The organism is Cupriavidus sp. 01L45, assembly GCF_056399885.1.
On record NZ_JBFTSG010000039.1, the window covers coordinates 1 to 87,780 of the forward strand.

The window sequence follows — 87,780 nt, forward strand, 5'->3', positions numbered from 1 at the left end:
CAGCGCTTTGAGTTGCTCACGTTCGACCTCATTCAACACGAGTTCCGCCTTTGGTCTTCCTCTCATCACCGCCTCGCCGTTTGCGTGCCTTCAACGCAGACTACAACGTGGCGTCAATAATGCAAGGAACTTCTGACGCGGGACACTAGTGGTGCTTGTCTTCGCCGATCATGGCCAGCGAATTGAAGGTCCGCACGTTGTAGCGGTGCTGGCGCATCACCAGCAGCATGGTCACGCAGACAAAAATGCCGAACGCGACGATGACGATGCCGATGGGCACATTGAGCTTGATCAGCAATGCGTACAGGCACAGCATCAGCAGCACGGAAACGTTCTCGTTGAAGTTCTGCACGGCAATCGAGTGCCCGGCCGATAGCAGCACGTGCCCGCGGTGCTGCAGCAGCGCGTTCATCGGCACCACGAAGTAGCCGGACATGCCGCCCACCAGCATCAGGAACACGTAGGCGATGGCCATGTACAACGGCATGTGCATGCCGAAGAACTGGAACGTAATGTCGGGCATGCTGTTCTTGGTGTAGAAGGCCATCAGCATCACCACCACGCCCATCGCCACGCCGAAGGGCAGCACCGACAGCGACTTGCGCAGGGGAATGCGCATGGCCGCCATGATCGCGCCGACCGCGACGCCCACTGCCACCACGGCCTGCAGCAGCGCGCCTTGCGAGAGGTTCAGGCTGAGCGACTTCTCTGCCCATTTCAACACGATGAACTGCAGCGTGGCGCCGGCGCCCCAGAACAGCGTGGTCACGGCCAGCGAGATCTGGCCCAGCTTGTCGCGCCACAGCGCGGTAAAGCAGTYGGCGAATTCGGCAATCAGCTTGATCGGGTTCTTTTCCTGCTGCGGGTAACGCGCGCCGGTCTCGGGAATGAACAGGTTGAAGATGGCTGCGATCACGTAGAACAGCATGATCACCACCATCGCAGCCTCGGCCGGCGTATTGATGCCGGTATTGACGCCGGGTACGTCGATGCCCAGCAGAAGTTGCGAGATGTGCACCGAGATCAGCGCGCCACCCACCACGGTGCCGAGGATGATCGAGCCCACGGTCAGGCCTTCGATCCAGCCATTGGCGGCCACCAGCTTTTCGGGGGGGAGCAGTTCGGTGAGGATGCCGTACTTGGCGGGCGAGTAGGCCGCCGCGCCGAATCCGACGATGCCATAGGCCAGCAGCGGGTGCAGCCCGAACATCATGATGGCGCARCCRMCGATCTTGATGGYGTTSGTGATSARCATSACCTTGCCCTTGGGCATGGAGTCCGCGAAGGCGCCCACGAAGGCGGCCAGCACGACGTAGGAGAGCACGAAGAACAACTTGAGCAGCGGGGTCATCCACTGCGGGGAATGCAGTTCGGTGAGAAGGGCGATGGCGGCGATGAGCAGCGCATTGTCGGCCAGCGATGAGAAGAACTGCGCCGCCATGATGGTATARAAACCCTTCTTCATACTTTSGACTCTATCTCCATCGCTATTACCGTACGTGACTGGCACCAGCGCGCCGCTCGGCGCCGTTGTTGCCTGTAGGGAACCTGGGCCCGCGTCGTTGTCAAAGTGATGCTCGTGCCAACCCCGGGAGTGCCGCGCAGTTTGCCTGACCGTGTTTGACATATTGCATCACTTTTAAAACATGGCCGGAACGTCCGGCTTTATAACACGAAAATAAGGCGATTCCGAGCATCCACGGGCCGCCGGTTGGACAACGCAAGCGCGCCGCGATTCCCTAAATGTTTGCTCTAATGTGTTCAAATAACGTCTGTGCAACGTGCCGCGCGTACCGGGTCTTCCCGGATATGGTGCAACCATCGGGCGGGGGCATTCAGGCCAGACAGCCAGGATCCCTGCCGCGCCACCGCGCCGCAAGCCTCTAGAAGCGATCTCATGCCAAGACCCATTCACGCCGTCATTCACCAACCGGCCCTGGCCAACAACCTGGACGTTGTGCGCCGTTGCGCACCCCAGTCGCGGGTCTGGGCCGTGATCAAGGCCAACGCCTATGGCCACGGCATCCGCCGTGCTTTCGCCGGCCTGCGCGCCGCCGACGGTTTCGGCCTGCTCGACCTGAACGAAGCCGTGCTGTTGCGCGAGCTGGGCTGGCAGGGCCCGATCCTGCTGCTGGAGGGCTTCTTCCAGCCGCAGGATGTGGCCCTGCTGGAGCAGTACCGCCTCACCACCGTGGTGCACTGCGACGAACAACTCCGCATGCTGGAAGTGGCGCGGCCCAAGGGTCCGCTGGCGATCCAGCTCAAGCTCAATACCGGCATGAACCGCCTGGGCTTCCGCCCGGAGCAATACCGGACCGCCTGGGAGCGTGCGCGAACCCTCTCATGCGTGGGCAGTATCGTGCATATGACCCATTTCTCGGACGCCGACAGCGCGCGCGGCATCGCGCACCAGATGGAAGTGTTCGACGCCACCACCGCGAACCTGCCGGGCGAGGCCAGCTTGTCCAACTCCGCCGCCACGCTGTGGCATCCGCAGGCCCACCGCGCCTGGGTCCGGCCAGGGGTGGTGCTGTACGGCGCATCGCCCTCGGGCCAGGCGGCCGATGTGTCCAGCTTCGGCCTGCAGCCGGCCATGTCGCTGCACAGCGAGCTGATCTCGATACAGGACCTCCAGCCGGGCGATACCGTTGGCTACGGTTCGCTGTTCAAGGCCGAGCGGCCGATGCGCATCGGCGTGGTGGCCTGCGGCTATGCCGACGGCTATCCTCGGCATGCGGCGGGCTGGGGCGACAACCCGGCGCCGGTGCTGGTCGACGGCGTGCGCACCCGTCTGGTGGGCCGGGTCTCCATGGATATGATCTGCGTCGACCTGACCCCTTGCCCCAAGGCCAAGGTGGGCAGTCCCGTGACCCTGTGGGGCCAGGGCTTGCCGATCGACGACGTCGCCGCCGCCAGCGGTACCGTGGGCTACGAGCTGATGTGCGCGCTGTCGCTCCGCGTGCCGGTGACTGTGGCGACGCTGACCGCGCCCGAGCAGCCTGCACTGGCCTGAGCGGCCGCGCGGAGCGCTGCCACATCCAGCCCGGCCGGTCCGTTCGCGGGCAGGCCGGGGCGGCTCCGGGCCGCGCATGTGCTCCGCATTGAAGGCGCGGCTCACCCACGTGCGTGTACCCGCCACATCCCCCCATTCCCGAGGACTCCAGTTGGCCAAGCCCAAGAACGTCTACACCTGCACCGAATGCGGCGGCACCTCGCCACGCTGGCAAGGCCAGTGCCCGCAGTGCCAGCAATGGAACACCCTGGTGGAGACCGTGGCGGAAACCGGCTCGGCCAAGCGCTTCCAGCCGCTGGCGGCTTCCGCGATGGTGCAGCGCCTGTCGGAAATCGACGCCGCCGACGTGCCGCGTTTCTCCAGCGGCATCGATGAGTTCGACCGCGTGCTGGGCGGCGGCCTGGTTTCCGGCGGCGTGGTGCTGATCGGCGGCGATCCCGGCATCGGCAAGTCCACCCTGCTGTTGCAGGCGCTGGCCAACCTGGCCGCTGAGCGGCGCGTGCTGTACGTCAGCGGCGAGGAGTCCGGCGCGCAGATTGCGTTGCGCGCGCAGCGCCTCGGCGTTGACAGTCCGCACCTGGCGCTGCTGGCTGAGATCCAGCTGGAAAAGATCCAGGCCACGCTGGAGGCGGAGAAGCCCGAGGTGGCGGTGATCGATTCGATCCAGACCTTGTTCTCGGAGGCGCTGACCTCGGCGCCCGGCTCGGTGGCCCAGGTGCGCGAGTGCGCGGCCCAGCTCACCCGCATCGCCAAGAGCACGGGTACCACCATCATCCTGGTCGGGCACGTGACCAAGGACGGCAGCCTGGCCGGCCCGCGCGTGCTGGAGCATATCGTCGATACCGTTTTGTATTTCGAGGGCGACACGCATTCCTCGCACCGCCTGATCCGCGCCTTCAAGAACCGCTTCGGCGCGGTCAACGAGCTGGGCGTGTTCGCCATGACCGAGCGTGGCCTGCGCGGCGTCAGCAATCCCTCCGCGCTGTTCCTGTCGCAGCACGAGCAGGTGGTGCCCGGCTCCTGCGTGCTGGTGACGCAGGAGGGCACGCGGCCGCTGCTGGTGGAGGTACAGGCGCTGGTGGATACCGCGCACGTGCCGAATCCCCGGCGCCTGGCCGTGGGGCTGGAGCAGAACCGGCTGGCCATGCTGCTGGCGGTGTTGCACCGCCATGCCGGCATTGCCTGCTTCGACCAGGACGTGTTTCTCAACGCCGTGGGCGGGGTCAAGATCTCCGAGCCGGCGGCCGACCTGGCGGTGCTGCTGGCTATCCATTCCTCCATGCGCAACAAGCCGCTGCCGCGCGGGCTGGTGGTCTTCGGCGAAGTCGGCCTGGCCGGCGAGATCCGTCCCAGCCCGCGCGGGCAGGAACGCTTGCGCGAAGCGGCCAAGCTTGGCTTCTCGATGGCGGTGATTCCCAAGGCCAATGCGCCCAAGCAGAAGATCGACGGGCTGGAGGTGATGGCGGTGGAGCGGCTGGAACAGGCAATCGACCGGGTCCGGCACCTGGAGTGAGGGCGCCAGCCCTTTCCCGACCCCCTCCAGTGGCAATTTTGGGTATATTCCGAAGCACTTTTTCAATCGGAGTTCATCCATGCGCATTTTCAACGTCCATCGCCGCCACGGCATGATCGCCGCGATCGGCTGCGGCGCAGCATTGCTGCACGCGGCTGCAGCCGCAGCCGATGGCGCCAGGCCGTTCTTCGACGCGGCGCTGTGCAAGCCGGCCTACACGACCAAGGCCGCCACCGCGCTCTACGAGGCCGCCGAGAAGCTCGCCAAGCCGGATCTGTCCAGGCTGGGCGCGGCCATCTACAAGCTGCCGCTGCCCATCGCGCAGGACGGCTTCGCTAGCGATGAAGTGATATTCGCCGGTACGTCGGTGGGTGTGCTGGTGCAGGGCCAGCAGGCCGAAGCGCTGGCCGCGCGCTACCAGCTCAAGCAAGAGACTTCGACCTTGCTGGGCACCGCCACCAAGGGTTTTGCCCGCGCTCTGCCGGCCGCTCAGCAGCCCCTGCCCAGTCTCGGCACCGTTTCCATCGTGGCGCGCGAAAGCGCCGCGCTGCCGGGCAAGACACTGTTGATTTGCGAGCTCGTCAGCCATCAGGACGCGCAGGCGCTGAAAGCCTACGAGCGCAGCCAGGCCGGGCAGGGCGCGGCCGCGCGCTAAGCCGGGAGATATCGTCAACATGCCCGATCGACAGACTTCCCTGTCAGGCGCGGCCGGTAATGAGCCGGTCGTCCTGGACACTGCCCGCCTGCGCTTGCGCCAGTGGCGCGAGGCGGATTTCGCGCCCTTTGCCGCGCTCAATGCCGATCCGGTGGTGATGGCGTGCTTTCCGGCGCCGCTGGACCGCGCCGCCAGCGACGCCACGGCGTTGCGTTGCCAGTCGCTGATCGCGGCGCGCGGCTGGGGCTTCTGGGCGGTCGAGCGCAAGGAGGATGGTGCCTTTATCGGCTTCGTCGGCCTGCATGAGCCTGCCGCGACGCTGCCGTTCTCCCCCTGCGTGGAAATCGGCTGGCGCCTGGCGCGGGCGCACTGGGGGCAGGGCTATGCCGCGGAGGCGGCGCGGGCAGCGCTGCAATTTGGCTTCGGGCGGCTGGCGCTGGCGGAGATCGTCTCGTTCACCGCGCTGCCCAATGTGCGTTCCCGCGCCGTGATGGAGCGGCTGGGCATGGTGGCGGACGGCACCTTCGAGCACCCTGCGCTCGCGCAAGACAGCCCGCTGCTGTTGCACTGGCTGTACCGCATGTCAGCGCAGCGCTGGCAATCGCTGTCCGGCAACGTCCGCGCACCCTGACGGCGGCGCGCTCGCGGGAGGCTGGCCGCTTACTGTGGCGGTTTCCACCCGCCTTGCGCGAGCCATGCGCCAGCCTGTTTTGCGGGCGCCTGAGCGTGGCCCTGCGCGCCGCGTGGCCTGCGTCAATCCGCCGCAAGCGGCGTCGGGCCCGTCGCGCGGGATTGTGGGGGCGTCTTTCGCAAAATCGGTAATAATGTGCCTCGTATTGCGCGGACGGCAACGCCGTCCGGCGCACCGATGGAGGGCCTCGCGGTGCCTGTCTAGCGCTTCGACGGGTGCCGCCCGGCCATTTTTTTGCTAGTGAGCCATGCAAGCCAATTCCCGTAGTTTCTTTCTGCTGATCGCCGCGATTTCCTTCGGGCTGGTCGGCTATGCCCTCTACCTGCAGCATGTCGAGGGGTACCAGCCGTGCCCGCTGTGCGTGATGCAGCGTTTTGCCTTCGTGGCAATCGGCCTGTTCTCGCTGCTGGCCGCCATCGCGCAGAACACGCGCAGCCTGTGGCAAGGGTTGGGCATGCTGTCCGGTGTGGCTGGCATCGCGGTGGCGGGCTATCACGTGTCGCTGTTGCTGAATCCCAAGGCCAGCTGCGGCATCGATCCGCTGGAGAACTGGGTCAACCGGTTGCCCACGGCCAAGGTCCTGCCGCAGGTGTTCTTCTCGGATGGCATGTGCACCACGCCGCTGCCCCCGATCTTCGGCCTGTCGATCCCGGCGTGGTCGCTGATCTGGCTGTTTATCCTGACCGCCACGCTGGCGGTGGGCATGATCCGGCGCGAGAAAAACTTCCGCTGATCTGCCTGGCGCGGCCGGCTGCTGCCGGCGCGCGCTTCCCGGGGGCTGGCGCCCCCGGCATCCCTCGCAGGCTTACACGATCTGTTCGATCTGCTCCTGCAGTTCGAGCCAGCGCTCCTCCAGCGTGTCCAGCTCGCCGCCGACTTCGCCCTGGCGCTTGAGCATCTCCATCAGCCTGGCCTTGTTGGCTTCCGCATAACTGGTCTCGTCGGCCATGAAGGCGTCGATCTCGGTCTTGGCCTGTTGCAGCACGGCCATGCGCTTCTCCACCTTTTCCAGTTCCTTGGTCAGCGGCTTGCGCAACTGCGTCAGGCGCTGGCGCTCGTCCGCTTCGGCGCGGCGCTGGTCGCGGCGGTTGGCGTTCGATGTGGCCGAGGCATCGCCGTCCGCCGGCGCGTGCGAGGCGCTGGCCGCGTTGCGCTTGGCGGCGGCTTGCTGCAGCAGCCAGTCGCGATAGTCGTCCAGGTCGCCGTCGAAGGGTTTGATGGTGCCGTCCGCTACCAGGATGAACTGGTCGGTGGTGGCGCGCAGCAGGTGCCGGTCGTGCGAGACCACGATCAGCGTGCCCTCGAACTGCGCCAGCGCCATGGTGAGTGCTTCGCGGGTGTCGAGGTCCAGGTGGTTGGTCGGTTCGTCGAGCAGCAGCAGGTTGGGCTTCTGCCAGACGATCAGCGACAGCGCCAGGCGTGCCTTCTCGCCTCCGGAGAACGGCTCGATCGATGCGGTGGCCATGTCGCCGCGGAAATTGAAGCTGCCGAGGAAGTCGCGCAGCTCCTGCTCGCGCGTGTCCGGCGCGAGCCGCGCCAGGTGCTGCAGCGGCGAGTCCTGGTCGCGCAGCGTTTCCAGCTGGTGCTGGGCGAAATAGCCGATCTGCAGCCCCTTGCCCAGGCGCAGCGTGCCGGCCAGCGCTTCCTGCGAGCCGGCCAGCGTCTTCACCAGCGTCGACTTGCCCTGGCCGTTGGCGCCCAGCAGGCCGATGCGCTGGCCGGTCTGGATCGATAGCGTGAGGTTATGCAGGATGGTCACGGGCGGCGCGTCCGGCGCGGGGGCGGGGTAGCCGCAGTCCACGCCTTCCAGCACCATCATCGGGTTGGGCGCCGAATCCGGCTCGCGGAACTCGAAGGCAAAGCCCGCGGCGATATGCACCGGCGCCAGCCGCTCCATCTTCTCCAGCGCCTTGACCCGGCTCTGTGCCTGGCGCGCCTTGCTGGCCTTGGCCTTGAAGCGGGTGATGAAGGACTCGAGGTGGGCGATTTCCTTTTGCTGGCGCGAGTAGGCGGACTGTTGCAAGGCCATCTGCTGCAGGCGCAGCGTCTCGAACTGGCTGTAGTTGCCGCCGTAGCGGCGCAGCTGCTGGTTCTCGATATGCACCGTGACGTTGCAGATCGCATCGAGGAACTCGCGATCGTGGGAAATCATCACCAGCGTGCCGGGATAGCGCGCCAGCCAGTCTTCCAGCCAGACGATGGCATCCAGATCCAGGTGATTGGTGGGTTCGTCTAGCAGCAGCAGGTCGGACGGGCACATCAGCGCCTGCGCCAGGTTCAGCCGCATGCGCCAGCCGCCCGAGAAGGAGGCCACCGGCTGCGACACCTGCGGCAGCGTGAAGCCCAGGCCCAGCAGCAGCGCTTCGGCGCGCGCCGGCGCGGTGTAGCCATCGGCGTCGGCAAACGCCGCGTGGGCGTCGCCCTCCGCGGTGCCGTCGCCGCTGGCCTGGGCCGCGGCGATGCGCGCTTCGATATCGCGCAGCTGGGTGTCGCCGTCGATGACGTATTCCACCGCGCTGCGCATCACGGCCGGGGTTTCCTGCGCCACATGGGCGGTGCGCCACTGCGGCGGGATCGCCACGTCGCCGCCGTCCGCCTGCAACTCGCCGCGCAGCATGGCGAACAAGGTCGACTTGCCGCTGCCGTTGGCGCCGACAAGGCCGACGCGCTCGCCGGGGTTCAGCGTCACGCTGGTGTGGTCGAACAGCACCTTGGTGCCGCGCTGGAGGACTAGCTGGTCGATTCGGATCACGGGAGGGAGAGGCTGGAGAAGGGCGGGTCTGGGCGTTCGGTCAATCCGGCCCCGGCATGGCACGGGGCAACCCGGCATTGTAGCCGCTTCGTATGCCGATACCTCCGGAACGCGCAACGCGCTGCGCCAGCCCTTCATCAATGTGGATTGCGCGCCGCACGGTGCCAGGCCGGCCGATAGCGGTCATAGGTGAAAACCCTTGGGCTGGTAAAACTCTATTTTCATGGCACGCGCTTTGCGTGTAAATTTATTTACATCGATGCGCACCGGATGAAGGCCTGGTTTCCGGCGCGCGCATCTCCAACCAACCAAAGGCGCGCGCCATGTCCAACGGTACCCAAGGCTCTCCCGGCATGACTGCCCCTGACGGTGGCAATGGCGGTAACGGTGGCAATGGCAACGCTTCAATCACGGAGCGTATTGCCCGCGCCCTGCCCACGCTGACGCCGGCGCACCAGCGCATGGCGGAGTACGTGCTGGGCAACCCGTTCCGTGCCGCCACCATGCGTATCGACGAATTCGCCGATGCCGTGGAGGTGTCCGTGGCCACCGCCAATCGCTTCGCGCGTGCGCTGGGATTCGAGGGCTTTCCGCAATTTCGCGCCGAACTGGTGCGCGGTTTCGAAGCCACTCTTGCACCCGTTGAGAAACTACGCACCGAACTGGCGCGTCCGGCCACGGTGGCCGAAGTGTTCGCCGCCTCGCTGGAAGAGGACGTGCGCAACCTGGAAGCCTCGCGCCGCGCGCTTGACGCCGAGACCTGCGAACGCGCGGTGGAGGCCATCCTGGCTGCCGAGCGCATCTTCGTGGTGGGCTTCGGCGCCAGCGGCTTTCTCGCCGGGTTGTTGCAACATGGGCTGGACATGTCCTGCCGCACGGTGATTTCGGTATCCGGTGCCGGTGGCGCGTCCACCGCCGCGCGCCAGTTGTTCAAGCTGCAGCGCAGCGACCTGCTGATCGTGATCGGTTTCCCGCGCTACGTGTACGACACCGTGACCATTGCCCGGCGCGCCCGCTCGCGTGGCGCGCGCATCCTGGCGCTGACCGACGCGCCCACCTCGCCGCTGGCGTCGCTCGCCGATATCGCGCTGTATGCGCATACCGGCCGCCAGCTTTCCGCCAACTCGGACGCCGCGGTGCTTGCCTACATCGAAGCGCTGTGCGGCGCCGTGGCCTACCGCGCCGCGCACGCCGTGAAGGCGGCCGCCGAGATGACCGAGTTCCTGCTGCCGTGGCTGCACGGCGCCCCGCCCGGACAAGGGCGCGACGCGCGCGAGCCGCGCCAGGACGAGGCTGCCGAAGGCCGCGCCAGGCGTGCCCCGGCACGCCGCAAGAACACTACCCCGAACGCATCGTGAATCCAATGAACACCCCAGTCATCGCCATCCACGGCGGCGCCGGCACCATCACCCGTGCCGCCATGAACCCCGCCAAGGAGGCCGAATACACCGCCGCGCTCAGCGCCGTGCTTGAAGCCGGCCAGCGTGTGCTGGCCGATGGCGGCAGCGCGCTCGACGCCGTGACCGAGGCCGTGCGCCTGCTTGAGGATTGCCCGCTGTTCAATGCGGGCAAGGGCGCCGTGCTGACCCACGCCGGTACCTATGAGCTGGACGCCGCCATCATGGACGGCGCCACGCTGGGCGCCGGCGCCGTGGCCTGTGTCAAGCGGCTGCGCAATCCGGTGCTGGCCGCGCGCGCGGTCATGGAAAAGAGCGAGCATGTGCTGTTCGCCGGCGAGGGCGCAGAGTCATTTGCGCAAGCGCAGGGCCTGGAGCTTGTCACGCCCGGCTACTACTTCACGCAGGCGCGCACCGATCAGTGGGAACGCGCCCGCGCAGCCAGCGGCATGACCCTGCTGGACCACGATGCCGCCACGCTGGCCGCCGAGCCGATCGACCCGGACAACAAGTTCGGCACGGTAGGCGCCGTTGCGTTCGACGCGCAAGGGCGCCTTGCCGCGGCGACCTCAACCGGGGGCGTTACCAACAAGCAGGTGGGCCGGGTGGGCGATACGCCCATCGTCGGCGCCGGCTGCTTTGCTGACGACGTGGCCGCGGTTTCCACCACCGGTACCGGCGAAATGTTCATCCGCACGGTGGCCGCCTACGACGTGGCGGCGCAGATGCGCTACGCCGGCCTGCCGCTGGAGGAAGCCGCGCGCCGGGTGGTGATGGACAAGCTGCCCGCCATCCATGGCCGCGGCGGCCTGATCGCGGTGGACCGCGAAGGCAACGTCACGCTGCCCTTCAATACCGAAGGCATGTACCGCGGTTTCGCCCGGGTGGGCGAAGCGGCCAACGTGTGGATCTACGGGTGAGCGTGCCAGGGCACGGCATCCGCACCGCACCAGGCAAAGCATCAAGCAAAGCATCAACCTAGGCACTAAGGGGGCCCAGTGGCTGCATCCTCTTCCAAGTCGACCATCGTCCTGCCACCGCAACGGGTGGTTTCCGTCAACGATCTCAGCGTGCGTTTCTCCACCTCGGAGCGCACGGTGGACGCGGTGCGCAACCTGTCCTTCCACGTCGATCGCGGCGAAACGCTGGCCGTGGTGGGCGAATCGGGCTCGGGCAAGTCGGTGACCTCCCTCGCGCTGATGCGCCTGGTGGAACACGGCGGCGGCAAGATCGCCAGCGGCAGCATGGCGCTGCGCCGCCGCAATGGCGCGGTGCTCGATCTCGCCACGGCCGACGGCGCCACCATGCGCGGCGTGCGCGGCAGCGACGTGGCGATGATCTTCCAGGAGCCGATGACCTCGCTCAACCCGGTGTTCCCGGTCGGCGAGCAGATTGCCGAATCGATCCGCCTGCACCAGGGCAAGAGCCGCGCCGAGGCGCGCGCCGAAGCGCTGCGCATGCTGGAGATCGTGCGCATTCCCGAAGCGCGCCGCGTGCTGGACCGCTTCCCGCACCAGCTCTCCGGCGGCATGCGCCAGCGCGTGATGATCGCCATGGCGCTGTCGTGCAAGCCGGCGCTGCTGATTGCCGACGAGCCCACCACGGCGCTCGACGTAACCATCCAGGCCGAGATCCTGCAATTGATCCGCAACCTGCAGGCCGAGATGGACATGGCCGTGGTCTTCATCACCCACGACATGGGCGTGGTGGCGGAAGTGGCCGACCGCGTGCTGGTGATGTTCCGCGGTGAGAAGGTGGAGGAGGGCACGTCCGAACAGGTGTTCGGCAAGCCGGCGCATCCGTACACCCGCGCCCTGCTGTCCGCCGTGCCCAAGCTGGGCGCCATGCGTGGCACCGACTGGCCGGCCAAGTTCCCGCTGGTGCAACTGGAAGAGGGCGAGCCGGTGGCGCCGGTGCCGCAGGACACGGTGCCGGCGCACGCCTCGCCCATCCTGCGCGTGCGCGACCTGGTGACCCGCTTCGACGTGCCGGGCGGCCTGCTGGGCCGCGTGGCGCGCCGCGTGCATGCGGTGGAGCGGGTGAGCTTCGACCTCTACCCCGGCGAGACGCTGGCGCTGGTGGGTGAGTCCGGTTGCGGCAAGTCCACCACCGGGCGCTCGCTGCTGCGCCTGGTCGACAGCCAGAGCGGCACCATCGAGTTCAACGGGCAGGACATCAGCCAGATGCGCGGCGGCGCCCTGCAGACCCTGCGCCGCAATATCCAGTTCATCTTCCAGGACCCGTTCGCCTCGCTCGATCCGCGCGTGCCGGTGGGCTACTCCATCATGGAGCCGCTGCTGGTGCACAAGGTCGCCAGCGGCAAGGAGGCCGAGCAACGGGTGGCGTGGCTGCTGGAGAAGGTCGGCCTGCCTGCGGCGCATGCCTCGCGCTATCCGCATGAGTTCTCGGGCGGCCAGCGCCAGCGCATCTGCATTGCCCGCGCCCTGGCGCTCAACCCGAAGGTGGTGGTGGCCGACGAATCGGTCTCCGCGCTCGATGTCTCCATCCAGGCGCAGATCGTCAACCTGATGCTCGACCTGCAGCGCGAACTGGGCATCGCCTTCCTGTTTATCTCGCACGACATGGCGGTGGTGGAGCGTGTGAGCCACCGCGTGGCGGTGATGTACCTGGGCCAGATCGTCGAGATCGGCCCGCGCCGCGCGATCTTCGAGAACCCGCAGCACCCGTACACCAGGAAGCTGATGTCGGCCGTGCCGATCGCCGATCCGGCGCGCCGCCACCTCAAGCGCGAGCCGCTCTCGGACGAGATGCCCAGCCCGATCCGCGCGCTCGGCGACGAGCCGCTGGTTCAGCCCCTGGTGGCGGTTGGCGGCAATGCCGCTTCCCATCATTTTGTAGCCCGGCACGCCATTGGCGGCGCTTATTGAACCTAAGCATGAACCGAAGAATTTCCCAAGGAGAATCGATGATGTCCCGTTTGGTCCCTTCGAAGCTGATCGCCGGTGGCCTGGCCCTGGCCGCGCTAGGCGCAGGTCCCGCCTTTGCCGCCAAGGATGCCGTGATGGYGGTGTATTCCACCTTCACCACGCTCGACCCGTACGACGCCAACGACACGCTGTCGCAAGCCGCCGCCAAGTCCTTCTACCAGGGCCTGTTCGGCTTCGACAAGGACATGAAGCTGATCAACGTGCTGGCCGAGAGCTATGAAGCCAGCAAGGACGGCCTGACGTACACCATCAAGCTGAAGAAGAACGTCAAGTTCCACGACGGCACCACCTTCGATGCCGCCGCAGTCAAGGCCAACTTCGACCGCGTCACCAACCCGGCCAACAAGCTCAAGCGCTACACGCTGTTCAACCGCGTGGCCAAGACCGACGTGGTCGACGCCAACACCGTCAAGGTCACGCTGAAGGAGCCGTTCTCGCCGTTCATCAACGTGCTGGCCCACCCGTCCGCCGTGATGATCTCGCCCGCCGCGCTGCAGAAGTACGGCAAGGACATCGCCTTCCACCCGGTCGGCACCGGCCCGTTCGAGTTCGTCGAGTGGAAGCAGCCCGATCACCTGAAGGGCAAGAAGTTCGCCGGCTTCTGGAAGACCGGCTATCCCAAGATCGACACCATCACCTGGAAGCCGGTGGTGGACAACAACACCCGCGCCGCCATCATGCAGACCGGCGAAGCGGACTTCGCCTTCAGCATTCCGTTCGAGCAGGCGGCCGTGCTCAAGGGCAGCGCCAAGGTAGACCTGATCGCCTCGCCGTCGATCATCCAGCGCTACCTGACCATGAACACCATGGTCAAGCCGTTCAACGACCCGAAGGTGCGCCAGGCCATCAATTACGCCATCAACAAGGAAGCGCTGGCCAAGGTCGCGTTTGCCGGCTACGCCACGCCGTCCGATGGCGTGGTGCCCGCGGGCGTGGACTATGCCGAGAAGCTGGGCCCGTGGCCGTATGACCCGGCCAAGGCGCGCGCGCTGCTGAAGGAAGCCGGCTACCCGAACGGCTTCGAGACCACGCTGTGGTCCGCCTACAACCACACCACCGCGCAGAAGGTGATCCAGTTCGTGCAGCAGCAGTTGCAGCAGGTCGGCATCAAGGCGCAGGTGCAGGCGCTCGAAGCCGGCCAGCGCGTGGAGAAGGTGGAGAGCGTGCAGAAGCCGGAAGACGCCGGCGTGCGCATGTACTACGTGGGTTGGTCGTCGTCGACCGGCGAGTCGGACTGGGCGCTGCGCCCGCTGCTGGCTTCCGAGTCGATGCCGCCCAAGCTGCTGAACACCGCCTACTACAAGAACGACCAGGTCGACGCCGACATCGCCGGCGCGCTGCGCACCACCGACCGCGGCGAGAAGGCCCGCCTGTACAAGGATGCGCAGGAACACATCTGGAAGGATGCGCCCTGGGCCTTCCTGGTGACCGAGAAGGTGCTGTTCGCGCGCGCCAAGCGCCTGACCGGCGCCTACGTGATGCCCGACGGTTCGTTCAGCTTCGACGAGATCGATATCAAGCAGTAAGAGTAAGCGTATCGGCACGACGCGTGGCGCGTCCCACAAGCAGGCGCCACGCTCTCAGCCATCGCTTGGCGGTACAGCGCAGTAAGCCGTGCACGGCCGCCTGCCCACAGATGCGGGGGCAGGGCGGGCGGCCCGCGGTCTCTAATCATCCGGTGCTTCATGCTGAACTACTTTCTTAAACGATTCCTGGGCGTGATCCCCACATTGCTGATCGTGGCAGTGCTGGTGTTCCTGTTCGTCCACCTGTTGCCGGGCGATCCCGCCCGGCTCGCGGCCGGCCCCGAGGCTGACCAGACCACGGTGGAACTGGTACGCCGCGATCTCGGCCTGGACAAGCCGCTGCCCGAGCAGTTCGTGAACTTCTTCTCGAACGCGCTGCGCTGGGAGTTCGGCAATTCGCTGCGCACCAAGCGCCCGGTCAGCGAGGAAATCGGCGACCGCTTCAAGCCGACGCTGTACCTGACGCTGGCCTCGATGGTGTGGGCAGTAATCTTCGGCATGGTGATCGGGATCAGTTCGGCGGTCTGGCGCAATCGCTGGCCCGACCGTTTCGGCATGACGCTGGCGGTGTCGGGCATTTCCTTTCCCGCCTTCGCGCTCGGCATGCTGCTGATGGAAGTGTTCTCGGTGCAACTGGGCTGGCTGCCGTCGATCGGCGCCGATACCTGGAAGCACTACATCTTGCCGTCCATCACGCTGGGCGCCGCGGTGGCCGCCGTGATGGCCCGCTTCACCCGCGCCTCCTTCGTCGAAGTGCTGAACGAGGATTTCGTGCGCACCGCGCGGGCCAAGGGCGTGGGCGAGTTCCTGGTGGTGGCCAAGCACTGCCTGCGCAACGCCATGATTCCGGTGGTCACCATGATGGGCCTGCAGTTCGGCTTCCTGCTGGGCGGCTCGATCGTGGTGGAGAAGGTGTTCAACTGGCCTGGCCTCGGACGCCTGCTGGTGGACGCGGTCGAGATGCGCGACTACCCGGTCATCCAGGCCGAGGTGCTGCTGTTCTCGCTCGAGTTCATCCTGATCAACCTGGTGGTCGACGTGTTGTACACCGTCATCAACCCCGCCATTCGTTACAAGTAAGTGAGGCCGGCATGACCCAGCTTTCCACGCCCGCCAACGGCGACACCGCCATCCCGGCCGCAGCCGCCACGCAAGAAGCCGTGCGTACGCCCTGGACCGAGTTCTGGCGCAAATTCCGCAAGCAGCACCTGGCGCTCGGCGCCGGCGTGTTCGTGCTGCTGCTGGTGGCGGTGGCGGTCCTCGCGCCGCACCTGGTGCCTTACGACCCGGAGAATTTCTTCGACTATGACGCGCTCAATGCCGGCCCCTCCGCCGCGCATTGGTTCGGCGTCGATTCGCTCGGACGCGATATTTTCAGCCGCATCCTGGCCGGCGCCCGCATCTCGCTGGCGGCCGGCTTCTTCTCGGTCATCATCGGCGCCATCGTCGGTACCGTGCTGGGTTTGCTGGCCGGTTACTACGAGGGTTGGTGGGACCGCATCGTGATGCGCATCTCCGACGTCCTGTTCGCTTTCCCCGGCATCCTGCTGGCGATCGGCATCGTCGCCATCCTCGGCAACGGCATGACCAACGTGATCTTCGCGGTGGCGGTGTTCAGCATCCCGGCCTTTGCCCGCCTGGTGCGCGGCAATACGCTGATGCTCAAGCGCCTGACCTATGTGGAAGCCGCGCGCAGCATCGGCGCGTCCGACTTCACCATCCTGATGCGGCACATCCTGCCGGGCACCATCTCGTCCATCGTGGTGTATTTCTCGATGCGTATCGGCACCTCGATCATCACCGCGGCCAGCCTGTCTTTCCTCGGGCTCGGCGCGCAGCCGCCCACGCCGGAGTGGGGCGCGATGCTCAACGAAGCCCGCGCCGACATGGTGACCGCGCCGCACGTGGCGATCTTCCCCAGCCTTGCCATTTTCCTGACCGTGCTGGCGTTCAACCTGCTGGGCGACGGGCTGCGCGACGCGCTGGATCCGAAGATCGACCGGCGCTAAGGAACGCACGCAGATGTCCGCATGCATGCCGCATATCGGCGCGTTGCCAGCCGGCGCGCGCAACAGCATCACCGACGTGCCGGGGGTGACGGTGGGCCAATGCACGCTGGCCGACGGCGCCTGCCAGACCGGCGTGACGGTGGTGCTGCCGCATAGCGGCAACTTGTTTACCGACAAGGTGCCGGCCGCCGCGACCGTGCTCAATGGCTTCGGCAAGAGCGTGGGCCTGGTGCAGGTGGAAGAGCTCGGCGTGCTGGAGACGCCCATCGCGCTGAGCAACACCTTTGCCGTGGGCGCGCTGTCGCAGGCGCAGATCCGGCAGGCGATCGCGGCCAACCCGGAGATCGGCCGCGCCTGGCCCACGGTCAACCCGCTGGTGTTCGAGTGCAACGACGGCTACCTGAACGACATACAGGCCATGGCTGTGCAGGAGGCGCACTATGCGCAGGCTTGCGCCGCGGCCAGCGTGGATTTCGCGCAGGGCGCTGTCGGGGCAGGGCGTGGCATGTCGTCGTTCGGGCTGAAAGGCGGCATCGGCTCCGCGTCCCGCCAGGTGGGCGAATACCATGTGGGCGTGCTGGTGCAGGCGAACTTCGGCACCTTGCCCAATTTCACCGTGGCCGGCGCGCGCCTTGGCGGCGTGCTGGCCGAACGGCTCCAGGCGCATACGCAAGCGCCGGCGGAGTCCGGGCCGGAGAAGGGCTCGATCATCATGATCCTGGCCACCGACGCGCCGCTCGACGCCCGCCAGTTGCGCCGCCTTTCGCTACGCGCGGGCGCGGGCCTGGCGCGTACCGGCTCGGTATTCGGCCACGGCTCGGGCGACATCGCGCTCGCTTTTTCCACCGCCTACACCGTGCCCCAGCAAGCCGGCACGCCCATGCCGGCGCTGGCCATGCTGCATGAAACCGGGCTCGACGCGCTGTTCCATGCCGCCGCCGACAGCGTCGAGCAGGCCATCCTGCATGCGCTGTGGCAGGCGGAAACCGTGCATGGCCGTGATGGACACCAGCGTGTCGCGTTGCGCGAACTGATGCCCGGGCTGCCGCAATGGCTGCAGCGCGCGGCACCGACGAACTGAATCTCCACAAGCTATGAAGATCCTGATTTCCACCGACATCGAAGGCGTAGCCGGGGTTTTCCATCCCGAGCAGACGCGTGCCGGCAACGGCGAGTACGAACGCGCCCGCGCCTGGATGACGGCAGAGGCCAATGCCGCCGTCCAGGGCGCCTTCGCGGGCGGTGCGAGCGATGTGCTGGTCAACGATTCGCACGGTGGCTTTCGCAACCTGCTCCCCGACCAGCTCGACCCGCGCGCGCGGCTGGTGTTGGGCAAGCCGCGCTACCTGGGCATGATGGCCGGCGTGCAGGACTGCGACGGCGTCTTCATGATCGGCTACCACGGCCGCGCGCAGAGCCGCGGCATCCTGGCGCACACCATCAACAGCGGCGCGTTCGCCCGTATCTGGCTCAACGGGCAGGAACTGGGCGAGGCCGGCCTGTACGGCGCGCTGGCGGGCGAATTCGGCGTGCCGGTGCTGATGGCCAGCGGCGACGATGTCTTCGTGGATGAAACCCGCCCGCTGATGCCGTGGGTGCGCTATGTGCAGACCAAGGAAGCCGGCGGCAACGGCAGCGGCACCACGCTGTCGCCTGCCGCCTCGCGCGAGGCCATCGCGGCGGCCGCCGAACTGGCGGTGCGCAATGCGGACGGGCGCCCCCTGAAGATCGAAGGCCCGATCCGTTGCCGCCTGCAGACCCAGAGCCCGGCGTTCGCCGACCTGTTTTGCCAGTGGCCAACGCTGGAGCGCATGGACGGTGTCACGCTGGTGTTCGAGGCTGCCTCGGTGCAGGCGGCCGTGCGCATGCTGAACTGCCTGTCGGCGATGTCGTTCATGCTGAAGTAGGGCATTGGCCAGCCTGCATGGCCGGCGCTGGCGCGATGGTGGACAATAGCGGGTGGCGCGCCGCGGGTGGCGGGCCGTTCGCAGCATCCCGCAGCATCGCGTAGCATCCACCACGCAGCGCGCCGGCCCGGACCGGCAAGCGCGGGCAACCGCAGGCACACGCAGATTCATGATCGCAGTCAACGACGGGAGCTGGACGCCCGTATGCAAGGATTTCGTCGAACCCGGCACGCGCTGCCGGCAGCATGTCGGCCGTGGCCGGCATCACGGCTTCGGCAACGGGCAGGCCTATATCCTGCGTGACGCGCAGGGCCACGAGCACCCCTTCGGCGAAGCCTGCGCGCGTGCCGTGCTGGCCGAACCGGGCTTGCTCGACCTGGTTCCCGACTACACGGAGCGGGATGCAGGCCAGCCCGTGCCCGAGCCCACTGCCGCGGACAACGAGGAATTCGAGGCGCCTACCCCCGCCGTGGTGCGCGCGCGGGCCGTTGCCGGCGGCGGACGTGGCGGCAAGGCTGGCGATGCCGCGCTGCGTCGCGCGGCCGCCATCCGCTACCTGGTCCTGCGCATGGAGAAGGTGGCCGGTGTCCCCCGCGTACAGCCGACCGTGCGGTTTCCGGCGCTGGAAGAGGTCTACCAGGCCTATCTGCAAAGCGGCGAACTGCCGGATGCCCAGGTCAGGCGCATCCTCGCCATCGAGCGCAGCGCGGCCACTCCACCCAAGCTCAAGAGCATCAACCTGCTCGATGTCTACACCGCCCACGTCAAGCTGGAGCGCGTGATCAGGGAATCCAACCGGCTGGAACAGCGCAGGTTCCTGCGCAGCATCCATGACTGGCTGGCGCGGCACTTGGTGCTGTCCGCCGCACAGATCGCTGCCGCGGGCATCCAGATGCATCCACRTGCGTTTCGCTCCCTGTTGCTTCGCGAGGCCCCGCAGGCGGATCCCGACGACGCTAAAGGCATTAAGGATGCCAAGGGTGTCAAGAGTGTCAGGGGCGCCAGGGGCGCCAAGGGCTAGCTGGCCGGCTTCGGGTGGCTTCGGATGGCATTGGCAGGCAAGTTGGCGTTTAATAGCGGCACCCTCACTCCTCGCCAAGCGCGAAATCTGCTGTCATGTCCCTGCACACCAGCTTTTCCCGCAGCTATGCCGAAGCCAGGCAGAAATTCCGCGATGCTGCCCATGCCGCCGGCGCCACGCTGACCGATTTTCCCCATCCCACCAAGCGCGGCAGTGCCGGCGAGGAACTCGCCATGGATGTGGCCTGGGTCGGCGACGCCGAGGCCAGGCGCTTCCTGATGGTGACTTCGGGCATGCATGGCGTGGAGGGTTTCTGCGGTTCAGGGGCGCAGGTCGCCATGCTGGGCGACGCCGCGTTGCTGCAGGCGTGCGCCGATGCCGGCGTGGCGCTGCTGATGGTGCATGCGGTCAATCCCTACGGCTTCTCGCATATGCGGCGCGTCAATGAGGACAATGTCGACCTCAACCGCAATTTCATGGATTTCACCAGGCCGTTGCCGGAGAACGCGCCATACGCCGAAGTGGCGCCCATGCTGTTGCCCGAGCAGTGGCCGCCTTCCGAGGCCGCCCAGGCGGCGCTGATGAAGACCGTGGCCGAGAAGGGCTTGTCCTGGTACCAGGCGGCGGTGAGCGCCGGCCAGTATCAGGCGCCCGAAGGGCTGTTCTTCGGCGGCAACAAGGCAACGTGGAGCAACTACACGCTGCGCCGCATCCTGGCGCGCTTCGGTGCCGGGCGCGAAGCCTTGCGCTGGATCGACCTGCATACCGGTCTGGGGCCTTGGGGCTACGGCGAGCCTATCTATATGGGTCCGGACCGCGAAGAGGAAATCGGCGAGGCGCGCGCCATCTGGGGCAGCAATGTCACTTCGATCTACGACGGCTCGTCGGCATCGGCCAATCTCAACGGCATGGCCTGGATGGCCGCGCCGGAGACGTTGCCGACGCTGGCGTACAACGGCATCGCACTTGAGTTCGGCACCTTGCCTGTCACCGAGGTCCTGGAGGCATTACGTGGCGATCATTGGCTGCACCTGCATCCGGAGGCGGACGAAGGCCAGCGGAACCTGATCCGGCAGGCGATGTGGCATGCCTTCTACGGGGATACCGATGACTGGCGCGAGAGCGTCGTGGAGCAGGTCAGGGAGGCCGTGCTGAAGGGATTGGCGGGGTGGTGAGGGGGTGGCCGCGGAACCGCCTTGCCATACGGCGCGGCGGCTGCCGGTCGCTGATCCCTGCCAAGGACTCTTTCGGCGAGCCTGTAGGAATCCGAAAAAGGCCAGACGTAACGCCGGTTACCGGGGCAGTTGAACCTGCGCGATCTTGCGCTCATATAGTTGCCCGTATCGGCCACGTAAAGGTTGCCGCCGGTGTCCACCGCTATGCCAGGCGGGCTCCTGAACGATGCGGCCGGCCCGGCGCCATCGGCTCGGCCTCCGGTGCCGGAGCCGAGCCAGGGTGGTGACCACGTCAGCGGGAGTGATCCAGCGGATCGTGTGGTCACGCGTGCGATGCGGTCACTGTGGCGCGCGGACTGGCGTGATCTTGCGGACCATGTTGTTGTTCGCATCGCTCACATAGACGCTGCCGCCAGCGTCGACCGCGACGGCGGTCGGGTTCCTGAACGACGCGGCGGAGCCGGTGCCATCGGCCTGGCCCGAGGTGGGGGATCCGGCCAGGGTGGTGACCACGCCGGCGKGCGAGATCCTGCGGATTGCGCTGTTGAACGTATCGGCCACGTAGACGTGGCCGATGGCGTCAACCGCGATGCCGTAAGGACCGTTGAACGACGCGGCGGAGCCGGTGCCGTCGGCGAAGCCCGAGGCGGTGGAGCCGGCCAGGGTGGTGACGGCGCCAGCGGGCGAGACTTTGCGGATCATATGGTTGCCCATATCGGCCACGTAAAGGTTGCCGCCCGCGTCCACCGCCACGGCAGCCGGATTTTTGAACGACGCGGCGGAGCCGGTGCCGTCGGCGTGGCCTGATGCGGCGGAGCCGGCCAGGGTGGTGACCACGCCAGCGGGCGAGATCCTGCGGATCATGTGGTTGCCTGAATCGGCCAAATAGAGGTTGCCAGCGGCATCCACCGCCAGGCCGGCCGGGGTGTGGAACGACGCGGCGGAGCCGGTGCCGTCGGCGTAGCCTGACGCGCCGGAACCGGCCAGGGTGGTGACCACGCCCGCGGGCGAGATCTTGCGGACCACGTTGCCTACCGTCTCGGCCACGTACACGTTGCCATTGCCGTCCACTGCCATGCCGACCGGGGTGTTGAACGACGCGGCGGAGCCGGTGCCGTCGGCGCTGCCTGTGGCGCCGGAGCCGGCCAGGGTGGTGACCACGCCCGCGGGCGAGATCTTGCGGATCATGTTGTTGCTTCTATCGGCCACATAGAGGTAGCCGCTGGCGTCCACCGCCGCGCCGAACGGGAAGTCGAACGACGCGGCGGAGCCGACGCCGTTGGCCGAGCCTGGGGTGGTGGTGCCCGCCACGGTGGTGACTTGCGCCAGCGCCTGCGGGCAGGCGATGGCCACGTTGGTCACATTGGCCGTGGCCGTGCCGCTGCCATTGCCGACGGCGCAGAAATGCCACAGCGGCTGGGTGCCCAGCGTCACCGCATAGCTGGCGTTAAAGGCGATCGGCGTGGCAAAGGTAAAGGGGCCGCTGGCTTTCACCATCAGCGCATCGCTGCCATTGTCGAGCAGCGTGATCGGGGTCCCGTCGGCCAGGCCGGAGACGCTGCCGCCGATGGAGTAGGTCGGTTGCGGCGTGGGAGCGGGACTAGTCGGACCAGTGGAAGACGGGCTGGCGGTTGTGGAGGAACCATCCCCGCCGCAGCCGGCCAGCAGGGCAAGCGTCAACATCAGGCAGGACGGGAGCGCCAGTTTGCTGTATGCGGGAGAAAGGGCTTGCTGGTGTCGCGGGACTTCGGGGTTGGTCTCGCAACGGGTGCGATGGGCTTTATGACGCATGGCGGATAGGAATCAGGTGTCGATAACGACAGCGATCCTATCCAAATGCATCACAGCAAAACTGACAAAAACTGACACCGCCCCACCATGTCAGGCTGGTTGTCGCCTCCGCCGGCTTGATCAGTCAAAACCGCGCGGAGCCGTCGAAAACGGCAGCGCCGCTGGTGCCGGGAAGAAAAAGACCGCAGGAATCCGCGGCCGTGTCTTGAGCAAGCCTTCAACCAGGCAGCGCTTCATAGGTCAGCAGGAACACCTGCTCCTCGCCGGCGCTGACCGGCAGCCAGACGATCTCCAGGTCGGGGAATGCCGCTTCCACGTTGGCATGCTCGTTGCCAATCTCCACCACCAGCGCCCCGCCGGGGTTCAGGTGCGCCTTGGCGCCGGCGATGATGCGGCGGACCACGTCCATGCCGTCGTCGCCACCAGCCAGCGCGATGCGCGGCTCGGCCTGGTATTCGGCCGGCAGCGCTTGCATGGAGGTTTCGTTGACGTAGGGCGGGTTGGTGAGAATCACATCGTATTTGGCGCCCGCGGGCAGCGGTGCGTACAGGTCGCCCTCATACAGGCTGATGCGGTCTTCCATCTTGTAGTCCGCCACATTGCGGCGAGCCACAGCCAGCGCGTCCGGCGAGATGTCGACCGCATCGATGCGGGCCTTCGGCCAGACATGCGCGGCGATGATGGGCAGGCAGCCGGAACCGGTGCACAGTTCCAGCACAGGGCCAATTTCGGCGCTGTCGCCCACCCAGGGTTCCAGTCCTTCCTGCAGCAGTTCACCAATGAAGCTGCGCGGCACGATCACGCGCGCATCCACGTAGAAGCGCAGGCCATGCATGAAGGCCTCGTTGGTAATGTAGGCCGCGGGCACGCGTTCGGTGACGCGGCGCTCGATGACGTTCAGCACGGCCTCGACTTCCTCGGGCAGCAGGCGCGCGTCGAGGAAGGGGTCGAGCGTGTCCAGCGGCAGGTGCAGCGTGTGCAGGACCAGGTAGGCGGCTTCGTCGTAGGCGTTGGCGCTGCCGTGGCCAAAAGACAGCTTGGCTTGGGTGAAGCGCGAGACCGCCAGGCGCAGCAGGTCGCGCACAGTGCGCAGGGGGGAGGGTGTGGCCATGGGTTCTTTCTTGTATCCGGGTGTTCGGGCAATAACGTGATCAGGCGGTCAGGCGATCAGACGTTCCAGCACGCCGCGGTAGATGTTCTTCAGGGGTTCGATAAAGCGCACTTCCACGTGCTCGTCGATCTTGTGGATGCTTGCATTGGGTGGCCCGAACTCGATCACCTGCGGGCAGATCTTGGCGATAAAGCGGCCATCCGAGGTGCCGCCGGTGGTGGACAGTTCGGTCTTGACGCCCGTTTCCGCCGCGATGGCACCGGCCAGCGCATCGGAGAGATCGCCGCGCGCGGTCAGGAAGGGCTCGCCACCCAGGGTCCAGGCCAGGTCGTATTCGAGCTGGTGGCGGTCCAGGATCGCATGCACGCGCGCCTTCAGGCCCTCGGGCGTGCTGGCGGTGGAAAAGCGGAAGTTGAAGTCGATGGTGACGTGGCCGGGAATCACGTTGGTGGCGCCGGTGCCAGCGTGGATATTCGACATCTGCCAGGTGGTCGGCGGGAAGTACTCATTGCCCTCGTCCCAGCGCTCGCCGACCAGTTCGGCCAGCGCGGGCGCGGCCAGATGGATGGGGTTCTTCGCCAGGTGCGGGTAGGCGATATGGCCTTGCACGCCCTTCACGGTGAGCTTGCCCGAGAGCGAGCCGCGGCGGCCGTTCTTGACCATGTCGCCGAGCGTGTCGACCGAGGTGGGCTCGCCGATCACGCAGTAATCAAGCCGCTCGCCGCGCGCCTTCAGCGCTTCGACCACCTTGACGGTGCCGTCGTGCGCGGGGCCTTCCTCGTCGCTGGTGATCAGGAACGCGATGGAGCCGGCGTGATCCGGATGCGCCTTGACGAATTCTTCCACGGCCACTACGAAGCCCGCGATCGAGGTCTTCATGTCGGCGGCGCCGCGGCCGTACAGCTTGCCGTCGCGGTGGGAGGGCAGGAAGGGGTCCGAGCCCCATTGCTCCAGCGGGCCGGTGGGCACCACGTCGGTGTGGCCGGCGAAGGCCAGCAGCTTGCCGTCCTGCCCGCGCGTGCCGCGCTTGACGGCCCACAGGTTGGTCACGCGGAAATCGTCCGGGCCGCTGACGATGGCTTCGCAGGCAAAGCCGAGCGCCTTCAGGCGTGTCTCCAGCACGGCCTGGCAGCCTTCATCGGCGGGCGTGACGGAGCGGCGGCGGATCAGGTCTTCGGTGAGGGCGAGTGTGGGGTTCATGGTGGCAGCGAGGAGGCACGTGGCGCCGGAATCCGGCGGGGTGCATTGTTCGAATCTTGCATCCTGGCAGCGCGCATGTCCTGGCGCTGCCATCGGGCTTAAAAGAGGCTTGCGTAATTATCCGGCGAAAACCCCACGCTGACGCTGCCCTTGTGGGCCAGCACAGGACGCTTGATCAGCGAAGGGCTTTGCTGCATCAGCGCAATCGCGCCGGCTTCCTGCTCGGCGCGGGCCTTGTCGGCGTCCGACAGCGCGCGCCAGGTCGTGCCCTTGCGGTTGAGCAGGCTCGCCAGCGGCACATGCGCGAGCCAGCCCCGCAGCATGGCTTCGTCCACGCCTTGCTTCTTGAAGTCGTGGAAGGTGTAGTCCACGCCGTTGGCTTCGAGCCAGGTGCGGGCTTTCTTGACGGTATCGCAGTTGGGAATGCCGTATAGCAGGACAGTCATGGCGAATTCGGGGCCAGCCGGGGCTAGCGCAGCAAGAGGTTGAGGGCGACCACCAGGCCGGCGAGGCCCAGCGCGAAACCGGCCATGGCCACCGCGGTCATCAGGCGCAGCCGGCGGTCCAGCCGCGCGGCCTCGCGGCGCAGGGCCTCGATGGTGATGGCGTGTTGCTCGGCCAGCAGCTTGACGGCCTCGGCCTGCTGCATGGCGGCGTTTTCCAGGTCGGCGATGCGGGCGGCCGCATCGCGCGAGTCCGGGCCGGGCATGTCGGTGCCGCCATCCTTGCGCTTGCCTTTCTTGAGCTTCTCGATGGTCTTGTTGGCCTGTTCGAGGATCGTGGGCAACAGCGAAAGAACGGTGGTGACGGTGGTCGGGTCCAGGGCCATGAGTCGCTTGCGAAGGGCGGGCCAGCTCATGCCGGCGGCGGTGCCCGTGGAACGGGCACCGTTGGGAAGCGGGGGAAGGGGAGTGCTAGTCTGATCCGGCATTCCGGGTCAGACCGGCCGCGCACGCGCGCGGTTCCGGCTTGCGTCTGCTCCCTCTTTTACTGCCGGCGAAATCAGTCGCCGCGCAGCAGGTCGTTCAGGCTGGTCTTGGCGCGGGTCTGCGCGTCCACCTTCTTGACGATCACGGCGCAGTACAGGCTGTACTTGCCGTCCTTGGACGGCAGGTTGCCCGCCACCACCACCGAGCCAGCCGGCACGCGGCCGTAGTGGATCTCGCCGGTTTCGCGGTCATAGATCTTGGTCGACTGGCCGAGGTACACGCCCATCGAGATCACCGAGTTTTCCTCGATGATCACACCTTCCACCACTTCCGAACGCGCGCCGATGAAGCAGTTGTCTTCGATGATGACCGGGTTGGCCTGCAGCGGCTCGAGCACGCCGCCGATGCCGACGCCGCCGGACAGGTGGACGTTCTTGCCGATCTGGGCGCAGGAACCGACGGTGGCCCAGGTGTCGACCATGGTGCCTTCATCGACGTAGGCGCCGATGTTGACGTACGACGGCATCAGCACGGCGTTCCTGGCGATGAACGAGCCACGGCGGGCCACGGCCGGGGGCACCACGCGGAAGCCGCCCTTGGCGAAATCGTCAGCGGTCCAGTTGGCGAACTTGGTCGGCACCTTGTCGTAGAACTGGGCGAATCCGCCGGCGGACATCGGCGCGTTGTCTTCCAGGCGGAACGACAGCAGCACGGCCTTCTTGATCCACTGGTTGACGATCCATTCCTTGCCTTGCTTCTCGGCCACGCGCAGGGCGCCGGTGTCGAGCTGGCCGATCACGTTGGCGACAGCTTCGCGGATGTCGTTGGGGGCGGACTTGGGCGAGAGGCTTGCGCGGTCTTCCCATGCCTGGTCGATCAGGGCTTGCAGTGCTTGCGTCATATGCGTGTTTTCAGTGGTTGATCGTTGTCTACAACAAAACTCAGTGTGTGGCTTGCACGCGGGGCTCAGCCCAGCGACTTGCAGAAGGCGACGATGCGGCGCGCGCCTTCCAGGCATTCCCCGGGCGTGGCCACCAGCGCCATGCGCACGCGGTTGGCGCCCGGGTTGATGCCGTCGGCCTCGCGCGCCAGGAAGCTGCCCGGCAGCACGGTGACGTTCTGTTCGGCCAGCAGGCGGGCGGCGAATTCGGTATCCGTCAGTCCCGTGCGCGAAACATCCGCCCACAGGTAGAAGCCGGCATCGGGCAGGGCCACGTCCAGCACTTCGGCCAGCATCGGCGTGACTTCGGCGAACTTGCGCACATAGGCGGCGCGGTTGTCGCGCACATGGGCCTCGTCGTTCCAGGCTGCCACGCTGGCTGCCTGCACCGCCGGGTTCATGGCGCCGCCGTGATAGGTACGGTATAGCAGGAATTTCTTCAGCAGGGCGGCGTCGCCCGCCACGAAGCCCGAGCGCAGGCCGGGCACATTGGAGCGCTTGGACAGGCTGGAGAACATCACCAGCCGCTCGAAGGGATGGGTGCCTTCGGCGCGGCCCAGCTTGTGCGCCGCTTCCAGCGCGCCCAATGGCGGCTCGCCTTCCTTGAAATAGATTTCCGAGTAGCACTCGTCCGAGGCGATCACGAAGCCGTGACGGTCGGACAGCGCGAACAGCTCGCGCCAGTCTTCCAGCGACAGCACGGCGCCGGTCGGGTTGCCAGGGGAGCACACATAGACCAGTTGCACCCTGGCCCAGGTGTCGTCGGAGATGCGATCGAAGGCCGGGGCGAAATTGCGCGCCGGGTCGCTGTTGGCGAACACCGGGGTGGCGCCGGCCAGCAGCGCCGCGCCTTCGTAGATCTGGTAGAACGGGTTGGGGCAGAGCACCAGCGCGCCAGGCCGGCTGGCGTCGACCACGGTCTGGGCGAAGGCGAACAGCGCCTCGCGCGAGCCGGTCACCGGCAGGACCTGGGTGGCGGCATTGACCGCCGGCAGGCCGTAGCGGCGCTGCAGCCACGCGGCTATGCACTGTCGTAGTGCGTCCGAACCTGCCGTTGTGGGATAATTCGCCAGTCCCGCAAGTGACTCCGACAGCGCCGTCTTGATGAATTCGGGCGTGGGATGCTTGGGTTCGCCAATGCCGAAGCTGATAGCGGGCAACGCGCCGTTCGGTTTGACGTCAGCCAGCATCACGCGCAGTTTTTCGAACGGATAGGGCTGGAGCAGGTCGAGGCGGGGATTCACGGTCAGGTTCAGGCCGGTAGGGCCAAGCTCAAAGCCGGTCATTATAAAGGATTGCCGGGCTTTCCCGCGCGCCCGCAAGGGCCTGGCGGCGCGCCGGATCCATCAGCGCGGCATGATGCAAGCCCCGCTCGCCTGTAGTCACCCGTCCGGCCCGATGCCGGTTACCGGTGGACGGGGCGCCCGTGTGTCCCTGGACGATTTTCCGATACCGAATACAAACAGGCCGCCCACCCGGCGGCCCTATCTCGCTTTTATGAGCAATCTGCCTGCTTCGCCTGCATCTTCCTGCGCCCCGGCCGGTTCCGAGCCGCATGCCTTCAAATCCACTTTATCCATCCTGCTGGGTGCCTCGGTCTGGGGTATCGCCTGGTTTCCGTACCGGCTGCTGGCAGGCTGGGGGCTGGGCGGCATGACGGCGGCGGCGCTGGTCAGCGCGCTGGCCGCGCTGATCGCACTGGCCGCGTTCGCGCGCCACTTGGGCGGCCTGCGCTGGTCGTGGCTGTTTGTCGCCATCGGGCTGGCGGCCGGCGTGACCAACGCCGGGTTCGTGTGGGGCAGCGTCAACGGCCACGTGATGCGGGTCTTGCTGCTGTTCTACCTGACGCCGGTGTGGACGGCCTTGTTCGCCCGCGCCTTCCTTGGCGAGAAGCTGTCCGCGGCCGGCTTGCTGCTGGTGGCGCTGGCGCTGTTTGGCGCGGGCCTGATGCTGTGGACGCCGGAAGTCGGCCTGCCGCTGCCGACGCATGCCGCCGAATGGTCGGGCCTGATCGGCGGCATGGGATTCGCCGTGAACAATGTGCTGTCGCGCCGGGCCGGCCAGCTCTACCCGGAAATGGATGCGCGCCTGCGCACCGTCATGGTCTACCTGGGTTGCACCGCGGTCGGCTTGCCCTGCGCGCTCTGGCTGGAGCCGGGCGGCGTCGCCTTGGCGCCGGCAATCGGCTGGGGCGGCCTGGCGCTGATGCTGGGCCTGGCCGCCACCCTGGTCCTGAGCAATTCGGTGGTCCAGTACGGGTTGCAGCGCCTTCCGGCCAATCGGGTATCCCTGCTGATGCTGTTCGAGATCGTGATCGCGGCGGTGTCGTCGTGGTGGCTGGCGACCGAGACGCTGAGCTGGAAGGAGGCCGCCGGTGGCCTGTGCATCGTGGCGGCCGGCGCCTTGTCCGGGCTGGTGCACCGCGCCAGGGCCAGCGCCGCCGCCGGCGCGGGTGGAGCCGGGGATCCGGCGCTGCAGCCGCAATAGCCAGCGGCCTGGCCTGGTAAGGGCTTAGTAAAGCATCGCCCGCGAGACAACCGCCACCAGCGGCCTGCGTATCGCGCGTTCGACGCCCGCGGGCAGGTGCAGCGGGCGCAGCAGCATCTTGACTGTCATTTCGATCGGCAGGTTGCGCCGGATTACCGCGCTGACCCTGGAATTGAGCTTGCGCACGTCCTTCTGTGGAATATGCTCGGTGCCGCGCTCGATGCGCAGCACATTGCGCAGTGCGATCTCCGCGTCTTCGTTCTTGATCTCCAGCAGGCGGCGCACCAGCGCGCCCAGCACGCGCAGGCGGCCGAGCCGTTCCGCGGCGTTGAAGCTGTTGAAGTAGCGGTAGAAGTGCTTGTAGTGGCGCACTTCGTCGTTGGCGATGCGGCGCGTCAGGCTGCGCAGCACCGGTTCGTCGCTGGCTTGCTCCAGCGCGCGGTAGAGCGCCGCGGTGCCGGTTTCGACTACGCATCGGGCGGCCATTTCAAGTGCTTCTGACGTCTCAAAATTGTCCACCGAGCAGGTGTGGCGGTATTCCTCGAAGAACCGCGCGTAACCGCGTTCCCAGTCGAACTCCGGCCAGACATGTTCCACGTAACGCCGCAGGGCCAGGCCGTGCTGCAGCTCCTCGGCCTCCCAGTGTTCGGACAGCCAGCCGGAAGCCTCCGGATGGGCGGCGTAATAGCCGGCCAGATTGCCGGCGTAAGTGTCCGAGCCGCTCTCAACGAACGAGGCGGACACCAGCAGGTAGAACAACTCCCGATCGGGCCGCACCCGGGCGATGTCGATCGCCCCGAAATCGATCTGGCTGAGAGACCAGGGCAGCGCTTTTGCCGTGGGACCGGCAGCCTGGCCGGGCGAGCTTTCGTGTGATGTCGCCGGTGTGTAGGCGGTCATGCTGGACACTCCCAGAAGAGTAGCGAGGCAGGCTTCGCGTTGTACCGGCGAGAGATGGCGTACTGGCCTCGGAATGAGGGGCGCAATGGGCATCAAAGATCACGCTGACAGTGAAGAGACTAGCATTAACCCTCGGAAGTTTCCCGCAGGGTGCACAAGGCAGTGTCGTTTCCGGCAATACAAGCGCTCCCTGGCATGCGAAACGTCACCCCGGAGTGTGGGGCTGGGACTGTACAAGGTGCATCGGAAATGGCTCAAACACCATTGGGAAATGGCTTCCGCTTAGCCCGGAAAGCGCGCGGACGCGGAAGGCACGATGGTATGATTAGCGCCAACTATCGGGCACAAGAGCCAGGCATGGGGCGCAAGCGGCACGCGTCGCCTGGCTTCTCGTTGAGCCCGGCTTCCTGAACGCTGCATTACGCTAAATACCCCACGACCAACCGTGCGACTGTCCTCGATCAAACTGGCGGGCTTCAAGTCCTTTGTCGATCCCACCAATTTTCAAGTGCCCGGCCAGCTGGTCGGCATCGTCGGTCCCAACGGCTGCGGCAAGTCGAACATCATCGATGCGGTGCGCTGGGTGCTGGGTGAGTCGCGTGCCTCCGAGCTGCGCGGCGAGTCCATGCAGGACGTGATCTTCAATGGCTCCACGGCCCGCAAGCAGGCCGGGCGCGCCAGCGTCGAACTGGTGTTCGACAACCCCGAGGGGCGTGCCGGCGGGCAATGGAGCCAATATGCCGAGATCGCCGTCAAGCGGGTGCTGACCCGCGACGGCACGTCCTCGTACTACATCAATAACCAGGCCGTGCGCCGCCGCGACATCCAGGACATCTTCCTGGGTACCGGCCTGGGGCCGCGCGCCTACGCCATCATCGGGCAGGGCATGATCTCGCGCATCATCGAGGCCAAGCCCGACGACATGCGGATTTTCCTGGAAGAAGCCGCCGGCGTGTCCAAATACAAGGAACGCCGCCGCGAGACCGAAAACCGCCTGTCCGACACACGCGAGAACCTGACCCGCGTCGAAGACATCCTGCGCGAACTCGGCACCAACCTGGACAAGCTCGAAGGCCAGGCCGAAGTGGCCCAGCGCTTCAAGACGCTGCAGTCCGACGGCGAGGAAAAGCAGCACCTGCTGTGGCTGCTGCGCAAGCGCGAGGCGCAGGCCGAGCAGGAACGGCACACGCGCGCCATCGAACAGGCGCAGATCGATCTCGAAGCCCAGACCGCGCAGTTGCGTCACGTCGAGGCCGAACTCGAAACCATGCGCGCCGCGCATTATGCGGCGTCGGACAACATGCACACCGCGCAGGGCGCGCTGTACGAAGCCAATGCCGAGGTCAGCAAGCTCGAGGCCGAGATCCGCTATGTGGTGGAATCGCGCAATCGCGTGCAGGCGCAGATCGCCGCGTTGACCGCGCAGCGCGAGCAGTGGCAGGGCAAGGCCGAGCAGGCCACCGACGCGCTCGCGCAGGCCGAGGAAGAACTGGCGGTGGCGGAAGGCCGCACCGTCGAGGCACAGGAGGCGGTGGCGCACAAGACCGACGAGCTGCCCACGCTGGAAGCCCAGTGGCGCGATGCCCAGACGCTGTCCAACGAGCAGCGCGCCAGCATCATGCAGGCCGAGCAGGCGCTCAAGCTCGAAGCCGCGCAGCAGCGCAGCGCCGACCAGATGCTGCAGCAGCTGGAACAGCGCCGCGAACGCCTGTCCGGCGAGGAGAAGGGGCTCGACCGCCCGGATGAAATCCGCCTGGAAGAGCAGCGCGCCGAACTGGCCGAGCAGGAAGCCGTGCTGGAAGAAGCGCAGGCCATCCTGGCCGATTCCGCCGAAAGCGTGCCGCGCCTGGACGCCGGGCGCCGCAGCGCGCAGGAACGTGTGCAGAGCGAGGCCGCGGCGATCGCATCGCTGGAAGCCCGCCTGGCCGCGCTGAAGCAGCTCCAGGAAAACGTTCAGACCGAAGGCAAGGTGCAGCCCTGGCTGGCCAAGCACGGCCTGGCCGAACTGCCGCGCCTGTGGAAGAAGGTTCATATCGAGCCGGGCTGGGAAAGCGCGCTGGAATCCGTGCTGCGCGAAAAACTCGCCGCGCTCGAAGTCTCCAACCTGGACTGGATCACGTCCTTCCTGTCCGACGCGCCGCCCGCCAAGCTGGCCTTCTACTCGCCGCCGCCGRCCGCACGCCCGCAGGAAACCCCTGCCGGCCTGCGCCCGCTGATGGCGCTGGTGCAGATCACCGAGCCCGGCATCCGGGCCGTGATGCAAGACTGGCTGGCCGATGTCTATACCGCCACCGACATGGCTTCGGCGCTCGCCCAGCGCGCCACGCTGCCGGAAGGCGCATCTTTTGTCGTGGCCGAGGGCCACCTGGTGGGCCGCAGCTCGGTCCACCTCTACGCTGCCGATTCCGAGCAGGCCGGCATGCTGGCTCGCGAGCAGGAAATCGAGAACCTGCAGAAGCAGGCGCGCGCCCAGATGCTGCTGTCGGATGAGGCCAAGAGCCAGGCGGTACGCGCCGAAGCGGCCTACACCCAGGCCAGCGCCGCTCTGACGGAGGCACGCGGGGGCAGCGAGCAGGCCACCCGCCGCGTGCACGCGCTGCAGATGGACGTGCTCAAGCTGTCGCAGGCCATGGAGCGCTATGCCGCGCGCAGCGGCCAGATCCGCGAGGAGCTGGCGGAAATCGGCGCGCAGATCGAAGAGCAGCGCGCCATCCGCGCCGAATCCGAAGCCAGCTTCGAGCATCACGACGCCGCGCTGGCCGAAATGCAGGCCACGCACGAAGACCACCAGATGGCCTTCGAGGCGCTGGACAGCAAGCTGTCTTCGGCACGGCACCAGTTGCGCGATTTCGAGCGCGCGGCGCAGGAAGCCCTGTTCGCCGAGCGCAATCTCGCCAACCGCATCGAAGAGCTGCGCCGCAATATCCAGACAGCCGGCGACCAGTCGGAGCGCCTTGCCCAGTCGCTGGAAGACGCGCGCGCCGAACTGGAAACCATCAACGAGCAGACCGCCCACACCGGCCTGCAGGATGCGCTGGAGCGCCGTGCCGAGAAGGAAGAAAAGCTCCAGCTCGCCCGCACGGAACTCGATGCGCTGTCAGCGCAGCTGCGCCAGTACGACGACCAGCGCCTGGCCGCCGAACGCAGCCTGCAGCCGCTGCGCGACCGCATCACCGAATACCAGTTGAAGGAACAGGCCGCGCGCCTGAACCAGGAGCAGTTCAGCGAACAACTGACCACCGCCGAGGTGGACGAGGACGCGCTGGCCGAGAAGCTGACCCCGGACCTCAAGCCTTCCTACCTGCAAGGCGAAGTCACCCGCCTGAACAACGCCATCAACGCGCTTGGGCCGGTGAACATGGCGGCGCTGGACGAGCTGGCGGCCGCGCGCGAGCGCAAGACCTTCCTCGATGCGCAATCGGCCGACCTGATCGACGCCATCACCACGCTGGAAGACGCGATCCACAAGATCGACCAGGAAACCCGCGCGATGCTGCAGGGGACCTTCGACCAGGTCAACCACCACTTCGGCGAGCTGTTCCCGTCGCTGTTCGGCGGCGGCCAGGCCAAGCTCATCATGACCGGCGACGAAATCCTCGACGCGGGCGTGCAGGTGATGGCGCAGCCGCCAGGCAAGAAGAACTCGACGATTCACCTGCTGTCCGGCGGCGAGAAGGCCCTGACCGCGATTGCGCTGGTGTTCGCCATGTTCCAGCTCAACCCCGCACCGTTCTGCCTGCTCGACGAGGTGGACGCGCCGCTGGACGATGCCAATACCGAGCGCTACGCCAATATGGTGGCGCGCATGTCGGACAAGACCCAGTTTGTTTTCATTTCCCACAATAAAATCGCAATGGAAATGGCACACCAGTTGATTGGCGTGACGATGCAGGAGCAAGGCGTCTCGCGTATCGTCGCCGTGGATATGGACGCAGCGATGTCGATGGCGGAGGCAGCATGACGCTCCAGACTGCCCTTATCGTGGCAGGCATTGTCCTGCTGCTGCTGGTGGTGGCTTATAACCAATGGCAGATCCGCAAGGCGCGCCGCCCGCGCGCGCTGCAGCCCGAGGACGACCTGCCGCCGATGCGCGAGCCGGTGGTCAGCCCGGTGGTGACGCCGGAAGTCAGTGCCAAGCTGCACGAGCCGCCGGCCGCGCATGTCGTCGAGCGGCGCGAGCCCACGCTGTCGGGCTCGCCGCTGGACGCTGCCGCCGTGGCGGCCGGCATGGCCGCCAGTTCGGCGGATGCCGATGAAGCGGTGGCCGACGAAGTCGCCATCGCCGCCGCGCCGGCATCCGGCCATGCCGCCTCGCGCAAGCCAGCGGACGCCGAAGGTGTGCAAGCCGCGGCTGGCCAGCCGGTGGCGCAGGCGCACGCCGAACACGGGGGGCATGCCGAACACGCAGCGCACGAGGAAGGCGAAGGCCACGCGACCGCGCAGCAGGAAGCCGCGCCGCGCAAGGAAGCCTATGTCGAGCCCGCCGTCCCCGACGGCCAGCCCACGCCCGCGGTGATTGATCCGCTGATCGACTGCATCGTGCCGCTGCACCTGGAGCGCAAGAGCTCCGGTGACCGCATCCTGCCGCTCACCGGCCGCCTGCGCCGCGCGGGGACCAAACAGGTGCATATCGAGGGCCTGCGCGCCGAGGCCAATGCGTGGGAAGCGGTCACCGCCGGTCACCAGTACGAAGACCTGCAGGTAGCGGTACAACTCGCCAATCGGGGTGGGGCGCTCAATGCGCTCGAGTTTTCCGAGTTCGTCAACGCGGTGGAAGCGCTGGCGGAGTCGCTCGATGCGTCTGCCGAGCTGCCCGACATGAGCGAGACGGTCGCCAACGGTCGCGAGCTGGATGGGTTTGCCGCAAGCTGCGACGTGCAGCTTGGCGTCAATGTGATCTCCGACGGCGCGCCGTGGTCGGCCGCCTACGTGCAGACTGTGGCGACCCAGGACGGCCTGGTGCTGTCGCGCGACGGCACCCGCTTTACCCGCTACCAGGCCGGCGCCGATGGCGTTCAGCGTGCCTTGTTCACGCTGCAGTTCGGCGACACCAACTTCCTGCGCGACGATCTGACGGCCAAGGCTGGCCGTCAGATCACGCTGCTGCTCGACGTGCCGTCGGCGGCGCAGGCGACCAAGCCGTTCAAGACGGTGTGCGAGTATGGCTACAGCCTGGCGCAGCGCATGGGTGCGCAACTGGTCGACGACAATATGCGGCCGCTGAGCGAGTCGTCCTTCGTCGCCATCTTCGGCCAGCTGCAAACGCTCTACGACAAGCTCGAGGCGCGCGGCATGCCCGCAGGCTCGCCCGTGACCCTACGTTTGTTCAGTCTCTGAAACAGCAGTACGACATCGGATCCGGTCATTCAGCATGAGTTCCCAACGAGAAGGTGCGGCGGCGCAAGCCCCCGCACCTGCCGGCGATTCTCCCGCCGCGCGCGCTGACTGGCTGCGCGCCGAGCTGGAGCGGCATAACTATCAGTATTACGTGCTCGACGCGCCGTCGGTTCCCGATGCGGAATACGACGCGCTGTTCCGCGAGCTGCAGGACATCGAGGCGGCCCATCCCGACTTGCTGACGCCGGAGTCGCCCACCCAGCGCGTGGGCGGACAGCCGCTGTCGGCATTCGACACGGTGCGCCACGCCATTCCGATGCTGTCGCTCAACAACGCCTTCGAAGACGAAGATGTGGTGGCATTCGATCGCCGTTGCGCGCAGGGGCTGGCGCGGACCGCGCCGGCGGAGGGCACGGCCGACCTGTTCGGCACCGCCGATGCCGTGGAATATGCCAGCGAGCTGAAGTTCGATGGCCTGGCCATGTCCTTGCGCTATGAAGACGGCCGGCTGGTGCAGGCCGCCACGCGCGGCGACGGCGAAACCGGCGAAGACGTAACCGTCAATGTCCGCACCATCAAGGCCATTCCGCTGCGTTTGCGCGGGGCGGCGCCGGCGGTGCTGGAAGTGCGCGGCGAGGTCTTCATGTACCGCCGCGAGTTCGACAAGCTCAACGCGCGGCAGGCCGAGGCGGGCGAAAAGACCTTCGTCAATCCGCGCAATGCCGCTGCCGGCAGCCTGCGCCAGCTGGACCCGCGCATCACCGCCAGGCGGCCCCTGTCGTTCTTCGCCTACGGGCTGGGCGAACTGCAGGGCGCGCCGCGTCCCGATACGCACAGCGCCATGCTCGACTGGTTTGCCGGGCTTGGGATGCCGGTCTGCGCGGAACGCGCGGTAGTGCGCGGCGCCGAGGGGCTGCTGGACTTCTACCGTGGCGTGGGCGAGCGCCGTGGCAGCTTGCCGTACGACATCGATGGCGTGGTGTACAAGGTTAATGCGCTGGCGGAGCAGGAGCAGCTCGGTTTCGTGTCGCGCGCGCCGCGCTTTGCCCTGGCGCACAAGTTTCCCGCCCAGGAAATGACCACGGTGGTCGAGGACATTGAAGTGCAGGTTGGCCGCACCGGCGCCATCACGCCGGTGGCACGGCTGGCGCCGGTGTTCGTGGGCGGCGTGACCGTGACCAATGCCACGCTGCACAACGAGGACGAGATCCGCCGCAAGGACGTCCATATCGGCGATACCGTGATCGTGCGGCGCGCCGGCGATGTGATTCCGGAAGTGGTGGCGGTGGTGCCGGAGCGCCGGCCCGCCGATGCCCGCGCCTTTGTCATGCCGACAACGTGCCCCGTGTGCGGATCGCATATCGAAAAGCTGGAAGGCGAGGTGATCGCGCGCTGCACCGGCGGGCTGATCTGCGCGGCGCAGCGCAAGCAGGCGCTGCTGCATTTCGCGCAACGCCGCGCCATGGATATCGAGGGCCTGGGCGATAAGGTAGTCGAGCAACTGGTCGACCTGGGCATCGTGCATACGCCCGCCGACCTGTACAAGCTCGGCGTCGCCAAGCTGGCAGCGCTGGACCGGATGGCCGACAAGTCGGCCACCAACCTGGTGGCGGCCATCGAAGTGTCGCGTGAGACCACGCTTAACCGCTTCATCTTCGCGCTGGGCATCCGCCATGTGGGCGAGGCGACGGCCAAGGACCTGGCCAAGCACTTCGGCAAGCTGGATGGCCTGCTGGCCGCCGATGAGGCCGCCTTGCTGGAGGTCAACGACGTAGGCCCGGTGGTGGCGCAGTCGATCGCCAACTTCCTTGCCGAGCCGCACAATGTGGAAGTCATCGAGCAATTGCGCGCGGCCGGCGTGCACTGGCAGGAAAGCGAACCGGCGGCGCGCGCCGCGCCCGCGCCGCTGGCCGGCAAGACCTTCGTGCTCACCGGCACGCTGCCCACGCTGTCGCGCGAGGCCGCCAAGGAAATGCTGGAAGCCGCCGGCGCCAAGGTGGCCGGTTCGGTGTCGAAGAAGACCGACTACGTGGTGGCCGGCGCGGAAGCTGGCAGCAAACTGGAAAAGGCCGAGGCGCTCGGCGTGCCCGTGCTTGACGAGGCCGCCATGCTGGCCTTGCTGGCCGAGATTCAAACCGGAGATCAAGGATGATCCGTGACATTCTAAAGATGGGCGACCCACGCCTGCTGCAGGTAGCGCGCCCGGTCACGCGCTTCAATACGCCGGAGTTGCGGCTGCTGATCGACGATATGTTCGACACCATGGATCACGCCAACGGCGCTGGCCTCGCCGCGCCGCAGATCGGCGTGGACCTCCAGGTGGTGATCTTCGGTTTCGATCGCAATCCGCGCTATCCGGATGCGCCGACCGTGCCCAAGACCGTGCTGATCAATCCCGAGCTGACGCCGATTGGCGAGGAGCAGGACGAGGCCTGGGAAGGCTGCCTGTCGGTACCGGGCTTGCGTGGCGTGGTGCCTCGCTATACCCGGCTGAAGTACACCGGATTCGACATGATGGGGGCGCGCATCGAGCGGGTGGCGGAGGACTTCCATGCGCGGGTGGTGCAGCATGAATGCGATCACCTGCAGGGTATCCTTTATCCCATGCGAGTGCGGGATTTCACGCGATTCGGCTTTACCGAGGTACTGTTCCCCGAGTTGCCTCCCAATAGCGACGACTGATCGCTTCGCCCGGCGCGGCGGGGGCCTTCCCGTCGCCGCGCTTCCTGGCGCGGTGCGACTTCACCAACGAGAATGGAGCGGCGGCCAGGCGTTGTGCCGCTTCGGTATCAGGAGACGGGACATGAGGACATTGCGCCGTGGGCGTTACGCGCCGATCGCGCTGCTTGCGCTCGCGGTCGCCGCGCWGTTCGGCTGCGCGGCGACCGGCGTGGACAACGGTGCCGCGCAGGCCAGGCCGGCAACCGCCGCGGCGCCACAGGCGGCGGCCTCCCACTGGCAGCGCGTAAAGCTTGGCACGGGCGCGCAGACCTACGATTTCCCGGTCTATGCCAACCATCCGCTGGACGGTGATCTGAGCGGCATCCGCGAGGTGATCTTTGTTCAGCACGGGCTGCAGCGTAACGGCGACGACTACTTCGCCGCCGGCGCGGACTTGCTCAGGCAAACCGGCCGCAATCCCGACGAGGTGCTGCTGCTGGCGCCCAATTTCCCCGGCACGCCGGACGTGGCCAAGGGCAAGGTCTTCGACCATATGCCGGTGTGGAGCGTGCAGGGCTGGATGGGCGGCGAGGATGCCCTCAACCCACCGTACTCGACCAGCTCGCTGCAGGTGCTGGACGATCTCGTCGGCATGGTGACCGACAAGCGCCGCTTCCCGGCCGTGACCCGCGTAACGATTGCCGGCCATTCGGGCGGCGCGCAACTGGTGCACCGCTATGCGGTACTGAACAATGTCGACGAGCGCATTCGCGCGGGCGGTATCGACCTGCGCTACGTGGTGGCGAATCCTTCGTCGTATCTCTATTTCACGCCGGAGCGCCCGAGCGGCAAGGGCTTCGCACGCTATGACACGGCCATTTGCGCGGACTACGACAAATACCGGTACGGCATGCGCGACATGGTGCCGTATGCGCGCGGCGCGACGGGCGACGCGCTGTTCCGCCGCTATCTGCAGCGCCAGGTGACCTATCTGGTGGGGACGGAAGACAACGACCCCAACCACCGCGTGCTCGACAAGGCCTGCGGCGCCGAAGCCGAAGGCCCGACCAGGCTGGAGCGGGCGCGCGGCTACCTGCGCTACGAGCGCTATCTTGCCGCCCCGTTGGGCAGCCAGCGCCCGCCGGTCCGCCACCAGGCCTTCGAGGTGGTCGGCGTCGGCCATAACCAGGGGCGCATGCTTGGCTCGCAATGCGGGGCGAAAGCGGTATTCGGGCTGGCGGAGACGGCCAATGCCGATGGCGCGGCTTGCCGGGCGCCGCAGCTATGAGGTGACGGGAGTGGGGCAGGGCGCTGGCACGCGCCGATCAGTGTGAACGCTGGCGGCCACCTGGCCGCCAGCGTTCAGGGCAAGGCGCTCAGAACTTCTCGAACGCGCCGAGGAAGCGCCACTGGCCGACCGGCAGGTCGCCCAGCACGATGCGGCCCATGCGCACGCGCTTCAGGCCCACGACCCGCAGGCCGACCTGTTCGCACATGCGGCGGATCTGCCGCTTCTTGCCCTCGCGCAGCACGAAGCGCAATTGCTCCTCGTTCTGCCAGCTGACCTTGGCCGGCTTGAGCGCCTCGCCGTCCAGGGACAGGCCGTGGCGCAGCTTCTCGATCAGCTCCGCGGGGAAGACTTTCGAGATATCGCGCTCGACCAGGCCTTCGGGCGAATCCCAGCTCACCCGCACCAGGTATTCCTTCTCCACCGTCGAGTCTTCACCGATCAGGTGGCGCGCAACGCGGCCGTCCTGGGTCAGCACCAGCAGGCCGGTGGAGTCGATGTCGAGCCGGCCGGCGGGGGCCAGGCTCTTGCGCTGCCACGGGGCGAAGCGCTTGCGGGTGGGGTCGAGTTCCCACTGGTTCTCCGGCGCGAACAGCACCGCGGCCGGCTCATAGCCGTCCTCGGCCTGGCCCGACACGTAGCCGACGGGCTTGTGCAGCAACACGGTCACGCGTTCGCCCTGCTCGGAGCGGGCAGCCTGGTGGATCTCGATGTTGGCGTCCGGGCTGATGCGCGAGCCGAGTTCAGTGACGGGCTGGCCGTCGACCAGCACCCAGCCGCGCGGAATCCATTCGTCGGCTTCGCGGCGCGAGCACAGGCCGAGTTCCGACATCCGCTTGGACAGGCGTACCAGGCCATCGGAGCTGGGCTGGGGCGCATGCCGCGCGGGCGCGGCGCGCTCCGCGCCCGTGCCCTGGCCGGCATCGTGCGCGCGGCGCGGACGGCTTTGTCCTTCGCCGGGGGCGAAGTTGCGCGGGCGATCATTGCCTTCGCCGGCAAAGCGGCGCGGRCGATCCTGGCYTTCACCGGGGGCGAAACGGCGCAGACGATCCTGACCTTCGCCGGGGGTGAAGCGGCGCGGACGATCCTGACCTTCTCCAGGGGTGAAGCGGCGGGGGCGATCCTGGCCTTCGCCGGGGGCGAAACGGCGCGGACGATCCTGGCCTTCACCGGAGTCGAAACGGCGCGGGCGATCATTACTTTCGCCAGCAAAGCGGCGGGGACGATCCTGACCTTCGCCAGGGCCGAAACGGCGGGGGCGATCCTGGCCTTCACCGGGGGTGAAACGGCGCGGGCGGTCCTGGCCTTCACCGGGACCGAAATTGCGCGGGCGATCATTRCCTTCGCCAGCAAAGCGGCGGGGACGATCCTGACCTTCGCCGGGGCCGAAACGGCGGGGGCGATCCTGGCCTTCACCGGGGGTGAAACGGCGCGGGCGGTCCTGACCCTCACCTGAGTCGAAACGGCGCGGGCGATCCTGGCCTTCGCCAGCAAAGCGGCGGGGACGATCCTGGCCTTCACCGGGGGGGAAACGGCGCGGGCGGTCCTGGCCTTCGCCAGCAAAGCGCCGCGGACGATCCTGCCCTTCGCCTGAACCGAAACGGCGCGGACGGTCGTCGCCTTCGCCGGCAAAGCGGCGGGGACGGTCCTGGCCTTCACCGGTGCGCGGGCCACGTGGCGGGCGCTGGGCACCGTCTTCCGCCTTCTTGCGCGAGCGCTCGCCGCCGCCGGCGCGCTCCTGTGCCTGCTTGATGCCGTCGACCACGGCGCGTACGCGACCGCGGTTCAGGTCTGACACGCGCACCGGCCGGGTGGCGCCGGGTTTGCGGGCGTTGCCTTCGGAGGCGGCCTTGATGCCCAGCGTCTTGCGCTTGGGCGAATTGCTATCGGTCATATCTTCTATGTGGGGCGTCCGGCCTAGATGGCCAGCGCCGCCAGCAGGTCCTGTTCGAGCTGTAACTGCAGTTTGTTATCCGAGGCGAGGCGGCTGCCGTCGACCAGGAAAACGTCTTCCACCCGCTCACCGAGCGTGTTGATGCGGGCGGTATGCACCGAGATGCGATGTTTGGCCAATACGCGCGAGATGGCGTACAAAAGACCGGTGCGGTCGTTGGCCGAGAGCGACAGCAGGTAATACTGGCCGCGCTCGTCGGCACGCAGGTCGACACGCGGCTTGATCGGGAAGCTGCGCGACTGGCGCGACAGCCGTCCCTGGGTGGGTTCCGGCAGGGCAGCCTGCTGCTGCAGGCGCTCGGCCAGTTCGTGCTCTACCAGCGCAATGATGTCGCGGTAATTGCCGCTCGCATCGCTGCTGATGCCCGGATCGGTTACCTGGAAGGTATCGAGCGCGTAGCCGTGCCGGGTGGTGTGGATCTTGGCTTCCTGGATGGAGAAGCTCTTGCGTTCGAAATAGCCGCAGATGCGGGCGAATACGTCGGGCTGGTCCTTGACGTAGACCGCTACCTGCAGGCCTTCGCCGGCGGGCGACAGGCGCGCCTTGACCACCGGCGTTGGGCTGTCCACCTTGTTGTACAGGTGGCGCGTGAGCCAGGCGATGTCGCGCGCATCGTGGCGCAGGAAAAAGGCGACGTCGAGCTGGGCCCACAGCGGCTTGCCCAGTTCCGGGTCAAACGCCTTGAGCCGTAGCTGGGCGATCGTGTCGTCCCTGCGCTGCGCCCACAGCGAATGCGGATCGACGCGGGCGCCGCCCAGCACGCGCAGCGTGATGCGGTAGAGGTCTTCCAGCAGTTTGCCTTTCCACGCGTTCCACACCTTGGGGCTGGTGCCGCGGATATCGGCCACGGTCAGCAGGTAGAGCGCGGTCAGGTTGCGCTCGGTGCCGACCACCCGCGCGAACGCATGGATCACGTCGGCATCGGTCAGGTCCTGCTTCTGCGCCACATGGCTCATGGTCAGGTGATGCTCGACCAGCCAGGCGATCAGGTCGGTATCCTCGCGGCCGATGCCGTGCTGCTTGCAAAAGCGCCGCGCATCGGCGGTGCCGAGCTTGGAGTGGTCGCCGCCGCGGCCTTTGGCGATATCGTGGAACAGCGCAGCCACCCACAGCACCCAGGGACGGTCGAAGGTTGCCATCAACTGGCTGCAGAAGGGGAACTCGTGGGTGTGCTCGACAATGGCGAAGCGGCGCATGTTGCGCACCACCATCAGGATGTGCTGGTCCACCGTATAGACGTGGAACAGGTCGTGCTGCATCTGCCCGACGATGCGGCGGAAGTTGATCAGGTAGCGGCCCAGCACGCTGGTCTGGTTCATCAGCCGCAGCGCGTGGGTGATGCCCTGCGGCTCCTGCACGATGGCAAGGAACAGGCGGCGGTTTTCCGGATCGTTGCGCCAGCCGGCATCCATCACCGTGCGGGCGTTGTACAGGCCGCGCAGCGTGCGGGGCGACAGGCCCTTGACGCCGGGTGTGCGCTCGTACACCAGGAAGGTTTCCAGGATGGCGTGGGGTTCGCGCTCGTAGAGATCGTCGCTGGTGATCTCCAGCATGCCCTGGCGTTCCACGAAGCGCTCGTTGATGACGCGCGTCACCTTGGATTCGCTGGGGAACAGCATGGCCTCGATATTGAGCAGCAGCACGATATTGAGCTGCGTGACCGCCTTGGCCGCCCAGTAGTAACGGCGCATCAGCTGCTCGCTGGCGCGCTTGTTGTTGTTCTGGCGGTAGCCGAAGGCCTCGGCCAGCGCGGTCTGCAGGTCGAACACCAATACGTCCTGGCGGCGTCCGGCGACCAGGTGCAGGCGCGCGCGGATGGTCTTGAGCAGTCGCTCGTTGCGCGCCAGTTCCTGCGCTTCGCGTTCGCTCAGCAGGTCGCGCTCGAACAGTTCTTTCCAGCTATCCCCCAGGCCCGCCGCCTTGGTCATCCACAGGATGACCTGCAGGTCGCGCAGGCCGCCGGGGCTTTCCTTGCTGTTGGGTTCGAGCGAGTAGGGCGTGTCCTGATATTTGGCATGGCGCTGGCGCATTTCCAGCAGCTTGGCCTGGAAGAAGGCGCGCGGGTCCAGGTCGGCCTGGTAGCGCGTCTGCAGCTCGGTGAAGAGCGCGCGGTTGCCCGTCAGCAGGCGCGCTTCGAGCAGGGACGTCTGGATGGTCACGTCCTGGCGCGATTCGCGGATGCAGTCGTCCACGGTACGCACGGCGGAGCCGATTTCGAGCCCGAGATCCCAGCACAGGCCGATGAACTTCTCCAGCCGTTCGGTGGTGTCCTGGTCGGGTTCCGACGGCAGCAGCAGCAGCACGTCCACGTCGGAATACGGGAACAGTTCGCCGCGCCCGTAGCCCCCCACGGCCACCAGCGCGCTATGCGCCGGCAGGCCCAGTCCGCGCCAGGCTTCGGTCAGCGCGTTGTCCACCGCGCGCCGCAGGCGCGTCAGCAGCTGGCCGACGTGGCCGTGCGCGTTGAAATCCTCGAACACGGCTTGCTTGTCGGCTTTGAGCTGATCGCGAACACGGGTGGCGAGGATGAGTTCCGGCGTGGCGTCCATGGCTGGGGCTGAGTGCATCGAAGGGACGGCTGAAATAAGAAGGGCGCCAACTTTGGCGCCCGTAGCGTCAGGCTGCGACAGAATCCGTAATGAAGGCGGGTGGCGCCTGCGTACCCTCGGAGACCGTCAGCACGTCATAGCCGGTCTCGGTCACCAGGATGGTGTGCTCCCATTGCGCCGACAGGCTGCGGTCGCGGGTCTTGACGGTCCAGTGGTCTGGCATGGTGCGGATGTCGCGCTTGCCGGCGTTGACCATCGGCTCGATCGTGAAGATCATGCCGGCCTGGATCTCCATGCCGGTGCCCGGGCGGCCGTAATGCAGGATCTGCGGGTCTTCGTGGAAGTTCTTGCCGATGCCGTGGCCGCAGTATTCGCGCACCACGGTATAGCCGGCGGCTTCCGCATGGACCTGGATCACATGGCCGATGTCGCCGAGGCGGGCACCGGGGCGCACCTGGGCGATGCCTTTCCACATGCACTCGAACGTGATCTGGGCCAGGCGCTTGGCCAGGATCGAGCCCTCGCCGGCGATGAACATGCGGCTGGTGTCGCCGTAGTAGCCTTCCTTGGTGATCACGGTGATATCGAGATTGACCGCGTCGCCGGACTTCAGCACGCGCTCGCCCGGGATGCCGTGGCAGATCACGTCGTTGACCGAGGTGCAGATGGCGCCAGGGAAGGGGGGGTAGCCCGGGGGCGCATAATTCAGCGGCGCCGGCACCGTGCCCTGCACATCGCGCATATAGGCGTGGCACAGCCGGTCGAGTTCGCCGGTGGTGACGCCCGGCTTGACGAAGGGCGTGATGTAGTCGAGGACCTCGGAGGCCAGCCGGCAGGCTACCCGCATTTGGGCGATGTCGTCGGCGTTCTTGATATGGATGCTCATGCTACTCGCAAAAGTGGCGGCGAAGCCACTGGCTGCGCCTTAATTCGAATCTGAAAGTGGGATTATCGCACCATCGGGCATCGACCGCAGCCGAAAACGGGCTGCGCCGGATGCGGGCGCGGTCCGGGCGGGCGGCGCAAGCGCGGGGAGGCGCGCGAGGCGCCCCGGGGCTTTCCGACGGCTGCCCACCTTCCCCATCATAGTTAGCCTCTTGAGCGAAGTCCTGTTTTGTTGCTACAATCTTGGGCTGGCTTTCTTTCGGCTTTTCGTCACCCGGCGATGCATGCGGTGGCGTGGCTGGTGGTTGCTAGGCCGGGCACGTTACTTGTTGTTGCGTGTTCGCTTTGTTTGCAGGCGCCCGGCGCTTGTGAATTGTTTGAAGTTTGAAATTGCGAGTCCGTCCATCCGGGGTGTTCCTTTTCAGGAATGTCGGGGCGGCCTTCAGACCTAACCCTTTTGGAGATTTTCATGTCCGTTACCATGCGCGAAATGCTGGAAGCCGGTTGCCACTTCGGCCACCAAACCCGCTTCTGGAACCCCAAGATGGCTCCGTACATCTTCGGCCATCGCAACAAGATCCATATTATCAACCTCGAAAAGACGTTGCCGATGTTCCAGGACGCGCTGAAGTACGTGCGTCAACTGGCAGCAAACCGCGGCACCGTGCTGTTCGTGGGCACCAAGCGTCAATCGCGCGAAATCCTGGCTGAAGAAGCAGGCCGCGCAGGCATGCCTTACGTCGACGCCCGCTGGCTCGGCGGCATGATGACCAACTTCAAGACCGTCAAGATCTCGATCAAGCGCCTGAAGGACATGGAAGCCGCCAAGGAAGCCGGCGCGCTGGAAACCATGAGCAAGAAGGAAGCGCTGATGTTCGAGCGCGAAATGGACAAGCTGCAAAAGTCCATCGGCGGCATCAAGGACATGAACGGCGTGCCTGACGCTATCTTCGTGGTCGACGTCGGCTACCACAAGATTGCCGTGACCGAAGCCAAGAAGCTGGGCGTGCCCGTGATCGGCGTGGTCGATACCAACCACTCGCCGGAAGGCATCGACTATGTGATCCCCGGTAACGACGACTCGAGCAAGGCAGTTGCCCTGTACGTGCGCGGCGTGGCCGACGCGATCCTGGAAGGCCGTGCAAACGCCGTGCAGGACGTGGTTGAAGCCGCTCGCGGCGGCGACGATTTCGTCGAAGTCGAAGAAGCCTAAGCGCTTGCTGCCGAAAGGACCCCGTACCGCGCGCACAGCAAGCTGACCATCACCGCTAGCCGACCGGCCCCTGGGCCGGTGCGCTGCGCGCAGCCGGGGCTTTCCGGCAATCAAGGGGGCGAATCTTACGCCCCCTTTTTTCGAATTGTTGTCATCCGCCGCAGGCATCATCTGGCGCGGGTGAAGTTGAACATACCCCCGGTCCCGGGCCCGCCAGATCGATTGCGGGCAGGCCGGGGCGAACCATTCAAGGAGTGACAAATGGCGGCAATTACCGCAAGCATGGTGGCAGAACTGCGCGCAAAGACCGACGCGCCGATGATGGAATGCAAGAAGGCCCTGACCGAGGCCGACGGCAACCTGGAAAAAGCTGAAGAGCTGCTGCGCGTCAAGCTGGGCAACAAGGCCAGCAAGGCCGCTTCGCGCGTCACCGCCGAAGGCGTGGTCGTGTCGTACATCGACGGCAACACCGGTGCGCTGGTGGAACTGAACTGCGAAACCGACTTCGTGTCGAAGAACGACGACTTCCTGGCGTTCTCGGCCAAGGTCGCCGAACTGGTCGCCAAGCAGAACCCGGCCGACGTGGCCGCGCTGTCGGCGCTGGAAATCGACGGTGTTTCCGTTGAAGCCACCCGTACCGCCCTGATCGGCAAGATCGGCGAAAACCTGGCGATCCGCCGCTTCGTGCGCTACGCAAACGGCGGCAAGCTGGCCGCCTACCTGCACGGCACCCGCATCGGCGTGATGGTCGAGTTCGAAGGCGACGAAACCGCTGCCAAGGACGTGGCCATGCACGTTGCCGCGATGAAGCCGGTGTCTCTGTCGTCCGCCGACGTGCCCGCCKAGCTGATCGCCAAGGAGCGCAGCATCGCCGAGCAGAAGGCCGCCGAATCGGGCAAGCCGGCTGAAATCGTCGCCAAGATGGTCGACGGTTCGGTGCAGAAGTACCTGAAGGAAGTGTCGCTGTTCAACCAGGCCTTCGTGAAGAACGACAAGCAGACCGTCGAGCAGATGCTCAAGTCCGTCAACACCACGGTCAAGGGCTTCACCCTGTACGTGGTCGGCGAAGGCATCGAGAAGAAGCAGGACGACTTCGCCGCCGAAGTGGCCGCCCAGGTGGCAGCCGCCCAGAAGGCCTGAAGTCCTGGCGGCCAGGCGGGTACCCGGCAGGGTGCCCCGGCGGCCGCCGTATAATGCCGAGGGGCACCGCGAGGTGCCCCTCGGCACAAATGACCGCGCCACGCTTACCCGTGCGGCGCGGGCGCCGTAGCCCGTTTCCGCGGTCGTCTGACTTGCCGTGCGTTTGCCGTGCAGGAGCAGGCCACCCCGAAAACCGGCTTTTACAGCGGCGGCACGCCGATCCGTGCCGCACGCATTCAAATTTCCGGCTCGCTCGTGCGAGCCGAACCAGCTCCGGGGATCAATATGCCAGCCTATAAGCGCGTCCTACTGAAATTGTCCGGCGAGGCCCTGATGGGCGATGATGCCTTCGGCATCAACCGCGCCACTATCGAGGCCATGGTCAATGATATTGCCGAGATCGTCAGGCTCGGCGTCCAGGTCGCGGTGGTGATTGGCGGCGGCAATATCTTCCGCGGCGTGGCCGGCGGGGCGGCGGGCATGGACCGCGCCACGGCCGACTACATGGGCATGCTGGCCACCATGATGAATGCGCTGGCGCTGCAGGACGCGATGCGCCACGCCGACATCGTGGGCCGCGTGCAATCGGCCCTGCGCATGGACCAGGTGGTCGAGCCTTACATCCGCCCGCGCGCCATCCGCCAGCTGGAAGAGGGCAAGGTGGTGATCTTCGCCGCCGGCACCGGCAATCCCTTTTTCACGACCGACACCGCGGCAGCCCTGCGCGGCGCGGAAATCGGCGCGGAGATCGTGCTCAAGGCAACCAAGGTGGACGGCGTTTATACGGCCGACCCCAAGAAAGACCCCAGCGCCACGCGCTACACGACCATTTCCTTCGACGAGGCCATCTCGCGCAACCTGCAGGTGATGGATGCCACGGCATTTGCCCTTTGCCGCGACCAGAAGCTGCCGATCAAGGTGTTCTCGATTGTGAAGCCGGGTGCGCTCAAGCGCGTGATTCTTGGCGAGGATGAGGGTACGCTGGTGCACGTCTGATCGCTGGCCAGCCGCCGGTGCGTGGCCGCCAGGAGTGGCATGCGGTCCGGCAAAGAGTAGAATGATTCATTTTCGATCCCGGTATCCGGGGTCATGATTACCCGTTTTGGAGGTAAAGATGAGCGTCGCCGACATCAAGAAGAGCGCCGAGCAGAAGATGGTGAAGACCATTGAAGCGTTCAAGGCCGACCTGGCCAAGATTCGCACTGGTCGTGCCCATACGGGTCTGCTTGACCATGTCCAGGTGGATTATTACGGTTCGCCGGTGCCGATCAGCCAGGTGGCCAACGTCGGCCTGGCCGATTCCCGCACCATCAGCGTGCAGCCGTGGGAAAAGAAGATGGTCGGCGCCATCGAGAAGGCTATCCGCGATGCCGATCTCGGCCTGAACCCGGCCACCATGGGCGAAACCATTCGCGTGCCGATGCCCATGCTGACCGAAGAGCGCCGCAAGGAACTCGCCAAGGTCGTCAAGGGCGAGGCCGAGGGTGCCAAGGTCGCCGTGCGCAACCTGCGCCGCGATGCCAACGAGCAGTTCAAGAAGCTGGTCAAGGACAAGTCGATTTCCGAGGATGACGAGCGCCGCGGCCAGGACGACGTCCAGAAGCTGACCGACAAGTTCGTTGCCGAAATCGACAGGATGGTTGCCGAGAAGGACAAGGAGATCATGACGGTGTGACGCAAAGTGCGGCGGCTTGCAAGCCGCCGCTGTGTCCGCTACCGTTTCCAATCATGCATCACATCAGTTCCACGCTTAGCGTCCCCGAATCCACCTATGTGCCCCGTCACGTTGCCATCATCATGGATGGCAACGGCCGTTGGGCGACCCAGCGGCATCTGCCGCGCGTTGCCGGCCACAGCCGTGGCCTGGATGCAGTCCGGGCGGTGGTGGAGGCTTGCGCGGCGCGTGGCGTGCAGTACCTGACCCTGTTCGCGTTCAGTTCCGAGAACTGGCGCCGCCCGGCCGACGAAGTCTCGTTCCTGATGCGGCTGTTCATGACCGCGCTGCGCCGCGAGGTGGTCAAGATGCACGCCAACAACATCCGGGTGAGGGTGGTTGGCGACCTGAGCCGCTTCAGCCCGCGCATCCAGCAGCTGATCGCCGATGCCGAGGCCCGCACGGCCGGCAACACCGGGCTGACAGTGACCATCGCCGCCAATTATGGCGGCCGCTGGGACTTGCTGCAGGCGATGCGCAAGATGCTGGCGCGCTCGCCCATGCTCGAGCCGGAGGCAGTCGATGAAGCCGTACTCGCCCCGCACTTGGCCATGGCCTATGCGCCCGAGCCGGACTTGTTCATCCGTACCGGCGGCGAACAGCGCATCAGCAATTTCCTACTGTGGCAACTGGCATACTCCGAACTTTATTTCACCGATGTGTTCTGGCCGGATTTCGGTGCGGCCGAGCTCGACAAGGCGTTTGCCTCGTACCGGCAGCGCGAGCGCCGTTTCGGCCGTACCAGCGCGCAAGTGGTGGCGCCCTCCGGCCTTTCCGGCACCGCCTGATCGTTTTCTTTTTTCACCGGAACTCCGCAGCGCATGCTCCTTACCCGTGTCATCACCGCCGTATGCTTGTTGCTGCTGATCCTGCCGATCCTCTTCCTGGCGCCGCCGTCGGCGCTGGCCGGCCTGGTGGCGGTGATTGTCGTCCTGGCGGGCTGGGAGTTCGGCAGGCTGATCGGGCTGCGCGGCCCCTGGCCCTATGTCTATGCCCTGGCCTGCCTGGTGGCGCTGATTGGCTGGCATGATGCCGCTGGCCGGCAGGCGCTGACGCTCCTGCTGCAGATCGGCGTGGCTTGCTGGGGTGTGGCGGTGGTCTTGCTGGCACGGGGCGTGCGTCGTGCCACACCGGCCTTTACGCTGCTGGGCGCCATTCTCGGTTTGTTCATGCTGCCCGCCTTCGGCCAGGCCACCCTGATCCTGCGCGAGCTGGGCATCGGGGTGCTGCTGTCGGTGGCAGTGCTGGTCTGGGCGGCCGATATCGGCGCCTATTTCGTCGGCAAGGCCATCGGAAAGCGCAAACTCGCACCCGCCATCAGCCCGGGCAAGTCCTGGGAAGGTGCCTTCGGCGGCTGGGCGCTGGTCCTGGCGATTGCCCTGTCGCTGGCCGCTACCCAGGCTTTTGCGCCGACCTGGTTTTCGCGCATGGCCGGTCATAGCGGCCTGGCCGCCGTGACGCTGCTCTCGACACTGCTGGTGATCGCCAGCGTGGTCGGCGACCTGTTCGAGTCGCTGCTCAAGCGGCAGGTCGGCATGAAGGACAGCAGCAGGCTGTTGCCAGGCCATGGCGGCGTGCTCGATCGCATCGACGCGCTGCTGCCCGTATTCCCGCTGGCCGCGTTGCTGGCCATTTATCTTTGAGTTGATCTGATATGCGTCGTATTACCGTACTGGGTGCCACTGGCTCGATCGGGGACAGCACGCTTGATGTGGTCAAGCGCCACCCCGAACGCTATGCCGTGCATGCGCTGACGGCGCACCGGCAGGTCGACAAGCTGGCCGCCCTGTGCCGCGAGTTCCGCCCGGCCCATGCCGTGGTGGGCACCGCGCAGGCCGCTGGCGAGCTGGAAGCGCTGCTGCGGGCCGATGGCGTCAAGACCGAGGTTGGCTACGGCGAGGCGGCGCTGGAAGCGGTCGCGGCGGATCCGGCGGTCGATTCGGTGATGGCCGCCATCGTCGGCGCTGCCGGGCTGCGCCCCACGCTCGCCGCGGCGCGGGCCGGCAAGCGCGTGCTGCTGGCCAACAAGGAAGCGCTGGTGATGTCGGGCCGGCTCTTCATGGATGCCGTACGCGAGCATGGTGCCACGCTGCTGCCGATCGACAGCGAGCACAATGCCATCTTCCAATGCCTGCCGGCCGACGATCCACGTTTCCGCGCGGGTGTGTCCAAGATCGTGCTGACCGCATCCGGCGGGCCTTTCAGGACCCGCGACCCGGCCACGCTGCGCGATATCTCGCCCGACGAGGCCTGCGCCCACCCTAACTGGGTGATGGGCCGCAAGATCTCGGTGGACTCCGCCACCATGATGAACAAGGGGCTGGAGGTGATCGAGGCGCACTGGCTGTTCGCCGCGCCCGCCGAGCGCATCGAAGTCCTGATCCATCCGCAGAGCATCGTGCATTCCATGGTGTCCTACGCCGACGGTTCGGTGCTGGCCCAGCTCGGCAACCCCGATATGCGCACGCCGATCGCCTACGGGCTGGCGTATCCCGAGCGCATGCGCGCCGGCGTTTCTCCGCTGGATCTCACCCGCGCCGGCGCGCTCACCTTCGAAACCCCGGACCTCGTGCGCTTTCCCTGCCTCGGCCTGGCGTTCGACGCCCTGCGCGCGGGCGGGGTCGCACCGGTGATCCTGAACGCGGCCAACGAGGTCGCGGTCGATGCGTTCCTGCAAGGTCGGATACGGTTCACCGACATCGCGCGCATTGTGGGCGATGTGCTCGGGCAGGCCACGCAAGGCAGCGCCGACACCCTGGAGGGCGTGCTGGACGCCGACCGCGAGGCGCGCCGCCGCGCCGGCGCCTTGCTGGATAGCGCCGGCTCGTGCTGAAACCGGCGGGGGGCGATGCCGGGATCGGCGACAATAGCGGTGTTCCGGCAAATGCCGGACCGCCGGTTGCCGGGCCTGACGCCCGGTGTGTCCTTTGTGCCATCGGGGCGGTAAGCCCCTGACGACAAGCTGCCAGCCATGCAAACCGTAATCGCTTTCGTCGCTGCCCTGTGCATCCTGATCTATTTCCATGAGATGGGGCACTACCTGGCCGCACGCCTGTGCGGAGTCAAGGTGTTGCGTTTCTCGATCGGCTTCGGCCGGCCGCTGCTGCGCTGGGTGTCCAAGGGGCGCGATCGCACCGAATGGACCATCGCCGCGATTCCGCTCGGGGGCTATGTCAAGATGCTCGACGAGCGCGAGAGCGATCCAGAGCATGACGCGCCCATTGATCCGGCGGATTTGCCGCGCGCGTTCAACCGGCAGCCGGTCGGCAAGCGTTTCGCGATTGTCGCGGCCGGGCCGCTGGCCAATTTTGCCCTGGCGGTGGTGCTGTATTTCGTACTGTTTGCCGGCGGCATGCGAGAGGCGGCTCCCATCGTCGCGGCGCCGTCCGCAGGCACGCCCGCGGCAGAGGCGGGCTTGCGGGAGGGCGATCGCGTCCTCGCGTTGCAGGCCAACGGCGAGACCGAGCAGGTGCGTTCCTGGAATGACCTGCGCATGGCCATATTCGCGCAGGGATTCGGCGACGCCAGCGCGGTGCTGCACGTGCRCGCGGCCGACGGCGCTGAGCGCGATGTGAAACTGCCGCGCTTGCCGAATACTGGCGGCAACCCGGAGCAGGATCCGCTTGCCACGCTGGGGCTGGCCCTCAAGGGCGGTCCGGTCACCATTACCGAGGTCCTGCCGGATTCCGCCGCGCAACGCGCCGGCCTGCGCCAGGGCGACCGCGTCGTGGCCTGGCAAGGACAAGCGCTTACCCAGGCCGGCGAACTGATCCGTGGCGTCAGGGCGCGGCCCGGCGCGGAGGTCACGCTCGGCATCGAGCGCGACGGGCGACGCCTGGACGTGCCGGTGAAACTCGACACGGTGCCCGCCGCCGAGGGTGCCAGCGCACCCGCGGCTGGCACCGGCAAGCTGGGTGCCGCGCTGAGCCAGGCGGTCGAGATGGAGACCGTGCGCTACCAGCCGGTCGAAGCGCTGACGCGCTCCATCGGGCAGGTGTGGAGCACCAGCGCGCTCTCGCTCAAGCTGCTTGGCAAGATGCTGGTGGGGCAGGCGTCGCTGCAAAACCTGAGCGGGCCGCTGACCGTGGCGGACTACGCCGGGCGTGCCGCCCACCTCGGATGGCAGCCCTTTGTCGGCTTCCTGGCGTTGGTCAGTGTTAGCCTCGGTGTATTGAATTTGTTACCTATTCCGGTATTGGATGGGGGTCATTTGCTGTATTATTGCGTTGAATTTTTGACTGGCAGGCCCGTACCAGACCATTGGCAGGCTGTGCTGCAGAAGGTCGGCATCGCCTGCGTCTTGCTCCTGACTTCGCTCGCCTTGTTCAACGACGTCAGCCGGCTGTTTCTTGCGCGCGGCTAGACGTAGGTTGCCGGCAGCGGCGTGTCGGTGTCACTGGCACCACGCGCCGGATGCTGAGCCAAGGCGCAGCCCCGTGAAGCATCGGAGCCCAATCCTGCATGGAATCAAAGAGGGGATCAAGATTGATCAGACATAAGCGCATCTCGCTGGGCGTGCTGGCGAGTGCCATCATCGCGGCCTGGACCCCAGTGAGTTGGGCCGCGGAGCCATTCGTCGTCAAGGACATTCGTGTCGAGGGCCTGCAGCGGGTCGAGCCGGGTACGGTGTTCGGCTACCTGCCGGTCAAGGTCGGCGAGACCTTCAGCGACGACAAGGGCGCGGACGCCATTCGTGCCCTGTATAACACCGGGTTCTTCAAGGACGTCCAGATCCGTTCCGAGGACGGCGTGCTGGTGGTCCAGGTGGAAGAGCGTCCCGCCATTTCCCAGCTCGAATTCGTCGGCATCAAGGAGTTCGACAAGGACACCCTGCGCCGCTCGTTGCGCGCGGTGGGCGTGGCCGAAGCCCGGTATTACGACAAGGCCCTGATCGACAAGGCAGAGCAGGAACTCAAGCGCCAGTACGTGGCGCGCGGCTACTATGCCGCCGACGTTCAGACCACGATCACCCCGGTCGACCGCAATCGCGTGTCGGTGGTGTTCAATGTCGACGAAGGCCCGGTGGCCAAGATCCGCCAGATCAATATCGTCGGCAACAAGGCCTTCAAGGAAAGCACGCTGCGCGATGAAATGCAGCTGTCGACCCCGAACTGGCTGTCCTGGTACACCAAGAACGACCTGTATTCCAAGCAGAAGCTCACTGCCGACCTGGAATCGCTGCGTTCGTATTACCTGAACCGCGGCTACCTCGAGTTCGCCATCGAATCGACCCAGGTGTCGATCACGCCGGACAAGAAGGACATCTTCCTGACGCTGAACATCAAGGAAGGCGACCAGTACAAGGTGTCGGACATCCGCCTGGCAGGCGAACTGCTCGGCAAGCAGGCCGAGATGGAAAAGCTGCTCAAGCTGCAGAAGGGCGAGGTCTTTTCATCCGAGAAGCTGACCCAGAGCACCAAGGCCATTACCGATCTGCTGGGCACCTACGGCTATGCGTTCACCACCATCAATCCGCAGCCGCAGATCGACAAGGAAAAGCGCGAGGTCGCGCTGACCCTGATGGTCGATCCGGGCCGTCGCGTCTATGTGCGCCGCGTCAACGTGGTGGGCAACAGCAAGACCCGCGATGAAGTGGTGCGGCGCGAAATGCGCCAGATGGAAAGCTCGTGGTTCGACAGCGAAAAGCTGACCCAGTCGCAGGCGCGTATCAACCGTACCGGCTACTTCACCGATACCAACATCACGACCGAGGACGTGCCCGGCGCGCCCGACCAGGTCGATGTGAACGTCAACGTGACCGAGAAGCCGACCGGGCAGATCAGCCTGGGCCTGGGCTTCTCCTCCACGGACAAGCTGGTGCTGCAGGCCGGCCTGCGCCAGGACAACGTGTTCGGTTCGGGTACCAGCCTGGGCCTGGACGTCAACACCGCGAAGTCCTTCCGCACCATCTCGCTGACGCAGTACGATCCGTACTTCACGGTCGACGGCATCAGCCGCTCGACCGATGTTTACTATCGTACGTCGCGGCCGCTGTACTACACCGGCGACCAGGACTACAAGATCGTGTCGATGGGCGGTGGCTTCAAGTTCGGCGTGCCGTTCTCGGAAGTCGATACGGTGTTCTTCGGTATCGGCTACGAGCGCAGCCAGGTCTACACCTCGGTGAACACGCCGATCCAGTACACCCAGTGGCTGACGAAGATCGGCAAAAACAGCGGCGACCCGATCAACAACTTCCCGTTCACGATCGGCTGGGCCCGCGACCGGCGCGACAGCGCGCTGGTCCCGACCAAGGGACCCTACACGCAGGCCAACCTTGAAGTGGGCGTGCCCGGTGGCGATACGCAGTACTATCGCGCCAGTATCCAGCAGCAGTATTTCTATCCGCTGTCGAAAGCCTTCACGATGGCTTTCAACGGTGAAGTGGCCTACGGTCATGGCTATGGCAACACGCCGTTCCCGGTGTTCAAGAACTTCTACGCCGGCGGTATCGGCTCGGTTCGCGGCTACCAGACCAGCACGCTGGGCCCGAAGGACCAGAACGGCAACCCGACTGGCGGCGCCTCCAAGATGATTGGTAACGTCGAGTTCATCTTCCCGCTGCCGGGTTCGGGCGTGGACCGGACGCTGCGCCTGTTCACCTTCTTCGACTTTGGTAACGTGTACCAGGAAGGCACGCCGCTGTTGTTCAGCCAGCTGAAGTATTCGACGGGTGTGGGCATGTCGTGGCTGTCGCCGATCGGTCCGCTCAAGATCAGCGTGGGCTTCCCGCTGAAGAAGGATGAGACCGACAAGGTACAGCGCTTCCAGTTCCAGATCGGTACCGCGTTCTGAGCGAGAATAGAGAATAGAAGATTGAGGAACGTATTCATGAAAACAACATTCCCACTGATCAAGAGCCTGACGGCCGCCGCGCTGACGGCTGGCGCGCTGCTGGCTGCCGCGCCCGCCATGGCGCAGGAAGCACGCATTGCCGCGGTGAATTCCGAGCGTATCCTGCGTGACTCGGTGCCTGCCAAGCAGGCCCAGGTCAAGCTGGAACAGGAATTCTCCAAGCGCGACCGCGAGCTGCAGGACATGGCCCAGAAGATCAAGGGCATGGCCGACAAGCTCGACAAGGACACTGCCGTGCTGGCTGACGCCGACCGCCAACGCCGTCAGCGCGAAGTCGCCGATCTCGACCGCGAATTCCAGCGCAAGCAACGCGAATTCCGCGAGGACCTGAACCAGCGCCGCAATGAGGAACTGGCCCAGGTGCTCGAGCGTGCCAACCGCGTGATCCGCCAGCTTGCAGAACAGCGCAAGTACGACCTGATCGTGCAGGAAGCCGTCTATGTCAATCCTCGCATCGACATCACCGACGATGTGATGAAAGCGCTGAACGCCGGCAGCAAGTAAGCCTGCCTGTTTTCACAGTCCAAGGAAGTACTGCCATGCAAACACCCACACTGGGTCAGCTCGCCACCGATACCGGCGCGCAGGTTGTGGGTGATCCCGACCTCGCCGTGCGCGGCCTCGCGCCGCTCGACCAGGCCGGCTCCGACCAGCTCTCGTTCCTCTCCAACCCCCTGTACCTGCCACAGGCGCTGGCGTCCGGCGCCGGTGCCGTGATCGTGTCCGCAGCCGACCTCGAGCGCATCCGGGCTGAAGGCCAGGCCGACGGCCGCAACTGGCTGGTCGCGCGCAATCCCTACGTGTGCTTTGCACGTATCGCGCAGGGCTTCGAGCGCCGTGCCAATACCGACCATCGTACCGGCATCGACCCGCGCGCCAGCGTGGCGCCGGATGCCGTAGTGCCGGCTTCGTGCTTTATCGGGCCCAATGTGGTGATCGAGAGCGGGGCACGGCTAGGCGAACGGGTGCGTATCCTGGCCAACGGCTTTGTCGGTACCGGGGCGCGGATTGGCGACGACACGCTGATCTACGCCAATGTCTCGATCTATCATCAATGCGTGGTGGGCATGCGATGCATACTGCACAGCGGGGCGGTGCTGGGCGCCGATGRCTTTGGCTTTGCCCCGGACATCGGCCCGGGCGGCGTGGAGTACGTCAAGATTCCCCAGACCGGCCGCGCGGTGTTGGGTAACGATGTCGAGGTGGGCGCCAATACCGCGATCGATCGCGGCGCCATGGCCGATACGGTCATCGAGGACGGCTGCAAGCTCGACAACCAGGTGCAGATCGCGCATAACGTGCGCGTGGGCGCGCATACTGTGATCGCGGGCTGCGCGGCGATTGCCGGCAGTACCAAGGTCGGCCGCTTTAGCGTCATCGGGGGCTCGGCCAACTTTGCCGGCCATCTGAACATTGCCGACCGCACCACGGTTTCCGGTGGCACGTCGATCACTAAATCCATTACCAAGCCCGGCGGTCATTTCACCAGCGTGTTCCCGGTCCAGCCGCATGGCGACTGGGAACGCACCGCGGCCACCTTGCGAGGGCTGAGCAAATTGCGCGAGCGCGTGATCCAGCTCGAAAAACGCCTGCAAGGCCAGGACGCCGGCAATTCTATCCAGCATACCGAAGAGAAAAAATCATGAACGCCGTCGATATCGACATCCGCAAGATCCTCAAGCTGCTGCCGCATCGTTACCCGTTCCTGATGGTAGACCGCGTGCTTGAACTGGAGCCGCAGAAGCGTATCAAAACGCTGAAGAACGTCACCATGAACGAGCCGTACTTCCAGGGCCATTTCCCGGGTCACCCCGTGATGCCGGGCGTGATGATCCTTGAAGCGCTGGCGCAGTCGGCCGGCCTGCTGACCTTTGGCGCCGACATGGAGCGCAAGGAAGGCTCGCTTTACTACTTCGTCGGCATCGAYGGCGCGCGCTTCAAGCAGGTTGTGACGCCGGGCGACCAGCTGCACATGACCGTAYCCGTAGAGCGCTATATCCGCGGCATCTGGAAGTTCAAGGCGTTTGCCACCGTCGACGAGAAGGTGGCTTGCGAAGCTGAGTTGATGTGCACCGTCAAACAAGCCGACGCCTGAACATTCGCATTCAGGGCTACCGCGCGGCCGCCATGCGGCACCGTCCGCTGCTCGGAACCCTCGCGTACCCATGTACGTGCCGGTTCCTGCGCTGGGGGCGGCACCACCTGACGGCCGCTAGCTACACCCTGAAAGCGAATTTGGACGTGTTGGTTCATTGTTTCGATCGTTCAACTTTTCAATCTCAGACCATAGGACAGGACGCATGACGCAAATCCATCCCAGCGCACTGGTCGACCCGAAGGCCGAGCTTGCAGCCGACGTGACCGTCGGGCCGTTTTCCATCGTTGGTCCCAACGTTCGCCTTGGCAGCGGTACCCAGGTTGGCGCGCACACGACCATCGAAGGGCATACGACCGTCGGCGCGGATAACCGCATTGGGCCATATGCCTCGGTTGGCGGCACGCCGCAGGACATGAAGTACCGCAACGAGCCGACCCGGCTCGTGATCGGCGATCGCAATACCATTCGCGAGTTCACCACCATCCACACCGGCACGGTGCAGGATCAGGGCGTGACCAGTATCGGCGACGACAACTGGATCATGGCCTATGTCCACATCGCGCACGATTGCCGGGTGGGCAACCATACGGTGTTTTCCAGCAATGCGCAGATTGCCGGCCATGTGCAGGTGGGCGACTGGGCCATCCTTGGCGGCATGAGCGGGGTTCACCAGTTCGTGCGCATTGGCGACCACGCCATGCTGGGCGGCGCCTCGGCACTGGTGCAGGACCTGCCGCCGTTCGTGATCGCCGCGGGCGACAAGGGCGGCAACAAGGCCACGCCGCACGGCATCAACGTGGAAGGCATGCGCCGCCGTGGATTCGACGCCGCGCAGATCGCGGCCCTGCGCCAGGCCTACAAGGTACTGTACAAGTCCGACCTGAGCTTCGAAGCCGCCCGCAACGAGATCGCGCAACTGATCGCGCATGCCGAAGGCAGCGCCAAGGTGCCGCTGCAGGGTTTCCTCGACTTCATTGCCGCCACGCAGCGCGGCATTGTGCGCTGAAGCCGGCCCACGCCATGGTCGACGGTGTCCTACCGGCCACGGGTGCCACGCGGGACGTAGCAGGCGCGGGTACGCGCGGCACCATTGCCATGGTGGCCGGCGAGAACTCGGGTGATCTGCTGGCTTCACTGCTGATGGGCGGGCTCAAGGCCCGGCTCGGCGAAACCGTTCGCTACGCCGGCATTGGCGGGCCGCGCATGATGGCGCAGGGGTTCGAGTCGCAATGGCCGATGGATACGCTCTCGGTCAACGGCTATGTGGAGGTGCTGGGCTCGCTGCGCGAGATCCTGGCCACGCGCCGCGCCATCAGGGAACAGCTGATCGCGCAGCCGCCGCTGTGCTTCATCGGGGTGGATGCGCCGGATTTCAACTTCGGGCTGGAAGTGCCGCTGCGCCGTGCCGGCATTCCCGTGGTGCATTTTGTCAGTCCTTCGATCTGGGCATGGCGGGGCGGACGCATCCGTACCATCGCACGCGCGGTCGATCACATCCTGTGCCTGTTCCCGTTCGAACCGGAGATCTACGCCCGGGCAGGCATTCCCGCTACCTACGTGGGCCATCCGCTGGCTGACGTGATCCCGATGGTGCCGGATACGCAGGGCGCGCGCGCGCGGCTGGGCCTGCCGGCCGGGCCCCGCGTGGTGGCGGTGTTGCCCGGCAGCCGGCAATCCGAGGTGCGCAACCTTGGGGCGACGTTCTTCGACGCCATGGCACGCATGCACGGCATGGACGGCAATCTTGCCTTCGTGTTGCCGGTCGCCAGCGCGCCGCTGCGCGAGATCGTCAAGGGCCTGCATCAGCAGTATCCGCAGATTCCGCTGACCGTCATCGACGGGCAGTCGCACCTTGCCATGGAAGCCGCCGACGTGATCCTGCTGGCCAGCGGCACCGCCACGCTGGAGGCGGCGCTGTACAAGAAGCCGATGGTAATCTCGTACAAGGTGCCCTGGCTGACCGCGCAGATCATGAAGCGGCAGGGGTACCTGCCGTATGTGGGCTTGCCCAACATCCTGTCGGGGCGCTTTGTCGTGCCCGAACTGTTGCAGGACGACGCCACGCCCGAGGCGCTGGCGCGCGAGACGTTGCTGCAGTTGAACGACGATGGCAATACCGCGTTCCTGCGCGAACATTTTACCCAGATGCACCAGACCCTTAAACGCAATACCGCCGAGATCGCCTCGGAGGTGGTCGCCGGCCTGATCCGGCAGCGCAGGGGCGGGTAATGGCGCGCCGTCCCGCTGCCAAGGGCAATCCGGCCCAACTTGGTTTCGACCTCGCCGACACCGCCGCGCAGGTCCGCCACCTGTGTGGCGTGGACGAGGCGGGCAGGGGTCCGCTGGCCGGCCCCGTCTATGCCGCTGCCGTGGTGCTTGATCCGGAGCGTCCGATCAAGGGCCTGGCCGACTCGAAAGTGCTGACCGCCCTGCGCCGGGAGGCGCTGTTCGAGCAGATCTGCGAACGCGCTCTGGGCTGGCATATCGCCTTCGCCACGGTGGAAGAGATCGACACCATCAACATCCTGCACGCCACCATGCTGGCCATGCAGCGCGCGGTGCACGGCCTGGCGGATGCCGGTCTGGAGCCAGACCTGGTGCAGGTCGACGGCAACCGCTGCCCGCAGGTGCGCTTTGCGGTCGAGGCCATCGTCAAGGGCGATGCAAAGGTGCAGGCGATATCGGCGGCGTCGATCCTCGCCAAGGTGGCGCGCGATCGTGAATTGCTGACGCTGCACGCGTCGTACCCGCAGTATGGCTTCGACGCCCACTCGGGCTACGGCACGCCGCAGCACCTGGCCGCGCTCACGCAGCACGGCGCCACGCCGCACCATCGGCGCTCGTTCGCGCCGGTGCGCGAGGCCATCGCGCAAGGGCGCATCGCGCCTGCCGCCGGCCTGCCGCCGTCGTCTTTCCCGGAGCAGGTATCGTGAAGCACGTCACGTCGCGCGACAACGCGCTGTTCAAGCATCTCAAGGCCCTGACGGGCTCCACGCATGCCCGCCGCAAGGCCGGGCAATCGGTGCTCGATGGCGTGCATCTTGCGCAGGCCTACCTGGATGCGCTGGGCCAGCCGGTGCAGTGCGTGGTGTCGGAGCGGCACTACGATCACGCCGAGGTGGCGCCGCTGCTCAGGCAGATCGCGCCCGAACGCGTGGTACTGCTGGCGGACGCCTTGTTCGACCTGATTGCCGGCGTGGTCAACGGCATCGACCTGATGCTGGTTATCGAGACGCCGTCCGGCCACCTGCCATCGCATATCGATACCGATTGCATCATCCTGGACGGCGTGCAGGATGCCGGCAACGTGGGCTCGATCCTGCGCAGCGCGGCCGCCGCGGGCATCGGCCATGCGTTCCTCGTCACGGGCAGCGCCTTCGCCTGGTCCACCAAGACCTTGCGTGCGGCCATGGGTGCCAATTTCCACCTGAATATCGTCGAGCACTGCACGCTGGACATGCTGGCGCCGCGCCTGGCGGTGCCGCTGCTGGCGACATCCTCGCATGCCCAGGCGGCCGTGTTCGACACCGATTTGCGTGGTCCGGTGGGCTGGGTGGTGGGCAATGAAGGCGCGGGCGTCAGCCCGGAGTGGATGGCCAGGGTCAGCCGCACGGTGGGCATTCCGCAGCCGGGCGGGCTGGAATCGCTGAATGTGGCGGCGGCTACGGCGATCTGCCTGTTCGAGGCGGTGCGGCAGCGGCGGCCCGGTTGATGCTGTAAGGCCCACGGGCGGATTGTTTCTCACGCCCCCTGAGGGCGGCAGGAATCAACACCGGCAGAGGCATCGGGCGGCTTAGGCGCACCGTTCAGCTTCGTTCGGCGCGCCGGCTGCCTTCTCAATAATTGCTATCCCGATCCACCTTGATCTCCTGCAGGATCGTGGTGGCGATCTCTTCGATCGACTTGTGCGTGGACGACAGCCACTTGATGCCCTCGCGACGCATCATGGCCTCGGCCTCATTGACCTCGTACCGGCAGTTTTCCGGCGCCGCGTATTTGCTGCCCGGCCGCCGCTCGTTGCGGATCTCGGCCAGGCGCTGCGGATTGATCGACAGGCCGAAGATCTTGGGTTTGAACGCATACAGGGCGCTCGGCAGCTTGCCGCGCTCGAAGTCGTCGGGAATCAGCGGGTAGTTGGCCGCCTTGAGGCCGTACTGCATGGCCAGGTACAGGCTGGTCGGGGTCTTGCCGCTGCGCGAAACGCCGACCAGGATGATGTCGGCCTCGGCCAGGTTCTTGTGCGACTGGCCGTCGTCATGCGCGAGCGAGAAGTTGATCGCCTCGATGCGGTTCTGGTAAGCCTCGGTGTCGGCGTTCTGGTGGAAGCGCCCGATCGCATGGGTGGACTTGAGGCCGAGTTCCTTCTCCAGCGGCTCGATGAAGGTCTGGAACATGTCCAGTATCATGGCCTTGGCGCGGCGGATCGCCTTGTTCGACTCCTGGTTGACCAGGGTGGTGAAGACGATGGGCTGCACCCCTTCCGCGTAGAAGGCCTCATTGATCTTGCCGACCGCGATATGTGCTTTCTCGGGCGTGTCGACAAAAGGCATGCGCACCTTGCGGAAACGCATCTCGAACTGGGCCAGGATCGAGTGGCTGAAGGTCTCGGCAGTGATGCCGGTACCATCGGAGACGATAAAGACCGTACGGATGGCGGGGCGCTCCTCCGTACGCGGTTCCTGGGGTTCCTGCGGTGCAATGGGAGCGTCGGGCTGGGACATGTTAGGACAATATTTTTGAATCCGCGCTCCGCGAAAGTGCGGTGCGGCACGGTAGAATAGCGGCGATCTTTTCGCTAAGCAATTCCACCAGCGCTGTTGGTGCAACGATTCGGGCACGAATTGTCAACAATGTGCGCTGCAGCAATCACGATCGCGCGCCGATCGTGACAACGCTGGGGTTGTTTAGCCAAGCGATCCGTCCGGTAGCAGAACTCCAACAATATTCCGGGCGTCAGCAACAGGTTTCTTACTTTGTTTTGAGGCTTTTATGAACAACCCGGCAATTGACGGCGCATACGTGCTGCCGTTCGAGCAGTTGCGCAAGGAAGATGTGGAAACCGTGGGCGGCAAGAATTCGTCGCTCGGCGAGATGATCTCGCAGCTGGCCGAAGCCGGCGTGCGGGTGCCCGGTGGCTTTGCCACCACCTCGCTGGCTTTCCGCGATTTCCTCGCCCACAGCAACCTGACCCAGCGCATTTCCGATCGCCTCAAGGCCCTCAACGTCGACGACGTCAAGGCCCTGGCCGAAGCCGGCGCCGAGATCCGCAACTGGGTTATCGAAGCGCCGTTCCAGCCGCGCCTGGAAAAGGAAATCCGCGAGTTCTACGCGCGTGCCGAAGAGCGCGAAGGCGCCGAGGCTTCGTTCGCCGTGCGTTCGTCGGCGACCGCCGAAGACCTGCCGGATGCATCGTTCGCCGGCCAGCAGGAGTCGTACCTCAACGTCAGCGGCATTGACGATGTGCTGGACAAGATCCGCCACGTGTTTGCCTCGCTGTACAACGACCGCGCCATTTCCTATCGCGTGCACAAGGGCTTCGCGCACGACATCGTCGCGCTGTCCGCCGGCGTGCAGCGCATGGTGCGCTCGGATGTGGGCGCCGCAGGCGTGATGTTCACCATCGACACCGAATCCGGCTTCCCCGATGTCGTCTTCATCACCTCCAGCTACGGCCTGGGCGAAACGGTGGTGCAGGGCGCGGTCAACCCGGACGAGTTCTACGTCTTCAAGCCCACGCTGCAAGCGGGCAAGTACCCCATCATTCGCCGCTCGATCGGCTCCAAGCTGATCAAGATGGAATTCACCGCGCCGGGCGAAGCCGGCCGCGTCAAGACCGTCGACGTACCCATCGAACTGCGCAACCGCTACTCCATCACCGACGCCGATGTGTCGGAGCTGGCCAAGTACGCGATGATCATCGAGAAGCATTACGGCCGCCCGATGGACATCGAGTGGGGCAAGGACGGCCGCGACGGCAAGATCTACATCCTGCAGGCCCGCCCGGAAACGGTGAAGAGCCAGTCCGCCGGCAAGGCAGAGCAGCGCTTCAAGCTCAAGGGCACCGCGCCCGTGCTCACCAGCGGCCGCGCCATTGGCCAGAAGATCGGCACCGGCCGCGTCCGTGTGATCAATGACCCGTCCGAAATGGAACGCGTGCAGCCCGGTGACGTGCTGGTTGCCGACATGACCGATCCCAACTGGGAGCCGGTGATGAAGCGCGCCGCCGCCATCGTGACCAACCGTGGTGGCCGTACCTGCCACGCGGCCATCATCGCACGCGAACTGGGCGTGCCCGCCGTGGTCGGTTGCGGCGATGCCACCGACCTGCTCAAGGACGGCACGCTGGTGACGGTGTCGTGCGCCGAGGGCGACGAAGGCCGCGTCTACGACGGCCTGCTCGAGACCGAAGTGACCGAAGTGCAGCGCGGCGAGATGCCGGAAATCGACGTCAAGATCATGATGAACGTCGGTAACCCGCAACTGGCCTTCGACTTCTGCCAGATCCCGAACCAGGGCGTTGGCCTGGCTCGCCTCGAGTTCATCATCAACAACAATATCGGCGTCCACCCCAAGGCCATCCTCGACTACCCGCAAGTCGACGCCGACCTGAAGAAAGCAGTGGAAAGCGTGGCCCGTGGCCATGCCAGCCCGCGCGCCTTCTACGTGGACAAGCTGGCCGAAGGCATCGCCACGATTGGCGCGGCCTTCTACCCGAAGCCGGTCATCGTGCGCCTGTCGGACTTCAAGTCCAACGAGTACAAGAAGCTGATCGGCGGCTCGCGCTACGAGCCGGATGAAGAAAACCCCATGCTGGGCTTCCGCGGCGCCTCGCGCTACATCTCCGAAGACTTCGCCGAAGCCTTCGAGATGGAATGCAAGGCCATGAAGCGCGTGCGCGACGACATGGGCCTGACCAACGTCGAGATCATGGTGCCGTTCGTGCGGACCCTGGGCCAGGCCGAGAAGGTCATCGGCCTGTTGGCCAAGCACGGCCTGAAGCGCGGCGAAAACGGCCTGCGCGTCATCATGATGTGCGAAGTGCCGTCCAACGCCATCCTGGCCGAAGAGTTCCTGCAGTATTTCGACGGCTTCTCGATCGGCTCGAACGACCTGACCCAGCTCACGCTGGGCCTGGACCGCGACTCCGGCATGGAACTGCTGGCCAAGGACTTCGACGAACGCGACCCGGCGGTCAAGTTCATGCTGTCGCGTGCCATTTCCACCGCGCTGCGCCTGGACAAGTACGTCGGCATCTGCGGCCAGGGTCCTTCCGATCACCCGGACTTTGCGCTGTGGCTGGCCAAGGAAGGCATCAAGTCGATTTCGCTGAATCCCGATTCCGTGATCGATACCTGGAAGCAACTGGCCTCCTGAAGCATTTGACGTCACAATAGCGGTACACCGGCCCTGCGCCAGGTGTTCCTAACCCCCGCAGGCGCTCTGGCGCCGCGGGGGTTTTTTGTTTTGGCCGCGGCCGTGCGCGATGCGGCGGTCCTGGTCCGGACGGGCATGAAGGCAGGCAACGCGAAGGGAGGCTATGGCGCCGTATTACATCTGGTTTGCATTGGCAGCGGTGCTGGTGATCGTGGAACTGGGTTTCGGCACCTTGTATCTGCTGATGGTGGCGCTGGGCGCGGCGGCAGGCGGGCTCGGTGCGCTGGCGGGGCTGGAAGCAGCCAGCCAGACCATTCTGGCCGCGCTGGTGGCCCTGGCTGGCTTCCTGGTGCTGCGGCGGTCCCGCTACGGCCGTACGCGGCGCGACGTGGCGGAGCGCGATCCGAACGTCAACCCGGACATCGGCCAGGAACTGGAAGTGCCGGCCTGGGGGGCTGACGGGCGGGCACGGGTGCGCTACCGCGGTACGGAATGGGACGTCGAGTTCCAGGCCAATGGGCTGGCGGCTCCGGGGCGCTTCCGCATTGTCGAGGTACGCGGCAACACGCTGTTCGTCAGCCCGAGATAGCGGTGCGGGCCGCGCCCGTGCTGGTTTCCAGGTTCTAGCAGTTCGTCTTCCCAACCCCGTCACGGAGGTCTCATGTTTGAATTCTTTGGCAGCCTGCTGCCCCTGCTGGTTCTTGTCGCTGTCATCGTCCTGGTGGCGAAGAGCTTCAAGATCGTGCCGCAGCAACATGCCTGGGTGCTGGAGCGCCTCGGCAAGTACCGCGCCACGCTGACTCCGGGGCTGACCGTGGTGCTGCCCTTCGTCGATCGGGTTGCCTACAAGCACGTCCTCAAGGAAATCCCGCTCGATGTGCCCAGCCAGATCTGCATCACCAGGGACAATACGCAGCTACAGGTGGACGGCGTGCTGTACTACCAGGTCACCGACCCGATGAAGGCTTCCTACGGCTCGAGCAATTTCGTGGTGGCAATCACGCAGTTGTCGCAGACCACGCTGCGCTCGGTGATCGGCAAGCTGGAACTGGACAAGACCTTCGAGGAGCGCGAGTACATCAACCACAGCGTAGTCAACTCGCTGGACGAGGCCGCCGCGAGCTGGGGCGTGAAGGTGCTGCGCTACGAGATCAAGGATCTCACACCGCCCAAGGAGATCCTGCACGCGATGCAGGCGCAGATCACCGCCGAGCGGGAGAAGCGCGCGCTGATCGCGGCCTCCGAAGGCAAGCGGCAGGAACAGATCAACCTGGCCACCGGCGCGCGCGAGGCCGCGATCCAGAAGTCAGAAGGCGAGCGGCAGGCGGCCATCAACCGGGCGCAGGGCGAGGCCTCGGCCATCCTGGCAGTGGCGGAAGCCAATGCGCAGGCGATTGAGAAAATCGGGCGCGCCATCCGGACTGAGGGCGGCATGGAAGCGGTCAACCTGAAGGTTGCGGAGGAATACGTGAGCGCCTTCGGCAATCTGGCCAAGCAGGGCAACACGCTCATCGTGCCGGGCAATCTCGGCGAGATGAGCAGCATGATTGCTTCCGCGCTGCAGATCGTTAAAGGGCAGCAGAAGGGGGCCTGAGTTCGGGGGGGAAGGAGGGCGCCGGAGTGGGGCGTCTCACGTCCCACTATTGCGGGCATCTGCCCTCTCCCTGCTCAGGCGGGAGAGGGTGGGCATACCGGTGGCGCAAGTGCTCGAACTGTCTTGCAGCCTTACTCTTTCCCGGCGCCCTTCATGATGCGCGCCTTCTCGCGCTGCCAGTCGCGATCCTTCTCGGTCTCGCGCTTGTCGAACATCTTCTTGCCCTTGGCCAAGCCGATTTCGCATTTGACGCGTCCGCGCGTGTAATGCAGGTTGAGCGGCACGATCGTGAAGCCGCGCTGCTCCACCTTGCCGATCAGCCGCTTGATCTCTTCCGCCTTGAGCAGCAGCTTGCGGGTACGCACCGCATCGGGCGAGATATGGGTCGAGGCACTGTTCAGCGCGCTGATGTGGGCGCCGATCAGGAACAGCTCGGCATCGCGGATGACCACGTAGCCTTCCTTGATCTGCACGCGTCCCGCGCGGATCGCCTTGACTTCCCAGCCCTCGAGCACGATCCCCGCCTCATATCGCTCTTCGATGAAGTAGTCGAAAAAGGCTTTCTTGTTGTCTGCGATGGTCATGCGGTCCGGATAGAGGAAATGGAGATAGGTAAAACAAAAAAAGCCAAACAACACCCGGAACTAGGGAAGAATCCGGTGCCGCCGCGCCGCTTGCGGCGTACATGCCGCTGTCATGCACATCCGGTATGCCGCCGGGGCGCACGTGGGCTAAAATCGCGATTCTAGCAAACCGGCCCGCCCCGGTGGATTCCGCACTGCGTCATATTGCAGGCGGGGCCTGCGCGGGCCATCACTTCCAATAATGGCAGACGTCCAAAAATCCGTGCTGGTCGGCCACTCCGCCGAGCAGATGTACAACCTGGTCACGTGCGTCGAGGACTATCCCAAGTTCCTCCCATGGTGCGGTGGCGTGGAGGTGTTCGAGCAGACCGAAACGCTGCTCGATGCCAAGATCCATATCCACTTCAAAGGCATCAAGCAGTACTTCCACACCCGCAATACGCAGGAGCCGCCTACCCGGATCGATATGGTGTTCGAGGACGGGCCCTTCAAGACCTTCAATGGCTCCTGGCGCTTCACGCCGCTGCGCGAGGACGCCTGCAAGATCGAGTTTCACCTGCATTATGAGTTTTCCAACTTCCTGCTGGAGAAGATCATCGGGCCGGTGTTCAACGTGATCGCCAATACCTTTGTCGATGCCTTCGTCAAACGCGCCGAAGCGGTCTATGGCAATGGCTGAAGAAGCCGGAGCACGTCCGGTAAGCATCTCCGTGTGCTACGCCCAGCCGGGCGGCGCCTTCCTGAAAGAGCTGGAGGTCGCGCCAGGCACCAGCATCCTCGCCGCGATCGGCGCTTCGGGTTTGCTGCAGGCCTGTCCGGAGGTGGATCCGGCCACCATGCGGGTCGGCATCTTCAGCAAGCTCAAGACGCCGGACACGCAGGTGCGGGCCGGTGATCGCATCGAAGTCTATCGCCCGTTGGTGGCCGACCCCAAGTCGGCGCGCCGCAAGCGCGTGCAGAAGACCCGCCAGGGCGGCACGCGCGAAGGGCTGAAGTGGCTGCGCGGCGGCTGACCGCCGCCGGCGCTCAGACGCAGTTCTGTTCGAGGCTGGCGCCGGTCCTCTGCAACTCGGCCTGGCGCTGCTCGTCATCCAGGTGCTGCGCGGAGCCATCCGGCGCCGAGACGGCGACGCGCCGGTTTTGCTGCAGCGCGACGGCGTAGTTCTGCATCCGCGCGCAACGTACCTGCCGTTCCTGTGCGGCCTGGTCCTTGAGGGCCTGGTCGGCTTCCGCTTTCAGTCTGGCCGTCCGGCGCTTTTCGAAGGCTTCCTCCGCACTTGCCGTGGACTCCGCCTTGCCATTGCCCTTCGGTTCACTTCCCTTGGGCGCAGGCTGGATGCCGGCGGCAACGCCCGCCGGGCTGGCCGGCGCGACCGCCGAAGGCGCAGCCTCGAGCGGGCGCAGGGTCCCGGCGAAGCGTCCCGGTGCCTTGATCACGCTGGCTACCGGAACCGAGGGCGGTGGTGGCACGTCGCTATAGACCATGCGGCCGCTGCCGTCGCGCCACTGCCATTGTGCCTGGGCGGCGGCTCCCTGGCAGAGGCAGGCGAGGGCGGCGAGCGTGGCGAGCTTGGACAGCGCGGTCGATCGTTTCATGGCTTGTGGGTTGTGGTGGCTCTGCGGTGACAATACGGCAGCAGGCAAGCACGCCTGCGAGATCCGCGAGTAGGGCGAGAGACCCCGTCTCACGAGTGACGCATGCGCCCTTGTCTGCCGGGGTTGGCCGCTAGTTTATGCAGACTTGTCGGTGGCGTGCAAGCGCACCGACCAGGCCACGCCGATCATCAACAACACAATGGCGGCGATCTCCAGGGGGCGCGGCAGGCGGTGGTCGAAGACAAAGCCATACGCCAGCGCGAACAGCGTCTCGAAGACGATCATCTGGCCCGACAGCGTAAGCGGCAGGCGGCGGCTGGAGATGTTCCACAGGTTGTTGCCAATCAGCGACGCACCGAGCGCCACCGCGGCGTTGACCATCCAGAACCATTGCCAGTCGCGGCCGCTGCCGGCGGTGCCCAGGCTGTCGCTGGCCAGCAGCCAGCCCGCCAGCGCCAGCACGACCGACACCACGCCGGTGGAAATGCCATAGAGGGCGGACCATTCATTGCCGCTGTATTGCGGATTGCGCTGCAGGTAGCGCGCGTTGTCTACGGCATAGAGCGTCCAGCACACCAGGGCGCCGGCCGCGCAGAGCACGCCGGCCAGGCGCTGCCAGACGGTGCGCAGCGCCTCTCCCCCGGCGCTGGCGCCATGGGCGCCGCCGCCGGCGAACAGGTCGATATTGATGCAGGCGATGCCCGCGGCGACCACCAGCAACGGCCAGATCAGGCGCGACAGCGGCACTGCGCCGTGGTCGCGCCGGCCCATGATGGTGACCGAGATCGGCAGGATGCCGATGATCAGCGAGGTCGGACCCACCCCCGCAAGCTGCACGCCGAAGGCCAGCAGCACGTAGTACAGCAGGTTGCCGGTGAAGGCCTGGCGGAGCAGGGCAACGCAATCGGCGCGGGTGAGCTTGCGTGCAATGCGCCGCATCAGCGGCAGCGCGGCGATAAACGCCACCAGCCCATAAGCGAGGTAGCGACCAATCGCAAGTTCCCAGGGCGAGAAGACGGGCAGCAGCTTGGGGGCGATAAACACCATGCCCCAGAACGCGCCGGCCAGCAGGCCGCACAGTACGCCGATACCCATCGTTGCTTGCCTATGCCGGAAAAAGGACGACGAGCATAGCAGACTTGAACAAGGGCACCCTCAGGCGCGTCAAGAAACAAGCCATTCCTGTATAATTCGGTTTTGCGCCTAGAGGAATTGCTATGCGTCTTGTCCAGAAAGCACTCACATTCGATGACGTGCTCCTCGTGCCGGCTTATTCGTCGGTGCTGCCCCGGGATGTTTCGCTCCGTACCCGCCTGACCCGTTCGATCGAACTGAACATTCCGCTGGTATCCGCCGCCATGGATACCGTGACGGAAGCCCGCCTGGCGATTGCCATGGCGCAGGCCGGCGGTATCGGCATCGTCCACAAGAACCTGAAACCGGCCGACCAGGCCCGGGAAGTGGCGCGCGTGAAGCGCTATGAATCCGGCGTGCTGCGCGATCCGATCACCATTCCCCCCGACATGAAGATCCGCGATGTGATTGCACTATCACATCAGTACGGCATCTCGGGTTTCCCGGTGCTGGAAGGCAAGACCGTGGTTGGCATCATCACCAACCGCGACCTGCGTTTCGAGGAAGAGCTGGACGCGCCCGCGCGCGCCAAGATGACCCCGCGCGAGAAGCTGGTCACGGTTGGCGAAGACGCCTCGCTGGAAGACGCCAAGCGCCTGATGAACCGCCACCGCCTCGAGCGCGTGCTGGTGGTCAACCAGGCCTTCGAACTGCGCGGCCTGATCACGGTCAAGGACATCCAGAAGGCAGTGGAGCATCCGCTGGCCAGCAAGGATGACCGCGGCCAGCTGCGCGTAGGCGCGGCGGTTGGCGTGGGCCCCGACAACGACGAGCGTATCGAGTTGCTGGTCAAGGCCGGCGTCGACGTGATCGTGGTCGACACCGCGCACGGCCACAGCCAGGGCGTGCTGGACCGCGTGCGCTGGGTCAAGCAGAACTTCCCGCAGGTGCAGGTGATCGGCGGCAATATCGCCACCGGCGCTGCCGCGCGCGCGCTGGTCGATCATGGCGCCGACGGTGTCAAGGTCGGCATCGGCCCGGGCTCGATCTGTACCACCCGTATCGTGGCAGGCGTGGGCGTGCCGCAGATCACCGCGGTCTCCAACGTGGCCGAAGCCCTCAAGGGCACCGGCGTGCCGCTGGTGGCCGACGGCGGCATCCGCTACTCGGGCGACATCGCCAAGGCGCTGGCAGCCGGCGCGCATGTGGTCATGATGGGCGGCATGTTCTCCGGTACCGAAGAGGCCCCGGGCGAAGTGTTCCTGTACCAGGGCCGCTCGTTCAAGAGCTACCGCGGCATGGGTTCGGTGGGCGCGATGAAGGACGGCGCTGCCGATCGCTACTTCCAGGAAGACAACACCGCCAACGTCGACAAGCTGGTTCCCGAGGGGATTGAAGGCCGCGTGGCCTACAAGGGTTCGGTCACGGCCATCATCCACCAGATGTGCGGCGGCGTGCGCGCCTCGATGGGTTACTGCGGCAGCAGCTCCATCGAAAGCTGGCACGACACCGCAGAGTTCGTGCAGATCACGGCCGCCGGCATGCGCGAATCGCATGTGCACGACGTGCAGATCACCAAGGAAGCGCCGAACTACTACATCGACTAAGCCGGTCTCGATGAACTGGCGGCTGCGCGGGACCCGACGGTCCTGCCAGCCGCGCGCCGGCTGCGCCCACCGGCGTAGCCTGCAAGGGCCAGCGCGGCCGGGATTGCCGGCCACGCTGCGCCCCCAAGCCACGCTACTTGCCTGGCCGGAGGAGCTCTGATGAAAGTATTGCTGCGTGCCGTGCTGTTCCTCGATGCCTTGCTGAATCTGCTGCTCGGCGCCGTCTTGCTGCTTTCGCCTTTCACGACCTTTTACAGCGCGCTGCAATTGCCGCAGCCGCAGCCCCCCATGTACGGGCAACTGCTTGGCGTGGCGCTGGTCGGCCTGGCCTTGCTGCTGTGGCAGGCGACCGTCAACGGGCAGCTCACGGTCGCGGTGGCGCGGACGGTTGGACAGGTCAACCTGGCCAGCGCGCTGCTGATCGTGACCTGGATGCTTATGCTCGACCTGCCGGTGCAGGGCGCCGGAAAGATCTGGCTGCCGGTGCTGGCCGCGGTAATGGCCTTCTTCGCGGCGGTGCAGATCCCGGCCGCCAAGCGCGTGCGCGTGCGAGAACGCGCGCAGCGCGAGCTGCAAAAAGAGACGCAAAACAAGGATGCCGGCGCGGCCCCCGTGGCACGCCGGCCGCAATCACCTGAATACCGGCGTGAGCCCGGTGTCACGCCTCCGCCCGGTTATGGTCCGGGCACCGAAGTGATGCCCGAGCCCCTGCCGGACGAAACGCCATCCGCCCATCATGCACGACAAAATCCTAATCCTTGATTTCGGCTCGCAGGTTACGCAGCTGATCGCCCGCCGCGTGCGCGAAGCGCACGTCTACTGCGAGATTCACCCGAACGACGTCACGGAAGAATTCGTGCGCGAGTTCGCGCCCAAGGGCATCATCCTGTCCGGCAGCCACGCCAGCACCTACGAAGACCACCAGCTGCGCGCGCCGCAGGCGGTGTGGGACCTCGGTGTGCCGGTGCTGGGCATCTGCTACGGCATGCAGACCATGGCCGTGCAACTGGGCGGCAAGGTGGAGTGGAGCGACCATCGCGAGTTCGGTTACGCCGAGATGCGCGCGCATGGCCATACCGCGCTGCTCAAGGACCTGGAGGATTTCTCCACGCCCGAAGGCCACGGCATGCTCAAGGTCTGGATGAGCCACGGTGACAAGGTCGCCGAGCTGCCGCCGGGCTTCAAGCTGATGGCCTCCACGCCCAGTTGCCCGATCGCCGCCATGGCCGACGAAGCGCGCGGCTACTACGCCGTGCAGTTCCACCCGGAAGTTACGCATACCGCCAAGGGCCGCGACATTCTGGAGCGCTTCGTGCTGAAGATCGCCGGCGCCAAGGCTGACTGGGTGATGCACGACCATATCGCTGAAGCCGTCGCCAAGATCCGCGAGCAGGTGGGTGACGAGGAAGTGATTCTCGGCCTGTCCGGCGGCGTTGATTCCTCGGTGGCCGCAGCCCTGATCCATCGCGCCATCGGCGACCAGCTCACCTGCGTATTCGTCGACCACGGCCTGCTTCGCCTGAACGAAGGCAAGATGGTCATGGACATGTTCGCCGGCCGCCTGCACGCCAAGGTCATTGCCATCGACGCGTCCGAGCAGTTCCTCGGCCACCTCGCCGGCGTGACCGATCCCGAGCAGAAACGCAAGATCATCGGCCGCGAATTCGTCGAAGTGTTCCAGGCCGAGGCCAAGAAACTGACCAACGCCAAATGGCTGGCGCAGGGCACGATCTACCCCGACGTGGTCGAGTCCGGCGGCACCAAGACCAAGAAGGCCACCACCATCAAGAGCCACCACAACGTGGGCGGCCTGCCGGAAACGCTGGGCCTGAAGCTGCTCGAGCCGCTGCGCGACCTGTTCAAGGACGAAGTCCGCGAACTCGGCGTGGCGCTTGGCCTGCCGCCGGAGATGGTCTACCGCCATCCCTTCCCGGGCCCGGGCCTGGGCGTGCGTATCCTGGGTGAGGTCAAGCGCGACTACGCCGAGCTGCTGCGCCGGGCCGACGCGATCTTTATCGAAGAACTGCGTGGCACGGTTGCCACCGAGCAGGACGCTGCAGCGGGCATGTGCGAGCCTTCGCAAGTAGGCAAGAGCTGGTACGACCTGACCAGCCAGGCCTTTGCGGTGTTCCTGCCGGTCAAGTCGGTCGGCGTGATGGGCGACGGACGCACCTACGACTACGTCGTGGCGCTGCGCGCGGTACAGACCACCGACTTCATGACGGCGCACTGGGCGCACCTGCCGTACGCGCTGTTGGGTCGTTGCTCGAACCGCATCATCAATGAGGTGCGTGGTTTGAACCGCGTGGTGTATGACGTGTCGGGGAAACCGCCGGCTACGATCGAGTGGGAGTGAACCTCATTTTGGTGCATTTTCTGGCGCCACCTGGCAATGACAGGCAGTAGCAGTAAGTGATCCAAGCCCGCGATTCTGCGGGCTTTTTTTCGCCCGGCTGCATCCAGATTTCTGGCATTGATAGGCAGTATCAGGCGGCGAAAGAGGCCGGGTACGGCACTTCGCGGATCAGGGCAGTGAGTTCTCCTGCGCGCGCGCCAGCGCGCTCGTGCGGTTGCGCACGCCGAGCTTCGCAAAGATGTTGTGAAGGTGCCATTTGACCGTGGCCTCCGACACGAACAGGCTTTGCGCCAGTATCACGGCCGATTTCGAGGCGGCGTAGGAGCCAAACAGCGGCACACCGTTGGTGCCGGCCAGCGACGAGATGTTGACCACCGCACCCTTGCCCGAGGCGGCGAGCGCGCCCAGCGAGTGCTTCATGCCGAGGAACACGCCCATGACGTTGATGCTCATGAGGCGGCCGACCCCTTCCTCGCTCTGGTCGAACAGCGGCTTGACGATCTCGATGCCGGCGTTGTTGACCAGCGTATCGAGCCCGCCGAAGGCGGCCGTGGCCGCCTCCACCGCGCGGACCCAGTCAGCGCTCCTGGTGACGTCGCAGGGCACGAAGCGCGCCTGCGGGCCCAGTTCGTCCGCGGCGCTGGCGGCCCCGGCCTCGTCGATGTCGGCCAGCATTACCCGTGCACCGCGTTCGACGAACAACCGGGCGATGGCAAGGCCGAGCCCCTGCGCCGCACCGGTGATGAGGGCGTTGCGGCCCTGTAGTTCGATCATGTCGTTGTCTCCTGTCCGCCTGTGATCGGCGGTGGAGACATTGCAACAGGCGCGGGCGGATGAGCAGCCCACCTAAAGGATGGTTTTTCGTGCTGCGGCGCACCAGGGCCTGGCGCGCGTAGTTGCGCTTGTACGCGAGCCTGGACGCTCCGTGGCGGCCGCACCAGCCCTGGCTGGCGGCGCGGATCGTGGCCATGGTATGGGTAGCGATGATGCCTCGCTGGACCACTGCGCGAAGGGGAGGGAGTTTGTCGGTATCCGTTGCGGCATCGACCGGTTGATTCCACACCGACTTCGGCCAAGCAAGGGCAGGAGAAGGTCGACGTCCGGCGACCCCAACTGGCTGTCCAGAGGTACAAGTGAGTAAGCGTGTGCGTCCGAAATTCTCTCTCGCTTCGATGCGGTAGGCCTCGGAACATCCAATCCCGTTTTTTACCTATACTTTCCCGCGCTGAACGCTGAATTCAGTAACCGTTTTCCGGTGGAGTAGCCCGCACATTCACGGGTGCACCCTGGATCGGTTTTTTGAGGACGTGTACGTGTTCCCCCCATGTCCAAGAACGCCAGACGCGCCTATCGGGCTGAAATTTTTCCACCCCCAACTAATGGTTCCGAGGGCAGCGACCGAACCCTGCTGTATTTCGGTTGGCTGACCCTGTTCATCTATCTGGCAACGCCGGCCGGTTATCTGATTGACATACAGACGTCGTACATACTCAAGAACCAGTTGCATGCGACGGCGACGCAGATCTCGACATTCCGGCTGGTTACGGGCATACCCGTGTACTTTGCGTTCGCTTTCGGCCTCGCGCGCGACCAATGGGACCCGATGGGATTGCGCGATCGCGGCTTCTTCCTGATTTTCGCTCCGGCGACCGCGGTGGCATTCATCTGGATGGCGTTTTCGGGTTTCTCATACGCGGGACTGGTCATCGGGATGCTGCTGGCGATGCTGTCGTCCCGATTTATCGCCGCAGCCTATCAGGGGCTGGTCGCTCTGGTGGGCCAGGAGAAGCGCATGTCCGGGCGCCTGAGCGCTCTGTTGAATGTGGTCAGTTCCGTCCCGGTCGTTGCGGGAGCGTTTGCTTCCGGGTACTTTTCCGATCATCTTGCCGCGAAAGAAGCCTTCGTCCTGGCTGCGATGTTCACTTTATTGATTGCCGTGATGGGACTCTGGAAGCCCGTTTCCGTCTTCGGCCATACCTACGAGCACCCGCAAGCCAGGGGCGCGGATCTTGTTGGGAATGTCAGGCGGCTGGCGAAGCATAAGGCCGTTTATCCAGCGGTTCTCATCTGCTTTCTGTGGAACTTTGCGCCAGGATCGGCCACTCCGCTGCAGTTCTATCTGACCAATGAGCTGCATGCATCGGATTCCGTTTACTCGTACTACAACGGGATCTTTGCCGCCGCGTTCATCCCGACATTCCTGCTGTATGGCTTTCTGTGCAAGAGCGTATCGCTGAACAAGCTGCTGTGGTGGGGAACGATCGTCGCAGTGCCGCAGATGATTCCGCTGGCATTCATTCACTCTGCGAATCTTGCGCTTGTATTGGCGGCACCGATAGGGCTGATGGGCGGTGTAGCCACGGCAGCATACTTCGATCTCGCGATGCGGTCCTGCCCGCCAGGCTTGCAAGGAACCTTGATGATGCTGGTGGAAGGCGTTCTCGCGCTTTCGGCGCGTGCCGGCGATCTATTGGGCTCATGGATCTACAACAGCAGTTCAACGCACGGATTCACATATTGTGTGATCGCGACGACCGTGGTGTACGCACTGATCCTGCTCTTGATCCCGCTGACGCCGAAAGAACTGATTGCTACCAGGGATGGCGAACCTTCGAGGTGAGGCGTCGGCGGAGTCGACAGAAGTTCATTGCCGTGACCGACCAAAGTCAGGCACCGGGTACGTGATAACATTCGCATGTGAACTAAATGGCATCTTTTATCCGTCAAAGACATGGAGCATCGACTCGTCTATCTATTGAACGTCGGCCAGCGTCGACTGCATAGGTGGTCACAAGCGCGCACGGCCGCGGGTGGCGTGACAGCGGCCCAGGCTGGACTGCTTTTCTTTCTGGGCAGGAACGACGGGGCGCTGATGGGCGAGGCTGCCGCAGCGCTGGATCTGGGCGCACCCGGGATGAGCGGTCTGGCTGACCGGACCGAAAGGGCGGGCCTGATCGAGCGCCGGCCGGACGAGACCGATCGCCGTGCATCGCGCCTATGGCTGACGGAGGCAGGACGCTTGGCTCGCCGGCGTTCGAAGGCTGGCATGAAGGAAACAAATGCCAGGCTGACCGAAGGTTTCACCACGGCCGAAATTGACGTGGTGGCGCGGTGGCTGACCAGCCTGCAGACGAAGTTTCCGGCCGCCGACGAAGGCGAGTTGTAACCTGGGCAGCGGCCGGACAGCGAATCACTCGACTTACTGCAGGGCGACCTTGGTGAAGTCCGGTTTGCGCTTCTCGGCGAAGGCCGAGAATGCTTCCTTGGCTTCGGCACTGGCCAGCCGCTCCTCGAACCTGGCGCTTTCGCTGTTCATCTGCGAAACCAGTTTCTCCGCGTCGCGCATGAGCTTTTTCATTGCACTAAGGGAGCCGGCGGGCCTGGCGGCAATCTTTTCGGCCATCAGGCGCGCGTCCGCCCGCAGCTGGTCATTGGCGCAAACTTTGTTCGCGATGCCCCATGCCACGGCGGTTTGCGCGTCAAGCGGCTCGCCCAGCGCGAACATCTCAAAGGCCCTGACGTGCCCGATACGCAGGGGAAGCAGGTAACTTGAAGCCGCCTCGGGAACAAGGGCAAGGTTCACGAAGGGCGTGATCAGCAGCGCATCCTGCGCGAGCACGACGTAATCGCAATGCAGCAGCATGGTGGTGCCGACGCCGACGGCCTTGCCGTTGACCGCGGCGACAATCGGTACGGTCGAGTTGGCAAGGGCGCGCAGAAAGCGGTGCACGTGGCGTTCGCCGGGGCCATTTCCTGCCGCTATCGCTGCGAATTCGCCCACATCATTGCCCGCCGTAAAAATGTCCCCGTCGCCTTGCAGCAGCAATACCCGGATATTGCGGTCCTGCTGTGCCTGCTCGATAGTGTCGGCGAGCGCGCCGTACATCTCGTTCGTCAATGCATTCTTCTTGTCCGGCCGGGCAAGCGTAATGGTCAGGACGCCGCCGCTAAGGTCAACACGAATTTCCGAGCTCATGGTCTGTCTCCAGATGGGTTGCGTAATGCCGTGCAGGCATTCAATTTAACTTCGCATGCGAAGTATATATGTAATTCGCGTGCGAAGTAAACCGCTGGCCGATCGAGAACCATATCTGCCCCCCCGGAAATGACTTGCCGGGAGCGGGTCTCGACGGCGAGTGCCTGCAGTGGGCAGCCGTGCGAGACGCAGTACGCATTAGAGGAACGGCAAAATGTTCGCCATCGCGCGCGTCACGTAGGCCTCCTTTTCCCCCACTGGCGCCACATAGTGAATCGCGCTACGTGCAGCGTCGACGCCTTCCAGGCGTGCGATGAACCAGGCCGCCAGATACTGCGAGGACAGACATCCGCCGGCGGTCGCGACGTTTCCCTTGGCCACGAATGGCTGATTGAGCACAGCCACACCTGCCTCCTCGACCCACGGCTTGGTGGTCAGGTCCGTGCAGGCCGGAACGTCGTCCAGCAGGCCCAGCTTGGCAAGCATGAGCGTGCCCGAGCACTGCGCGCCCAGCAACTGGCGCGTCGGGTCGAACCTCAGCTGCGACATCAGCGCGGCATCGGCGACGACGTCCCGGGTCCGTATCCCGCTACCCACCAGCACGGCGTCCGCGTCGCATGCGTCCTTCAGCGACGCTTGCGCCTCCATCACCACACCGTTCATCGAGCGCACCTTGTCCGCCGGACTGGCGATCGACACCCGCCAGCCCGGCTGCTTGATCCGGTTGAGGATGCCGAGTGCGATCAGCGAGTCGAGTTCGTTGAAACCTTCAAAGGTCAGGATGGCGATGTGCATGTCGGTCCTCGTGCGAGTGGAAACGCTGTATTGCGCCATCGTAGAACCGATATTCAATACATCCAAATAATTGTCATGGATACGCTCAGGCATGCCTCACTCATCGCGAGTGCCAAATCGAGCGCCCCATCCCACCTGCGGAAGCTGACTCAAACTGTAGCCGCCYCTGGCTAGCCACGCGCATCGCGGTGCAGCGTTTGCAAGCGCGGAGGGGGCGCCGCCGAAGGGCAAACTTGTCCCAGCGGCAATCGACCTTTGCAGATATTGGCAGCAAGGCGGTCGACACATTGCTTGTAGCGCATCCGAGCATCGCAGAGTGTATCCATGACAATTATTTGAATGTACTGGTTGTCGGATTTACGATGGCGCCGTAGCCCAGTTGGCCGGCATCGCCCTGGTGGTGAAGCGAGCATCAGCGCCGAAGATTCGTCTGCCCGTCCAGAAATGGGGCCGTCGAGTGTTGCTGGGGTCAGTCCGAACTCAACCTGATATGAAGGAGCGCAATTGAAATCGTCCGACAACTCTTTCTCGCAAGCACGACGGCTGACCCGCGAGGTGGCCGACATGGCAGAGAAAACGGAGAGATCATGGATGACTTCCTGATTGCCTTCGGCGCGCTCTGGTTTGTGATCTGTTTGTACGCCGGCCTGGCGTATCACATCAGGGGGATTGGGCCAGGCGCGGCACCACAGAGCAAGTCTCTTCCATGGATCCGCAAGGAGACCTTCATGCCTGCAGACACTGCATCCGCCTCTGCGGCTTGCCATCCTCGTGGGCGAAGGAGGAACTCGCGGCAGCGATTGCTACGGTGCGCGACGAGGTCATCGGGGCGAATTCGTTCTTCGCGCAGGTAATGTCGCACGACGTCCGCCATATAACCACGCCATGGGCGGCAGAACGCTCAGGCACGATCAGGTCTTTGTGCATGGGCAAGTCCGGGGGGCGAACGCGCGAACAGATGGAACCATTGAATCGGCTCGTACGTGTACGGGTCAAACGCGATCGTGTGGACTGCCGTACCCATAGCGCTCTTCACGGCGCCGCCGGCTTCCGAGACGACATGGATTTCGCAGGCATGGGCCGGCACCTTGAAGTTGGCCATCTCGAAGAAAGAAGCGGCGGCCATATCGACGGACTGGAAGCCGGGGAACACCACGACTCCGATGCGCTTCATCTTGTCCTAAAAGGAGGGAAATTCGTCATTCAGGCCTCAGGGTGGGCATCTACCATGGAGCTGTCAATCCGCTCGGCATGAGGACTCCAGATGAGCGCTACCGACAGCTCGAAGGGAAACACGATTCAACTGAACGTGGCTGCGCTGACCCGGCTCACCCTGGCGGTCGCTTGGGGCATGGCTGGTTTCGAATGTCAGGAAGGGGGTGTCGAATGAATAGCACTGCACTGGCCTGCACCGCCGTGCTTGGTCTGCTCTTGTTCGCACTTGGACTCGCCATCTCGGTCCTGCGCACTCGTGTCGGCGTGCTGAGCGGATACGCTCCTGAGCCTGATCGGCTGCTGACGAAACTGGTTCGCGCTCACGGCAACACTGCCGAGTACGTCCCGTTCTTCGCGTTGCTTTTTCTGTACCTCGGCTTTCGGAATCCGCCTCACTGGCAGCTCTGGTGCATGGCAGGTGCAACTGCCTGCCGCTTGCTCCTGGTGGTTGGACTACTTGCTTGGCCATCGATGACGAAGCCCAATCCGGCTCGCGCTATCGGAGCCTTGGGAACTTACGCGTTCGGGATAGCCCTCTGTGTTGCATTGCTCAACGGCCGCTAGCTCTCTGGCCGCGTCGCGCGGTCTGATTTCATGCCGGATCCTGGGGTCCTGGTGTGGCCCTTCGTTCGCCAAGCTTCACGTTGCAAGGGCTGACCATCCGCCCGGTTACCGGCATTGCATGTGCGCGTGCCCCGGTGCAATGGAGCGAAGCATTCGTGTTCTGCGCAGAGAGCGAAGCGTGCGGCGCGCATTCGAGCACATTGAATCGACCTGAAGAGGAGAGGTACTGATGTCGAATCGGATCAACACCGGTCGTCGGCGCTTTGTTGGGACGGCGGCCGTCAGCGCAGGTGCGATGGAACTGGTCTTGAGCGGGCTGGCGCACGCACAGTCCAGTCAAGCCAGCGGGCCTGCTGCAGGCGCGAACGCCTCAGCGTCGAGTGCATCGTTCACCGAGATCAGGCAGATCGATGCCGGCGCTCTGAATGTCGGTTATGCCGAAGTCGGCCCGGGTACCGGCCCGGTCGTGATCTTGCTCCATGGCTGGCCATACGACATCCACAGCTTCGTCGACGTCGCGCCTCGGCTCGCGTCGGCGGGCTATCGGGTGGTGGTTCCGTACCTGCGCGGCTACGGGACGACGCGGTTTCTTTCCAGCGACGCGGTCCGCAATGGCCAGCAGGCGGTGCTCGCCGTCGACGTCATCGCGCTGATGGATGCGCTGAAGATCGAGAGGGCGATCATCGGCGGTTTCGACTGGGGTGCACGCACGGCCAACGTCGTCGCGGCGCTGTGGCCGGAGCGCTGCAAGGCGCTGGTATCGGTGAGCGGCTATTTGATCGGCAGCCAGCAAGCCAACAAGGCGCCCTTGCCGCCGCAGGCGGAGCTCACGTGGTGGTACCAGTTCTACTTCGCGACGGAGCGTGGCAGGCGCGGCTATGAAGCCAACCGGCACGACTTCACGAAGCTCATCTGGCAACTCGCATCGCCGAAATGGCATTTCGACGATGCGACGTTCGAGCGATCCGCAAAAGCCTTCCAGAACCCGGATCACGTGGCAATCGTGATCTACAACTACCGCTGGCGATTGGGTCTTGCGGACGGGGAGCCGCAGTACGACGCGCTCGAAAAGCGTCTCGCAGCCGCGCCGGTCATCACCGTGCCGACCATCACTCTCGAAGGCGACGCCAATGGTGCGTCTCATCCCGAGCCTGCAGCGTACGCGAAGAAATTTTCCGGCAAATACACGCACCGGACCATGGGAGGCGGAATCGGCCACAATCTGCCGCAGGAAGCGCCCAAGGCCTTTGCGGACGCGGTGATCGAGGTTGCCGGCTACTAAGTGCCAACGTGTCGCGTGGGCTGCCTGCGATGCTAACGGCTCACTCCACACATTTGAGGAAAAGCCCATCATGAACCGTTTGTTGAAGAGATGTCTCGCATCGGCGATGTTGCTCGCCAGCGTGTTTCCGCTGAATGCGGCCCATGCCGCCCAGCCGCAGGATCTGAAAGGAACGAACGTCGTGCTTGTGCACGGCGCTTTCGCCGACGGTTCCAGCTGGAATCGGGTGATCCCGCTGCTCGAAGCGCACGGTCTTCACGTGGTTTCGGTTCAGAACCCGCTCAGCTCGCTTGCGGATGATACGGCGGCGACCAGGCGTGCGATAGAACTGCAAACCGGTCCGGTTGTGCTCGTAGGCCATTCGTGGGGCGGTTTCGTGATCACCCAGGCCGGCAACGACGATAAAGTCAAGGCACTCGTGTACGTGGCCGCTCTCGTTCCGGATAGCGGCGTATCGGTCAACGACATGATGAAAGGCAAGCCGGCGCCGGCCTGGGCAGGGAAATTGAGGAAAGACTCCGCAAACTTCCTGACGTTGTCCACCGACGCCGTGGTGAATGATTTCGCCCAGGATCTGACGCCGGCACAAGCACGCACCCTCGCAGCGACGCAAGGACCGTGGTTCGCGGGCTCTCTGGACGACAAGGTGAGCATCGCCGCGTGGCACACGAAGCCGTCGTGGTTCGTGGTCGCCAACCAGGATCGCATGATCGATCCGCGAGCCGAGGAAGCAATGGCAAAGCAGATCGGCGCAACAACGATACACGTCGATTCAAGTCACGTCGCAATGTTGAGTCATCCGAAGGCGGTTGCCGCCGCGATCATCGCAGCGGCCAGCAAAGTCCAGTAGCTGGCGCACCAGCCTGAATTCAGTCGGACATCAGGCTGGCCTGCGAGCAATCATTTCCGCCACCTCGTCACACCACGCGATATAGGCCTGTTCAGCCAGCACGCCGCGGCGCGTCACCAACAGCGGTCCAAGCTGATCCTCGCTCAGCTCGGCCTGCCTTGCGAGAAAAAATTCAAGCTGGACCTGGTGGTCTGCACGCACCTCACGGATCTGCTGCAACGCTGCCTCGCGCGACAGCAAATCGAAGCACAACACCCGCAGTATCTKTTCGTCCTTGATGGCCGGGCGCGGTGAACCTTTCGCCACCCAAGACCTCAGCTTCTCGCGTCCGGCAACAGTCATGCTGTAGATCGAGCGTTCCGGCCCGCGCGTTCCCGGCAAGCGCTCCGATGTGATGAGTCCATCCGTCTCCAGTTCTCGCAAAGCCGGGTACACCGAGCTGTGCTCGACCGACCAGCAATGCTGGCCCGCCATCTGCAGCCATTTGGTCAGTTCATAGCCGGAACGCGGCTGGCAATGTATCCCGGCAAGAAGAACATGCTTCAGCGGCTTTTCCTTGCTTGCCCTGGCTTCCTTCAGATCACTCACTCGCATTGCTCCTTGATTGCGTCAGCGCGCACGCGGAATGACTATGTTTTTTTTGACATAGTCAAAAAACCGTGCCACTATGTATTTTTCTACATACTGAATCTTACCCTATTCCCAGGGCAGCGACTGCGCCAGGCGTGGCGGCGTTGACCGGGTGCGGCCAGTCCGCCGTGTCGCCGCCTCTGAGCGCCAAGGTTGCCTGGACGAGGCGGCGCCGGCCGGTGCCGACAACATCAGCTACACCGGTTTCATTTTGATCATTGATACAAGGAAGAGACTCATGTCCCAAGAAACCATCCTCGTCACCGGCGCCGCCGGCAGCGTCGGCTCGACCGCGCGCGCGGCCATCGCCATCCTGCTGGAGCAAGGCCATCGCGTACGCGCCATGGTGCGCAATCTGGACAAGCGCGCCGACATGCTGGGCGACCTGGGCGCCGAAGTCGTGGTCGCCGACATGCTCGACATCGTTGCCGTGCGCGCGGCCATGCAAGGCTGCTCAGTGGTCTATTTCACGATGTCGGTTTCGCCCGACTACCTGGAAGCAGCCGCCAACGTCGCGGTCACAGCCAAGAGCCTGGGTGTGAAGGCCTTCGTCAATCTGTCGCAGATGACGCTGTCGCAGATGAGCGAGACAGAGACCACCGGCAGCCCGCAACAGAAGCAGCACTGGCTCGCAGAGCAGATGCTGCGTTGGTCCGGCCTGCCGGTGGTCTACCTGCGTCCAACTGCTTTCTTCGAAGGCTTGTTCCTGCCGGCGGCCAAGGGCATCCGCGACGACAACGCCATCCGCCTGCCGTTCGCCGACGGCAAGACCTCGCCGATCGCCGCCGCCGATGTGGGGGCTGTCGCCGCAGCTGTGCTGGCCAACCCGGAGCCGCATATCGGCAAGCTCTACGAACTGACCGGCCCCCAGTCGCTGACGATGGCGGAGCTCGCACAGGAGTTCAGCGGCGCTCTGGGCCGCACCATCCAATACGTCAACGTGCCACCGCAGATCTGGGAGGCCAAGCTCCAGGAGATCCAGCAGCCGGCGCATCTGACCGCACACCTGGTCGTCATGGCCCAGCTACATCGCGATAACCGCTACGACCGCATGACCGGCACCTTCGAGCAGTTGGTCGGCCGTGCGCCGATTTCCGCCGCCGAATTCGCTAGCCGCCACGCGGCCGCGTTCACGCCTGCCTGATCCTCGCTATCAAAAAGGAAACAACGATGGAATTCGTTCTCGCTTTTCAACAGCCACCGAACAGCTATGAAATCCACGCCGATCCGCTCAAAGGGCAGCAAGTCTCGCTAGCGTGGAAACAGTATATGGGCGCCATGGCGGCCGCCGGCGTCATGCGGGCCGGCACGCAACTCGATCCGCGCAACGCCAGCACCGTGCGGGTGCGGGACGGCCAGCGCGAAGTCCAGGATGGCCCATCCCCGGAAGGGCGCGCGCTATTTGGCGGCTTTGTGGTGATCAATGTCGAGACGCTGGAAGAGGCTTTGAACTGGGCTGAGCGCAGCCCCAGCTCATCAGCCGGATTTACGGAAGTCATCCCGGTCCTGCCGATCATCCGCGCGTAGGTCCGCGTAAGCGCTTGCAGATGGCACTGTCATCGCCGTTGCCTCGCTCTTCCCGCAACTGTGGCCAGCCCGTTCAACTGGCTGCGCATGCCCGAGGACGTCGACCGGCGCTTGCAAGTATTCGTGCAGCTGCTGGCCAACTGCCCATGAAACCTGCGTTTTGCATGTTTCCTACTCAACTAAGGGATTTCAGATGATCCGCACACACATGCTAAGGCGGGCGATTACAGCCGCCGCTTTCGCCGTTGCCGCCAACCTTGTCCTGGCTACGGTCAATGACCACGCGGGAGGGCCAGCTGTCGGCACAGTTCAGCCGAACGGCAATGCCTGCAGCGAACTTGCGGGCGACCCGCTGGACAACGCGCGCGAAGCCGACGGAACACTCTACGGATATCGCGTCTGAGGGCGCGTTTGGAGACTGGTCAGCCGCTGGGTTTCAGCGAACGGCGGAGCCGACCTGTTTTGTCTCGAGCGGCCGAACGGCAATCCACCATTGCAGAATCAGGTCCCCGGCAGCTATCTTGTCAGTGGTGAGGGCGGTTGGCGATATTGCCTGTCGGCAGTTCGGACCGCGGCCCTGCGAGCTGCCACACTGCCGGGAGATGCGCACCATGCACCTGGGAAAATCGTACACCGTATCCGAGTTCACGTTCTGGTCGAGACGGCAACTCTATGCCTCGCTAGCATGCGGTTCGCTGCCCGTTCTCCTTTATCAGTTCTTCGGGCTGAAATGGCTGTCGATTCCGGTCTCGGTTGTGCTGCTGCTGGGCACGGCCACGTCATTCATCGTGGGTTTCAGGAACGTGCAGACCTACAGCAGAGCCTTGGAGGCGCAGCAAATCTGGACTGAGATACTGAATGGCAGCCGATGTCTGGGTGTGATGGGCCGGGACTTTCTGGCGGGGCAGGCAGCCGGGCGGGAACTGATTCTCCGGCATTGCGCGTGGTTGACGGCGCTTCGCTATCAGCTGAGAACCCCAAGGATCTGGGAAAATGCGGGCAAGGTATCGAACGTGGAGTATCGAAAGTACTACCGGGTTCCAGAGTGGGAGACTCCATTGGAACAGGCGCTTGCGCGGTATCTGCCGCAGGCCGAACTCGACTCGCTTCAGCATGCCGAAAGCAAGACAACCCGGTTGCTGGGAACACAGTCGGCGACGATCAAGCGGTTCCTTGATGCCGGCGAGATCGGCAATGCCTTCTATTTGGAGTTGGGAGGATCCATCAAGGGCTTCTTCGCGCAGCAAGGACGGGCGGAGCGTATCAAGGACTATCCGTATCCCAGGCAATATGCGGTCATCAATAAGCTCTTTGTCCGTACTTTTTGTCTGCTGCTGCCTTTTGGCATTCTTACGGAATTCGAAAAGATCAATGCCAGCGTTTCAGGCTTCATGCATGGCAACATGATCTGGCTGGTCATTCCATTCAGCACTATGATCTCGTGGATGTACCTCGCGCTGGAGCAGGTTGGCGAAAGCACGGAGAACCCGTTCGAAGGAAACGCCAATGACGTGCCCATGGCACAGATCTGCCGGAAGATTGAACGCGAACTCATGGATATGCTTGGCGAGAAGAGCGATGTTCCCGAGCCAGCGGCAGAGCACGGTATTGTCCTCTAGCAGGCTGCTGAAGTACTTACCGTGAGATTGGCGCATCTTCTGCCAGTGCGGCTGATGGACTCTGTTTCTTTACAATCCGGAGGCCGCGCGCCACTTCATCAAGTTTTTCGGCCGTTGGGCGCCGTTTCACGCTCGCCGGGCGTTCGACTCATCAACCGGACATCGCGCCAGTTCGCCATGACCGAGGTGGGCCAAGAGTTTTACCAGCACGCGATGGCGCTGCTACGCAGCGCGGAGGTTGCCGAAGAAGTCAGAATTTGGGCGTCAGCACTTTCCGAAGGCGCGCCTGGCCGTGGTGACGCCTTCGCATCAGAGCCCGACCGGCGTCGCACTGACACTGCAACGGCGCGTCGAACTGCTCGACCGGGCCGGTGAGCAGGGGGCGTGGATCATCGAGGATTCGCTGACCGCGTGGCGGCACGGTGCGCCCGGGCGGCGTGGCTTGATGATGGGCTTTACCAATCTCCGCAGCCAGTCCGAGGCCGATCGCCTGGTTGCGGAGCTGATGCGCGCGCTGAAAGCGTAGACGATCGTCAACGGATGCTTGACAAATAGACAACCAGTCGTCTATTGTTCCTTCCATCCCCTCATTGACCATTTCGACATGCCAAGACCCGCCAACCCCGAGATCCGTAACCGCCTGCTCATCGACGGCGGCCGTGTTATTCACAGGTCCGGCTTCAACGGATCTGGCGTGCAGGACATCGTAGCTGCCGCAGTGGTTCCCAAGGGATCCTTCTACAGCTACTTCGACAGCAAGGAGGCCTTTGCCGCCGAAGTGCTCGAAGCCTATTGGGATTCCATTGAACAATGCCACGGCAAAGTGATGTACGACGCGCGCATTACGCCGTTGGCCAGGATCGAAAAGCTGTTCGAGTTGCTGGTAGGGGACCACGCGGCAGAAGAATTCACGCTGGGGTGCCTTGTGGGCAACCTTTCCCTCGAATTGTCCAATACCAGCGGTGAAGTTCGAGTTGCTCTGGAGCGCATTCTGGCGCGCTGGGAAGGCCTCATCACAGCCTGCCTTGATGAGGCCAGGCTGCGCCAGGAACTGCCGGCGGACTGTGATTCCGCGCAGCTCGYGTCCATCATCATCGAAGCCTGGGAGGGGGCGGTCCTGCGCAGCAAGGTCGAGCGCAATGGCGACGCCTGCCGACGATTTCAGCAAGTCACGCTGAAGCGGTTGTTGTACTGAAATTTTTTTGCATTTTTAAATAGACGACTGGTCATATATAACGCAGCGGCGCGCTCACGCGCTAAGAAAGGAGTCTTACCATGTCTTCAATTCGCAGCCTCAACAAAGGTGTATCGCGACGCAACCTGCTGCTCGGCAGCGCGGCCGCCGCCAGCGCGCTGGCGGCTTCCAGCTTGCCCGGACCTGCTGCGGCGGCACCGTCGGCAATGGGATCGAGTCCCTCAACGGCACGCGGCAAGGCCTCAGGCAGCTACATCACGGCAAAGGACGGCACCCAGCTCTA

At 65.2% G+C, this 87,780-nt stretch carries 80 protein-coding genes and 3 pseudogenes; 59 read left to right on the forward strand and 24 right to left on the reverse strand.

Annotated elements, in window-relative coordinates; translation table 11 throughout:
* Positions 1 to 145: 145 nt before the first annotated feature.
* The gene (gene lplT / locus AC1DT6_RS25065; protein WP_477114978.1) at positions 146 to 1,465 is read right to left on the reverse strand and encodes a lysophospholipid transporter LplT; all 1,320 of its coding nucleotides are present in this window, start codon (positions 1,463 to 1,465) and stop codon (positions 146 to 148) included.
* A 432-nt stretch (positions 1,466 to 1,897) separates the two neighbouring features.
* On the opposite strand from lplT, the gene alr reads away from it, so the two are divergent.
* The 5 genes from alr (at position 1,898) to AC1DT6_RS25090 (ending at position 6,605) form a co-directional block, all read left to right on the forward strand.
* A complete protein-coding gene (gene alr, locus AC1DT6_RS25070) occupies positions 1,898 to 3,013 on the forward strand; it encodes an alanine racemase (protein WP_441633390.1) in 1,116 nt (371 codons plus the stop codon).
* A gap of 151 nt (positions 3,014 to 3,164) precedes the next feature.
* On the forward strand, positions 3,165 to 4,526 hold the full coding sequence (gene radA / locus AC1DT6_RS25075) for a DNA repair protein RadA (protein WP_035864940.1): 1,362 nt from the start codon (positions 3,165 to 3,167) through the stop codon (positions 4,524 to 4,526).
* 79 nt (positions 4,527 to 4,605) lie between these two features.
* Entirely contained in the window at positions 4,606 to 5,181 is a 576-nt protein-coding gene (locus AC1DT6_RS25080) for a hypothetical protein (protein ID WP_441633394.1), read from the forward strand.
* A 19-nt stretch (positions 5,182 to 5,200) separates the two neighbouring features.
* Complete coding sequence (locus AC1DT6_RS25085; protein WP_441633396.1) at positions 5,201 to 5,812, forward strand: GNAT family N-acetyltransferase; 612 nt, start codon at positions 5,201 to 5,203, stop codon at positions 5,810 to 5,812.
* Between the two features lie 307 nt (positions 5,813 to 6,119).
* The gene (locus tag AC1DT6_RS25090; protein ID WP_441633398.1) at positions 6,120 to 6,605 is read left to right on the forward strand and encodes a disulfide bond formation protein B; all 486 of its coding nucleotides are present in this window, start codon (positions 6,120 to 6,122) and stop codon (positions 6,603 to 6,605) included.
* Positions 6,606 to 6,677: 72 nt separating this feature from the next.
* On the opposite strand, the gene AC1DT6_RS25095 is transcribed toward AC1DT6_RS25090, so the two are convergent.
* Positions 6,678 to 8,624: an ATP-binding cassette domain-containing protein gene (locus AC1DT6_RS25095; RefSeq protein WP_045241512.1), complete on the reverse strand. Its 1,947-nt coding sequence runs from the start codon at positions 8,622 to 8,624 to the stop codon at positions 6,678 to 6,680.
* Between the two features lie 353 nt (positions 8,625 to 8,977).
* On the opposite strand from AC1DT6_RS25095, the gene AC1DT6_RS25100 reads away from it, so the two are divergent.
* The 10 genes from AC1DT6_RS25100 (at position 8,978) to AC1DT6_RS25145 (ending at position 20,607) form a co-directional block, all read left to right on the forward strand.
* Positions 8,978 to 9,982, forward strand: coding sequence for a MurR/RpiR family transcriptional regulator (locus AC1DT6_RS25100; protein WP_441633443.1), 1,005 nt, complete (start codon positions 8,978 to 8,980; stop codon positions 9,980 to 9,982).
* Between the two features lie 5 nt (positions 9,983 to 9,987).
* Complete coding sequence (locus tag AC1DT6_RS25105; RefSeq protein ID WP_441633401.1) at positions 9,988 to 10,941, forward strand: isoaspartyl peptidase/L-asparaginase family protein; 954 nt, start codon at positions 9,988 to 9,990, stop codon at positions 10,939 to 10,941.
* A 78-nt stretch (positions 10,942 to 11,019) separates the two neighbouring features.
* Positions 11,020 to 12,909: a dipeptide ABC transporter ATP-binding protein gene (locus tag AC1DT6_RS25110; protein ID WP_035864929.1), complete on the forward strand. Its 1,890-nt coding sequence runs from the start codon at positions 11,020 to 11,022 to the stop codon at positions 12,907 to 12,909.
* A gap of 38 nt (positions 12,910 to 12,947) precedes the next feature.
* On the forward strand, positions 12,948 to 14,495 hold the full coding sequence (gsiB, locus tag AC1DT6_RS25115) for a glutathione ABC transporter substrate-binding protein GsiB (protein WP_477114979.1): 1,548 nt from the start codon (positions 12,948 to 12,950) through the stop codon (positions 14,493 to 14,495).
* 159 nt (positions 14,496 to 14,654) lie between these two features.
* Positions 14,655 to 15,575 carry a glutathione ABC transporter permease GsiC gene (gene gsiC / locus AC1DT6_RS25120; protein WP_441633405.1) on the forward strand — a complete coding sequence of 307 codons (921 nt, stop codon included), beginning with the start codon at positions 14,655 to 14,657 and terminating at the stop codon, positions 15,573 to 15,575.
* An 11-nt stretch (positions 15,576 to 15,586) separates the two neighbouring features.
* Complete coding sequence (gsiD, locus tag AC1DT6_RS25125) at positions 15,587 to 16,504, forward strand: glutathione ABC transporter permease GsiD (RefSeq protein ID WP_441633407.1); 918 nt, start codon at positions 15,587 to 15,589, stop codon at positions 16,502 to 16,504.
* A gap of 13 nt (positions 16,505 to 16,517) precedes the next feature.
* On the forward strand, positions 16,518 to 17,585 hold the full coding sequence (locus tag AC1DT6_RS25130; RefSeq protein ID WP_441633409.1) for a DmpA family aminopeptidase: 1,068 nt from the start codon (positions 16,518 to 16,520) through the stop codon (positions 17,583 to 17,585).
* 13 nt (positions 17,586 to 17,598) lie between these two features.
* Complete coding sequence (locus AC1DT6_RS25135; protein WP_441633411.1) at positions 17,599 to 18,411, forward strand: M55 family metallopeptidase; 813 nt, start codon at positions 17,599 to 17,601, stop codon at positions 18,409 to 18,411.
* Between the two features lie 169 nt (positions 18,412 to 18,580).
* The gene (locus tag AC1DT6_RS25140; RefSeq protein WP_477114980.1) at positions 18,581 to 19,432 is read left to right on the forward strand and encodes a hypothetical protein; all 852 of its coding nucleotides are present in this window, start codon (positions 18,581 to 18,583) and stop codon (positions 19,430 to 19,432) included.
* Positions 19,433 to 19,527: 95 nt separating this feature from the next.
* Positions 19,528 to 20,607: a M14 family metallopeptidase gene (locus AC1DT6_RS25145; protein ID WP_441633415.1), complete on the forward strand. Its 1,080-nt coding sequence runs from the start codon at positions 19,528 to 19,530 to the stop codon at positions 20,605 to 20,607.
* Here AC1DT6_RS25145 and AC1DT6_RS25150 read toward each other — a convergent pair.
* The 8 genes from AC1DT6_RS25150 to dapC all read right to left on the reverse strand — a co-directional run bounded on the left by AC1DT6_RS25150 (position 20,526) and on the right by dapC (position 27,822).
* Positions 20,526 to 20,999 carry a hypothetical protein gene (locus AC1DT6_RS25150; RefSeq protein ID WP_441633417.1) on the reverse strand — a complete coding sequence of 158 codons (474 nt, stop codon included), beginning with the start codon at positions 20,997 to 20,999 and terminating at the stop codon, positions 20,526 to 20,528. The genes AC1DT6_RS25145 and AC1DT6_RS25150 overlap by 82 nt on opposite strands.
* Positions 20,947 to 22,398: an NHL repeat-containing protein gene (locus AC1DT6_RS25155; RefSeq protein ID WP_477114981.1), complete on the reverse strand. Its 1,452-nt coding sequence runs from the start codon at positions 22,396 to 22,398 to the stop codon at positions 20,947 to 20,949. The genes AC1DT6_RS25150 and AC1DT6_RS25155 overlap by 53 nt, the downstream gene beginning before the upstream one ends.
* A gap of 217 nt (positions 22,399 to 22,615) precedes the next feature.
* Entirely contained in the window at positions 22,616 to 23,509 is an 894-nt protein-coding gene (prmB, locus tag AC1DT6_RS25160) for a 50S ribosomal protein L3 N(5)-glutamine methyltransferase (RefSeq protein WP_441633421.1), read from the reverse strand.
* Between the two features lie 48 nt (positions 23,510 to 23,557).
* Positions 23,558 to 24,709, reverse strand: coding sequence for a succinyl-diaminopimelate desuccinylase (gene dapE, locus AC1DT6_RS25165; RefSeq protein WP_045241502.1), 1,152 nt, complete (start codon positions 24,707 to 24,709; stop codon positions 23,558 to 23,560).
* A 98-nt stretch (positions 24,710 to 24,807) separates the two neighbouring features.
* The gene (locus AC1DT6_RS25170; protein ID WP_441633423.1) at positions 24,808 to 25,155 is read right to left on the reverse strand and encodes an ArsC family reductase; all 348 of its coding nucleotides are present in this window, start codon (positions 25,153 to 25,155) and stop codon (positions 24,808 to 24,810) included.
* 23 nt (positions 25,156 to 25,178) lie between these two features.
* Positions 25,179 to 25,538: a hypothetical protein gene (locus AC1DT6_RS25175; RefSeq protein WP_441633425.1), complete on the reverse strand. Its 360-nt coding sequence runs from the start codon at positions 25,536 to 25,538 to the stop codon at positions 25,179 to 25,181.
* A gap of 173 nt (positions 25,539 to 25,711) precedes the next feature.
* Positions 25,712 to 26,539 (reverse strand): 2,3,4,5-tetrahydropyridine-2,6-dicarboxylate N-succinyltransferase, encoded by an 828-nt coding sequence (dapD, locus tag AC1DT6_RS25180; RefSeq protein WP_441633427.1) that lies wholly within the window; start codon positions 26,537 to 26,539, stop codon positions 25,712 to 25,714.
* 65 nt (positions 26,540 to 26,604) lie between these two features.
* Positions 26,605 to 27,822, reverse strand: coding sequence for a succinyldiaminopimelate transaminase (gene dapC / locus AC1DT6_RS25185; RefSeq protein WP_441633445.1), 1,218 nt, complete (start codon positions 27,820 to 27,822; stop codon positions 26,605 to 26,607).
* Positions 27,823 to 28,075: 253 nt separating this feature from the next.
* Between dapC and AC1DT6_RS25190 the strand changes: the two genes are divergently transcribed.
* Positions 28,076 to 29,065, forward strand: a complete 990-nt coding sequence (locus AC1DT6_RS25190) for a DMT family transporter (protein ID WP_441633429.1) — start codon at positions 28,076 to 28,078, stop codon at positions 29,063 to 29,065.
* Positions 29,066 to 29,089: 24 nt separating this feature from the next.
* On the opposite strand, the gene AC1DT6_RS25195 is transcribed toward AC1DT6_RS25190, so the two are convergent.
* Complete coding sequence (locus AC1DT6_RS25195) at positions 29,090 to 29,965, reverse strand: ferritin family protein (protein WP_441633431.1); 876 nt, start codon at positions 29,963 to 29,965, stop codon at positions 29,090 to 29,092.
* Between the two features lie 445 nt (positions 29,966 to 30,410).
* On the opposite strand from AC1DT6_RS25195, the gene smc reads away from it, so the two are divergent.
* The 5 genes from smc to AC1DT6_RS25220 all read left to right on the forward strand — a co-directional run bounded on the left by smc (position 30,411) and on the right by AC1DT6_RS25220 (position 39,251).
* On the forward strand, positions 30,411 to 33,926 hold the full coding sequence (gene smc / locus AC1DT6_RS25200; protein WP_477114982.1) for a chromosome segregation protein SMC: 3,516 nt from the start codon (positions 30,411 to 30,413) through the stop codon (positions 33,924 to 33,926).
* Positions 33,923 to 35,302 carry a cell division protein ZipA C-terminal FtsZ-binding domain-containing protein gene (locus AC1DT6_RS25205; protein WP_441633435.1) on the forward strand — a complete coding sequence of 460 codons (1,380 nt, stop codon included), beginning with the start codon at positions 33,923 to 33,925 and terminating at the stop codon, positions 35,300 to 35,302. The genes smc and AC1DT6_RS25205 overlap by 4 nt, the downstream gene beginning before the upstream one ends.
* A gap of 34 nt (positions 35,303 to 35,336) precedes the next feature.
* On the forward strand, positions 35,337 to 37,454 hold the full coding sequence (ligA, locus tag AC1DT6_RS25210) for an NAD-dependent DNA ligase LigA (protein ID WP_477102506.1): 2,118 nt from the start codon (positions 35,337 to 35,339) through the stop codon (positions 37,452 to 37,454).
* A complete protein-coding gene (def, locus tag AC1DT6_RS25215; RefSeq protein ID WP_035864901.1) occupies positions 37,451 to 37,984 on the forward strand; it encodes a peptide deformylase in 534 nt (177 codons plus the stop codon). Before ligA ends, def begins: the two co-directional genes overlap by 4 nt.
* 121 nt (positions 37,985 to 38,105) lie before the next feature.
* Complete coding sequence (locus AC1DT6_RS25220; RefSeq protein WP_477114983.1) at positions 38,106 to 39,251, forward strand: hypothetical protein; 1,146 nt, start codon at positions 38,106 to 38,108, stop codon at positions 39,249 to 39,251.
* An 88-nt stretch (positions 39,252 to 39,339) separates the two neighbouring features.
* Here AC1DT6_RS25220 and AC1DT6_RS25225 read toward each other — a convergent pair whose 3' ends face one another.
* The 4 genes and pseudogenes from AC1DT6_RS25225 to AC1DT6_RS25240 all read right to left on the reverse strand — a co-directional run bounded on the left by AC1DT6_RS25225 (position 39,340) and on the right by AC1DT6_RS25240 (position 45,110).
* Positions 39,340 to 41,145: a pseudouridine synthase gene (locus AC1DT6_RS25225; RefSeq protein WP_477114984.1), complete on the reverse strand. Its 1,806-nt coding sequence runs from the start codon at positions 41,143 to 41,145 to the stop codon at positions 39,340 to 39,342.
* Between the two features lie 23 nt (positions 41,146 to 41,168).
* Entirely contained in the window at positions 41,169 to 43,772 is a 2,604-nt protein-coding gene (locus AC1DT6_RS25230) for a [protein-PII] uridylyltransferase (RefSeq protein ID WP_477111677.1), read from the reverse strand.
* Between the two features lie 49 nt (positions 43,773 to 43,821).
* Positions 43,822 to 44,643 (reverse strand): annotated as a pseudogene (map, locus tag AC1DT6_RS25235) (type I methionyl aminopeptidase); the annotation flags it as partial.
* A 266-nt stretch (positions 44,644 to 44,909) separates the two neighbouring features.
* A complete protein-coding gene (locus AC1DT6_RS25240; RefSeq protein ID WP_441631998.1) occupies positions 44,910 to 45,110 on the reverse strand; it encodes a hypothetical protein in 201 nt (66 codons plus the stop codon).
* On the opposite strand from AC1DT6_RS25240, the gene rpsB reads away from it, so the two are divergent.
* The 16 genes from rpsB to AC1DT6_RS25320 all read left to right on the forward strand — a co-directional run bounded on the left by rpsB (position 45,109) and on the right by AC1DT6_RS25320 (position 61,371).
* Positions 45,109 to 45,852, forward strand: coding sequence for a 30S ribosomal protein S2 (rpsB, locus tag AC1DT6_RS25245; protein WP_045241490.1), 744 nt, complete (start codon positions 45,109 to 45,111; stop codon positions 45,850 to 45,852). The two genes, AC1DT6_RS25240 and rpsB, sit on opposite strands and share 2 nt — an antisense overlap.
* A gap of 261 nt (positions 45,853 to 46,113) precedes the next feature.
* Positions 46,114 to 46,992, forward strand: a complete 879-nt coding sequence (gene tsf, locus AC1DT6_RS25250) for a translation elongation factor Ts (protein WP_477114985.1) — start codon at positions 46,114 to 46,116, stop codon at positions 46,990 to 46,992.
* Positions 46,993 to 47,277: 285 nt separating this feature from the next.
* The gene (pyrH, locus tag AC1DT6_RS25255) at positions 47,278 to 47,988 is read left to right on the forward strand and encodes a UMP kinase (RefSeq protein ID WP_441631994.1); all 711 of its coding nucleotides are present in this window, start codon (positions 47,278 to 47,280) and stop codon (positions 47,986 to 47,988) included.
* Between the two features lie 118 nt (positions 47,989 to 48,106).
* Positions 48,107 to 48,667 carry a ribosome recycling factor gene (frr, locus tag AC1DT6_RS25260; RefSeq protein WP_441631992.1) on the forward strand — a complete coding sequence of 187 codons (561 nt, stop codon included), beginning with the start codon at positions 48,107 to 48,109 and terminating at the stop codon, positions 48,665 to 48,667.
* Between the two features lie 53 nt (positions 48,668 to 48,720).
* Complete coding sequence (locus AC1DT6_RS25265) at positions 48,721 to 49,494, forward strand: isoprenyl transferase (protein ID WP_441631990.1); 774 nt, start codon at positions 48,721 to 48,723, stop codon at positions 49,492 to 49,494.
* Positions 49,495 to 49,527: 33 nt separating this feature from the next.
* Positions 49,528 to 50,349, forward strand: a complete 822-nt coding sequence (locus tag AC1DT6_RS25270) for a phosphatidate cytidylyltransferase (RefSeq protein WP_441631988.1) — start codon at positions 49,528 to 49,530, stop codon at positions 50,347 to 50,349.
* A gap of 11 nt (positions 50,350 to 50,360) precedes the next feature.
* Positions 50,361 to 51,539 carry a 1-deoxy-D-xylulose-5-phosphate reductoisomerase gene (gene ispC, locus AC1DT6_RS25275; protein ID WP_441631986.1) on the forward strand — a complete coding sequence of 393 codons (1,179 nt, stop codon included), beginning with the start codon at positions 50,361 to 50,363 and terminating at the stop codon, positions 51,537 to 51,539.
* Positions 51,540 to 51,677: 138 nt separating this feature from the next.
* Positions 51,678 to 53,069 (forward strand): RIP metalloprotease RseP, encoded by a 1,392-nt coding sequence (rseP, locus tag AC1DT6_RS25280; protein WP_477114986.1) that lies wholly within the window; start codon positions 51,678 to 51,680, stop codon positions 53,067 to 53,069.
* 98 nt (positions 53,070 to 53,167) lie between these two features.
* On the forward strand, positions 53,168 to 55,501 hold the full coding sequence (gene bamA / locus AC1DT6_RS25285) for an outer membrane protein assembly factor BamA (protein WP_276290205.1): 2,334 nt from the start codon (positions 53,168 to 53,170) through the stop codon (positions 55,499 to 55,501).
* A 36-nt stretch (positions 55,502 to 55,537) separates the two neighbouring features.
* Positions 55,538 to 56,065, forward strand: coding sequence for an OmpH/Skp family outer membrane protein (locus AC1DT6_RS25290; protein ID WP_276290204.1), 528 nt, complete (start codon positions 55,538 to 55,540; stop codon positions 56,063 to 56,065).
* Between the two features lie 35 nt (positions 56,066 to 56,100).
* Positions 56,101 to 57,207, forward strand: a complete 1,107-nt coding sequence (gene lpxD, locus AC1DT6_RS25295) for a UDP-3-O-(3-hydroxymyristoyl)glucosamine N-acyltransferase (protein WP_477114987.1) — start codon at positions 56,101 to 56,103, stop codon at positions 57,205 to 57,207.
* On the forward strand, positions 57,204 to 57,656 hold the full coding sequence (gene fabZ / locus AC1DT6_RS25300; protein ID WP_477114988.1) for a 3-hydroxyacyl-ACP dehydratase FabZ: 453 nt from the start codon (positions 57,204 to 57,206) through the stop codon (positions 57,654 to 57,656). Before lpxD ends, fabZ begins: the two co-directional genes overlap by 4 nt.
* Before the next feature lie 205 nt (positions 57,657 to 57,861).
* Positions 57,862 to 58,665 carry an acyl-ACP--UDP-N-acetylglucosamine O-acyltransferase gene (gene lpxA / locus AC1DT6_RS25305; protein ID WP_276290202.1) on the forward strand — a complete coding sequence of 268 codons (804 nt, stop codon included), beginning with the start codon at positions 57,862 to 57,864 and terminating at the stop codon, positions 58,663 to 58,665.
* A 14-nt stretch (positions 58,666 to 58,679) separates the two neighbouring features.
* Complete coding sequence (lpxB, locus tag AC1DT6_RS25310; RefSeq protein WP_441631979.1) at positions 58,680 to 59,888, forward strand: lipid-A-disaccharide synthase; 1,209 nt, start codon at positions 58,680 to 58,682, stop codon at positions 59,886 to 59,888.
* A complete protein-coding gene (gene rnhB / locus AC1DT6_RS25315) occupies positions 59,888 to 60,592 on the forward strand; it encodes a ribonuclease HII (RefSeq protein ID WP_441631977.1) in 705 nt (234 codons plus the stop codon). Before lpxB ends, rnhB begins: the two co-directional genes overlap by 1 nt.
* Positions 60,589 to 61,371: a TrmH family RNA methyltransferase gene (locus AC1DT6_RS25320; RefSeq protein WP_045241476.1), complete on the forward strand. Its 783-nt coding sequence runs from the start codon at positions 60,589 to 60,591 to the stop codon at positions 61,369 to 61,371. Before rnhB ends, AC1DT6_RS25320 begins: the two co-directional genes overlap by 4 nt.
* Positions 61,372 to 61,495: 124 nt before the next feature.
* Here the strand turns inward: AC1DT6_RS25320 and ppsR are convergent, their stop codons facing one another.
* On the reverse strand, positions 61,496 to 62,311 hold the full coding sequence (gene ppsR / locus AC1DT6_RS25325) for a posphoenolpyruvate synthetase regulatory kinase/phosphorylase PpsR (protein WP_045241570.1): 816 nt from the start codon (positions 62,309 to 62,311) through the stop codon (positions 61,496 to 61,498).
* A gap of 337 nt (positions 62,312 to 62,648) precedes the next feature.
* Here ppsR and ppsA point away from each other — a divergent pair, with 337 nt between their 5' ends.
* From ppsA to AC1DT6_RS25340, 3 genes are all read left to right on the forward strand, one after another.
* Positions 62,649 to 65,033 (forward strand): phosphoenolpyruvate synthase, encoded by a 2,385-nt coding sequence (gene ppsA / locus AC1DT6_RS25330; RefSeq protein ID WP_441631975.1) that lies wholly within the window; start codon positions 62,649 to 62,651, stop codon positions 65,031 to 65,033.
* Between the two features lie 163 nt (positions 65,034 to 65,196).
* On the forward strand, positions 65,197 to 65,622 hold the full coding sequence (locus AC1DT6_RS25335; protein WP_441631973.1) for an NfeD family protein: 426 nt from the start codon (positions 65,197 to 65,199) through the stop codon (positions 65,620 to 65,622).
* A gap of 72 nt (positions 65,623 to 65,694) precedes the next feature.
* Positions 65,695 to 66,627: an SPFH domain-containing protein gene (locus AC1DT6_RS25340; protein ID WP_276290195.1), complete on the forward strand. Its 933-nt coding sequence runs from the start codon at positions 65,695 to 65,697 to the stop codon at positions 66,625 to 66,627.
* Between the two features lie 131 nt (positions 66,628 to 66,758).
* On the opposite strand, the gene smpB is transcribed toward AC1DT6_RS25340, so the two are convergent.
* Positions 66,759 to 67,211 (reverse strand): SsrA-binding protein SmpB, encoded by a 453-nt coding sequence (gene smpB / locus AC1DT6_RS25345; RefSeq protein WP_006164727.1) that lies wholly within the window; start codon positions 67,209 to 67,211, stop codon positions 66,759 to 66,761.
* A gap of 241 nt (positions 67,212 to 67,452) precedes the next feature.
* Here smpB and AC1DT6_RS25350 point away from each other — a divergent pair, with 241 nt between their 5' ends.
* Positions 67,453 to 67,890 (forward strand): type II toxin-antitoxin system RatA family toxin, encoded by a 438-nt coding sequence (locus AC1DT6_RS25350; protein ID WP_441631970.1) that lies wholly within the window; start codon positions 67,453 to 67,455, stop codon positions 67,888 to 67,890.
* Positions 67,883 to 68,224 carry an RnfH family protein gene (locus tag AC1DT6_RS25355; RefSeq protein ID WP_276290210.1) on the forward strand — a complete coding sequence of 114 codons (342 nt, stop codon included), beginning with the start codon at positions 67,883 to 67,885 and terminating at the stop codon, positions 68,222 to 68,224. Before AC1DT6_RS25350 ends, AC1DT6_RS25355 begins: the two co-directional genes overlap by 8 nt.
* Positions 68,225 to 68,237: 13 nt before the next feature.
* Here AC1DT6_RS25355 and AC1DT6_RS25360 read toward each other — a convergent pair whose 3' ends face one another.
* Complete coding sequence (locus AC1DT6_RS25360; RefSeq protein ID WP_477102516.1) at positions 68,238 to 68,807, reverse strand: DUF4124 domain-containing protein; 570 nt, start codon at positions 68,805 to 68,807, stop codon at positions 68,238 to 68,240.
* Positions 68,808 to 68,942: 135 nt separating this feature from the next.
* Positions 68,943 to 69,902 (reverse strand): DMT family transporter, encoded by a 960-nt coding sequence (locus tag AC1DT6_RS25365; protein WP_276290192.1) that lies wholly within the window; start codon positions 69,900 to 69,902, stop codon positions 68,943 to 68,945.
* 122 nt (positions 69,903 to 70,024) lie between these two features.
* Between AC1DT6_RS25365 and guaB the strand changes: the two genes are divergently transcribed.
* From guaB to guaA, 3 genes are all read left to right on the forward strand, one after another.
* Positions 70,025 to 71,488: an IMP dehydrogenase gene (guaB, locus tag AC1DT6_RS25370; protein ID WP_441631965.1), complete on the forward strand. Its 1,464-nt coding sequence runs from the start codon at positions 70,025 to 70,027 to the stop codon at positions 71,486 to 71,488.
* Between the two features lie 159 nt (positions 71,489 to 71,647).
* Complete coding sequence (locus AC1DT6_RS25375; protein ID WP_441631963.1) at positions 71,648 to 72,250, forward strand: hypothetical protein; 603 nt, start codon at positions 71,648 to 71,650, stop codon at positions 72,248 to 72,250.
* Complete coding sequence (guaA, locus tag AC1DT6_RS25380; protein ID WP_428179046.1) at positions 72,225 to 73,844, forward strand: glutamine-hydrolyzing GMP synthase; 1,620 nt, start codon at positions 72,225 to 72,227, stop codon at positions 73,842 to 73,844. The genes AC1DT6_RS25375 and guaA overlap by 26 nt, the downstream gene beginning before the upstream one ends.
* A 168-nt stretch (positions 73,845 to 74,012) precedes the next feature.
* Here the strand turns inward: guaA and AC1DT6_RS25385 are convergent, their stop codons facing one another.
* The gene (locus AC1DT6_RS25385; RefSeq protein ID WP_441631961.1) at positions 74,013 to 74,618 is read right to left on the reverse strand and encodes an SDR family NAD(P)-dependent oxidoreductase; all 606 of its coding nucleotides are present in this window, start codon (positions 74,616 to 74,618) and stop codon (positions 74,013 to 74,015) included.
* Between the two features lie 550 nt (positions 74,619 to 75,168).
* On the opposite strand from AC1DT6_RS25385, the gene AC1DT6_RS25390 reads away from it, so the two are divergent.
* A complete protein-coding gene (locus tag AC1DT6_RS25390) occupies positions 75,169 to 76,464 on the forward strand; it encodes an MFS transporter (protein WP_441631959.1) in 1,296 nt (431 codons plus the stop codon).
* Between the two features lie 111 nt (positions 76,465 to 76,575).
* Entirely contained in the window at positions 76,576 to 77,010 is a 435-nt protein-coding gene (locus AC1DT6_RS25395; protein ID WP_441631957.1) for a MarR family winged helix-turn-helix transcriptional regulator, read from the forward strand.
* Positions 77,011 to 77,043: 33 nt separating this feature from the next.
* On the opposite strand, the gene AC1DT6_RS25400 is transcribed toward AC1DT6_RS25395, so the two are convergent.
* The 3 genes from AC1DT6_RS25400 to AC1DT6_RS25410 form a co-directional block, all read right to left on the reverse strand.
* Complete coding sequence (locus AC1DT6_RS25400) at positions 77,044 to 77,820, reverse strand: enoyl-CoA hydratase (protein ID WP_441631955.1); 777 nt, start codon at positions 77,818 to 77,820, stop codon at positions 77,044 to 77,046.
* Positions 77,821 to 78,018: 198 nt separating this feature from the next.
* A complete protein-coding gene (locus AC1DT6_RS25405; protein ID WP_441632000.1) occupies positions 78,019 to 78,615 on the reverse strand; it encodes a DJ-1/PfpI family protein in 597 nt (198 codons plus the stop codon).
* A gap of 901 nt (positions 78,616 to 79,516) precedes the next feature.
* Positions 79,517 to 79,789 carry a type 1 glutamine amidotransferase family protein gene (locus AC1DT6_RS25410; RefSeq protein ID WP_441631953.1) on the reverse strand — a complete coding sequence of 91 codons (273 nt, stop codon included), beginning with the start codon at positions 79,787 to 79,789 and terminating at the stop codon, positions 79,517 to 79,519.
* Between the two features lie 90 nt (positions 79,790 to 79,879).
* Here AC1DT6_RS25410 and AC1DT6_RS25415 point away from each other — a divergent pair, with 90 nt between their 5' ends.
* The 4 genes from AC1DT6_RS25415 (at position 79,880) to AC1DT6_RS25430 (ending at position 82,526) form a co-directional block, all read left to right on the forward strand.
* Positions 79,880 to 80,005, forward strand: coding sequence for a hypothetical protein (locus tag AC1DT6_RS25415; RefSeq protein ID WP_441631951.1), 126 nt, complete (start codon positions 79,880 to 79,882; stop codon positions 80,003 to 80,005).
* Entirely contained in the window at positions 80,002 to 80,394 is a 393-nt protein-coding gene (locus AC1DT6_RS25420; RefSeq protein WP_441631949.1) for an MAPEG family protein, read from the forward strand. Before AC1DT6_RS25415 ends, AC1DT6_RS25420 begins: the two co-directional genes overlap by 4 nt.
* A 229-nt stretch (positions 80,395 to 80,623) precedes the next feature.
* Positions 80,624 to 81,676, forward strand: a complete 1,053-nt coding sequence (locus tag AC1DT6_RS25425) for an alpha/beta fold hydrolase (protein ID WP_441631947.1) — start codon at positions 80,624 to 80,626, stop codon at positions 81,674 to 81,676.
* Between the two features lie 70 nt (positions 81,677 to 81,746).
* Positions 81,747 to 82,526, forward strand: coding sequence for an alpha/beta fold hydrolase (locus AC1DT6_RS25430; RefSeq protein WP_441631945.1), 780 nt, complete (start codon positions 81,747 to 81,749; stop codon positions 82,524 to 82,526).
* A gap of 30 nt (positions 82,527 to 82,556) precedes the next feature.
* On the opposite strand, the gene AC1DT6_RS25435 is transcribed toward AC1DT6_RS25430, so the two are convergent.
* Positions 82,557 to 83,120 (reverse strand): PadR family transcriptional regulator, encoded by a 564-nt coding sequence (locus tag AC1DT6_RS25435; protein WP_477114989.1) that lies wholly within the window; start codon positions 83,118 to 83,120, stop codon positions 82,557 to 82,559.
* 274 nt (positions 83,121 to 83,394) lie between these two features.
* Between AC1DT6_RS25435 and AC1DT6_RS25440 the strand changes: the two genes are divergently transcribed.
* The 8 genes and pseudogenes from AC1DT6_RS25440 to AC1DT6_RS25475 all read left to right on the forward strand — a co-directional run.
* Entirely contained in the window at positions 83,395 to 84,300 is a 906-nt protein-coding gene (locus tag AC1DT6_RS25440; protein ID WP_441631941.1) for an NmrA family NAD(P)-binding protein, read from the forward strand.
* A 26-nt stretch (positions 84,301 to 84,326) separates the two neighbouring features.
* Positions 84,327 to 84,683, forward strand: a complete 357-nt coding sequence (locus tag AC1DT6_RS25445; RefSeq protein ID WP_441631939.1) for a YciI family protein — start codon at positions 84,327 to 84,329, stop codon at positions 84,681 to 84,683.
* Between the two features lie 193 nt (positions 84,684 to 84,876).
* Positions 84,877 to 85,086 carry a hypothetical protein gene (locus tag AC1DT6_RS25450; RefSeq protein WP_441631937.1) on the forward strand — a complete coding sequence of 70 codons (210 nt, stop codon included), beginning with the start codon at positions 84,877 to 84,879 and terminating at the stop codon, positions 85,084 to 85,086.
* Positions 85,087 to 85,294: 208 nt separating this feature from the next.
* The gene (locus AC1DT6_RS25455) at positions 85,295 to 86,302 is read left to right on the forward strand and encodes a bestrophin family protein (protein ID WP_441631935.1); all 1,008 of its coding nucleotides are present in this window, start codon (positions 85,295 to 85,297) and stop codon (positions 86,300 to 86,302) included.
* A gap of 132 nt (positions 86,303 to 86,434) precedes the next feature.
* Positions 86,435 to 86,551: pseudogene (locus tag AC1DT6_RS25460) on the forward strand (LysR substrate-binding domain-containing protein); the annotation flags it as partial.
* Positions 86,541 to 86,828, forward strand: a complete 288-nt coding sequence (locus AC1DT6_RS25465; RefSeq protein WP_441631933.1) for a hypothetical protein — start codon at positions 86,541 to 86,543, stop codon at positions 86,826 to 86,828. The pseudogene AC1DT6_RS25460 and the gene AC1DT6_RS25465, both read left to right, overlap by 11 nt.
* A gap of 78 nt (positions 86,829 to 86,906) precedes the next feature.
* Positions 86,907 to 87,497: a TetR/AcrR family transcriptional regulator gene (locus AC1DT6_RS25470; RefSeq protein ID WP_477114990.1), complete on the forward strand. Its 591-nt coding sequence runs from the start codon at positions 86,907 to 86,909 to the stop codon at positions 87,495 to 87,497.
* 80 nt (positions 87,498 to 87,577) lie between these two features.
* Positions 87,578 to 87,780, forward strand: a pseudogene (locus AC1DT6_RS25475) (alpha/beta fold hydrolase); the annotation flags it as partial.

What these genes read in the sequence shown, in the direction of transcription:
- alr (WP_441633390.1), top strand. Translation starts at nt 1,898, where the DNA reads ATGCCAAGACCCATTCACGCCGTCATTCACCAACCGGCCCTGGCCAAC.
- AC1DT6_RS25080 (WP_441633394.1), top strand. Translation starts at nt 4,606, where the DNA reads ATGCGCATTTTCAACGTCCATCGCCGCCACGGCATGATCGCCGCGATC.
- AC1DT6_RS25085 (WP_441633396.1), top strand. Translation starts at nt 5,201, where the DNA reads ATGCCCGATCGACAGACTTCCCTGTCAGGCGCGGCCGGTAATGAGCCG.
- AC1DT6_RS25090 (WP_441633398.1), top strand. Translation starts at nt 6,120, where the DNA reads ATGCAAGCCAATTCCCGTAGTTTCTTTCTGCTGATCGCCGCGATTTCC.
- AC1DT6_RS25100 (WP_441633443.1), top strand. Translation starts at nt 8,978, where the DNA reads ATGACTGCCCCTGACGGTGGCAATGGCGGTAACGGTGGCAATGGCAAC.
- AC1DT6_RS25105 (WP_441633401.1), top strand. Translation starts at nt 9,988, where the DNA reads ATGAACACCCCAGTCATCGCCATCCACGGCGGCGCCGGCACCATCACC.
- gsiC (WP_441633405.1), top strand. Translation starts at nt 14,655, where the DNA reads ATGCTGAACTACTTTCTTAAACGATTCCTGGGCGTGATCCCCACATTG.
- gsiD (WP_441633407.1), top strand. Translation starts at nt 15,587, where the DNA reads ATGACCCAGCTTTCCACGCCCGCCAACGGCGACACCGCCATCCCGGCC.
- AC1DT6_RS25130 (WP_441633409.1), top strand. Translation starts at nt 16,518, where the DNA reads ATGTCCGCATGCATGCCGCATATCGGCGCGTTGCCAGCCGGCGCGCGC.
- AC1DT6_RS25135 (WP_441633411.1), top strand. Translation starts at nt 17,599, where the DNA reads ATGAAGATCCTGATTTCCACCGACATCGAAGGCGTAGCCGGGGTTTTC.
- AC1DT6_RS25145 (WP_441633415.1), top strand. Translation starts at nt 19,528, where the DNA reads ATGTCCCTGCACACCAGCTTTTCCCGCAGCTATGCCGAAGCCAGGCAG.
- AC1DT6_RS25150 (WP_441633417.1), bottom strand. Translation starts at nt 20,999, where the DNA reads ATGCGAACAACAACATGGTCCGCAAGATCACGCCAGTCCGCGCGCCAC.
- prmB (WP_441633421.1), bottom strand. Translation starts at nt 23,509, where the DNA reads ATGGCCACACCCTCCCCCCTGCGCACTGTGCGCGACCTGCTGCGCCTG.
- dapE (WP_045241502.1), bottom strand. Translation starts at nt 24,709, where the DNA reads ATGAACCCCACACTCGCCCTCACCGAAGACCTGATCCGCCGCCGCTCC.
- AC1DT6_RS25170 (WP_441633423.1), bottom strand. Translation starts at nt 25,155, where the DNA reads ATGACTGTCCTGCTATACGGCATTCCCAACTGCGATACCGTCAAGAAA.
- AC1DT6_RS25175 (WP_441633425.1), bottom strand. Translation starts at nt 25,538, where the DNA reads ATGGCCCTGGACCCGACCACCGTCACCACCGTTCTTTCGCTGTTGCCC.
- dapD (WP_441633427.1), bottom strand. Translation starts at nt 26,539, where the DNA reads ATGACGCAAGCACTGCAAGCCCTGATCGACCAGGCATGGGAAGACCGC.
- AC1DT6_RS25190 (WP_441633429.1), top strand. Translation starts at nt 28,076, where the DNA reads ATGAGCAATCTGCCTGCTTCGCCTGCATCTTCCTGCGCCCCGGCCGGT.
- AC1DT6_RS25195 (WP_441633431.1), bottom strand. Translation starts at nt 29,965, where the DNA reads ATGACCGCCTACACACCGGCGACATCACACGAAAGCTCGCCCGGCCAG.
- AC1DT6_RS25205 (WP_441633435.1), top strand. Translation starts at nt 33,923, where the DNA reads ATGACGCTCCAGACTGCCCTTATCGTGGCAGGCATTGTCCTGCTGCTG.
- ligA (WP_477102506.1), top strand. Translation starts at nt 35,337, where the DNA reads ATGAGTTCCCAACGAGAAGGTGCGGCGGCGCAAGCCCCCGCACCTGCC.
- def (WP_035864901.1), top strand. Translation starts at nt 37,451, where the DNA reads ATGATCCGTGACATTCTAAAGATGGGCGACCCACGCCTGCTGCAGGTA.
- AC1DT6_RS25230 (WP_477111677.1), bottom strand. Translation starts at nt 43,772, where the DNA reads ATGCACTCAGCCCCAGCCATGGACGCCACGCCGGAACTCATCCTCGCC.
- rpsB (WP_045241490.1), top strand. Translation starts at nt 45,109, where the DNA reads ATGTCCGTTACCATGCGCGAAATGCTGGAAGCCGGTTGCCACTTCGGC.
- AC1DT6_RS25240 (WP_441631998.1), bottom strand. Translation starts at nt 45,110, where the DNA reads ATGAAAATCTCCAAAAGGGTTAGGTCTGAAGGCCGCCCCGACATTCCT.
- pyrH (WP_441631994.1), top strand. Translation starts at nt 47,278, where the DNA reads ATGCCAGCCTATAAGCGCGTCCTACTGAAATTGTCCGGCGAGGCCCTG.
- frr (WP_441631992.1), top strand. Translation starts at nt 48,107, where the DNA reads ATGAGCGTCGCCGACATCAAGAAGAGCGCCGAGCAGAAGATGGTGAAG.
- AC1DT6_RS25265 (WP_441631990.1), top strand. Translation starts at nt 48,721, where the DNA reads ATGCATCACATCAGTTCCACGCTTAGCGTCCCCGAATCCACCTATGTG.
- AC1DT6_RS25270 (WP_441631988.1), top strand. Translation starts at nt 49,528, where the DNA reads ATGCTCCTTACCCGTGTCATCACCGCCGTATGCTTGTTGCTGCTGATC.
- ispC (WP_441631986.1), top strand. Translation starts at nt 50,361, where the DNA reads ATGCGTCGTATTACCGTACTGGGTGCCACTGGCTCGATCGGGGACAGC.
- bamA (WP_276290205.1), top strand. Translation starts at nt 53,168, where the DNA reads ATGGAATCAAAGAGGGGATCAAGATTGATCAGACATAAGCGCATCTCG.
- AC1DT6_RS25290 (WP_276290204.1), top strand. Translation starts at nt 55,538, where the DNA reads ATGAAAACAACATTCCCACTGATCAAGAGCCTGACGGCCGCCGCGCTG.
- lpxA (WP_276290202.1), top strand. Translation starts at nt 57,862, where the DNA reads ATGACGCAAATCCATCCCAGCGCACTGGTCGACCCGAAGGCCGAGCTT.
- lpxB (WP_441631979.1), top strand. Translation starts at nt 58,680, where the DNA reads ATGGTCGACGGTGTCCTACCGGCCACGGGTGCCACGCGGGACGTAGCA.
- rnhB (WP_441631977.1), top strand. Translation starts at nt 59,888, where the DNA reads ATGGCGCGCCGTCCCGCTGCCAAGGGCAATCCGGCCCAACTTGGTTTC.
- ppsA (WP_441631975.1), top strand. Translation starts at nt 62,649, where the DNA reads ATGAACAACCCGGCAATTGACGGCGCATACGTGCTGCCGTTCGAGCAG.
- AC1DT6_RS25335 (WP_441631973.1), top strand. Translation starts at nt 65,197, where the DNA reads ATGGCGCCGTATTACATCTGGTTTGCATTGGCAGCGGTGCTGGTGATC.
- AC1DT6_RS25340 (WP_276290195.1), top strand. Translation starts at nt 65,695, where the DNA reads ATGTTTGAATTCTTTGGCAGCCTGCTGCCCCTGCTGGTTCTTGTCGCT.
- smpB (WP_006164727.1), bottom strand. Translation starts at nt 67,211, where the DNA reads ATGACCATCGCAGACAACAAGAAAGCCTTTTTCGACTACTTCATCGAA.
- AC1DT6_RS25350 (WP_441631970.1), top strand. Translation starts at nt 67,453, where the DNA reads ATGGCAGACGTCCAAAAATCCGTGCTGGTCGGCCACTCCGCCGAGCAG.
- AC1DT6_RS25355 (WP_276290210.1), top strand. Translation starts at nt 67,883, where the DNA reads ATGGCTGAAGAAGCCGGAGCACGTCCGGTAAGCATCTCCGTGTGCTAC.
- AC1DT6_RS25360 (WP_477102516.1), bottom strand. Translation starts at nt 68,807, where the DNA reads ATGAAACGATCGACCGCGCTGTCCAAGCTCGCCACGCTCGCCGCCCTC.
- AC1DT6_RS25365 (WP_276290192.1), bottom strand. Translation starts at nt 69,902, where the DNA reads ATGGGTATCGGCGTACTGTGCGGCCTGCTGGCCGGCGCGTTCTGGGGC.
- guaB (WP_441631965.1), top strand. Translation starts at nt 70,025, where the DNA reads ATGCGTCTTGTCCAGAAAGCACTCACATTCGATGACGTGCTCCTCGTG.
- AC1DT6_RS25375 (WP_441631963.1), top strand. Translation starts at nt 71,648, where the DNA reads ATGAAAGTATTGCTGCGTGCCGTGCTGTTCCTCGATGCCTTGCTGAAT.
- guaA (WP_428179046.1), top strand. Translation starts at nt 72,225, where the DNA reads ATGCACGACAAAATCCTAATCCTTGATTTCGGCTCGCAGGTTACGCAG.
- AC1DT6_RS25385 (WP_441631961.1), bottom strand. Translation starts at nt 74,618, where the DNA reads ATGATCGAACTACAGGGCCGCAACGCCCTCATCACCGGTGCGGCGCAG.
- AC1DT6_RS25390 (WP_441631959.1), top strand. Translation starts at nt 75,169, where the DNA reads ATGTCCAAGAACGCCAGACGCGCCTATCGGGCTGAAATTTTTCCACCC.
- AC1DT6_RS25395 (WP_441631957.1), top strand. Translation starts at nt 76,576, where the DNA reads ATGGAGCATCGACTCGTCTATCTATTGAACGTCGGCCAGCGTCGACTG.
- AC1DT6_RS25400 (WP_441631955.1), bottom strand. Translation starts at nt 77,820, where the DNA reads ATGAGCTCGGAAATTCGTGTTGACCTTAGCGGCGGCGTCCTGACCATT.
- AC1DT6_RS25405 (WP_441632000.1), bottom strand. Translation starts at nt 78,615, where the DNA reads ATGCACATCGCCATCCTGACCTTTGAAGGTTTCAACGAACTCGACTCG.
- AC1DT6_RS25410 (WP_441631953.1), bottom strand. Translation starts at nt 79,789, where the DNA reads ATGAAGCGCATCGGAGTCGTGGTGTTCCCCGGCTTCCAGTCCGTCGAT.
- AC1DT6_RS25415 (WP_441631951.1), top strand. Translation starts at nt 79,880, where the DNA reads ATGAGCGCTACCGACAGCTCGAAGGGAAACACGATTCAACTGAACGTG.
- AC1DT6_RS25420 (WP_441631949.1), top strand. Translation starts at nt 80,002, where the DNA reads ATGAATAGCACTGCACTGGCCTGCACCGCCGTGCTTGGTCTGCTCTTG.
- AC1DT6_RS25425 (WP_441631947.1), top strand. Translation starts at nt 80,624, where the DNA reads ATGTCGAATCGGATCAACACCGGTCGTCGGCGCTTTGTTGGGACGGCG.
- AC1DT6_RS25430 (WP_441631945.1), top strand. Translation starts at nt 81,747, where the DNA reads ATGAACCGTTTGTTGAAGAGATGTCTCGCATCGGCGATGTTGCTCGCC.
- AC1DT6_RS25440 (WP_441631941.1), top strand. Translation starts at nt 83,395, where the DNA reads ATGTCCCAAGAAACCATCCTCGTCACCGGCGCCGCCGGCAGCGTCGGC.
- AC1DT6_RS25445 (WP_441631939.1), top strand. Translation starts at nt 84,327, where the DNA reads ATGGAATTCGTTCTCGCTTTTCAACAGCCACCGAACAGCTATGAAATC.
- AC1DT6_RS25450 (WP_441631937.1), top strand. Translation starts at nt 84,877, where the DNA reads ATGATCCGCACACACATGCTAAGGCGGGCGATTACAGCCGCCGCTTTC.
- AC1DT6_RS25455 (WP_441631935.1), top strand. Translation starts at nt 85,295, where the DNA reads ATGCACCTGGGAAAATCGTACACCGTATCCGAGTTCACGTTCTGGTCG.